Origin of the sequence: Acinetobacter terrae, from assembly GCF_002135195.1 — a bacterium.
Classification (GTDB): Bacteria; Pseudomonadota; Gammaproteobacteria; order Pseudomonadales; family Moraxellaceae; genus Acinetobacter; species Acinetobacter terrae.
Genome location: NZ_NEGF01000010.1, coordinates 1 through 115,343, shown reverse-complemented (window position 1 = coordinate 115,343; position 115,343 = coordinate 1). Strand labels below are relative to the sequence as shown.

The window sequence follows — 115,343 nt, the reverse complement described above, 5'->3', positions numbered from 1 at the left end:
GGTTGAGTTCTAAGCTTTGAGGAAAATCCTTTCTGGTAATTTTTTGAGCTCTAAGGGCAGCTTGAGCTGTTATTGCAGGAATTGCCTGTTGATCATCCTCTAATATTTGTGGCAGTTCATTAATAACGTGCGCATCACCTTGCTGTACCAGTGAATCTAGGGTGGTTGTAGGCTCAGGAGCATGAAGGTTATCAACTTGTGACTTGATCAAACCTAACTCACTGATTTGATTTTGTTCTTGTATAGCCGGTGTAGACAGATTCAAATTTGTCTCGGTCTCGGTCTCGGTCTCGGTCTCGGTCTCGGTCTCGGTCTCGGTCTCGGTCTCGGTCTCGGTCTCGGTTAAAGTAGGGGTAATGGGTTGTTCTAAAAGGACCGGTTTTTGTTTTAATTCATCGTCAGTTTTTAGGCAGCTATAGCGTTGTTGCTGTTCTAGCATCCAGTGATAAATGTCATCTAGATTTCCCCAATTACTGATCAATGCGCTGCGGTTTGGAGCTGGAATTAACCAGATTTGCCAACCTTGTGCAGGGCGATACAAAATGGCCCAACCTGATTCAGCATTTTTGTATAGCGCCCGCTGTAAATCACGATCCTGTCGAAAAAGACCACGATAAGAAAGTTTAAATAGCGTTTGATCCGCGAAATCTGTTGCGGCTTTCTCAGGTTGAGTTTGGGACTTAAATTTCAAAATTTGTTTTTTAAAAATCGGTTCATCACATAAGCGAAAAATTTCGATTAAACGTGATTTTGATTTTGCAATTTCAAAAAAAGATAAAGAGCGATGTTCCAAATCATCTAGCAAATGATGTAATTCTTTAATCAGCAGCGCTTTTTCTAAGGCATTCATAAACTGACCTCTAGAGATGTTTTTGTGCTTTTTCTAGATAACTTGCCAATACTATATTAATAGCAAGTTCAAGTAATTTATATTCTGCAGACGTGGGTTTGGGATGTTGTTCAGCCAGCACAATCAAACGATCTATGTTGATTGTTTGTGGGGGAATTTTACCTTGGATCAGCGCTTGAAGTTCTTGCATAAGAAAACGGTTTCATTGAATGAAATTATTAATTTAATGCTTTGATTATATGGATTTAAAAAGAAAAAGCATGAAAAAATATTGTCATGTTTTGAGCATTTATAGACATAAAGAGCAAAAAATGTAGATTTTAGATAAAAAACATTCAAATTTTTTGATGGTGGGGTTGGAAAATAGATCGTGATTTATCGTTTAATTTTTCATCATATTGAAAATAAATAGATTAATTTATAGTTAAAATCTTGTGTCAATCCTGAATAGTAGGAGAGTAAATAAAATGATTTTTTCAGCATAAAAAAACAGACTGAGTTAGATCAGTCTGTTTTTTTTAATGGAATAAGGTAACTTATTAGGCTACTTTTTCACAGGCAGCTTTATCTTGAGTTACAGGTTCCAAAGCCGATACTTTTTGGTCGGCTTTTACAGTTGTAACTGCTTTTTTAGCAGGAAAATCGGGAACAAAAACAATTTGAGCAGATACATTTGCAGAAAAAGCCACAACAGCGATAGCCAAAAAAGATTTAATAGCGTTCATGATCATTTCCTTTAGGTGAAAGGATGCCCAAGAAAGATGGGCAAGGGAGAGAAATAAAACAAATTTCATGTAAATAATATCAAATAATGATCAGATTAAGTAAGTGCTAAAGGGTGAAAAAAGATGAATGGTGAGTTTAAATTATTATATAAATCATATATTTAGAGCTTTTACTCTAAGACAGATTGTGTTTCAACAATCTGTCTTAAGTTATTTAGAAATATAAAAAATTATCAATTTTTATGACATTTACTTTGGCACTTACTTTTGCATTTTTTCTCGTAAACTTTACCAGAAATACCACCAATAATAGCGCCACTCACGGTACCAAAAACAGGTAATACACTACCCGCAACAGCACCAATTAATGCACCTGTGACCGTAGGAGAAAAAGGTGATTTGATGTTTGAGCGCTGTCTAGGGGTAGAATCAACAGCAGCATCTTGAGTTTCAGTGTTCATATTTACCTCTTTAAGTTTCATGATTCAGAACTTAAATGTTCCGCATATCAGCCTAGCGAATTGTGCATCTGATTGTGTCAAAGCCTTGTATATATAAGTTGTGTTTTGTAAGAGGTAAATAAGAGGCAGCGATATTGTGTCTTACGTGTAAGTTTTTGCGGTGTAATGTTAAAACAAGGATTTTTGTTTAAAAAATACCCTATGATCAGGCCTCACAATAATAAAATTTGAGGTTTAAACAATGGCTATCGCAAAAGTAGTTGAGGTTAATTCAAGCAGTAACAAAAGTTTTGAAGATGCAATTCAGACAGGCATTCACAAAGTAACGGAAACAATAAAAAATGTGCAAGGTGCATGGATCAATGAGCAAAAAGTAGTGATTAAGGACAATAAAATTACTGAGTATCGCGTGAATTTAAAAATTAGTTTCTTGGTCGATTAGATTGATGAATTGTAAAATAAAAGAATCCCCTGATTCGGGGATTTTTTTATGACCAGTTGCAGTAAATCTATGTCATTAATAATGAAATAGAATTATTTCTCTGGAACATCACAGAGATCATCTTTACAGATCGCTGCATCTTCAGCTTTAACATTCGCGGGTTGCGGTGCTTCTAAAGCCTTTTCAAAGACTTGTAAAAATACTTCACGCGGTTGTGCGCCAGCTAATGCAATGCGTTGATCAAAGACAAAGAACGGTACGCCGGTCACTTTTAATTGATCTCGTGCCACATCTTCATCAAATTTGACAAAGTCTGCATATTCTTCTGAATTTAAAACATCCTCCACTTCAACTGGATTTAAGCCAATTCGTGCAGCAACGTCTTCAATTGTTTCACGTTCGCCAATGGGTAAACCTTGGGTCATATAGCTATAGAAAAAGGCTTCTTTGGCGTCTGAACCCAAGCCTTTACTTTGAGCCAAGTGAATAATGCGATGTGCATTAAAGGTGTTACCCGAGTTGGCATTTTCCCAATTGAATTGGATGCCTTCTTCAGCTGCCATAGCGGCAATATTACGTTGCATCTCTTCAACGTCTGCAACGGTGCGTCCATATTTTTGTGCAAGACGTTCAGAGTTTGAAACTTCCTGACGGACTGGCGCTTCTGGATCAAGTTCATAACTATGCCAATGAACTTCAAGTTCTAAACCTGCTTGTTCAGCAGCAGCTTCAAGACGTTTTTTACCAATATAACAAAATGGGCAAACCACATCTGACCAAATATCTACGCGCATGAGAAATCTCGAATCTTTTATTGCCTATATTGATGGGGGTTCGGATAGAAATTTAAAGCATGAAAATTGAATTAAAACTGCATCGTGCTAGAAAAACTTGATATGTTTTAGCTGAATAAATAACCAGTGTGGTTCTAAATCGGGTTATGCTATTGAAAAGTCAGTAGAGGAGAGTTTCGCATGCCAAGGATTTTTCTCATCTTAGGATTGGCAACATGTGCCGTATTTGGCTGGATGTTTTATCAGTATTCGGTACAACAAAATGACCTGAGCCAACTCAAGACCTACCAAACTGTATTATATGAAAAAGCAGAACTGATTTATGAACAGGCCCAGGACTGGTCTGAACCGATTGATATCAATGTGTCAGATCCCCGTTTACAGGGTGATTATAAAGTGATGGCGGACTTTGTCCTGAGTCAGATGATTCAAAATGCTGAAGCCAGAAATGAATATTTACGAGCGCTTAAAGCAATCCATTGGGATGAGTTTTTAAATATCGACCGCTTAGATCAAGACCGTAAACAGAAGTATGTAGAAACGGAACAGATGCTGAAACAGGCACATCTACTTACTTCCCAGTATCAACAACAAACCCAGCAACGTGAAGAAGATACCTTGGCAAGAGCCAAACATTTATCCATCAAAGCCAATCTGCGGCATCAATTAACGGATAGCTTACGTGAAAGTCGCGACAGTGATAAAACCCATGCTTTATTTGCTTTGGAATTGCAAATGTTAACTAAAGCTGATGCTTTGTTTGAAATTCTGAAAAATAATAAATGGCAGAAAAAGAACAAAACTTTTATGTTTTATGAAGATAAGCCCTTAAAGCAATTTAATGCCTTGTATCAGGAGGTGTTGCAGTTAAATGCAGAAATGGAAAAAATTAAAAAGCAAAATCGAAAAGCGGTTGAACAGCGTTTATAGCATTTGAGTTTGTATTCATCCTGAACAGATCAGGATTGAATTTAATATTTCAAAATAGATGCCAATGAACTTCAAGTTATAAACCTGCCTGTTCAGCAGCAATGTATAAACGTTTTGCCGATATAACAAAAAAGGCAAACCTCGTCTTTGATATGTCTAAAAGATAACAAGTAGGTCAATTGATCTCAGTGGTTAGTCGAGGAATTTAAAAAAAGATTATTTATGTGATTTATTTAGCAATATTTAAAGTAAATGTGATTGTTTTTATATAATTTAATGATGAGTGGTTGATGTTGCAGGGTTTAAGGGTGCTATTTTTTAAAAAGCACATAATTGTATGTGTAACTTGGAAGGTAGTGCTATGAAAAGACTAGGTTTTTTCATATTTATAACTTTGGTTATGGGTATGACTACATCGGTCATGGCTCGCTTCTATTCTTCGGCAAGTCTGCAAAGTTTAGATGATGAGGCTTTGGCCTGGATTTTAGGTCAAGACGACTCAATACAGACTGCGACGGATCCGCATCGTTTATATGGATATAAAACAATTGAAGTCTTGAATCAATGGGTTGATCGAGAAATCAGTGGAGATTTAAATCAACTCAGCAATATATTTTATACTAATGAACGGGGGGCTGCAGTTTTTCAGATCAATCGTGATGTTGTGAGTATAGGAATCCTTGAGTTTTCATTAACCATTAATGGTCTCAGAGAGATGGGTAATGCGATCGCTGATCAGATTAAATTTGATTAAAACATGCTCATAAAAAAACGCCCCTCGGGGCGTTTTTTATAATGCATTCAATTAAGCAATTTTAGCTTCTGGTTGAGCTGCAAGCATATGACCAGTTTCTTCAAAGTTAGCGTGCCATGAAAGCGCTTCACGAAGAAGGTGAGGAGTATGGCCGCCTTTTGCACATGAACGGTCAAAGTAATCGTTCAATGCATCACGGTACATTGGGTGAGCACAGTTGTCGATAATGGCACGAGCACGTTCACGTGGCGCTAAACCGCGTAAGTCTGCTAGACCTTGTTCAGTGACAAGGATATCAACATCGTGTTCAGAATGGTCTACGTGTGACGCCATTGGCACGATTGAAGAGATGTCACCACCTTTTGCAATCGACTTGGTCACAAAAATAGCCAAGTGAGCATTACGTGCGAAGTCACCTGAACCGCCGATACCGTTCATCATTTTAGTACCGCAAACGTGAGTTGAGTTTACGTTACCGTAAATATCAAACTCGAGCGCAGTGTTGATGCCGATAATCCCTAAACGACGAACCAATTCAGGGTGGTTTGAAATTTCTTGTGGACGAAGTACAAGTTTGTCTTTGTATGCTTCAAGGTTGTTAAATACTTTTTCGCCATATTTAGCAGAAAGAGTAATTGAAGAACCTGATGCAAACTTCATTTTACCTGCATCGATCAATTCAAAGGTACAGTCTTGCAGTACTTCAGAATACATCACCAAATCTTCGAAGTTAGATTCTTTAAGACCGGTCAATACGGCATTGGCAATAGAACCAATACCTGCTTGTAATGGGCCAAGATCTTTAGGTAAACGACCTTCAGCAACTTCTTGTTCAAAGAAATTGATCAAGTGGTTTGCAATCCCTTGAGTTTCATCATCTGGCTCAGTCACAGTTGATGGAGAATCGTGGTACTCGTTGTTAAATACGATCCCTACAATTTTAGATGGATCGATATTGATCGCATGCGTACCAATACGTTCATCCACTTGAGTCAATGGAATTGCTTGACGTGTTGGACGATAAGTCGGGATATAAATATCGTGTAAGCCTTCAAAAGCAGGGCTTAAATTGGTGTTGATTTCGATAATCACTTTTTCAGCAAAAATGGCAAAGCTTGCAGAGTTACCTACAGATGTGGTTGGGATAATGCCGCCATCTTCAGTAATTGCAACTGCTTCAATGATTGCAATATCCGGTTTTTTAAGCTGAAGATTACGCATTTGTTCAACGGTTTCAGACAAATGCTGATCGATGAACATTACTTCACCTTTGTTGATGGCTTTACGTAAAGTGTTATCTACTTGGAAAGGTAAACGGCGAGCAAGAACACCAGCTTCAGTTAATTTTTTATCTAAGTCGTTACCAAGACTGGCGCCAGTAATTAAAGTAATTTTCAAAGGATTACTGTGAGCTTGTTTTACAAGTGCTAAAGGAACAGCTTTTGCCTCACCTGCACGAGTAAATCCACTCATACCTACAGTCATACCATCTTGGATAAAAGTAGCAGCTTGTTCTGCGCTCATGACTTTGTCATGAAGTGACGCTAAACGAATACGATCTAAAGACATGGTTTACGCTCAATTCTTGTTCAAAACTAGACGGATTGTACCGCCCTAAAAAGGAATTGTGCATGCCTGTTAGGCTAAGGTCTAATTTTTTGAAAAAATGTGGGTATAACGATTTTTTATGGTTTTTAATGTGTTGATTTTAATGATGTAAAAAACAATGGTCTAATAGTTAAGTAAAACTGTTTGTTCATTAATTAATCAGACCTTAAAAATGCCCACTGAATGTTTGTTTAATTTTTCCTAAGGCGCTGGGGGGGGCATCTTCCTCAATTTCATCGTGAAGTATAGGTAAACAAATAAGTACTTCTAAACCACCTTGAGGGCGATTGTGAATCGTAAGTTGCCCTTGATGCATGTCGACAATACGTTTCACAATGGCTAAACCCAAACCACTGCCTTGTACCGTACGCGCTTCATTGCCTCGCACAAAGGGTTGCATCAAGTCTTCAATTTGATCTTCCGGAATGCCTTCACCATTGTCTGCGACAGTAATAAAAATATGGTCATTTTCAACTTTCGCGGATAATTCGATGGGTTCAGCACCATAGCGTTTCGAATTATTGATTAAATTGCCAATCATTCGTTTTAAAGACTGGCTACGTGCCTGAATGACCGGAACATCTTGGACTTTAAAACGGATATCTAATGGTTTGAACTGAATCACTAATTCCTGTAATAGCATATTAATGTCAGTGTCTTGCAGCTCTTCATCTGAACCATCTCGCATGTATGAGATGAACTGATCAAGAATCGCATCCATATCTTCGACATCATAAATCAAGCCTTCTTTAAGAAAGTCTTCATCGGGCATCATTTCTGCGCTTAAACGAATCCGGGTCAATGGGGTACGCAAGTCATGTGAAATTCCTGCCAGCATAATACGGCGGTCACGTTCGGCTTGATCCAGGGTATAAATCATATGATTAAAGGCCTGGTTTACTTCGCGAATTTCTTGAGGGCCATGATTGGTTTCCAGATAAGGTGCAGAACCGGTTTTACTATAGTTATTTGCCGCATTTTGTAGACGACGTAAGGGACGATTTAACTGGCGAACAAGGGTCAAAATGATGGCAGCGGCAATAAGGGGTACACCGAGTAACCAGCCAAAGACCAGTTCAGGGCTATAGTTGGCATAGGTTTTTAAGGGTTCACGTACCCAATGACCATTCATTTCCGGTGTTTGAATCCAAATACGCGGGCTCGGTTTAAATTGGAAATAGACTGTAACATCTTCAACTTTCAGTTCTTTGGCCAGCTTTTTTTCAATTTGATTGGTAAAAAACTCGGCAATGACTTTGTCACGAACACTTGGGTAGTCTTTGGGATCGGTAATGTATTCAATTCCAACACGGTTTTTGAGCCAGGTGTCGACATCCACTTCGGCATCATTATGAAAAATACGTAAATCTGGGTTGTTGATAATTTCTAGTTCAACCCCTAAATAGCGGGCGTGTTGCTGAATTTCTGGAAGATACAGGGTGCGCCAAAAGAACCATAACGACATAAATAAACTGAAGAATACAATGAATAACACGAGCACTGTGGTACGCATTGCAGCAGAACGCGGCTTGATCTTGTCAAAAAAGCGGTCCGAGCGGGTTCGCTTCTTTTCTGAATAAGCTTCGTAATCAGTAAATTTCTGTGGGTCGATGGGTTCGAGTTTCACACCAGCTTCCTGTAGGTATTTTTTTAAATTGAACAGTAATAATATTCGCGGTGAAATCTTACTGCCTGTACCTTCGATGGAAGGAGCTTGTTATGTTACTTTTTTTGAAAAAATGAGTAACACTGTTACGCAAGTAAAAACTTTGCCATTCGCTGAACTCGCGCATTTGCATGCGAGCTTTTAAAGAAGGGCGGGCTCAAACAGCAGCGAATGGCTTTTAGGGACAATTAATATCGCGAAGAATTATCCGCGTTGAGCGTTTTTATTCTGCACCATCTGGAACAAAAACATAACCTACGCCCCAAACAGTTTGGATATAACGCGCGCGGGCAGGGTTCTCTTCAACCAGACGACGTAAACGAGACACCTGAACATCAATAGAGCGTTCCATCGCACCCCATTCACGACCACGCGCAAGGTTCATCAATTTATCACGAGTCAAAGGTTCACGCGGATGTTGTACCAGTGCTTTCAGTACGGCGAACTCACCTGTAGTGAGGGTAACCACTTGACCTTCACGAGTAAGGGTACGTGTTGATAAATCAAGCGACCATGGACCAAAGCTCACAACTTCCATGTGCTGACTCGGTGCACCTGGAACTTCGCGTACTTGACGACGTAGTACTGCACGAATACGCGCTAACAGCTCATTTGGGTTAAACGGTTTTGGCAAGTAGTCATCTGCACCGGCTTCAAGCCCTGCAATACGGTCAGAGTCGCTGCCACGTGCAGTCAACATGATAATCGGTGTGTCGATATTGGACTGGCGTAAACGACGGCAAATACTTAAGCCATCTTCAACCGGAAGCATGAAATCGAGCACGATCAGGGAGAAAAGTTCGCGCTGTAATAAACGATCCATTTGTGTTGCGTCGTGTGCAGTTTTGACCACGAAGCCTTTATCTTCTAGAAAGCGCTGTAATAACGTACGTAAACGCACATCATCATCTACAACGAGAATGCGTTCGACGCGATCAGTTTCGTTTTGTACTGGATCTGTTTTTTCAGCAGGTACAACTAAACTCATGATGTGCTCCTTTATTCTTTATTGTCATCGTAAACAAAAGTTCGGATAGCCTTGAGTATACGATTCATTTGTATCTGTTTACTATGCTCTAAAGCAACAAATATAGCAGGTAAAATCAAGACATAGATACCAAATGTATACATCTAAATTATAGTGAATCTCGCTTAATATGTAGATTAAAAAACGACTTATCACTTAATTTTGTAGGGAATTATGAAAATGACATGAATTGGCAATATTGACCACTTATAAATTTAATAAAAACAATTGTGGATTTTATGGTCTTGGTCTTTATAATCATGCCATTTAGTACTTATCCTTGTGGGATCAAACACGATGACTGACTTAGTTCAGCAGTTAGCAAAAGAAATTGCCGTACGTCCAAATCAAGTAGAAGCTGCCATCAAGCTGATTGATGAAGGTGCAAGCGTTCCATTTATTGCACGTTACCGTAAAGAGGTAACTCAGGGCTTAGACGATACGCAGTTACGCCAACTCGACACGCGTTTATCGTATTTACGCGATTTATTTGAGCGCCGTGAAAAAGTTATTGAATCTCTGAAAGAACAAAATAAATTGTCAGATGATTTACTGAACCGCGTAAACGCTGCTGAAACCAAGAATGCTTTAGAAGAACTTTACGCACCGTATCGTCCAAAACGTACCAGCAAGTCATTTAAAGCCAAAGAAGCAGGCTTGGGTCCAATCGCGGCAAAAATCTTTGCAGAGCAGGTTGATCCAACTGAAGCTTTAGCTGGTTTTAGCCATGAAGATTATCCAGATGTGGAAAGTCAGCTGGATGCGATCCAGCACATTCTGATTGATGATTGGGCGCAAAACATTGCTTTAACCACAGAATTAAAAGCGACCTTTGCTAAAACTGCCGTTTTAAAAAGCGCAGTTGCAAGTGAAGAGAAAAAAGAAGTGGGCAAGAAATTCCGCGATTACTTCGATTTCTCTGAAAACTTCAATAAAGTAGCTTCACATCGCTTGCTTGCAATGTTACGTGGCCGTCAAGAAAACGTATTGGGCTTAAAAGTTGATGGTGAAGATGATGCACTATTGGCGCGTATTGAAACTGAATACAATCTTGATTCGGTTCAACCACAAGCGCGTGCAGATTACTTAAAACAAACCGCTAAACTGTTCTGGCTAGGTAAAGTTCGTCCACAAATCGAACATTCATTACTGACTGAAAAACGTCTTAGCGCTGAAACTGAAGCAATGAACGTATTTGCTGAAAACTTACGCCATTTATTACTTTCTGCACCTGCAGGCGCGCGTACGACTTTGGGTGTTGATCCTGGTATCCGTACTGGTGTGAAATTGGCTGTAGTGAATGCTTCTGGTGATGTGGTTGCCCATAGCATCATTTACCCATTTGCACCAAAAGAAGACAAAGAGGGTTCAATTGCTGAGCTTGCGCGTCTTTGCCGTGAATTCAATGTTGATTTAATCGCGATTGGTAATGGCACAGCTAGCCGTGAAACTGAAGCAGTTGTTGCGGAAATGATGGCTGCAAACGCAGACTTGAACCTTACACGTGTTTCAGTATCTGAAGCGGGTGCATCTGTTTATTCAGCATCTGAATTGGCTTCGCAAGAATTGCCAGAGCTAGACGTCTCAATTCGTGGTGCAGTATCGATTGCACGTCGTTTACAAGATCCATTGGCTGAACTTGTGAAGATTGACCCTAAATCGATTGGTGTAGGTCAATATCAACATGACGTAAACCAAACAGGCTTGGCGAAAACCCTTGAAGCTGTGGTTGAAGACTGTGTGAACTCGGTCGGTGTAGATGTAAATACAGCATCTCCTGCAATCCTGTCGTATATCGCAGGTTTGAATAAATCGATTGCACAACAGATTTTTGAATACCGTAAAGAAAATGGTCGTTTTGACAACCGTCAAGCCTTGAAAAATGTACCGCGTTTAGGTGAGCGTACTTTTGAACAGGCAGCTGGCTTCTTGCGTATTCAAGATGGTTCTGAACCATTGGATGCATCTGCGGTTCACCCTGAAAGCTATGCTTTGGTGAGCAAAATTGTTGAAGCCAAAGCAACCACGGTAAAAGATATCATTGGTAATTCTGAAATCATTCGTCAAGTGAATGCTGAAGAATTTGCCGATGACAAGTTTGGTCTGCCTACCATTCAAGACGTACTTAGCGAACTTGAAAAACCGGGTCGTGACCCACGTCCAGAATTCCGTACTGCAAAATTCCGTGAAGACATTACCGAAGTATCGCAATTAATTGAAGGCATGCAGCTAGAAGGCGTGATCACCAATGTAACGAACTTCGGTGCATTCGTTGATGTCGGCGTACATCAAGACGGTTTGGTGCATATTTCTGAACTTGCCAATGAGTTTGTAGCGGATCCACATAAAGTGGTGAAACCAGGTCAAATCGTTCAAGTACGTGTATTACAAGTGGATGCTGAACGTAACCGTGTTAATTTGTCTATGCGTCCTGAAGGATCTGAAGCACCTGCTAAAGCGCCGCGTCAGCCCCGTCGTGAGCAAAATGGTCAAACTGAACAACGTGGTGAACGTAAGCCGCAAGCGAAGCGTCCGCAAAATGCACGTCCTCAGGGTGATCGCCCACAAGGCAAAAAACCTCAATCTGCTAAACCACAAGAGCAAAAAATTGGTGGTTTAGGCGCATTGTTATTACAAGCAGGAATTAAAGGTTCTAAATAATTTTAGAATTTTTTAAGATTTAAAAAACCTCCCTAATGGGAGGTTTTTTTTTATGCAAGCTTTGGCACAATCCAACTGCAAATAATTAGCATGATGCCTAAATGCCCCAATTTACGACTCACTTTTTCTACTGTTGAAACTTGCATAGGAGACTGTTGAGAAGTTCCTTTTATTTTTATCGATGCAATCGACTTATTGAAATGCAAGAACATAGCCAAATCGATACAAATTAAAATACTACCGACATCACTGACTATATCCATCAATTGATAATCTTGTAGATAGATAGAAGTCGCTATTTGGTAGCAAAGGAAAAGGGCAAAAGCAAAACAGGCATATTGAAAAATAACAGCAGCGATCCGCATAAAAATCTAAAAACAAAAAAATGATGTGTGTTTATAACATAAAAAAGCCAGTCTAATGACTGGCTTAATATTGCACAATTTTACCAATGTTCACCCGGGAACAAACGAGCATATGCTTTTTGAACCCAATTCAGTTTCTGTGGTTGACCTACCGAAGCAGAAGAGCTTGGGAACAGGTTATAACCAATCGACATCAATTTATTATTGATATCTGGTGCGATAGAGTAGGTGATCGATGCCAAACGACCTAAGTGGGTCGCCACTTTCTTCGGACGTTTCACAATTGCATATGCAATTAAATCTGCCGCCTGTTCAGGAGAAAGTGTTGGTACATATTTATAAATTTTGGTTGGCGCAATCATCGGAGTGCGTACCAATGGCATGTAAACTGAAGTAATCGCAATTTTATGCGAATGAACTTCGGCAGACAGACAACGGCTGAATGCATCCAGTGCAGCTTTAGATGCGACGTAAGCTGAAAAACGTGTTGCATTGGCCAATACACCAATCGAGCTGATATTAATGATATGACCATCGCGACGAACCATCATCTGCGGGAGAATATTCATCACCAAACGGATGGCACCGAAGTAATTCAGCTGCATTGTGCGTTCAAAATCATGAAAACGATCTGATGATTCATGTACCGCACGACGAATAGAACGTCCTGCATTATTAATTAAAATATCAATATGATCGACAGATGCTAAAATTTGTTTAGAGACTTCATCAATCGATTCCATGTTATTTAAATCACATGGAAACACTGAAGCCTGTCCACCTTTTGCTTCAATTTCTTGTTTAACTTGATCTAATGTTTCTTTGGTACGTGCAACCAATAAAACATGTGCGCCTGCATCGGCAAGTTTATGTGCAGCAGTTAAGCCAATACCACTGGATGCACCTGTAATTAAAACCACTTTACCGTTGACTCGGTTGCGAAAGAGTTTCTCTAGTCTTGAATTCACGCTGTTTTTTTCCTGATTTAAATAGAACAAAATTCTAGATTATGTTTTTTGTAGTTGATTATTTGGCTCAAAATATTGGGGAATTGAGCTCTTCTCATCTCGGTTATGATAACCAAAGTTTAAAAAAAATCTATAAATAAGTTGTTGAATTTACAAATATAATTAGAGTAATTGCTCTATTTTCATTCTTCTTATAACTTAATTTTTACCACGAATTCAAAACAAAGCCAAGAGAAATAAGCACAAAGTATTTAAGAAATAAAAACCTTCTTCCTGATGAGGAAGAAGGTCAAATTTAAAGTAGCTTACAAAACATTAAACTTGAGCAAGTGCCTGTTCTAAATCTGCAATCAAATCATCAATATGCTCAATCCCAACCGATAAGCGAACCATATCAGTACTGACTCCAGCAGACTTTAGTTCTTCTTCATTGAGCTGACGATGGGTGGTGGTAGCAGGGTGGCAGGCGAGGCTTTTTGCATCGCCAATATTCACCAGACGGGTGAAGAGTTGCAACGCATCAATAAAGCGAGTGCCGCCTGCAAGACCATCTTGTACGCCAAAAGACAGAATCGCAGATGGTTTACCTTTCACATATTTTTGCGCCAAAGCATGCTGTGGATGATCTTTTAGGCCAGCATAATTGACCCATTTCACTTTTGGATGCTGCTGTAAATATTCAGCTACTTTTTGCGCATTTTCAGTATGGCGCTCCATACGTAAATTTAAAGTTTCTAAACCTTGCAGGATGAGGAATACGCTGAGAGGACTAATGGCAGCCCCAGTATTGCGTAATGGCACCACCCGTGCACGCGCGATATAAGCCGCTGCACCTAAAGCTTCAACATAATTGACACCATGATAGCTTGGGTCAGGGCTATTCAACACTTTGAAACGTTCAGGATATTTGCCCCAAGGGAATTTGCCACTATCAACAATAGCGCCGCCAATCGAGTTGCCGTGACCACCAATATATTTGGTCAAAGAGTGAACCACAATGTCTGCCCCATGTTCAAAGGCTTTCAATAGAGCAGGGGTGGCAACCGTATTATCGACAATAACGGGTACACCATATTCATGGGCAATTTTCGAAATCGCTTCTAGGTCGATGATATTGCCAAGTGGATTACCAATCGATTCCACAAAGACCAGTTTGGTTTTGTCATCAATCAAGCCTCGTAGTGCTTCTGGATCTTGGTAATCGAAGAAACGCACTTCAATGCCTTGTTTTGGCAAAGTGTGTGCAAACAAGTTGTAAGTTCCGCCATATAAAGTGGAAACAGAGGCAATATTGTCACCCGCTTCAGCAATGGTCTGAATCGAATAGGTAATAGCCGACATGCCTGAAGCTAAAGCCAATGCGCCAATACCGCCTTCAAGCGCAGCCAGACGTTGCTCTAAGACAGCTGTTGTTGGATTCATAATACGGGTATAGATATTCCCTTGAACCTTTAAATCGAACAAATCGGCCCCATGTTGAGTATTGTCAAAGGCATAAGATGTAGTTTGATAAATAGGTACAGCCACGGCTTTTGTTGTTGGGTCTGGGCTATAACCGGCATGAATGGCCAGGGTTTCATCTTTATAGGTCATGTTTACATCATCTTCGTGAGTTAAATATTGATCGAGTTTAGCATTTTCTTATATAAGTCAAAGCGCTATTTAAATGAAATTGTTATCTTAAATATTCATATGAATGTTAATTTTCAGTGCAAGCTGAACAAAATTAACTGTGGATGAATATGTTTAAAAAATAAACGTGTCCTGAGTTGTAACATTCTATTGAAGATGGAAGCTATGCCTTATTTTTTCGGCACTTTCATCGTATAATGCCGGCAATTATTTGTTCGCATAATATTATTGCTATGCGAATGTTGTTTTTTCTATAGAGGAGTCCTACGTGGCCCAATATATTTACACGATGAACCGTGTGTCGAAGATGGTTCCGCCTAAGCGCGAAATCCTGAAAGACATCTCTTTATCATTTTTCCCAGGCGCAAAAATTGGTGTGCTTGGTTTAAACGGTGCAGGTAAATCTACCTTGCTTCGTATTATGGCGGGCGTAGATAAAGATTTCTCAGGTGAAGCGCGTGCTCAACCGGGTATTAAAATCGGTTATCTTGAGCAGGAACCACCATTAGATCCAAATAAAGATGTTCGTGGTAACGTTGAAGATGGTTTGCGTGAACCATTGGATGCCTTGGCGCGTCTTGATGAAGTATTTGCAGAATATGCAGCAGAAGATGCTGACTTTGATGCACTTGCAAAAGAACAAGAGAAATTGGAAGCGATTATCCAGACTTGGGATGCGCATAACTTAAGCAACCAAATGGATCAGGCAGCAGCTGCATTAAACCTTCCCGCTTGGGATGCAGACGTAAACTTGCTTTCAGGTGGTGAACGCCGCCGTGTAGCACTTTGTCGTTTATTGCTTTCTAAACCTGACATGTTGCTTCTTGATGAACCGACCAACCATTTGGATGCAGAATCTGTAACCTGGTTAGAACGTTTCTTGAAAGACTTCGCGGGTACTATTGTTGCGATTACGCATGACCGTTATTTCTTGGATAACGTTGCCGAGTGGATTCTGGAGCTTGACCGTGGACATGGTATTCCTTACCAAGGTAACTATTCTTCTTGGTTGGAACAGAAAAATGCCCGTTTAGAGCAAGAGAACAAGCAGGAAGAATCTTTTGCTAAAGCATTGAAGAAAGAACTTGAATGGGTTCGTTCTAATGCTAAAGGCCAGCAAAAGAAAAACAAAGCGCGTATGGAGCGTTTTGAAGAGCTTAACTCTAAAGAGTTCCAGCAACGTAATGAAACTTCTGAAATCTACATTCCACCTGGTCCACGCTTAGGCAACAAGGTTGTAGATGTTGAAGGGATCAGTAAATCGTTTGATGGTCGTTTACTGTATGAGAACTTAACCTTCTCTGTGCCACCAACTGCGATTGTGGGTATTGTTGGTCCTAACGGTGCAGGTAAAACGACACTGTTCCGTATGATGACGGGCGAGCAACAACCAGATACCGGTACGGTAACTCTGGGTGAATCCGTTAAAGTGGCTTACGTGGGTCAGTTACGTGATACTTTAGATGACAATAAAACCGTTTGGGAAGAAATTTCTGGCGGTCTTGATATCTTGAAAGTGGGCGATTACGAAATCGCATCACGTGCTTATATCGGTCGTTTCAACTTTAAAGGTCAAGATCAGCAAAAACGTGTTGGCAGCTTGTCTGGTGGTGAGCGTAACCGTCTGCAACTTGCAAAAGTCTTGCAGCAAGGCGCGAACGTAATCTTGCTCGATGAACCATCGAACGACTTGGATATCGAAACTTTACGTGCGCTTGAGGATGCAATTCTTGTATTCCCGGGTACGGTAATGGTGGTATCGCATGACCGTTGGTTCCTGGACCGTATTGCGACACACATCTTATCATTTGAAAATGAACAGCCTGAATTCTACGCGGGTAACTATGCTGAATATGAAGCATATCGCCAGTCACGTTTGGGTGATGCTGCTGTACAAAAGCGTTCTAAATACAAAAAAATCGGCGTTTAATTGCTTGTTTTTGTGTGATTAAAAAACCAGCCTCCGGGCTGGTTTTTTATTGGGAATTTTTAGGAAAAAGCTAATTGGCTATATGCTTTTTCTAAGGTCATTTGTGCTTCATGATGTCCTTGCTTAGCCGCTTTTTTTAGCCATTCTTCTGCATGTGTGTAGTTTTTATCTAGGCCTGATTGTCCATGAAGATAACATATACCTAGTTTATATTGTGCATCACTATGGTCTTGCTTAGCTGCTTTTGTTAGCCATTCTTCTGCATGTGTGTAGTTTTTATCTAGGCCTAATTGCCCATGAAGATAACATACACCTAGTTTATATTGCGCATCACTATGGCCTTTTAAGGCAGCACTTAAAAAGTTCCATATTGCATTTCGATTGTTATAAGAGGATTGATCATTATCACACGTTAAATGATGTTCAATCGCAAGCTGCTCAAAACATTGTGCCTGTTCAAACTCCAAATTTGCCTCATCTGTTCTTATATTTTGCATTCCTTGCAAATGTTGATCTGAAGGACTAAGCAAAGCGTCTACAATCTTTTTTATCTTATTCACGATCATAATCAACCCCTTTCTCCTGCATCAGATTATCATAATCTAATCATTTTAACGAAATGATTTTTTTTATTTTAAAGTACAAACAATTTGTAAGTAAGTGAATTTTTTTGTTATTTAAAAAAAAATTAAAAAGGCTTTGATGTTGATTATTAATGTAAATAAAGGTGAATAGTTTTCATATTTTATACAGAATTTCTTACTAACTCTTGAATTTATGCGATCTTGCTCATTAAGTTGATTTATATTTGAAGAGTGCTAAAAAATTATAGTATTTCTCTATTTTTTATGGATAAATTATTTATATAAAGAGAAATAAAATGGGAGTCTGCAATGAATGGACATCACGGGCATGATCATAGTCATGCTGTTGTGAGCGAAAATAATGCCAAAAAATTAACCTTTGCCTTAGTGCTGACCACCACATTTTTAATTGTAGAAGTGATAGCAGGCTTTATTACGCAAAGTTTGGCTTTACTCTCTGATGCAGCCCACATGTTTACCGATGCTGCTGCGCTTGCCATAGCGCTTGTTGCCATAAAAATAGGTAAACTTCCTGCCGATGATAAGCGCACTTTCGGCTATCAGCGCTTTGAGATTTTAGCAGCTCTGTTTAATGCATCTATGCTGTTTGTAGTGGCGATGTATATTCTGTATGAAGCCTATCAGCGTTTTTCAAATCCGCCTGAAATTCAAAGTTTGGGCATGATGATTGTCGCGATTATTGGTCTGATCATTAATCTGATTTCGATGAAAATTCTATTTTCAAGCAGCCAAGAAAGTTTGAATGTAAAAGGGGCGTACTTAGAGGTTTTGAGTGATGCTTTGGGTTCTGTGGGTGTGTTTATTGGGGCAGTGATTATTTATTTTACTCACTGGGTTTGGATAGATACCTTAATTGCCGTGCTGATCGGGTTTTGGGTGTTACCTAGAACGTGGATTTTACTGAAACAAAGCATCAATATTTTGCTTGAAGGTGTGCCTGAAGAAATTGATATTGAAAAATTACGTAATGATCTTCTTGGGTTGAAAGATGTTGAAAGTATTCATCAACTCAAGGTTTGGGCGATTACTTCGAAGAATATACATCTGACTGTGCATTTATATGCACCACAGGCTGATCGTAATGCGTTGTATCAGCAAGCTTTGGAAATGTTAAGCCATATCCATGGCATTACTGAAATGACGCTACAGATTGAAGAGGATGAGTGTCTTGCGCATTCACATTGTCAACCGGATGATCATCAACAAAAACATCCACATCATCGTGATGAAGATTCACATCAGCACCGAGACTGAACATGGAGCTGATGTGAAATGAATTTTATTTTAAATTTCCCACTCGTGGTGGCACTCACGACATTTCCATTTCTTTTGCGACTGCATAAAGCCTTGCATCGAAATTTTAAAGTCGGGTAGGTCGCGGTAAAACATAAAGCCTGCAATCAGACACAGCACAAATACCACCACAGTTGCAGATTGTAATGTTGTTCCTGCACCATCACCAAAAATCCACATGGCAATACTAATTAAAACCAACAGCAATAAGATGAAAACAGCAGGAATTAACAAGACTAAGCTTTTAGGTACCACTGGTCGTGCCGCAGGTCCGCCAGATTGTGCAACAGGCATAATTTTAGGGCTTTGGCATTTTGGGCAACGGTATTGCATTACAACTCCAGAATTCTAATCTATGGGTTATTCTAATCTGAATGTCACGGAAAGCAAAAATACCGCTCATAAAATACCGTGAATAAAAAATTTAGACCATAAAAAAGCCACTGAATAGGTCAGTGGCTTTTTTGAATTTGGCGTCCCTACGGGGATTCGAACCCCGGTTACCGCCGTGAAAGGGCGATGTCCTAGGCCTCTAGACGATAGGGACTTATCGAGGCAACACAGGTAAAACAAATAACTTGGTGGAGTCAAGGAGGATCGAACTCCTGACCTCTACAATGCCATTGTAGCGCTCTACCAACTGAGCTATAACCCCCAGTCTGTGTGAGCGCAATATTAGGGGCATTGCGCTCATACGTCAACTATAAAATCAATTATGCCTCATCAACTGCGTCATTTTTCGGCAATTTTAAGCTTTCATTGAGTTTTTCCCAAACTTTTGCTTCTTTTTTACTCGGACCACCGACAATTTCAAGCGCATGACGTAAACGAGCAAAGGTTAAGTCGGGACCAATCGTTACCATAGACTGCATTACAGGAGTTGAACTGGTCGAACCGGCAATGGCAATAAAGAAGGTTGGCATGAAGTCGCGTAACTTCACTTCCATTTGTGTCGCTAAATCCATCAGGGTTTGACTAACCGTGTCGTTATTCCAGGTGAATAAGCTTTCTAAACGCCAAATTGCAAATTGTAAGCTTTGACGAACTTGTTCTTCAGACAATTTCTTGCTTTCAAACTGTTCTTTAGACAGTTGTGGGAACTGGTTGAAGTAGAAACCTGCCCAATTCACCGCTTCAGACAACAAGTTGATACGCGGTTGAATCGCAGCAGCAATATCTTCCAAAGTCTTACGGTTTGATTTCCAATTCAAAAGGGTATTGAGCAATTCAGCGGGAGAGAGCGCTTTAATCCATTGACCATTGAGCCAGTTGAGCTTTTCTACATCAAAGATTGGACCACCAAGGGATACGCGCTTAATGTCGAAATGTTCAATCATTTCTGCCAAAGTGAATTTTTCACTTTCATCCGGCATAGACCAGCCCATACGACCTAAATAGTTCAATAACGCTTCTGGAAGTACACCGATGTCTTTGTAATAGTTGATTGAGGTTGGGTTTTTACGTTTCGATAATTTTGATTTATCCGGATTACGTAATAATGGCATGTGGCAAAGCACAGGCATATCCCAGCCAAAGTATTGGTATAATAATTGGTGTTTAGGCGCAGATGGAATCCATTCTTCACCACGAATCACGTGGGTAATTTCCATTAAATGGTCATCGACCACATTGGCCAAATGGTAAGTTGGCAAGCCATCCGTTTTAAGCAAAATTTGCATATCGACTTGTGCCCATGGAATTTCCACTTCGCCACGCAGCATATCGTCAAATTTGCAACTGCCTTCAGCTGGCACTTTCATGCGAATCACGTGTGCTTCGCCTGCAGCTAAACGATTTTGAACTTCTTCTTGAGATAAAAGTAAACCACGACCGTCATAACGAGGACTTTCACCGCGGGCTTGCTGTTCAGCACGCATTTGATCCAATTCTTCACTCGTTGCGAAGCAGTAGAATGCATGACCTTTTTCAACAAGTTCTAACGCATATTGTTTATAGATGCCCATACGTTCGGATTGACGATACGGTGCATGTGGACCACCAATATCGGGACCTTCTGACCAATTCAAACCTAACCAACGCAATGAATCTAAAATCATTTTTTCAGATTCAGGAGTTGAACGAAGTTGATCGGTATCTTCAATACGAAGAATAAATTCACCACCATGCTGTTTAGCAAAACATAAGTTGAACAAGGCAATATATGCAGTGCCTACATGTGGGAAGCCTGTAGGAGAAGGGGCAATACGAGTACGAACAGTCATAATCAATATTTTTCAGAATGTGAATGGAAAGTATTATAACGAAAAAGCCTAATCACTTAATGTTAAATTCAACATTGAGATGATTAGGCTTGGTCTAAACTTCTTAAAGGGGCAAGAAGTTCGGTATTAGATTAAGAATTATTTTGTGGGAAAAACACTTGTACAAAACGAGTAAATTTTTGATTTTGAGAGGCAAAAAAGCTTTGTGTCGGTGCAACTTTAATTTCAGTAAGGACTTTTAAATCATTGTCATTATGAAAAGTATTTGAACCTTGCTTGTGTTGTTGCAATGCTTTTTCAATCAGTGATGATTTTTCAGGTAAAAGACTGATTTTAGTATCTATGGCTTTAATGGCAGCTGCGTGTCCAATTTGAGCCATAAACCCTAAAGTTAGACTTAAACTCAATGCTGTTATAACCGGTGTAAATTTCATTTCCACATCCCCCTTACTGGTGCTGGAATTCTCTAGATATTGTTTTTCTATTCTAGTGATAACCATTTAAACACATAAAAAAATACAAAAGTAGAACTAGGTCACACTTTTTTACAAAATGATAAAGAACTAATTCAATGTAGTCACTTTGTATCAAACAACTATGGAGATAGCATGGAGATTGAGCGAAAGATGAAGATTTACATCAGTTTATGCGTCTTTTAGTGGTAAAAATGCATAGAAAAGCATTTTAGTGAATATCTCTAAAACTGATTTTTAATCAATAAAACAATATAACCATATGATTGTTAAAAATATTTTAGCTTTATATAGTGCTTTAATCAATTAAGTATGAGCTTAAAGCACATGAAAAAAATAATAGCATCTACAATTCTTGCAGTATTAGGAGGAATTACTTCACATAGCTTCGCCGCAAAAGATTTTCTCAATGTGTCGTATGATCCAACGCGCGAATTTTACCAAGAATATAATCAGGCCTTTGGTGAATTCTGGAAACAGCGTACTGGACAAGAAGTGAACTTTAAACAATCACATGGCGGCTCGGGTAAGCAAGCGCGCTCAGTGATTGACGGTTTACAAGCCGATGTGGTGACCTTGGCCTTAGCCAATGATATTGAAGAAATTGTAAATGCAGGTCTAATCAATAAAAACTGGCAAAAACAGTTCCCGAATAATTCAGCTCCTTATACCTCAACCGTGGTGTTCCTGGTACGCAAAGGCAATCCTAAAAGTATTAAAGACTGGAATGATTTAACCAAGCCAGGTGTAGAAATTATCACGCCAAATCCTAAAACCGGTGGCGCGCCACGCTGGATTTATCTTTCAGCTTGGGGTTATGCGCTGAAACAACCGGGCGGTAACGATGCCAAAGCCAAAGAGTTGGTGAAAAAACTTTATCAGAACGTAAAAGTACTCGATTCAGGTGCACGCGGTTCTTTAACCACTTTTGCTGAACGCGGTATTGGTGATGTGTTGTTGTCTTGGGAAAATGAAGCCTTACTGGCAACTCAAGGTTTGGGTAAAGATAAATACCAGATTGTTTATCCTTCAATTTCAATTCTGGCAGAGCCGTCTGTAGCGATTGTCGATAAAAACGTGGATAAAGATGGCAACCGCAATTTAGCTAAAGGTTATCTCAACTATTTATATTCACCAAAAGGGCAGGATTTGGCAGCACAGTATTTCTTCCGTCCACGTAATCCGCAAATTGCAGCAAAGTATGCGGCACAATTTCCAAAAATTAAATTGTTTACCATCGGAGATGTTTTTGGTGGTTGGACAAAAGCACAGAAAACCCACTTTGTGAATGGTGCAATTTTCGACCAAATTTATGCTGAAAAAAATAATTGAGTAAGGAGTTATTTAGGTGAATGAAAAGAAACGAATATTAGAAAATATTCGTTTCTTGCATAAGCAAAGCATAAAAAGGTATATCATTTTGATAAAGGATTTAATTTATTATTTGTAAATAAAACAATTGTTTAAAATAAATAGCAGTGTATGGGTTAGGTTTAAAATTGTATGCATCAATTGCGATTTATGATTTTATTTCATATATTTAGCAGTAATGAAGATAACTTGTCTGTACTGTAATGAAAACTCAATTTAAAGCGTTATTCAGTGCGGCATTGCTGGCAACCGGCATTGCTTTTACTGCAACAACTGCTCAGGCAGCTGATCGTGAATTTTTAAATGTATCTTATGATGCAACCCGTGAATTTTACGATGAATTTAATAAATCCTTTGGTGCTTACTGGAAACAACGTACCGGTCATACTGTAAATTTCAAACAGTCCCACGGTGGTTCAGGTAAACAAGCGCGTTCAGTCGTGGATGGCTTAAAAGCTGATGTGGTGACTTTGGCTTTAGCCAACGATATTGAAGAAATTGTAAAATCAGGTCAAATCCAGCCGGGTTGGCAAAAAGAGTTCCCGCATAACTCTGCACCTTATACCTCTACCATCGTATTTATGGTGCGTAAAGGCAATCCAAAGCATATTAAAGACTGGTCTGACTTAACCAAACCGGGTGTACAAATTATTACCCCAAATCCAAAAACCGGCGGTTTACCACGTTGGGTATATTTATCCGCTTGGGGTTATGCACTTAAACAACCCGGTGGTACGGACGCTACGGCTAAAGACTTTGTCGGTAAAATGTACCACAACGTAAAAGTGATGGATTCTGCTGCGCGTGCATCGATGACGACTTTTGCTGAACGTGGCATTGGTGATGTGTTATTGACTTGGGAAAATGAAGCCTTGGTGACTCAAAAGACCATGGGTAAAAACAAGTTCGACATTATCTATCCATCGATGTCAATTTTAACTGAACCTTCAGTGGCAATCGTGGATAAAAATGTCGAAAAAGATGGTAACAAGTGGTTAGCCAAAGGCTATATCAATTACTTGTATTCACCATTGGGTCAAGACATGGCAGCAAAATATTTCTACCGTCCACGTAACCCGGAAGTGTTAGCTAAATATTCTGCTCAATTCCCTAAACTTAAAACTTTCACCCTTGATGAAGTGTTTGGTGGCTGGGCTCAGGCACAAAAAACTCATTTTGTGAATGGTGCAACTTTCGATCAGATTTACAATACTCGTAAATAACGGATTGATTTGTGATTTAAAAAGCCTCCTGATTTGGTGGCTTTTTTATTTCTGATAAAATGTGTTAAAACAAAAATTTGAATCAAAACATAAATTTTCTTTTCTTAATTTTGTAGAGAACTCTATTTTAATAAAGAATCAGAATAAGTATTGAGCTTTAAAATGATATAAAAGTACATGAAATATGAGCTAAATCTGAATTGCATAAATCCAGAAACGGTTTTCTCTATGGAAAGTAATATTTCCCTACAAAAAGTCGTTTGGAGCTTTATCAAAACAAGGTAATAATGTGCAGTTAAATTTTTCATAGTTCTGATTGAATCCTTATGTCGCATATTTCTGTATTACTTCACGAAACTGTTGATGCCTTATTGGCAGATCGAAATACAGGAATTTATGTAGATGGTACCTTTGGCCGAGGTGGTCATACCCGTTTATTGCTTTCTAAATTAGATGAAAATGCACGTGTATATGGGTTTGATAAAGATCCACAAGCGTTGGAAACTGCGGCCATATTGGAACAAGAAGATTCACGTTTTAAAATTATTCATGCCAGTTTCGCCGACTTAAAACAAGAACTTGAAGCACGTGGTATTGGTTTGGTCGATGGTGTGATGGCAGATTTAGGGGTGTCATCTCCACAACTCGATCAGGCTGAACGTGGTTTTAGCTTTATGAAAAATGGTCCACTGGATATGCGTATGGATAATTCAAAAGGTCCAACTGCGGCTGAATGGCTGGTGAATATAGAAGAAGAAGCCCTAGCCAATGTTATTTTCAAATATGGTGAAGAACGTTATAGCCGTCGTATTGCCAAAGCCATTAAAGCTGCGGGTTATATCGAAACGACAGCGCAACTGGCTGAAATTGTGAAAGTTGCCCATCCGAAATGGGAAAAAAATAAACATGCCGCAACTCGAACTTTTCAGGGCATCCGTATTGCCATTAATAAAGAATTAGAAGATATTGAAGCATTCTTGCCGCAAGCAGTGGATGTGCTAAAAACTGGGGGGCGTTTAGCGGTCATTAGTTTCCACTCGCTAGAAGACCGTTTAATTAAACAATTTATTCAAAAAGAATCGACTTTAGCGGAAGATACCAGTTGGGGCATGCCACAAGAACGGGAAGATACCCGTCGATTAAAGAAAATTTCCCGAGTGCGTGCCAGTGAAGAAGAGATTAAAGCCAATTTTCGTTCACGTAGTGCATGGCTTAGAGTTGCAGAACGCTTAGCTTCGAAAGGCGAATAATGAAAACTGAAGTTGTTGAAAAGAAAACAGATAACTTGCCGATGAAAAAATTCATCAGTTATGTCGTTTTACTGGTCTTGGTCTTTTTTAGCGCAATCATGGTGGTATTTCAAGTCTTTGAATATCGTCATGATTACCGTGAATTAAGTGCCTTTAACCGGGAAAGGGATGACCTGAATGCAGAGTGGGGGCGTTTGCTCATCGAGCAGCAAACCTTCGGTGCAACAGCGCAAATTGGCACACGCGCTGTGACCCAGTTGCGAATGTACTCGCCCCCTGCAGCGCAGACGGTTGTAATTTCTTTACCAATGACTTCAGAAGATAAAAAATAAGGCTAGCTGTAATATGGTGGACAAGAGAAATAAGCAAGTGCGTAAAAAACAGCAGTCTGTGACCGATAAAAACACCCTTAGCGTGGATATGTGGCGTTTTTATCTGATGTGGAGTGTGGTTTTACTCTGCTTTTTAGCTTTAGTGGGTCGTGCATTTTATGTGCAGGTGATTAACAAAGACTTTTTACAAAACAAAGCCAATGCCAATATTTTAAGAACCGAAAAAGTCAAGGCGATGCGCGGCGTGATTTATGATCGTCATGGGGTGCCCTTGGCGATCAGTACACCAGTCATGAAGGTGGTGATTGATCCGCGTGATTATTTCGAAACTAAAAAACAGTTTGATGAGATTACTGCTGAACTGGCTAAAGATCCAAATAACCGTAAGCTAAAACGTCAATTACCGGATAAAAACTTAAACCTGGACGAACTTGCCGATGCGGTTGGCATTGATCGTGCCGAGTTGAAAAAGAAAATGAACGAGAAACCTCGTTCACGTTATCTGGTTCTGCAAAAAGAAATTCCACCGCAGCAAGCTGAACTGATTGCCAAACGCGAGTTTCAAGCGGTTTATACCGAGAAAAACTATAAACGTTACTATCCTCAACCGCAGCCAAATGCGCAGATTATTGGCTTAACCAATAGTGAAGGGATCGGGATCGAAGGTCTGGAAATGCAGATGAATACTGCTTTATCAGGTCATGATGGCGCACAACAAGTGGTACGGGATAAAAAAGGTAATCGTTTCAAAGATCCGGAAGTGATTAAAGAAGTTGAAGCCGGAGAAAATATCACCTTAAGTATTGATTCACGTCTTCAATATATTATGTACCGTGAATTGACTGCTGCCGGAGTGGCCAATAATGCCCGTTCAGCCACTGCCATAGCAGTAGATATCAAAACAGGTGAAATTCTGGCAATGACCAGTTGGCCATCTTACAACCCGAATGATAAAAAAAGTTTAGGCAATAAAGATGCCATGCGTAACCGTGGTGCAGTGGATTCATTTGAACCGGGTTCGACCATGAAACCCTTGACTGTGGCGATGGCTCTGGAAAGTGGTAAATACACTACAAATTCAGTGGTAAATACTTCACCGGGCAGTATGCGCATTGGTAACCATACCATTCGTGATACCCATAACTATGGTGTACTGACTTTGGGTGGCATCATCCAGAAATCATCTAACGTGGGTGTTGCTAAACTTGCATTGTCCTTGCCTTATGCCACCTTACCTACTTTTTATAAGCGTGTAGGAATGGGCCAGCGTTCAGCAGTAAAATTCCCTGGTGAAAGTGGAGGTTTAATCTTGCCACCAAGCAAATGGAATGTCTCTGAAGTGGGAACCATGGCTTATGGTTATGGCCTGAATGCTACAGTGCTGCAAATTGCTGATGCCTATGCCATGCTTGCTAATAAAGGCGTCAAGGTTCCTTTAAGTTTATATAAATTAGAGCAACCTCCGAAGGGTGAGCAAATCGTTGATACAAAAATTGCCGATCAAGTGCTGTTGATGATGGAAACAGCGACATTGCCAGGCGGAACTGCTACACGTGCCACTATTCCGGGCTATCGTGTGGCCGGTAAAACTGGTACCGCACATAAGCTACGTGCTGACCGTAAAGGTTATTCAACCAGCGAATATCGTGCTTTATTTGCCGGTGTCGCACCAGTGAGTGATCCGCGTTTGGCCATGATTGTCGTGGTGGAAAATCCTCAAGGCTCTTACTATGGGGGTACGGTATCTGCCCCTGTATTCGCACGCGTAATGCAAGAATCGCTACGTTTAATGAACGTGCCTTTAGATAAACCTTTAGATACTCCCAAAATCCAGTAATAGGTGATGAATGTCCATTACATTTCAAGATCTCTACACCGCTAAAAAAATCACTGGATGGATGACCAAGCCATTCAGTGGCTTTGGTTTAGATAGTCGTAAAGTTGAGCCAGGGCAAATTTTTATTGCCCTGAATAGTTTTTCTCAGCCTGAAAAAACCTTGCAGTTTGCACAGTCTGCTTTGGCAAACGGTGCCTTGGCTGTGGTCAGTGAAGCCGATTTGGGTTTGGAAAATAGTGTCGTGGTGCCAAATGTCCGTCATCTGATGGGGCAGTGGCAAAAGCAATATTTACAAGCGACTCAACCCGTACAAGCGGCACGAACTCTTGCGGTGACGGGCACCAACGGTAAAACCACCATTTCACGACTTGTTGCTGAATTATTAATGTTGCAAGGAAAAAAATGTGCGGTGATGGGAACCACGGGTAACGGAATTTTACCGAACCTTGAAGCATCTTCGCATACCACTTTGGATGCCTTGCATCTGCAAAATGCCTTGCATGATTATGCTCAACAAGGTGCTGAATTCGCAGCGATTGAAGCCAGTTCTCATGGTTTGGAACAAGGTCGTTTGAATGGCTGCGATATTGAAATTGCTGCCTATAGTAATTTAAGCCGTGATCATCTGGATTATCACGGTACGCTTGAAGCCTATGCTGAAGCCAAGTCACGATTATTTAAATTTCCGACTTTAAAAGTGGCGATTATCAATATTGATGATGAGCATGCCAAAGTCATGATCGATGCTGCAAAAGCCAATCCTGCGCAACCGAAAATTTTAAGCTATTCAACGACGCAAACTGCGGATTATCAGGTTAAAGATATTCAATATAGTTTGAATGGCGCAAACTTTAAATTGATCACCAAACAAGGTGAGTTTGAAGTTCAGAGTCCATTGCTCGGTCATTTTAATGTAGAAAACCTGGTGGCAAGTTTGGTGACTGCAGAACAAGCCGGTTTTGATCTTGCAACACTGATTTCAACAGTGTCGCAATTGCAAGGTGCACCGGGTCGTATGCAGGTGATCCGTGACGCAGATCGGTTATTTGTGGTGGATTATGCCCATACTCCTGATGCCTTAATTCAGGTGCTGAAAACCTTAAAACGTCATGTATCTAATCAGTTATGGGCTGTGTTTGGTTGTGGCGGTGATCGTGATCGTGGCAAACGTCCACTGATGACTCAAGCGGCACTCAATGGTGCTGATATTGCATTGATTACCTCAGATAATCCACGTACTGAAGATCCAGAACAAATCTTTGCTGACATGAAAGCGGGTATCGATTTTTCAGCACATGCTGTGCATGAAATTCATGACCGCCGTGAAGCGATTAAATTTGCCGTGCAAAAAGCCCAGGCAGGCGATATTGTCGTCATTGCAGGTAAAGGTCATGAAAATTATCAAGAAATTGACGGTGTACGTCATTGGTTTGACGATGTGATTGAAGTGCAATCGGCAATCGATACACAGCATCACACACCAGATTCAGCTTATCCGGCTCAATAGGAAACAAAAATGCATACATCGACTACCAGTACAGTGCCTTTAGAGCCGTGGACGGCTGCACAGCTTGCTGATGCCACTCAAGGTTACTGGTTGAATGAGAAAGTGCCTCAAGGCAACATTAAACGGATTTTGACTGACTCACGCGATGCTGAAAAAAGCGATGCTTTTTTAGCGCTGCAAGGTGAACGCTTTGATGCGCATGATTTTGTTGCTCAAGTTGCGGCAAATGGTTGCGAAATTGCCATTGTCAGTCATCCGGTGGATGCCGATATTTGTCAACTCGTGGTTGAAGACACGCGTTTGGCCCTCGGTCATTTAGGGGCTTATCGCCGCGCACAAAATTCACAAGTGAAAGTGATTGCGCTGACCGGCAGTAGCGGTAAAACCACGACTAAAGAAATGCTCGGTAGTATTTTATCGCGCTTGGCGCCCACGTTGATTACTCGTGGAAACTTAAATAATGATTTGGGTGTGCCGGTGATGTTGTTAGAGCTTCGAGTTGAACATCAATATGCAGTGATGGAACTCGGTGCGAGTCATCAGGGTGAAATTGATTACACCTCGAATCTGGTTCAACCGTATGTGGCAGGCATTATCAATATTGGTACTGCGCATTTGGGTGAGTTTGGCGGACGCGATGGCATCTGCCGGGCTAAATCTGAAATTTATGCACATATCGCCAAAACCGGTACATCGATTGTTCCTGCTGCAGATGATTTCGCAGAACCAATTCGTCAAGCTGTACAAACCGAACAGGTATTAAGCTTTGGTGATAAGGGTGATGTTTTTGCAACAGAAATTGAATTGCATCCGCAATCATCTACATTCACATTAAATACACCGCAAGGTGTTCGTCAGGTTAATTTACCCTTTGCTGGCGAACATAATGTGCAAAATGCCACGGCTGCGACTGCTTTTGCACTCGCGGTTGGTGTTGCTCTGGATGATATCGTGATGGGTTTAGAACAGGCGACAGGTGCCAAAGGTCGCTTGAATTTTATTCCCGCTAAAAACCATTTATTTATTGATGATACTTACAATGCCAACCCAACCTCGATGCGTGCAGCAGCTGAAGTGCTTGCTCAGCAAGACGGGGTGAAAGTGATGGTCATCGGTGATATTGGTGAATTAGGCGCAAGTGCGGCACAACAACACTATATGTTGGGCCGAGATCTGGTTGCGACAGGTGTCAATTTTGTTGTGGCTGTGGGTGAGTTTTCACCTGCCACTCAAGAAGGCGCGCGCAGTACCCAATATGGTAAAAAAATGCAGGCTTTCCTGACTCAGGAACAAGCCCTTCCTTTCTTACTGAGTCTAATTGAAACACATCAACCTCAATCCATGAGTTTCCTGTTCAAAGGTTCTCGTTATACCCATATGGAAACATTGATGGCTGATTTGATGGAGAAACTTTAATGCTGTTATGGCTATTTGAACAACTGGCGGGCTACAACAGCTCGTTCCAGGTGGTTCGTTATTTAACATTACGTGCTTTGCTCAGTGTCTTAACCGCATTGACCATTGGACTGGTCTTGGGTCCGGTAATGATCCGTAAGCTACAAGCACTCAAATATGGCCAAGCAGTCAGTTCATTTGCTCCTGAAGGTCATGCCAAGAAAATGGGTACTCCAACCATGGGTGGGGTATTGATCCTGCTTTCGATTGGTATTTCAACCTTGCTTTGGGCCGATTTATCCAATCCCTATGTCTGGATTGTACTTGCGGTGATGGTGATCTTCGGTGCTGTAGGCTGGGCAGATGACTGGATTAAGGTCCGTTATAAAGACAATGCCGGCTTGCCTGCAAAGAAAAAATTCTTTTGGACTTCTGTCGGATCGTTAGGTGCAGGTATTGCACTGTATGTGATTGCGACTCAACAGGCCAATCCTGTGCATACTGCGAATATGCTTGATCTGTTGATTCCATTCTTTAAAAACATCAGTATTCCTTTTTCAGCTATTCCGCTGGGTATCGGTTTTATTATCTTTACTTATCTGGTGATTAATGGTGCATCGAATGCCGTTAACCTGACTGATGGTCTGGATGGTTTGGCAATTATGCCAATCGTGCTTGTTGCAGCAGGTTTGGGAGTGTTTGCTTATCTTGCAGGTGATGTTCGTTTTGCTAATTACCTACATATGCCTTATGTAAAATATTCATCTGAATTGGTGGTGATCTGTGCTGCAATGATTGGTGCGGGCTTGGCCTTCCTTTGGTATAACGCACATCCAGCTCAGGTATTTATGGGTGATGTCGGTGCATTATCTTTGGGTGCAATGCTAGGTACAATTGCTGTGATGGTTCGCCAGGAAATCGTCTTTGCGATTATGGGCGGTGTGTTTGTGGTAGAAGCCATTTCTGTGTTCCTGCAAATTGGTTCACTGCGTATGCGTAACAAACGTGTATTCCTGATGGCACCTTTACATCACCATTACGAGAAAAAAGGCTGGCGTGAAACCCAGGTGGTGATTCGTTTCTGGATTATCACGATTATGCTGGTAGTTTTAGGCTTAATGACCTTAAAATTGCGTTAAGCAAATATTCGAAAAAGCCGGCATTTGCTCCCACATCTGCCGGCTTTTTTAACGCCTGATTTCAGGCACTGGAGAAAAATATGAATCTGCTGATGTGTCCTGTATGTCATGAAGCACTGAAACTGACCGAGAAAACATGGCACTGTGCCAATAACCACAGTTATGACGTGGCAAAACAGGGTTATGTTAATTTGCATGTGGTACAGCATAAACACAGTAAAAACCCGGGTGATACCGTGGAGTCCGTGCAGGCGCGCCGTGCATTTTTAAGTGCTGGGTTCTATGCACCTTTGCAAAAAGCAGTGGTCGAAAAAATCCGTGAATTAAGTATTGAAAACCTGCTGGATATTGGCTGTGGCGAAGGCTATTACACCAATGCCATGCAAGCTGAAGTGCTGCAATGTGTGGGTGTGGATATTGCTAAAAATGCAGTACAGGTTGCTGCCAAGTTGAATAAAAAAGTGACCTGGGTGGTGGGGACGGGTGCAACACTTCCTGTGTTAGATGCCTCGATTGACTTGTGTACCAGTTTATTTAGTCCTATTCCAAAGCAGGAAATATTGCGAGTATTGAAGCCCAATGCATATTTGATGGTCGTGACACCCGCGACTGAACACTTATATGCGATGCGTGAGGCATTGTTTGAAGAAGTAAACCCGCATGAACCGAATAAGTTTGTTGATCAATTGGCAGATGCTTTTGAATTGGTAGGTGAAAGTGTTGTTGAAGCGCCTTTTACTGTGCAACAAGCGGACTTGAAAAACCTGATTGCGATGACGCCATATGCTTATAAAGCAAAACCGGAACGTCGTCAGGCTTTAGAGCAGAATGAGCAATTCGAGTTAAAAGGGCAGTTCCAAATTTATTTGTTTAAAAAGAAATAAGCCAAATAAAAAAGCCCTCATTTGAGGGCTTTTTTATTACTTTATTCAAATACATCCAAGAGCTGTTCAATAGCATCCGGTCTATTGTTGGCTGGTTTTTGTGGTGTGTTGTCTGGAGTCTGTATTTCTTCTCCAGGCAAATCGTCAAAGTCACGTTCAGGTGCTCGCACTGGGGCAACAGGTGCTGGACGATACAATGGGCGGGCCAATGGTGGAGAAGAGCGATCCTCTCTGACAGGTTCACCAATAGTTACAGTCTGGGTGTGGTTGGTCGGTGCTTTGGCATTTTTATCGAAATGAACCCATGCCGCTGGTGTACCTTTTAAGGCATTACCCATAAAGTTGGTCCAGATCGGTAAGGCTGCAACACCACCATATTCACGACGACCGAGTGTGGTGGGTTGGTCGAAACCGACCCATGCCACAGTCACCAGTTTGCCATTGAATCCGGCAAACCAGGCATCTTTAGCATCATTGGTGGTACCTGTTTTACCGCCAATATCGCCACGACCAATTTTAAGTGCTGCACGACCTGTACCCTGTTGAATTACATCACGCAGAATGTTGGCCATGTCATAAGCAGAGCTGGATTTTAAAATGCGCTGTGCTTGACGATATTGACTTTTTGATTCATCTAATTGCAATTGCGCAAGTTCTTTTTCTGCTTGCAAAGTTTGATTGGTGACTTCAATCACTTCATCATCTGGGGTAACCGGTGCAGCTGATTCCAGTTCTGCATCATTTTGATTGATACAAGAAATACACGCATATTCTGGATTACTTTGATAAATTACTTTGCCATAAGCATCTTCAATACGATCAATAAAATGCGGCTGAATACGGTAACCACCATTGGCAAAAGTGGCATAACCGGTTGCCATTTGAATTGGGAGGACTTGTGGTGTACCTAGAGCAATGGTGTAGTTACGCGGGATTTGATCTTCATGTAGACCAAAATCCATGAATAATTGTCGTGTACGTTCAATCCCGACAGTTTGTAATAATCGTACAGAAACGGTATTTCGGGATAAGTACAAGGCACGACGTAAAGGAATCATCCCTAAATAACGACCATCCGAGTTCTTCGGTGACCATTTGCCAATCGTAATCGGGCTGTCATTGACCATGCTATAAGGCGTCATGCCACGTTCGAGGGCCAAAGCATAAACAAACGGTTTAATGGTGGAACCCGGTTGGCGCCAGCCTTGTAGTGCACGATTAAATTTAGATTGATAAAAATTATATCCCCCAACAACGGCTTCAATGGCACCGTTGTTTGGGTTGATTGCAATCAGTTGCCCTTGAGCTTTAGGGATTTGAACAAGCGCCCATGATGTTTTATTGTCATTAGGACGTAAGCGAATAATATCTTTAACTTTAACAATTTGAGAAGCTTGACGTGGCGCAGGACCGACACTGTTGGCATTTCTATAAGGATAAGCCCACGACATTCCTGACCAAGGGACGGTCACGGTAGAGCCATCTTGCATCAGGGCATCAAAAGAATTGCTATTTACTTTAATAACTTTAGCAGGGTAGGTGTTTGCATAAGCAGTGAATTCAGTAAGTGGTTTGTCGTTTGCTTCAGCACCGCGCCAACCATGGCGACGGTCGTAAGCCTCTAAACCTTCTTGCACTGCCTGTTCTGCGTAGGCTTGGCGTTTGCTATCCACGGTTGTATAAACTTTATAACCAGAATCAATGGCTTGTTCGCCAAATTTTTCAACGAGTTCTGAGCGTACCATTTCCCCAACATATGGGAATTTATTGTTAATACCCCGGTCTGGCATATCGAGGTTAACGGGTTCGGCAATGGCTTTTTGATACTGTGACTGGTTGATATAACCCAATTGCAGCATACGTCCAAGAATCCAGTTTCGACGTTCCAACGCGCGTGTTGGGTTGACTACAGGATTATATTTAGATGGTGCTTTCGGCAGACCAGAAATCATCGCCATTTGAGCAATACTCAGCTGATCCAGATTTTTGTTGTAATAAATTTTCGCTGCTGCAGCAATACCGTAGGCATTTTTTCCCAAGAAAATCTTATTCACATAGAGAGTTAGAATTTCTTCTTTGGTTAGATTCTGTTCTATTTTTCGCGCAAGGAAAATTTCAGTCAGCTTGCGTTTGAGGGTACGTTCAGGGCTTAAATAATAATTTTTTGCCACTTGCATGGTGATGGTTGAACCACCGGTTTGCACATTTGATCCCGTGATTGTTTCACTGACTGCTCGTCCTAAGCCTTTGAAGCTAATACCGCTATGCTCAAAGAAGGATGAGTCCTCTGCTGCAAGGAAGGCAGAGATGAATGGTTTGGGAATTTGTTTGTATTCTACAGGGACAGATAACTTGCCGCCATACTCTGCAATAAGCTCATTATCGGCACTGTACACCTGTAAAGGTTTTAATAACGGCGCCTTTTTTAAAGTGGTCATTTTAGGTAAAGATGGGGCAATATAGAGATACATGCCATAGAATCCCATCGGAATTGCGACCAAGGCTATAATTATGATCAAAAAAAATGGATGAACATGGCCCGAACGAGATAGCTTTTTCATAACAAGTAAGTTTTAATAAGAGCTAATGGCAAACTAATTGGCGGTCAGTATAGCCTTTACACATACAGATTGTTAGATGCGTTATTGTATCTGTATAAAATTATAGACCAACACTGATTAGTAGGTTACTTTTATTGGGGATAAAAAAATAATAGGAATTATATAGTGCTCAGGTTATATCGTAAGCCGAATAAGGGGTTAATTGGAGTAGATATTAGTTCTACTTCTGTTAAGTTGTTAGAACTTTCTGTTAAAAGCGGTAACAGGTATTGGGTTGAAAGCTATGCGCTGGTGCCTTTACCTGAAGGTAGTGTTGTCGAAAAAAATATATTGAATCCAGAGGCAGTAGGGGATGCATTAGAGCGAGCACTCAATCTAGCAAATACCCAATCCACAGCCGTAGCACTTGCAATTCCGACTTCAATGGTGATTACCAAAACGATTGAGATGGATGCGGACATGACGGATGATGAACGAGAAGTTCAAATTCGTATGGATGCCGAGCAATATATTCCTTTTCCATTAGATGAAGCGAGTCTTGATTTTGAGGTGTTGCCGGAGCGTTTGGCAAACCCGAATCGGGTGAATGTGCTTTTGGTTGCGACCCGTATTGAAAATGTAGAAGCGCGTTCTGAAGTCTTAGAGCTTGCTGGCTTAATACCAAAAACTGCTGATGTTGAAAGTTTTGCTATCGAAAATGCATATCAAGTATTTTCCGATACTTTACCTATGGGTGTGAATACTGTAGGTATTTTAGATATTGGTCATACCATGACAACTTTATCTGTGATGCAAAACAATAAGGTGATTTATACGCGTGAGCAGGTGTTTGGTGGGAAGCAGCTCACTCAAGAAATTCAAAATCGCTATGGTCTGTCTTTTGAAGAAGCTGGCCGTGCAAAGAAAAGTCGTTCATTACCTGATGATTATGATGTTGAAGTTTTAGAACCTTTCTTGGAAGCAGTGGTTCAACAAGCAGCAAGATCATTACAGTTCTTTTTCTCATCTTCACAATTTAATGAGATCGATCATATTTTATTGGCAGGAGGTAATGCCAATATTCCGGGGCTCGCGAAGCTACTCCAACAAAAACTTGGTTATCGTGTGACTATTGCCAACCCATTTTTACAAATGGGCTTTTCTCCACAAATTGATATTAAAAAGATAGAGAATGATGCTTCCTCACTCATGGTGGCATGTGGTTTGGCATTGAGGAGTTTTGATTAATGGCGAGAATTAACCTGCTCCCTTGGCGTGATGAGCTAAGAGAGAAACGAAAAAAAGAATTTATTACAATTTGTATTGGGGTGGCATTAATCGGGGCTTTAGCGGTCGCATTGGCATGGTTTTACTATGACCATAAACTTGAAGATCAAGAGCAAGCGAATCAACTGATTACCAGTACCAATCAAAACCTTGATGTGCAATTGAAATCCTTAGAAGGTTTAGAAGCTCAACGAAATGCCATTGTTGAGCGCATGAAGCTGATTCAGGGTTTACAAGGGCAACGCCCGATTGCAGTTCGCCTGATTGATGAAATGGTACGCGTTACGCCAAGTAATTTGTACATTACCAAATTTGTCCGTACAGGGGATAAATTTACCATTGAAGGTAAAGCGGAAAGCCCGAACACGGTTGCAGAGTTCTTGCGTAGTTTGGAAGCATCAGCCTGGTATAGAAACGCATTTATGAATTCTTTTTTAGCTGTTGAAGAGAAGAAAGATAAGGCACCTAGTTCTGTAGTTCCACGTGTTGAAGAAGGTTATGGTTCATTCGTCATTACTGCTGACTTGGATGAAATTGCACAACCTACTACACCCGAAGCAGCACAAAATACAGCTAATTCAACAGTGGGGGCAGCACAATGAGTCTCGATGAATTTGATGAATTAAATCCAAATGAAGGTGTTGCTACACACAAAAAGAAGATGACCTTAGATAAGTTTCTTCAGCAGTTCAATACCTTGGATATGAATAACTACGGGAGCTGGCCATTATCGGTTAAAATCACTTGCTGGATTTTAATCATGATGATGATTGGTATTCTGGGTTATTTTGCGCTGATTAAAAGTCAAATAGACGCAATTTCCAATGCTAATGCTCAAGAGCAAAATTTGCTGAATGAATTCCGTGAAAAAGATTCAAAGCTTCGCAATTTGCAACAGTTGCAAGCGCAGTTACAAGAAATGGAAGCGAATTTTAATCAGCAACTCGAACAATTGCCTAAAGAAACTGAAATTCCAGGATTGGTTGAAGATATCAACGTCAGTGGGGTGAATTCTGGTCTGAAATTTAAAAATATCCGTTTAGAAAATGAAATTAAGCAAGAGTTCTTTATTGAGCAGCCAATTTCTATGGAAGCAACAGGTGATTATCATGCCTTTGGTTCTTTTGTCAGTGGTATTGCAGCACTTCCGCGTATTGTCACTTTGCATGATTTTGATATCACGGGTACGGAAAATAAAGAGAAAAAAACCGATATTCCTCAAATTACCTATAACGTTAAAGCCAAAACCTATCGTTATATCGGTGCTACGGATACTCAAGCAGCAGATGCGAATTCAACTGCTACAGCTGGGGGGGCACAGTAATGAAAATAGAAAAAATGACTTTAAGCCTGGTATTAGGCTTGTTATTGGTGGGGTGTGATTCTCGTATTGATGCGGTCAACGAGCAAATGGCAAGTATTCGTAATCAAGCGCCATTGCCGATTGAACCGGCACCGGTTTTTCCACCTGTGCCAACATTTGACTATGCAGCCCATCAACTGAAAAGCCCTTTTTTACCGAGTTCGTTGGCTGCAGAATTGAGAATTATGGCAGGAAAGCGCGTCTATCCTAACTTATCACGTCAATTGCAACCTTTAGAAAGTTATGCCATCGAATCCTTGAATATGAAGGGAAGTATGCGTAGTCAGTCTGGGCAAATCCTGGCATTAATTCAAACCCCAGATGGCGAAATAGAGCGCGTACAACGTGGTAGCTACATGGGTGTGAATCATGGCCGTGTGGTGAATATCACGCCAACACAAATCGATCTTGTGGAAATTATTCCAGATGGACGTGAAGGATATGTAGAGCGTCCAAGAAGTCTGATATTAATTGGACCAGCGCCTTAAGTTTAAAGGAATAAAAATGAATAACAGTTTGAAAGATTTTATATTTGGGGATGGCAATACAATGAACCATTTGTTCCGTCAATTTTCTATGGGTGCTGTTGCGATTGCAGTGATGCAAGTTGCTAATGCACAAGTCAGTATTACCAATATTGTGCCTATGCAAGTTGCAGGTCAGGGTACAGAAATTCGTGTCATGTTTAACGGCTTGCCTCCACAACCGCAAGCCTATCAATTAGAACAGCCATCACGTCTGATTCTGGATTTTGATAAAGCACAGCAAAATTTAAAGCAAAATAGCATTGCAGTTGCCACCAAAGAAGCCAGTTCTGTTGATGTAAGTTCTGATGCGCAACGTTCACGTTTAACGGTGAATTTAGCGGATGCCGGTGCCTTTACCACACGCGTGGAAGGCAATACCTTTATTTTAAAAATTAATTCTGCTGCGGGTAATGCATTTGCACCTCAGCAGGTAGCGGCTCAAAGTCAAAGATCTACCCAAGGAATTTCCAATATTGGCTTCCAGCGCGGTGGTCAAGGTGAAGGGCAGGTTGTTATTGATTTGCTCGGCACAAACACGCAGGTTGATGTGCAGCAGCAAGGCAGTAAAGTTGTTGTACGCACTTTAGGCAGTAAAGTTCCTGCACACTTGGCTCGTCGTTTAAATGTAAATGATTTTGCAACGCCAGTTTCTACGATTGATGCAAATAATAATGGTGGAAATGGTGTAATTACCATTCAGACTGCTGGCAGCTATGAATATATGGCATATCAGGCAGACAATAAACTTACAATCAGTTTGAAACGACCTGAAGATAAAAATCCGCTTAAACCGAAAGCAGCCAATAGCTATACCGGTAAAAAGATTTCTCTAGATTTTCAGGATATTGAAGTACGTCGTGTGCTCCAGTTATTGGCAGACTTCACTGAAATCAATATGGTGACAGCTGATACGGTACAAGGAAATATCACTTTACGTTTAAAAGATGTGCCTTGGGATCAGGCATTAGATATTATTCTAAAAACCAAGAATTTAGATAAGCGCCGTAATGGTAATGTGATTTGGATTGCACCTGTTTCGGAATTAATTAAAGCAGAAGAAGAACAGGCTAAGGCTATAGAGCAAAGTGTAAAATTGGCGCCAATACAGACAGAGTATATGCAATTAAGCTATGCAAAGGTTGCTGATATTGAAAAACTGATTACCCAAACAAAATCTTCAAATAATTCTAATTCTGGGAATAGTGGTAATAATAATTCTAGTGAAAGTTTATTAAGCTCACGTGGAACGATATCCGCTGATGCACGTACCAATACACTCATTATTAATGATACGGCACAGAATATTGATAAAGTCCGAAAAATGGTCGACTTGCTAGACATTCCAGTTAAACAAGTGATGGTTGAAGCCCGTATTGTTCGTGCTTCAACAGAGTTTAGTAAAGAGATGGGCGTGAAGTGGGGTATCTTGTCGCAAGGTATTAATCAAAATAATGATTTGTTGGTCGGTGGTAGTGATACAACCTTATGGGATTTAAAAACCCCTAGTGATGATGGTAAATATACGATTCAACGTCCACAGAACTTAAATGTGGATTTAGGTGTAACTAGTCAAGGTGCAAGCCGCATTGCCTTTGGTTTAATCAGCTTATCTGACTTTATGCTGGATTTGGAACTTTCTGCATTACAAGCAGATGGTTATGGTGAGGTGATTTCAACACCTAAAGTCCTCACTGCAGACAAACAAATGGCTAAAGTTTCATCCGGTACGCAAATTCCATATCAATCTTCAGAAGGTGGTGGCGCAAATGCAGTTTCAACCACTGAATTCATTGATGCTGTACTTAGCTTGGATGTCACACCAAGTATTACACCTGATGGCAAAGTTCAGATGTTACTGAATATCACCAGTGATACTCCAGGAAATCCGACACCGACCGGTCAATTGACAATTAATAAAAATCAAATCAATACCAATGTCCTGGTTGATAATGGAGAGACTGTGGTACTCGGAGGTATTTTTGAACAAGAAACCCGTAATGCTCAAACTAAGGTACCATTCTTAGGGGATCTTCCTTACGTAGGTCGTTTATTCCGTAAAGATATCAAGTCTGATAATAAGCGCGAGCTATTGATTTTTGTTACACCACGAATTGTTAATGACAGTGTTTCAAGAAATCATTAATATATTTTGAATTTAACAAAACACATAGGTGACTCCTTGCCAAGCAATGAGTTTGAAACCCTGCCAAATATTTATTTGGTAGGGCCAATGGGGGCTGGGAAAACAACGGTTGGTCGACATTTGGCGGAACTGTTAGGTCGAGAGTTTCTTGATAGTGATCATGAAATTGAACGAAAAACAGGGGCGACAATTCCTTGGATTTTTGAAAAAGAAGGTGAAAAGGGATTTCGTAACCGTGAAACAATGGTGATCGATGAACTCACTGCTCGTTCACAACTGGTTCTTGCGACTGGTGGTGGCGCAGTGACCCAAGCACCCAATCGTGAATTTTTAAAACAACGCGGAATCGTTGTTTATCTCTATACTCCCGTCGAAATTCAATTACAGCGCACCTACCGGGATAAAAACCGTCCTTTATTGCAAGTTGAAAATCCTGAAAAAAAGTTACGTGATTTATTGGCGCTTCGCGATCCTTTGTATCGAGAAGTTGCGCATTATATTATTGAAACCAATCAGGGAGCTGCTCGTGATTTAGCTCAAAAAATCTTACATATGATTGTTTCTCAAGAAGCAGATTTAGTCTAATTAACGGTTTTAATTTCATGCAAACTTTACATGTTGAACTCGGCGATCGTCGATATCCTATTTTTATTGGCAGTGATTTAAACCCACAATCTTTACTTGAGCCTTATATCAAAGCTAAGCAAGTGATGATTGTGACCAATACAACGGTTGCACCTCTGTATTTAGATCATTACGTGACTGCAATTGAAAGTTTAGGGAAAACAGTTGCAACATGTATTTTGCCTGATGGTGAAAAATATAAAAATATTGAACATTTAAATTTGATTTTTGATGCCTTATTAGAAGCCGGATTTAATCGTGATGCTACCGTTCTAGCTTTAGGTGGTGGCGTGATTGGGGATATGGCTGGCTTTGCCTCTGCATGTTTTCAACGCGGAGTGTATTTTATTCAAGTACCCACTACGCTGCTGTCACAAGTAGATTCAAGTGTGGGCGGGAAAACTGGCATTAATCATCCCTTGGGTAAAAATATGATTGGTGCTTTTCAGCAGCCACAAGTGGTGTTGGCGGATATGGCGCAATTAAGCACTTTACCTGATCGTGAATTGTCAGCAGGTTTGGCGGAAGTAATTAAATATGCCTTATTGGGCGATCTGGATTTCTTGGTCTGGCTCGAAGAAAATATGGATGGCCTGGTGGGACGTGATTCAGAGTTACTGGCTGAAGCTGTTTACCGCTCATGTGCACATAAAGCACGTATCGTTGCCAATGATGAAAAAGAACAAGGTGAGCGCGCTTTACTTAATTTAGGGCATACTTTTGGTCATGCGATCGAATCCTACTTAGGATATGGCGTTTGGTTACATGGCGAAGCGGTTGCAACCGGTATGGTGATGGCTGCGGATTTGTCGCAGCGTATGGGCTGGATTTCAGCGGAAGATTTGGAACGTACAAAAAAAATCATTCAACGTGCTCATTTACCCGTAAAATGCCCAGCTATTCCACTTGATGAATTCCTCGCATATATGGCACATGATAAAAAAGTGCTGAATGGACAGTTACGCCTTGTATTGATGAAATCTTTAGGACAGGCTGTAATTACCAGAGAATTTGATGTGGAATTGATGAAACAAGCGATTTTGGCGAATCAAGAGAAGGCATAAGTCATGGCAACCATCCGTACACAATGGCAACGTATTCAAAACTATATCTGGCTGGTGTGTGGGTTGGTGTGTCTATTTGCAGCACTTATTTTTTGGGCAATCACGGACAGTGATGCTTTGGTAGAAGTAGAAAAATCTGCTGAAACTGAAGCTGAATTGCAAATTCAACCGGAAAAAGTGGCTGCAACGAACCTTCTTGGTGCACTTCAAAAAGAAGTACGTCCTTTGGAAATGACTACGCGTGTGGTCAATACTGCAAGCTATGAACCCGAGTTTCGCGGCACTAAGTTTATTAATGATAATAAAAATGTGGCCACGATTGAACTGTTTCGAGCGACCAAAGACGATGTGATTCGAAGTTTTCTAAAAAAACAGTCCGATCGTAAGAACTTTTTTTATATTCGCCTGAGCGGTGAAAATCAAATTGAACAATATGTTCTGCTTTATGGTATCTATGGAAATAGTGATCAAGCAAAACAGGCCCTTCAACAATTGCCATTCCAGTTTCCCAAGTCTATTCAACCTCAAGTTCAGGATATTGAGAATTATGCTGCTTTGGTCAACGACATGGGTGCAGAGGAAATGGGTTCCAATAGCAAACTATATGCAGTCAATTTGAAATCTGCACCATTGCCTCGCATTGATGAGAGTCTTGTGGCTCAACCTAAACCCAAACCGACTGTACCCGTGGTTGATCCTAAAGCAGCAACGACAACCACAACGGTCACACGTCGTGATGAAGAGGGTAATGTCGTGGATGTGCAGCAGTCTCATTCTGGTATTGAATCTGCGCCGAAAAAAAATGGCAATAAAGTAGCAGAAACTGAAATTAGCGATCCATTTAATTAAAAATATAGTACTAAAATAGAGCAAATTAAGTTATAAAAATATCTATATGCACAAATATAGTGCGAAAAATGGTTTCAAGAAAATAAGATGAAGCAGATGGAACTTTAATATTTCTATATTTAAAACATTTAGCATTGTCTTTCTTTAATTGGCATCATTTTTGCTTTATTGGTGCATGAATTGAGTTATTGTCCCTATTTTGGCGCGAAAAGATTCAATGATTGTGCGAAGTTACTGAATTTACCCGCTTTAAAAGAGTGCGTAAATCAGTAAATTTTTTTTTGTAATTGATCCATGCACGCAAGATAAAATGCGATTATCTTAAGTATGTGAAGAAAAATGATTCTGCCCAATCTTGATCTGAGTGTAAGTAAATTGGACTAAATCGCAAAGAAAATATTTGATTGTTAGATGCCCGCTTTATGGGCCATGTTGAAGAAGGGTACGCTATGCACATGCCATCGCCTAATACTGTAGCTCCCGCTCAAGGTTTATACCAACCGGATGAGTTTAAAGATAACTGTGGTTTCGGTTTAATCGCCCATATGCAGGGTGATGCAAGCCATGATCTGGTCAAGACCGCGATTCATAGCTTAAGTTGTATGACCCACCGTGGTGGTATTGCCGCAGATGGCAAGACAGGGGATGGTTGTGGTTTATTGCTGGCTATGCCGAAAGCATTTTTCCGTGAAGAAGCAAAAAAACTCAGTGACATCACTTTAAGTGAAGTGTTTGCAGTCGGTACTGTATTTTTAAATCTTGATCCTGCAATTGCAGCCCATTCAAAACAGGTTTTAGCCAAAGAAATCGAATCTGAAGGCTTAAAAGTTCTTGCTTGGCGTGTGATCCCAACCAATGTCGATGCTTTGGGTGAAATTGCACTTCAATCGATGCCGGCATTTGAACAGATTATTGTCAATTGCCCAATGGGTGTTACGGAAGTTGAATTTAACCGTAAGTTATTCCTTGCGCGTCGTCGTGCGGAACAATTACTGAGCAATGATTCTTCATTCTATGTCACAACATTGTGTTCAACAGTCATCACCTATAAAGGTTTGATGATGCCTGAAGCAATCGCAGACTTTTATACAGATTTAGCAGATCCACGTTTGGAATCACACATTGTGGTCTTCCATCAGCGTTTCTCGACCAATACATTACCGCGTTGGCCTTTAGCGCAGCCGTTCCGTTATCTTGCACACAATGGTGAAATCAACACCATTACCGCAAACCGTAACTGGGCAATGGCGCGTGTTCCAAAATTTGAAAACCCATTACTTCCAGGTTTAACTGAGCTTAATCCAATCGTGAACCGTACAGGTTCGGATTCTTCAAGCCTGGATAATATGCTTGAAATCTTGGTCGGTGGTGGTATGGACCTGTTCCGTGCGCTACGTATGCTGGTTCCACCTGCTTGGCAAAATGTTGAAACTTTAGATGCCGATCTTCGTGCATTCTACGAGTTTAACTCTAAACATATGGAAGCATGGGATGGTCCTGCAGGTCTGGTAATTCAAGATGGTCGTCATGCCATCTGTATGCTGGATCGTAATGGTTTGCGTCCTGCACGTTGGGTCATTACCAAAAATGGTTACATCACACTTGCATCAGAAATTGGTGTTTGGGGTTATAAACCTGAAGACGTAATTTCTAAAGGTCGTGTGGGTCCAGGTCAAATTCTGGTAATTGATACCCTCACTGGTAAATTGCTCGATACTCAAGATGTCAGCAACCATTTGAAAAAAATGCGTCCTTACCGTGAATGGTTACGTGAAAACTCAATTCGCCTACAAGGTAGCCCAGAACTTGAAGAATATTTATGTGATCAAGGCTTAAAAGGCGATGCCTTAAAAGCATCACAGAAAATGTTCATGGTGACTTTTGAAGAACGTGATCAATTGCTACGTCCAATCGCAGAAAGCGGTCAGGAAGCAGTTGGCTCAATGGGTGATGATACGCCAATGGCCGTATTGTCTCGTCAGGTACGTCATGTATCGGATTACTTCCGTCAACAGTTCGCGCAAGTCACCAATCCACCGATCGATCCATTACGCGAATCGATCGTGATGTCTTTAGAGACTTGCTTGGGTCGTGAGCAAAACGTATTTGAACAAAGCCCTGAACATGCAGATCGCTTGATTATTTCAAGTCCGGTACTTTCAAACTCAAAAATGCATCAAATGCGTACTTTGGGTCGTAAAGGCTACGAAATTGCTGACATTGACTTAAACTATGTGGCAAGCGAAGGTTTGCAGGCGGCAATTGCACGGATCTGTGAGGAAGCCGCTCAAGCGGTTCGTGATGGCAAAACCTTGCTGGTGCTTTCTGATAAGAAAATCCGTGAAGGTTATTTACCTGCCAATGCATTAATGGCAACAGGTGCGGTTCACCATCACTTGATTCAAGCCGGTTTGCGTACTGATGCCAACATCATTGTAGAAACAGCTTTGGCACGTGATGCGCACCAATTTGCAGTGATCTTAGGGTTTGGTGCAACTGCGATTTACCCATATTTAGCGTACGACGTGATTAATGACTTGATTGCCAAAGGTGAATTGTTGGGTGACCCAATTCATGCACAAGCGAATTTCCGTAAAGGTATTGAGAAAGGCCTGTTAAAAGTTCTTTCTAAAATGGGTATCTCAACGGTTGCGTCTTATCGTGGTGGTCAGTTATTCGAAGCCGTTGGTTTGTCGAATGAAGTGGTTGATAAATGTTTCACTGGCGTGCCAAGCCGTATTCAGGGGGCAACATTTGCAGACCTTGAAAATGATCTTAAAAAATTGGCTGAAAATGCGTGGAAAGCACGTAAGCCAATTGATCAAGGTGGTTTACTGAAATTTGTATTCGATAAGGAATATCACGCATTTAACCCGGACGTGATCAATTCACTTCATAAAGCAGTACGATCAGGGGATTATGCTGACTTTAAAGAATATGCAGAATTGGTGAATAATCGTCCGATTACTACGATTCGTGATTTATTCAAACTGAAAACAGACAATTCAATTGTATTAGAAGAAGTGGAATCGGTTGAAGAAATCTTGCCGCGTTTCGACTCTGCCGGGATGTCTTTAGGTGCATTGTCTCCTGAAGCGCATGAAGCGATTGCAATTGCCATGAATACCATTGGTGGTCGTTCAAACTCTGGTGAGGGCGGTGAAGATCCTGCACGTTATGGCACAATCCGTAACTCGAAAATTAAACAGATTGCATCAGGTCGTTTTGGTGTTACACCAGCGTACCTAACTTCTGCGGAAGTATTGCAGATTAAAGTGGCACAAGGTGCTAAACCGGGTGAAGGTGGTCAGTTACCGGGTGGTAAAGTGAATGGCTTAATTGCACGTTTGCGTTATTCCGTTCCGGGTGTGACTCTTATTTCACCTCCACCGCATCATGACATCTACTCAATTGAAGATTTGTCACAATTGATCTTTGACTTAAAACAAGTCAATCCGCAAGCGATGGTGTCGGTAAAATTGGTCTCTGAACCGGGTGTAGGAACTATTGCGGCAGGTGTGGCGAAAGCATATGCCGATTTCATTACCATTTCTGGTTATGACGGTGGTACTGCGGCATCTCCATTATCTTCAATTCACCATGCAGGTTCGCCATGGGAGTTAGGTTTGTCTGAAGCGCATCAAGCCCTTCGTGTAAATGACCTTCGTGGCAAAGTACGTGTACAAACCGATGGTGGTTTGAAAACAGGTTTAGACGTGGTTAAAGCGGCTATTTTGGGTGCTGAAAGCTTCGGCTTTGGTTCTACTCCAATGATCGCGTTGGGTTGTAAATATCTGCGTATTTGCCACTTAAACAATTGTGCAACCGGTGTAGCAACTCAGCAAGACCATTTACGTCAAGAGCATTATATTGGCGAGCCAGAAATGCTGATCAATTTCTTCCACTTTATTGCAGAAGAAACGCGTGAATGGTTAGCAGCTTTAGGTGTTTCAAGTCTGAAAGACTTGATTGGCCGTACAGATTTACTTGAAGTATTGCCAGGTGAAACGGATAAACATGCTCACTTGGATTTAAGTGCATTGTTAACTTCTCATCCTTCTGCTGAAGGTAAAGCGCAATATTGCCAGGTTCAAGGTAATGCACCATTTGATAAAGGCTTGCTGGCTGAGAAAATGGTACTCGAGATGCTTCCGACCATTGAAGCGGGTAAGAGTGGTGAGTTTAACTACAATGTTGTCAATTGTGACCGTTCAATTGGTGCACGTATTTCAGGTGAAATTGCGCGCCGTTATGGCAACTTGGGTATGGAAACGCATCCTGTGGTCATGAATTTGAAAGGTACTGCAGGTCAGTCACTCGGTGTTTGGAATGCCGGTGGTTTGCATATCAAACTTGAAGGTGATGCCAACGATTACGTGGGTAAAGGTATGGCTGGTGGCCGTATCTCCATCTTCCCGCCAAAAGGTTCGCCGTTCCAGACTCAAAATACTGCAATCATTGGTAACACATGCTTGTACGGTGCAACTGGCGGTAAAATCTTTGCTGCAGGTACTGCAGGCGAACGTTTTGCGGTTCGTAACTCGGGTGCATTTGCCGTGATTGAAGGCGCAGGCGACCACTGTTGTGAATATATGACGGGTGGTATTGTGACTGTACTGGGTAAAGTAGGTCATAACTTCGGTGCTGGTATGACCGGTGGTTTTGCTTATGTACTTGACCTTGATAATGACTTCGTTGACCACTATAACCATGAGTTGATCGAGTTAAATCGTATCTCTACAGAAGCGATGGAAGAACATCAAGAATTCTTGCTTCGTATCTTGGATGAACATATTAAAGAGACAGGTAGTGCTTGGGCGTACAAGATCCGCAACGAGTTTGATTTTTACAGCCGTAAATTCTGGCTTGTAAAACCAAAAGCTGCTAATTTGCAAACGCTTTTGAAAACGACTAAAGCCGATCCACAATAATTCCACGACGAACAGATTGATAGGCAGGTGTAGCTGATAAATAAACAGACTACACCTACCCACGGAGAGAGACATGGCAGAGCGCCTAAACAATGACTTTCAATTCCTGGATGTAGCACGCCAAGATCCAGAAAAAAAAGATCTAACTGTCCGCAAAGCAGAGTTTGTGGAAATTTATAAACCTTTTACAGCGGAAATTGCGACCAATCAATCGCACCGTTGTTTAGGTTGTGGTAACCCGTATTGTGAATGGAAATGTCCAGTACATAACTACATTCCAAACTGGTTAAAACTGATTGCTGAAGGTCGTATTTTCCAGGCAGCTGAACTTTGCCATCAAACCAATACATTGCCAGAAGTGTGTGGCCGTGTATGTCCGCAAGACCGTTTATGTGAAGGGGCTTGTACCTTAAATGATGGTTTTGGTGCAGTCACCATTGGTAATGCAGAAAAATATATCAATGACACCGCTTTTGCTTTGGGCTGGCGTCCAGATATGTCCAATGTAAAATGGACAGATAAAAAAGTTGCGATTATTGGTGCAGGTCCAGCTGGTCTAGGCTGTGCAGATATTTTGGTACGTGCAGGGGTAAAACCAGTCGTCTTCGATAAGCGTCCTGAAATTGGTGGGTTACTGACTTTCGGTATTCCAGAATTCAAGATGGAAAAAGACGTCATGAAACGTCGCCGTGAAATTTTCGCGGGTATGGGCGTTGAATTCCGTTTAAATACTGAAATTGGTACAGATATCACTATCGATCAGCTTCTTGCAGATTACGATGCCGTGTTCATGGGTATGGGAACCTACACCTACATGAAAGGCGGTTTCGCCGGTGAAGATCTGGATGGCGTTCATGATGCGCTTGATTTCCTGATTGCCAATGTGAACCGTACTCAAGGTTGGGAAAAAGACGCATCTGAATACATCAGCGTTGAAGGTAAAAAAGTGATTGTACTGGGCGGTGGTGACACTGCGATGGACTGTAACCGTACTTCAATTCGTCAAGGCGCTGAATCAGTTGTCTGTGCTTACCGCCGTGATGAAGAAAATATGCCGGGTTCACGTCGTGAAGTGAAAAATGCGCGTGAAGAAGGTGTGGACTTCATGTTCAACCGTCAGCCAATTGAAATTGTGGGTGAAAACGGCAAAGTTACTGGCGTTAAAGTGGTCACTACGCAATTAGGCGCGCCTGATAGTCGTGGCCGTCGTAGCCCAGAACCAGTTCCGGGTTCAGAAGAGGTTTTACCTGCTGATGCAGTGCTTTTAGCTTTCGGTTTCCGTGCAAGCCCAGCAGACTGGTTTGCGGGTGCAAACATTGGTCTGGATGGTTCAGGTCGTGTGGTTGCAGCTGAAAAGCAACAATACAAATTCCAAACTTCTAATCCGAAAATCTTTGCCGGTGGCGATATGGTTCGTGGTTCTGACCTGGTGGTTACTGCAATCTGGGAAGGGCGTGAAGCAGCTGAAGGTATTCTTGAATATTTAGATGTTTAATCGATAACTTCTAAGTTCTATATTTAAAAACCCACTTCGGTGGGTTTTTTATTTGGATGATTTGCAGTACTGAAATTAAACAAAACTAAGCCCAAATATGTTTACAATAAAAATATTCAAACAAATACAAAGAAATATAGAGGATATAGGCATATGAATGTAATGAAAAAAAGTTTAGTCACTATGGCTCTTGTAAGCACTTTAACCTTATCCGGTTGTGGCTATAATACGCTACAGGTGAAAGATGAAGCGGTGACAGCCTCTTGGTCTGAAGTACAAAACCAATATCAACGCCGTGCAGACCTTGTACCCAACTTGGTCAATGTGGTGAAAGGCTATGCCAAACATGAAGAAAAAGTTTTAACGGAAGTTACGCAAGCACGTGCTAATGTCGCAGGCTTAAAAGTAGATAAAGAAGTCTTGGAAGATCCGGCCTTATTCCAAAAATATCAAGAAGCACAGGCGCAGATGACCAGTGCACTCTCACGTTTAATTGCAGTTTCTGAAAATTATCCTGATTTAAAAGCCAATGAACAATTCCGTGATTTACAAGTACAACTTGAAGGTACTGAAAACCGTATTGCAGTAGCGCGTAACCGATATATTGCGACAGTCCAAGACTTTAACTCTTATTCTCGCCAGTTCCCTCAGGTGATGACCGCCAAAGTTATTGGGATGAATCCCAAGCCGAACTTTAGTGCAGAGCAAGGTGCACAAAATGCACCTAAAGTATCTTTCGACTAATTCATTGATTGTTGAATAAGGATTGCTGATGTCTGATTCTTATAAAGAATACATCTCACCCATAATAAAAATACTTACGGTATTTTTATTGGGCTGTAGTTTGCTGATGAGTTCACTTGCCTGGAGTGAGGTTGCAACAGCGACAGATGAGAATACTGATGCTGTAGTGGTCGGCAAAATTATTAAGGATCAACAGCAGACATCTCAAAATCAAACAGCAACCAAAGACAATACTGAAACCACGGTTCAATCCCCGCAAATTGCTAATGATATGGCAGAAGGAGAATCCATACGTGGCTTGCCCACTTTAAATGAACCTGTGATTGATCAGGCAAACGTATTAACTGAAAGTCAGAAGCAGGCAATTAGTCAACGGATTTTAGCGCTACATGAACAGGGTAAAGCACAAATTGGCGTGGTGATAGTTTCAACCACAGGTCAGGAAGATATTTTTGATTTTGCCATGCGTGTTGCTGAAAAATGGCAACTTGGATCGGCAAAACAGGATAATGGTCTATTGATGGCGATTGCTGTTAATGACAGTCGTATCCAAATTCTGACAGGTTATGGATTGGAAGGTGTAATCCCTGATATTGTGGCAAGTCGGATTATTCGAAATCAAATCACACCTTATTTTAAACAAGCCCAATATGCACAAGGTATTGAAGCGGGACTGGTTGAAATAGAACGTATTTTAAATATGGATCCCGAGGTGGCGCAAAAAGCCGCGCAAGAACTTAAAGAACGCCATGAACAAGCTTTGCATAAACAGCAAGCCAAAGAGAAAACTTTTAGTACAGCATTATTTATACTGATTGCAGGCATTATTGGTTCCTTTATTTTTGGCAAGGGTTTAAGTGCGTCCACTGCTGCGGTGGCTGGAACGGTAGCCGGATTGGTGAATGGTGCAGGATTAGTTACTAGTTTATTAATTGGTGGTGGGATTTTCTTTTTACTGATTACCGCTATTGCACAAACCATTTTCCAGCTGTTTTTGGCTTCTGCCGGTCGTGGCGGTGGTGGAGGACGAGGTGGCGGCTTTGGAGGTGGTGGCGGATTTAGTGGCGGAGGCGGTGGTTTTGGCGGTGGAGGGGCATCAGGCTCATGGTAATAAAAACAGAAACGACAGATATTGTCACACAGCCTAAAATAGAAGAAGTAAGCCAACCCAGTTTTAAACGTTGGTTAAAGCATTTTTTATATATGCCTGCGGCTAAGCGTTATTTCTCTAAGCAGGATCAGCAAGCAATTGCCCAAGCTGTAACTGACGCAGAACACGGGCATGTGGGTGAAATTCAGGTGGTGATTGAAGGTTTTATCCCTTCAAATCAGGTTTATAATCAAAATACACGTATGCGTGCACGACAACTTTTTGCTGAACTTGGTGTGTGGGATACTGAATATAATAGTGGTGTACTTTTATATTTAAATTTATGTGAACGAAAAGTTGAAATTGTAATTGATCGGGGAATTCAAAAAGCGACCGAACAAGTAGTTTGGGATGAAATTTGTCAAAAAATGATTGAACGCCTTTCACGACATCAATATCGAGATGCTGTTATGACAGGTGTATTTAGCATAGGGGAAGTATTAAGTGAGTTTTATGCACACTCAACAACAGATCAGCATAATGAATTGGGTAATAAGCCAATCATATTGGGCTAGAAAATAGGATATAAGTGACAAAAAATGTCATTTTTTTACTAAAATAAACATTAAAACTACGTTGTAACAATTTTATTTTTTTAAAATGCTGTTTTTTCTGTTAATTTTATTATAATCAGTTTTGGCACAGTTAGTGCTAACTATAAATTAAGCTAAATTAGCTTTACAAAGCTTATAAATAAACAAAAACATTTGTGGAGAATGTTATGAAATCTATACAAAAGGGTTTTACTCTTATTGAATTAATGATCGTTGTGGCGATTATCGGTATTTTGGCAGCTGTAGCGATCCCAGCTTATCAAGACTATACCAAACGCGCAAAAATGTCAGAAGTAGTTGGTTTTGCTGCATCAGCTAAAACTGCCGTTTCTGAAGCATTCCAGTCAACTGGTGCTTTACCAGTAGGCAATCAAGCAGCAGGATTAGATACTACCGCTACTAATATAAGCTCTAAATATGTAGAAAGTGTAACAGTAACTAATGGTGTAATTGCCGTTGCAGTAAAAGGTAGTGGGGATACTGATTTAGATGCGGCATCATTAACATTTACACCACTAACTAAAGATGGTGCTGCTCTTACAGCTAACTATGTCGGTCCATTAACTTGGAAATGTTCAGTTAGTTCTGTAGGTGTTGCTAAATTCTTCCCTGCGGACTGTCGTGGGACCTAATGTTTAATTTAATTAAACATTTTAAAAATAAAGAGCTATTTATAGCTCTTTATTTTTCACTTTTTATTTTAGGATTTTCTGTCCAAATTAGTCCTAATTTTTACAATGAAGCTCGCGTTTTAGAAGTTTTACTTTTATTGGGCTTAAGCTTATATAGTTTTATAAATAAAGAAAATATTTTTTTTAAAAAAGAATTATTCTTTTTATTTTTTATTTCTATTGGATTTTTCTTTTGGTCTAACTATCAAACGATTTTTTTTGAACTCTTATTATTTTATTTTCTATATAAATTATTTTTTAATTTAAATTACAATAAAACAATATCTAAATTAATTATATTTTCTAGTTTTTTAGTTTTTATAATGTTTCCTATTTCTTTATGGAAGTATGTAAATACAGGATTGTATACAAATTGGTATCCTTTGCCGTGGAATATTCGTATTTATAATAGTTATTTTTTAATTTTTTCTATTTTTGCAATATGGTTTTATTTGAACGAAATTCAGTATAAAAATGTTTATTTGACTTTTATTTTTTTTGCTTTTTTATCTATTCTTTTAGACGGGGGACGTTCGGTAACATTAGCTTATACTTTTTTTATATTTTTTGTTTGTATATTTAATAACTTAGCACGACCTAAACTATTATTTACTTATGGTTTAACATGGCTAGCTTATTTTTCCATTATACATTTCTCAAGCTATTCTGCTTCGGGTTTAATAACTCTAGATAGAGAATCTACAAGTGGGCGCTACGAACTATGGATAAATGCATTTCAATGTTGGATTCAAAGTCCCATTTTTGGATGTGGATTTTATCAATTAGATAAGTATTCAGGTTTGCCAGCACACCCACATAACTTATTTATTCAAATTTTAACTGAAACAGGGCTTATTGGTTTTATCTTTTTAAGTTTTATTCTCTTTGGTATTGCTAAGAATATAAGTTGGGACTTTAAAAAAAATTACTTTGTGCTAGCAGCATTAGGTGCAATAATTATAGACTTATCATTTTCTGGTATTCATATTTATCCTGTTACACAAATCGCACTTTTATGGTTCTTTGTTTTTCTACTTAAAAACCCTGAATTTTCTCATTCAACTTATTTCAATCAATTAGTTATTCAAAATTCAAAATATATAAAAACAATTAATCTTATTATCTATGTATTTATAGCGGTTATGTTTTTTTACCTTTTTGTTAATACATCTGTATTAACAGAAAGTTTACCATTAACACCACCGCGCTTTTGGGAATATGGTTATCAATTATATTGAGAAAAATACTGTCCTAGGAATAATATGTCTAAACGCTTTAAATTTTTTAGTATTCATTGGGCTTTTTCGCTTTTTATAACCTTAATTATGGTTTGTATAGTCTTTCTGTTCTGGTATTCATCTCCTCTAGCTCAAGCTGTCGGTATCACCCACATTTTTTTAATGATGTTGGCTATAGATGTCATTATTGGCCCAGTTTTAATAGTATTGGTTTATAAGGAAGGTAAAAACACTTAAATTCGACTTAACGGTTATTATTTTAATTCAAGTATCAGCATTATTCTATGGCATATATAGCCTTGCTCAAGGTCGTCCTGCATAGTTAGTTTATAACGTAGATCGTTTTGAGTTGGTACGAAATAATGAGATTATTCAGAATAATATTAATCAAGCTGAATCACAATTTCAGTAACCATCTTGGTTAAAACCAAAATTTGTGGCTACGGAATTTTCTAATAATGCTCAAAAACGTAGAGAGGATATGTTTTCCGAAGTACTAGGGGGCATTTCATTAGCACAAAAACCTGAACGATATGTCGATTTTGTCGAAGCAAAAAAACAAATACAGCAGCGTGCCCAAAAATTAGAATTATTACAGCAGTATAATAACAAAACCGATGTAGATAAAATTTTAGCAAAATATCCACAGGCAGTCGCATTTTTACCACTTAAAGCTACAGCAATGGATATGACCGTACTTGTAGATAGTAAAGGTGATGTAATTAAAATCGTCAATTTAAGACCATGGCACTAAATCACTAGAACATTCTGAAAAAAGCAGATTATCATTTAATCTGCTTTTTTATTATCATGTGTCTATTCTATTTTCACTGATTTAATCATGAAATTTTTCTTACTTCTTGTTGCCAGTGTATTTATAGCATTGGCCTGGCTTCTCCCTATTCATTACCGCCCTTGGGTCACCTATACAGGGGAACTTTTTGCCTTTTTATCCCTTTTTGCTCTTGCTGCAATTTATTTAAAAGATCAAATCAAACTACCTATCATAAGTTTACCTTTAGTATTTTTGGCTTGCATGCCAATATTTCAATATTTCGGTGGTGAATCATTCTTCTTTGATAAAGCTTTGATCTGTTCACTCTTTGTTCTTGCCTTTTGGTTTTGCAGTGTGGTGGGATATAATCTGACGCAAAAAAAAATCGACAGAGAAAATGTTTTTACCGGGTTTAGCACGATTTTACTGTTATCAGGTACATTGACTGGCATCATTGCAATCTGCCAGTGGTTAACACTGGATGCTTATATTCCCGGGATGGTGGATATGCAACGTGCTGTGCGTCCATATGCCAATTTTGCCCAGCCAAACAACATGGCTACTTTTTTACTCATGTCTCTTTTAGCATGTTTATATTTATATGAAAAAAAGAAAGTTCATATAAAATGGTTGATACCAGCAGTATTCATTATGTTGATGAGTTTGGCATTAAGCCAATCTCGTACATCATGGGTGGCTTGTGCCTGCATTATTGTGTATTTGGCTTATCAGCAGTTTAAAGGCTATATCTCAATTAAGTGGTATTATCTCACTGCTTGGACAGCTCTGTTTGTTGGTTTTATATTTCTACTTCCTACCATTGGTGGCTTTCTCACCCAGCTTGCTGATACTCAAATTAAATCTATAGATATCGCACGTCGTGCAACAGGAGATATGTCGCGTTTAGCCATTTGGAATCAAATGCTGCATGCCATTATGGATCGTCCATGGTTTGGTTATGGGTGGAACCAGACAAGTGTCGCTTATACCTTGGTCAGTGATCATTTTCAGGGACCAGTATGGGTTCGTAGTGCACATAATTTTATTCTGGATTTTATTCTGTGGAATGGTTTAATTATTGGTATACCATTTCTTGCATACTTTGGCTATTGGGGATATCAGCTGAATAAGCATGTCAATTCGGTTGAATCTGTGATTGGTATTTTAATGATTGGGGCAGTATTGATTCACTCAATGCTGGAATTCCCGCAATATTATGCGTATTTCTTATTGCCGGTTGGTTTTATTATGGGGCTGGTTCAGTCTCAGCAATCTGATATTAAGACGATTACACTTTCACCCAATTATATGCGTGTGGGTTATGCGGTATCTTTGCTATTGCTGATTTTAATTGTCAGAGATTATTCGGTTATGGTGCCGAAACTGAATCAGTCGATGCGTTATGAGCAAACGCCTGAGAAAATCACCAATCAAGATCAAATTTATTTGCTAGAAGAGTTTGATCGACGTATTGATTGGATTCGGATGAATCCGTATAGCAAAGTAAATGCAGAACAATTAGACGATATTAAGGAGATGGTGCTTAACTATCCAACTAAATACGATCTGATTAAATATGCCAAAGTTCTGGCTTTTAATGGCTATGAGCAAGAAGCAAAGCATCAACTGTGGTTGTTAAAAACATTGCGTAAAGTCGATCTGGACTATGCCTCATTAGCCCAACCGGTTTCTGAAAAGTAATACATAAAACTAAAAAAGCCAGTCAATCGACTGGCTTTTTTATAGAGCATTAGATTTGGCTTTGAATATAATTTTCGATCCCCACTTTCTCAACTAAATCAAGTTGAGTCGTGGTCCAGTCCAAATAGTCTTCTTCTTTTTCCAAAATTTCCTGTACAAGATCACGGGTCACATAATCCATTTCCTGCTCAGCTAAGCTGACCGCTTTTTGTATCACTTCAATATTTTCGTTTACTTTGCGCACATCACAATTCAGTACTTCAACAGTATGCTGACCAATGTACAACTTGCCTAAATTTTGTAGGTTAGGCAGACCTTCGAGAAATAAAATACGTTCAATAATTTTATCTGCATCTTTCATTTGGCGAATGGATTCTTTGTATTCTGCAGAACCGAGTTTCTCAATTCCCCAGTGATTAAACATGCGCGAATGAAGAAAATATTGGTTAATGGCAGTCAACTGGTGATACAGCACCTGATTTAACTGATTAATCACATCACGATTGCCTTTCATTGTAAGTTCTCCATCAACAATTTCTGCCTTAACCATGTGTCAGGCAATCAAAAAATTATTATTACAATGATCTTAAACAAGAACCGAAATAATGGCGAGTAATTTATTGAACGGCAAATGAAAATCGGAATCAAAAACGATTAAAGGTTGAATTGTAATAATGTGATAAGAAAAACCCGCTTAGAGTCATAAGCGGGGGGGAGGATGATCTTTCGATCATTAAACTTTGATTATTATGGTTAGAGTATTTAAGCGGCTATCGATATACGGGCAGCAATTTCTGAAAGTTCATCGCTAATGATGGCGCGGGCTTCTGGTGCACAGCGACCACAGCATGTACCCAAATCAAGTAAGTCACGAATTTCGCGATAGCTTTCAGCGCCATTGGCTACGGCATCTTTAATATCTTGATCGGTAATACCACGACATAAACAAACGTACATTTTCAACTAGCCACAATAGTGAAATGGGATAAGTAATATTATTGATAATTGTTATCGTTTGTCAATGAAATTCATTTGAAATATCTTTTATCTTAATTGAGTTTTTGAATAAAAAAATACCGCCTGATCGGTGGTATTTTAGACAATTTTTTAACTATCTGATTTTATTTATTAATAATAACCACACCATCCATTTCCACTAAAGCATCTTTAGGGAGACTTGCGACGCCTAATGCTGCGCGTGCAGGGTAGGGTTGTGCAAAATATTCCCCCATAATCTGGTTCACCAGTTGGAAATGCGAAAGATCAGTCAGGAAAATGTTCAGTTTGGCGATATCCGCCAAAGAGCCACCCGCTGCTTCACAGACTGCTTTTAAATTATCAAATACACGACGAATCTGAGCCTCAATACCTTCAACCAATTCCATACTGTAAGGGTCTAAGCCAATTTGACCTGAAAGATACAGTGTATTTTCAACTAAAATCGCTTGAGAATATGTACCAATTGCTGCTGGTGCATTTTCCGTATGGATTACTTGACGGGACATTGATTTCTCCTTATATCATCTTCATACATCATAGCGTATATCAGTCAAAAAAGTTGCATATGATTGAATTAACTTGCTTTAGATGCTTCTGTAATATTAATCGGTTGGGCTAAACGAGTAATGCGCGGAAAACCAAAATGCATACGTAAATCACGAATGATTTGAGCAATTTGTTTGCGGTTATGCACCACAATATTCACGTAAGTTTTTCCTTCATGGTTATGCACCATTTCTACGCCAGTTTTTTCTTTACGGCATTGGTAGATGAGGTCGGAAATTTGTTCATCATTCATCACCATATCAATGCTTAAATAGGCGGTAAAGCTAATATCGTCAGTATCTTCAGAAGACCACTGCAAAGGCATAATATTTTCTGGATGTTGGTGTTGTTCGTGTAGAAGGTTGTGACAACGGGCACGATGGACAATTAATCCACGACGCGATAAATGTCCTTGAATTGGATCACCGAGAACAGGATTGCAGCAATGTGCATATTTGACATCCACACCTTCAGTGCCTTGAATCAGGCGGGTTGAAGATTGAGTCTCGATACTTTTACCTTGTGCAAACAGATGATTGGCAACCAATTGCGGAAGCAAATCACCCACAGCGACTTGTTCAAATAACTGCTCTTTAGATTCGATGTGTCGCCATTGCAAGATATCGATCCAGTCTGCCTCGGTTAAATCCTTTATCGAACGATTAAACAGTTTCAGTGCACGATTCAGCGCTTGTTGACCGACCAGTTGCTGCTCTTCAATATCTTGATCACGTAAAATATTTTGTAATGCGCGACGTGCTTTCTGGGTGTTAATAAAACTAAGCCAATCTGGGTTTGGTGTCGCGAGAACATCGGTAATAATTTCAACTACTTGTCCACTGATCAGTGGGGTTGAAAGTGGCTTGGTTTCACCATTCACTTTTGCACCTACAGCATGATTGCCTAAAAATAGACTGGCTGAATAAGCAAAATCGACTGCTGTTGCCCCTTGAGGGAGTTCATGCAAATTGCCATGTGGAGTATAAACCCAAATTTTTTCTTGATGTAAATAATCTAACAGGTCGCTAAATGTGGTTTTCGCACATGCACCATCAATCAGGACATTGAGGTTCTGCATAGAGGCTTGAATGGCGGAGCGACAAGCTTGTGGTGCATTTTCACCCAGTACCACACCAAAACGGGCAGCCTTGCGCATAAGTTCAGTTTGAATGGTCAGTGATAGCGTGGTTTTCTCGCCTTTTAAACGCATCATCAGTGATTGATTGCCGCCTGGAAGTGGGCGGCGAATATGATCTTCATAATGCAGAATTTGGAAATTTTCCCGCAGAATTTCTGCCAGACGGTCGCAGTCAGCAATGCTTTGTAAAACAATTTCAAAAGCATGGCTATGCGTGAGCTCTTGTAGATTGATATCATTTTTAACAAAGTGGCGCAGCAATTCGATATTGTTATTTTTCTTTTTAATACGACCTGAAATTTGATGCTGTTGCAGCAGTTCGGTGAGATTTTTTTCCCAAATACTTTGATATTCACAGCGTTTGGGTTTGGTTTGAAAGAGTGCTTCTTGCACATTATTAAACATATCGAGATCGAGATTCTGATAGCACAGATGTTCTAAGTTGTCGGCCATCTCATTCATGCCAACAATACGCGCCATTGGAACAAAAATATCAAAGGTTTCTTGGGCAATACGTCGACGTTTATCTGGGCGTAATGAACCCAACGTGGTCATATTGTGATAACGGTCTGCGAGTTTAATAATAATGACACGTGGGTCTTGTAGGGTCGCTTGCAGAATTTTACGGAAGGATGCGGCTTTATTATATTCTTTATCACTGGAATGACTGAGCTTGGTGACGCCATCGACCAGTTCTGCAACGGTACGTCCAAATTTTTCAGCGATATCTTCTTTATTGAAGTCAGTATCTTCAATTACATCATGTAAAAGGGCAGCCATGAGGGTTTCTGCATCCAGACGCATATGCGAAAGAATGCTACTCACCGCGATAGGATGCAGGATGTAAGGTTCACCACTTTTTCGGGTGATCCCATCATGTGCAATATCGGCATAATCGCAAGCCACAAGCACGCGCTCGACATCGCTTGCACTTAAGTAAGCGTCGATAATAATTTTGAGCTGTTGTCTGGCTTGGCTGACCTGTGGGCCTGGCATATAACACCTTTATTACTTCAGTTTTACAGTTTAAATTGCTAGACCTTTAATGAAAAACATATTGCATGACTTGTCAAATTTTTCATTTAAAAAAAAGCAAAAAGATACCTATTGAATAATGTATCTTTATACTTATGTTATAACGGTTATTGAGCAAATATAAAAGTTTTCCAATAAAAAAGCCTAGTTAAAAACTAGGCTTTTTTAAGATTTTTTTTCTTATTGGAAAGAAAAGCCATCTAAATTCAAGTTGTTTGCAGAAAGTGCAAGGTCAAGACTAGAAGTTTGATAATCTTGATCACGTTGTTTCAAAATATCTTTAGATACATGACCCGCTGCAATTTCACGTAAAGCAACCACAGTCGGTTTGTCGTTATCCCACTCTACAGTTGGTTCGATACCTTGACGTGCCAATTGACGCGCGCGCTTGCTTGCCACTAGTACAAGCTCAAAGCGGTTGTCTACATGGTCTAAACAATCTTCAACGGTTACGCGTGCCATAAGAATTCTCGTTTGAATATTAAATTTGAACAGACTGAGCAGTATAAAAGGCTTTGCCTGTAGACTCAAGTTTTAATCACAATTCAACAGGAGTAATTAATTTTTCAATCAATTCCTGATGACGATCCGCTTGTTGAGATATCACCAAACGATTGGCGATAATCACGCATTCTAAGTCATGTAATGCTTTATTAAAGTCATCATTAATAATGACATAGTCAAAATTGGTATATTGCTGCATATCTTCTACAGCACAACTTAAACGATGTTCAATCACTTCAACAGAGTCTGTACCACGATTTGAAAGACGTTGACGCAAATCAAACTGACTTGGCGGCAAAATGAAAATTTGTTTAGATTCTGGAAAAAGTTTACGAACTTGTTCTGCACCTTGCCAGTCGATTTCAAGTAAAACGTCATGACCTTTCGCCAATTGTTGTTTTACTGTGGCTTGAGCGGTACCGTAATAGTTACCAAAAACTTCGGCATACTCAATAAAACCACCTTGCCCAACTAAAGCAAGAAAATCTTCTTTTTTCGAAAAATGATAATGCACACCTTCGAGTTCACCAGGGCGTTGACCACGAGTTGTGTGAGAGACAGAAACGTGTAAATTATTTACGCGCTCAAGTAGGGCTTTAACGAGAGATGTTTTGCCTGTTCCAGATGCAGCAGAAACGACAAACAAGAGACCCGACATGATATTTTTCCTGATATGATAAAATATCTTCTCTATTTTAGAGCAGACAGCCGGCAAACTAAATAGCTGATCGCAGGTTGTTTGCATTTATTTCAAATTATTCAGTCTAAATTCAAGTGAACATTGAGGGTCTTATGGAAATTGTATTGGCCAATCCACGTGGTTTTTGTGCAGGTGTCGACCGAGCAATTGCGATCGTTAATCGGGCACTTGAATGCTTTAATCCTCCGATTTATGTACGTCATGAAGTAGTACACAATAAATTTGTGGTCGATGATTTACGTCAGCGTGGGGCAATTTTTATTGATGAACTGGACGAAGTGCCCGACGACAATATTGTTATTTTTAGTGCGCATGGTGTCTCTAAAGCGGTGCAAATCGAGGCGGAACGTCGTGGTTTAAAAGTCTTTGATGCAACTTGTCCATTGGTGACTAAGGTGCATATTGAAGTCACTAAATATGCCCGTGAAGGGACTGAAGCCATTTTAATTGGTCATGAAGGTCATCCTGAAGTTGAAGGCACCATGGGGCAATATGACAAGAAAAATGGCGGTGAAATTTACTTGGTTGAAGATGAACAAGATGTTGCAGCTTTAATAGTCCATAATCCTGAAAAAGTGGCTTTTGTTACGCAAACGACTTTATCCATTGATGATACAGCCAAAGTGATTGATGCACTGCGTACAAAATTTCCTGAAATTCAAGGTCCGCGTAAAGATGATATTTGTTATGCGACCCAAAACCGTCAAGATGCAGTGCGTGATTTAGCTCTGCAATGCGATGTGGTTTTAGTCGTTGGCTCTCCAAATTCATCTAACTCAAATCGTTTACGTGAATTGGCTGAGCGTATGGGGAAACAGGCTTATTTGGTTGATAATGCAGATCAGCTTGATCAAAATTGGTTTAATGAAAATACCAAAATTGGGGTAACGGCAGGCGCATCTGCACCCGAGATTTTAATCAAACAAGTGATTCAGCGTTTACAGGACTGGGGCGCGAAAGCACCAGAAGAACTTGCAGGACGTGAAGAAAATATTACCTTTAGTTTGCCCAAAGAGTTACGTATTCCTGTAACTCAAGCATAAAGCGTGAATGATTTAACATTCTGAAATTTTTAAAAATTTGACAGATAATTGTATTTTGACAGTTATCTGTTTTTTTATACCTTTTATCTCTATTTGTGTCAGTTTTGTAAGTTAATTAGATATTATTTTTAATGGGGTAAGGTTTTGTTGCCGGGGGAGTATGAAAAAAAATAAAGGATTCACCTTAATTGAGTTGATGGTCACGATAGCTATATTGGCAATTATTGCAACGATGGCTGCTCCTTCTTTTGGCAATTTATTAATCAAAGAGAATCTTAAAACAACCGCTTACAATATGAGAGATACATTAAAAGAAGCGAGAAGCCGTGCAATGTTGAATAGAAATGAAACAGTAGTTTGTACCTCAATAAATAAGTCAGCTATTGCAGTAACAAACGCAGAATGTGGTGCGGTATTAACAAATTATTTAACAAGCATGACTACTTCTCTAAAAAAAGATAGCGTTCTTATTGTAAATGTTGAGAAAAAAATAAATTTAAAAACCACCTCAGATGATAATTTTGTTTTCTCAGCACGAGGAAATTTAGATTCTAGTAAAACAATTACTTTTTGTTCATCAGTTGGATCTTATATTTTATCTGTAGGCATTCCTGGTTCTGTGGATATTACACAAGGGAGTGCATGTTAATGATTAATGCTTCAAGCCAAAAAGGTGTGGGTCTTATGGAAGTGTTGGTTGCCATGTTGATTCTGGTAATTGCAATTCTGGGCTATGCCGCTTTACAAGTTAAAGCAACTGCTGCGACTGAAGAATCAATGAAAAGATCGGATGCGCTCATTTTATTGAATGGGCTTGCAGAGAAAATAAGATTGAATCCTACAGGGAATTATAAAGTTGCAGCGCCCTCAGCTTTACCTAATTGTAACAGTGGGTGTAACGCGAATAATCAAGCTTTATATGATTTAAAACAATATGGCGATGTAGCATCGACTAAAAAAATTACCTTGGGTGTGATTGATTGTTTAAATACATCAGAAAGCCAAAAAAGATTGTGCTTAATTGCTGCATGGAATGACACTGAAGCAATTACGAATGCCAAAGCAAGCTCTGAAGCTGAAGAACCCGAAAATGCATGTATTAAAACGGATGGAAAATATGTAGGCGACTCAAATTGTTTAGTGTTGGAGGCCTATTAATGAAAAATATGAATCAATCAGGTTTTACACTTATTGAGTTAATGATTGCTTTAACTTTAGGTTTAATTTTAGTTGCCGTAGCAATTCAGTTGCTTATCAGTGGTCAGGTTAATTATCGAATTCAAGCTTCTGCATCATCATTACAAGATAGTGGTGTGTTTGGAGTTAACTATGTCACTAAAAATATTAGATTGGCAAATCATGGTAATGCCGGTGCAATGAATGATGAGTCACTTTATGGCGGAATTGTTTTGAGTAATCAAACCAGTGGCTCTGCAACTCCTTTAGCTGATGGTAATCTAAAAGGCCTAAAAGTCGGTACAGCAGTACTTACTGGTACCAATTTAATTTCAGCGAATCTAAATAATGATAGTGCATTGAGTACTTATCAAAAAAGTGATCAGTTGGTGATTATGTACCAAGCACCTATGAATACATTTACATGTGATGGAAAAAAGGTAAAGGGGCCTGAAAAAACCAATACTAGCTATGCTAAAGGTTGGTATATAATTGAAAGATATTATATTAATAAAGATACTACTAAAAATGAAGCAAATTTAAACTGTTCTTCAGCCATGTTTGTTGCTACGGGTGAAACTGTTCCTCAAACGTATGAGTCAACGACGATTTCAGCTGTAAATACTCTTACTTCAAACTATGCATCAAATGCGGGCGAAATGATTGCCAAAAATGTGGAATATATGCGGGTACAGTTAATTATTCGTAATAGTGATGGTTCAACTCGTACTTTAGGAATTAATCAATACAATGCTATACCAATTTCAGCAACGGTCACGCATCGCCCAGCCGTTATCGGGGTGAATTTGGGGTGGTTGGTACGATCTACTGAAAAAGTGGCTATGGCTGAGAAAACGAATTTTGCCGTTTTGGATCAAACAATAACAGCTCCAAGTGATGGTTATATGCGACATGTATATACCACAACAATTGCGCTACGTAACGGCGGATTAGGAGATATTATTCAATGATAAATCGTTCTAGTCATCAAACTGGTGCAACACTTATTACTGTATTGATATTGTTGGTCTTAATGACAATTGTTGGGCTATATGCAATACGCAACAGTATTTTTAATTTAAAACTTGCCACTAATGCTCAAGTACAAACATTGTTAATGCAAACTTCTGATGTAGCCCTAGATCATTTAGAAAAAAACTTTAATACCAATGAAGCAACCAATTTGGCAGGCACGCCTGTTGGGCAAGTTTTGTTAGATGGTAATCAAGGCAAGGAATTACAATTCTGTTTTAAACCTACAGAAATAGAAAGTAGTGCTGCAAAAAATAATATTTTCTTTAATTTGGGAGACTTTCGAATTATTGAACGTTCATCTATCTCAGATGCAACGGGCGTGAGTGCTGCTCTTTCAGGTGATATCAGTGCGGTATGTAATCCTGCAACCATGTTTTCTATCAGTCGCAAAGCTATTGTGACTCAAATTGCAGTTGTAAATCCTGATGATCCAGCTGTAGAAATGCGTAAATTTGAATTAACTAACAAAAATACAGATTTAAAGGCAGATGTAGATACTAAGCGAGTTCGTGTTGTTGCTACTTCTTTTGCACCTGCTATGGCCCCCTCTGTCACTCTTGCAGATATGAATACATGCTTGGGTGAACGGGTAATGGATGAATTATTATTAAAAAATAGAGCAGAGAGTACAAGTGGGCAAGTAAAAGTTGAAACTTTGCATGAATGTCTAAATAAACTTGGCGTGCCACTTAATACTCAGGTTGCGGAATACGTTGTTCGTTTAACAGAAACTAAAAGTTAAGCACTGGAAGATGGGGAAAAAAAGATGAGATTAAAACCTCTTGTAAGCATGATGGCATTACTTCCAGTGATGGTGTTGCCAACGAGTACAGCGATTTTTGCAAGTGATTTGGGGATATATAAAGGTAATACTGCAGGTAAAACAAATATTTTCTTGATGTTGGATACTTCAGGAAGTATGGGAATCAGTTCCTTGGTACTCCCCAAAAATAATCAATATGGTAGTCCTGGAGATGTGGATAATCCATTATGTGATCGTGTTGATGTTAAAGAATATAAAAATGACTATAAAGACTCAACAGCTATAAATTTTAAAGAATGGGCATATAACTTAAAAGATACGCGCACAACAAGCCCTACGTATAATAAAACATCCATTTATAAAAGTGTGACAATTGGTAATACGACTATTCCTTATTATGTGCGTGGTTGTACTGCTGGTGGAGTTACTCAATATGACCGCCTATCACGGCTTAAGGATGCGATTTTACCTTTGCTAGCAGGCACTCAACTGAGCGATAGTGTAGTGATGGGATTGGGGCAATTTTCAGCTAGAACAGGGCTTACAATTGGTAATGTGCCGACAAAACTGGTAGATGGTCATTCAGGTCGAATTATTGTGCCGAATGGAGCATTAACTTCACAACAACGTATAAAAATTGCGCAAGCACTAGCAGCAATCAAATCCGTTGATACTACAACTGATGAAGATGGCACAAGCAATGTTAATTTGAAAATTTCCAGTCAAACCTATCCAGATATTATTAAGGCGGCCAGTGGTACACCGACTGCTCATGCGTATGCAGAAGCTGCTGCTTATATGATGGGGACTGGAACAGGAGGTATAGCGACTTCAGCTACAAAGGTGGGTTATATTTATGATGGTTATATGCTTAAACAGAAAGGCTCAGAACAAGTTTATTTACTCTGTGCTACCTCAGGTGGTGGAACAACTTCAGCTTTAGGTGCAACGGTTAAGCAATGTCCTAGTGACTGGCCAGAATGGGATAATAACAATAAGACAGTAACAGGGACATCCGTATATAAACCCTATGATGGGTCATGTACTCGAGCTGCTTCTCCTAACAAAGATTGGTGTTCTGTTTCCTATTCTGATTTCAAAACTGCAGTAGGTGGAGGGATGTCTAGTTTATGGGATGCCTACAAAAAACTTCCCATTGGTTGGAGGTTTGACGGTTGGGTTAAAGTTCCTAGTGAGCCACTAGATATTGAACCTGTAGTTGGAACAGTATGGGGCTATCCTGATAGTATCAACGGACTTGTATCATATCGTACTAGTCCTTTTTCGCTAGATGGAACCAATGATAATACAGTTGGAGGCTTTGCATATTCCGCTTCCGATAGTAAAAAAACTGATAACACTAATACTTATATAAAAGCAGGTTCAAGCAGTGAATGTGATGGTAATGGAATTTACTTCCTAACTGATGGTGCACCAAACTCGACAAAAGATGTAATGGCACGCACTATAATGAATAAATCTTTGAGTGACAATGCTACTTATACATTTACAGCACAACCATCAGGTACAGGTGTTTTGGTTTCACCTACTTTAAAATCTGATTTGTTTGCTGGTGAAACGGGTGGGTGGGAATATATAGGTGAATATGCTAAAAAACTTCGTGATAAAACTAAAAATCCAGGTGGTGTATCAATTAAAACTGCGGTTGTTGGCTTTGGTGCATCCTTTGAGGGGTTAACGCGAAAAGCAGATGGTACTTATGATTGCGATACTGTTACTGCGACACAAGATGCTAAAAATGCCTGTAAATGGGGATCAAAAGGAGCAGGTTTTGGTGAAGGAGGGTTTTACCAAGCTACTAATTCAGATGATATTGCCAATAGTATTATTAAATTCGTTGAAGATATCAAAGTATCATTTACTCCCTCTAGTTTAGGATCCATTTCAGTTCCACGTGATCCTTTAGATCAAACAAAATATATGACCCAAGGCTTTTTTCCAATGGTCATGCCAATGGAGGATACAAGTTTACGTACTTGGGCGGGCAATTTAAAGAAATATAATATTGTGGGTGGAACATTAAAGGATAGTAGTGGCAATGCTATTTACAAACTTGAAAATAATCAACAAGTGATCAATTCAAGTGCAAAAGACATATGGTCTAATGCTACAACTGGTACTGACCATTCATTAATTAATAGTGGTGGCGCATGGAATAAAATTCCAGTACCTTCAACCGCTACAGAGGCATTAGATGCGATCAGTAATTTAAATAGTGTTCGTAAAGTTTATACTATGGATGGTTCAAATCTAAGAAAAGTGACAAAAGATAATCTTGCGACTAATTATTCTGGAATAGATGCATTTACCTCTACATTAAGTATAAATCAGCGTTTGGCATTCTTAAATTACTTAGGTTTTAAAACAACTTTTCCTGCTACTGCGACTCAAACAACATTAACTGCAAATGAAATAGCACCACTTGCTGTAAATCCAATCAGCCCATATCGATTCTTAGGCGGGGTTGTACATTCAACACCTTTGATGGTGACTAAAGAATCTACTGTTTCATCAAATAATGCAGTTGGCACTCGTGAAGAATATACGGTTTATGGGTCGATGGAAGGTGGCTTGCATATTGTAAATTCGGCAACAGGCAAAGAACAATCTGTCTTTGTGCCTCAAGAAATTTTGAGTAATCAATATGATACTTTAGCGAATGGAAATTCAAAAGGTGTAGGTGCTTTGACTGGGGTTACTTATGGAGTAGATGCACCATGGGTAGCGGATAATACTTTTAAAGTACAGACAACAACATCTAATGGAACCGCAACCACAAAGTACATCGCCAATAAAATCAATATTTATGGTGGTTTACGTATGGGGGGGAGTGCTCTTTATGGTTTAGATATTTTAAATCCAACATCTCCAAATCTTCTATTTCAGATTAAACCTACAACGACTAATGAATTTCGTCGTATGGCACAAATTTGGTCTAAACCTACAGTATCAGAAATACGCGTCAAGGGTGTTCGTAAAAAAGTACTCATTTTTGGCGGTGGTTATGATGCAGCTGTTTATGAAAGACCAGCTACTAGTTTTACAGAGCCATCTTCAACTTATGGGAATGCATTGTATGTAGTAGATGCTACAACTGGTGCTTTAATTTGGATGAGTAGCTCAGATACCTCAGGTATAATTGATTCTTATAAGAAAACAACTCAAGCGGATTTAAAATATAGCGTTGTGGGTCAACCTGTAGTGCGTGATTATGACGCAGATGGTCTTGCTGATATGATTTATTTTGCAGACTTGGGTGGTCAGATTTTCCGTGTTGATTTGAATAATAACAACCAAACGTCTAAGACGGCAGATACCAATATTGCAGTTCGTGTGCAGACGCTTGCTAAATTAAGAACTACGGATGCAACTCCATTTATTCCGCGTTTTTATGATCGTTTATCAACAGCAGTATTTGATGATGGGCAAAACCGTTTTGTACTAGTAACTGCTGGGTCTGGTAACCGTAGTTTTCCACTTGAAGAGGAAATAGGCGGGAAAAATAAAATTTACGGATTGATCGATCGAGATGCAGCTGCAAATGACTTAGAAAAATCTACTTTTACACCTGCTACAGTGATTACTCCAACTCTACTATCAAGTGATGGTATTTTGGGTAAAACTGTAACCAAGCAAATTTCTAATACAAACATTGCAAAAATGAAATTAACTACCGGAAGTGACATGCTGCGAGGGTGGAGCTTTGAGCTACGTTCAGTAGATTCAGGTAATTTTGCGCGTTCATTTGAGGAATCCCAGTTAATTACTGGTGATTTATATGTCAGCCTTTATGATCCTAAAGCAACCTTAACAGGTACAGTGAATACTTGTGGAGGAGGTGTGACAGGTATTTCTACAACCCATCGTATTTGTATGCCTTATGGTGACTGTGCTGCATATGTGAAAACTAGTTATCAGGGTATTAATGGTCCTGCTTTCGGTGTGGTATCTAGTTCTGATCCTCGTACGACCTCTTTAGTTGCCCCTATAGCAGAAACTAAAGAGTACTGTGTTGGTAAGTGCCCTGCTGAAAAAACAACATTAACTGAGCAGAATCTTCCTACTTATAGTCAAGTACGTAAAATTAAACCTGTACGCTGGTTTGAATGGTGAGGAAGGTGGATATGACAGGTTATCAAATTAAGAGTGCAGGTTTTACTTTAATTGAATTGATGGTTGTCGTGGTGATTGTTGCAATTTTTGCAGCAATCGCTATTCCGAGTTATGGAGTTTATGTTGCTCGAGCACATAAATCGAAAGCACAATCTGAAATGCTTAAGGTTGCGGAACGATTGGAAAATTATAAAGGCAAGCAATTAAGTTATGCTGGTTATATTCCAGAGCATCAAACCTCAACGAAAGGGGAGATCAATATTCCATATGATTCCGCGAATAACTATGATTATCAAATCAAAATTGTCGATATCAATGATTCCACTAAAGCCTTGGAGGATTCTACTATTGGACAAGGTTGGAAAATGATTGCCACTCCAAATCAAACCAGAGGTAATGCGCTTAGAAATTCTGAATATCTATTATTAGATTCTAGAGGAAGCAAATGTATGACTAAAGATTCCTTGGATCTTACGAGTACAAGTTGCGGTGTTAATACAAAAGAGTGGAAATAATAATGAAAAATATTAAAGGCTTTACACTCATTGAACTTATGATCGTAGTTGCTGTGTTAGGCGTTCTTGCTGCAATTGCATATCCATCTTATCAAAGCTATGTAAAACGAACAAATCGTGCTGAAACACAAAGTACTATGATGGAAATAGCACAAAAGTTGCAATCGTATAAATTAGCGAATGGTGATTATGGAAAAAATAATACAACCCCAAGTTATGCAACTAATCCACTAATCAATCCTAATATTTATGGAAAAACCGTATCTCCACAAAATGGATCTGCTCGTTATGATTTAACAATAACAAATGCTCCCGATTCATCATGGATATTAACAGCCACACCGATTTCAACGAGTGGTCAGAAAGATGATGGGGCACTAACGATTACACATGATAGCATCCAATGTTGGTATAAAGGTAAAGATGATGCAACAGGAACTTGTTTGAGTTGGACATATAAATAAATTCAAACTGTGGGCAACTTAAAATTTGATCTTTCTTTCAAAGTAAATATGACGTAAAATATTGCCCTCTATGAAAGGGGTTTGAAATGCTGCCGATGGTCGGTACAGGGATAATCCGTAAAAACTATAAGGTTGTATCATGGTCGTAATTCGTCTAGCACGCGGTGGTGCTAAAAAACGTCCGTTCTATCAAGTTATTGTAACTGATAGCCGCAATGCGCGTGACGGTCGTTTCATCGAACGTATTGGTTTCTTTAACCCTACAGCTCAAGGTCAAGCAGAAAAACTTCGTTTAGATGCTGATCGTTTTGCTCATTGGGTTGCTCAAGGCGCTCAACCGTCTGAACGTGTTGCTTCTTTAGCTGCTCAAGCTAAGAAAGCTGCAGCTACTGCATAATTTATTGCGAATTAAGTAGTAGGTATAACCCATGACACCAACACAGAATGTTCCCGAAGATCGTATTCAGATTGGACAGTTACGTTCAGCATATGGATTAAATGGGTGGCTCTGGGTCTATTCCAATACGGACCCCATGAGCAACATCTTTGACTATCTTCCTTGGTACATTGAGACCAAAGAAGGTTGGCAAACAATAGATGTAAAACGCTGGAAACCGCATGGTAAAGGCTTGGTTGTTTCGTTGAAAGGTGTGAGCGATCGCACAGCAGCGGATGGCCTGGTTGGCACAAATGTCTGGATTTCAAAATCGCAACTTCCGAAAGCAGGAATGGATGAGTTTTACTGGACAGATTTGAAGGGCTTAACAGTGTTAGGTTTGGATGATGCTGAACAAGAAGTAAATCTCGGTAAAATCCATGAATTGTTTGAGACCGGTGCCAACGATGTGATGGTGGTTCACGCAACACCCGACAGCGTTGACGCTGAAGAGCGTATGATTCCATGGCATAAAGATGTGGTACAGCGAGTTGATCTTGAAGCTGGTCGTATCTACGTCAATTGGGGCGTAGATTATTAATCCTTTAAGGATGAACGCAGCAGGAAAATAGAGGAGTCTGCGATGTTTTTTGCAGTCATTACGCTTTTTCCTGAAATGTTTGAAGCGATTACAGCCTACGGTATTAGCGGGCGTGCAGCAAAACGTGAAATAGTACAAGTGACTTGTATTAATCCACGCGATTTTGCAACGGGCAACTACAAACGAGTGGATGAACGTCCATTTGGCGGTGGTCCGGGTATGGTGATGATGGCTGAGCCTTTGTCTCAAGCAATCCAACATGCCAAAAATCTTGCAGAGCAAGCGGGATGTGTTCAAGCGCCTGTGGTGTATATGTCTCCACAAGGCAAAACCTTAAACGAAGCTGCGGTACAGCAATTTGTCAAATATGACGGGCTGATTGTATTGTGTGGACGTTATGAAGGGGTCGATGAACGTTTGATCCAGCACTATGTTGATCAGGAATGGTCCATTGGTGATTACGTTTTATCTGGCGGCGAACTGCCTGCGATGGTTTTATTAGACAGTATTATTCGGAGACTTCCGGGTGCCATGTCTGATGAGCAATCACACGTTCAAGATTCTTTTGTGGATGGTCTTTTAGACTGCCCGCAATATACCAAGCCAGACCAGTTTGAAGGTTTGGATGTGCCTGAGGTGTTAAAGTCTGGGCATCATGCCAATATCGAAAAATGGCGGTTTTTGCAGCGTTATCAACGGACACTCGATCGCAGGCCTGAGCTTGTAGAAAAAGTTGAGTTGACCAAGCAGCAAAAGAAATGGCTAAAAGATTTAGATGCTTAATTTTCAATTTGAAATTTAAGACATCATTAATAGGCTCTTGATCGACTGCAGTGAAGACTGGGGTGGTCAGGGGAAAGATAAACGGGTTGATATGCGCTTTAGCCTCTGTCCCCAGCGGTAACCAGACCTCTTCTGTCCCGCATATTGGAGATACCCACATGAGTGGTAAGCATCCTTTAGTACAAATTATTGAAAACGCTCAATTAAGAACTGATCTACCTGCATTTGCACCTGGTGATACAGTTGTTGTTTCTGTAAAAGTTAAAGAGGGCGATCGTGAACGTCTTCAGGCTTTTGAAGGTGTTGTAATTGCGATTAAAAACCGTGGTTTAAACTCTGCGTTTACAGTACGTAAAATCTCTAGCGGTGTTGGCGTTGAGCGTGTATTCCAAACTCACTCTCCAATCGTAGCTAAAGTTGAAGTGAAACGTCGTGGTGACGTTCGTCGTGCTAAACTTTACTACCTACGCGAATTATCTGGTAAAGCTGCACGTATTCGTGAAAAATTACCAGCTCGTAAAGTTAAAGCTTAATTTTAAGTTTTCTCTCGAGTTAAAAAATGCGCCTTTTGGCGCATTTTTTTATGTCTGATTTTTTTTTTAGCTTTATAAACCTTGCATTTTTAAACGGTTGGCATGTTGTCGGTAAATGGCCACAGGGTCTTGGGCGAATATGCCTTGAATGCCAAAGAAATGGTTAATTTCATCAAAGTGATTGTGCTTATAATCTTGACGAATCACTTGGCCATAACGACCACTACACAGTGAGACAAGACCATCATGATCTTTGCTTTTTAATAAAGTTGTACCTAGCGCGACAATTGAGGTATCAATCACATCTAAAGGATTGGTGATTTGTTGATTGCCCATCCATGAATAATGATAAATACCATCAGCAGTCTGTTTTTGCCCCTGACTATTACAATCTTTGGGAATGGCAGCTGAACCATATTTCGCATTAAATGCAATAATACCCGTGGTGCTTAGAGATTGCATCGAGCCTTCATAATCCACGCTAAGTTTTGGATTCGACTGGATCAGTGCGATACTTTTACCGAGCAAACCAAAAACCACTTCTGCAATGGGATCGAGAAATTTACTTTCTACCATCACATCGGCCAGTTTGGTGCCTTTCATGGCTCCTGCGACCGCCGTCATGGAGGCAACTTTCTCGGGTGCAACACCTTCAATATATTGAATGGTCGGGCCGCCGTGGCTATGACCAATCAAATTCACTTTTTCCTTGCCAGTGAGGGCCATGACTTCATCAACTTGTTGTAACAGCTGTTCACCCCGAACTTCCGTCGATTCCACCGCAGACATTTCCGCTGCAAAAACCGTCGCACCATTACGTGCTAAGTCTGGCAAAATTTGATACCAATAATCTAAGCCCAACATTTGTGTACCAATACGCGAGAAGCCTAAGCCGAAACCATGTGCCATCACTAACGGGTATTGGGTAGTTGCATAATTCGATACAGCTTTTGCCTGATATTGGGTTAAGCCGGCAGCTTGCGCAGGTAAATGCGCGAATGCAACACTGCTCAGTGCAGCGAGGACGATGTGTTTAAGTTGCATTGAATATCCTTGATTATTTTTTTAACACTTTTATTTTTTTAGACAATTCATATTGTCAATATGAGGTAAATTAACAATTTTTAGTTTATAAATAAAGCAATACAGGATGAGTGGTGAGTTTTGAAATCATCAGGATTCAAGATCAACAGATAGAGATTTTAGGTAGTTATTGATATGAAAAAAGAGCGATTTTTCGCTCTTTTTAGTAAGGCGAAACTTATAAGCCTTGCAGTTTTAAACGGTTGGCATGCTGACGATAGACATCGACTGGATCTGGTGAAAACAATGATTTCAAACCCAGTACCTGATTCACTTCATCTAAATGGTTCCAGTTATAGTCATCACGGATGGTTTTGCCAAACTTGGCGTTGCAACGGGATACTAGGCCATCATTTTCTTTACCGCCATTAATCAACAAACTGGTGACCTTTAAAGCACCGTCAGGATCCAGTAAATTGGTCACTGTACCTACACCGGTAAAGGAATAGTTAAAAATTCCTTTTTCTTTCAGCATACCTTCTCCACAAGTCGTAGTTGGCATGCCAAGTGGATATTGGCTGTTAAATTTCGCAGAGCCGGCAAGGGTTAAGCTTTTTCCACCTGCAAATGAATCATGTGGAAAGCTTTTGGGATCCAAGCCTTGTGCCCAAGTAATGGCTTTAGAAACAAAATTGATTGTGCCCACGAGAGGGTCTTCAATCGCTGTACCTTCAGCAGATAAAATTAAATCTGCCACAGGAGAGCCTTTATTTGGCGCACCGACAGCAGTCAATGAGGCGACTTTGTCTGGTATTACATTGCCAACGTAGCGAATCGTTGGCCCACCATGTGAATGCCCAATAAGATTTACTTTGTCAGCACCGGTAATGGCACGAATTTCCTGTACTTGTTCTAATAATTGTTCACCACGAATCTCTGATGAGTTGAACGGTGACACACGCGTTGCCCAAACGTTGGCGCCGTTACGGGCCAAGTCCGGCAGAATTTGATACCAGTAATCGAGACCAAACTGGTCGGTTCCTACAGTGATAAAACCTGCCATGCCATGACTAAAAACAATCGGGTATTTGGTTTTTGCATAGCTTGATGTTGCTTTTCCCGTGACTTGGGTAGCATTACCTGCTTGTACTTGGCTAAAAGCACTGAGCGACATTAAGCCTGCAATTAATAATCCATATTTCATAGAAATTCCTCATTTTTTATTTATTGATGCTTTTGTTTTTAGACAATTTCCATTGTCATCATGATTATTCAACAGGGAAGAATGAAATAACGAGAAGTTCTCGATCAATGTGGATTATTGATGTAACAAATGATTGGAATGTTAATATTCATAAGAGAATGTATCTCTTATGAATATAATTGTTATAAACCTTGTAATTTTAAACGGTTGGCATGTTGACGGTAAACTGAAACAGGATCAGGCGCCAAGAATGCAGTTAAGCCAAAGAACTGGTTAATTGCATCCAGATGATTCCAGTTATAGTTGTCACGAATGGTTTTGCCATATTTTGCACTACAACGAGAAACCAATCCGTCATTATCCCCTTTAGGATCGGTCAGCTTTGCGGTAACACCCAACAACATATCTGGATCGAGTGGGTTGGTAACAGTGCCTGTACCGGAGAATGAATAAAAAGAAATACCTTTTTCAGTTGTAGGACCTTCGCCACAGGCTGTCTTTGGCATACCCAGTGGATAGCGTTTTTGGAAGTCGGTTGAACCGGCCACACTTAAACTTTTACCAGCACCCAATGAGTCATGCGGGAAGGAATTTGGATCGAGCCCTTGTGCCCATACCAGCATTTTAGAAGCAAAGTTCACGACACTAACTAAAGGACCTTCTAAGGTCGTACCTTCAGCGGCAATAATATAATCCGCAACTTTGGAGCCTTTGAGCGGGCTAGAAATGGCAGTAGATGAAGCGACTTGATACGGTGCAACGTTAGAAACATAGGCAATACTGTGACCGCCGTGACTATGACCCAATAAATTGACTTTTTTCGCGCCAGTAAGCGCTAAAATCTCATCCACTTGTTGCAATAGCTGCTCACCACGAACTTCAGAGCTATTAAAGGGTGTGACACGTGTTGCCCAAACATTTGCGCCGTTGCGTGCCAAATCGGGCAATATTTGATACCAATAATCGACGCCAAGTTCATCGGTTCCTGCACGAATCCATCCGCCCATACCATGTGCAAATACCAGTGGGTATTTGGTTTTTGCATAGCTTGATGTCGCTTTATCTGTGATTTGGGAAGCTTGACCTGCTGAAGCCGTTTGAGGCAATGCAATTGCTGCGCTCGATAATATTGCGCACACGAGTGCCTTAGAGTTCCATTTCATTGTATTTATCTCACTTTTTTTGTTTTTTTAACCGCTATGAAGCATTTTTTAGCTCTTTATTCATAACGGTTGCATAAATCAGATGATCAATCTAGTCACCTGATGGGGCTACATTGCGATTACTCGCCATATGGTAATTTTCCTCCCTGATCATGCACTGATTCAAAAGTTCCTACCCGAAGTTGTTCTTCTGGTTTATTGAAGTGCTGCGTCCGTAATTGTTGAACGGCTTTTTGTTTGGCATCATCACTCATGCCACTTTTTATAATATTGTCGCGTTCTTTCAGATAGCCATCGACCTTGTTTTTCCAGTCACGGCGTTGTCCATCTAGGCTTTCTAAACGTTGTGTGGCTTCAGGACCAACCAAATTCATCCGCATCTGATGAATTTCTTCCGCTGAACCACCACGTGCTTTAATGTCTGCAGTAAGTTTGCGTAAGTCTTCGAGTTTGTTGAGCTGCTCTAAATTTTCTTTCCAGTCTTGGGGTAATTGATTGAACAAATCTTTTAGTTTTTGTGCTTTTTGCGCTTCAGTTAAGCTCTTGTCATCCATCACCATCATGCGACTTAAGGTGTATTCATGGTAAGTATCTTCAGTGCCGAATAAGCCTTCAATTTCATAATCCGAGAAAAGCTGTTTGCGCAGATTCTTCATATTGGCAAAGATGCTTTGATAATATTTGGGATTTTCTTTATTGATATTCGGCGCTTGTAGATCACCGAGTTTTTCACGGTAATCGATATAGCGATTCCATAAATCTATAATTTGTGTGAGGGCAGGCTCTTTATAGGCTTGCTGGATATAAGCCTTAAAATCATTTTTAATCTGCTTGAGATCTTTTTCCCCATACTGGGTAATGAAATATTCAAAACAGTTGCGAGTTTGCTCATTCACAATTAAACGATTGGCACCATCGAGATGCAACTGACAGTTCACCTCAGTGTCCTGTTGGCTTTTACTCATAAAAGCCCCGCCTTGAACTAGGTTTGCTGGCGTGTTTTCAGTTAAGCTATTCCCTTGAGGATTAACAGTTTGTGCTGTACGTGTTTTTTCTGCACTCGATTGCGAGGGCGCTAACCAAAATAATAGTGCGCCGATACCCACAATAATAAGAGCCAAAATAATCCATAACTTATATTTCTGCATTTCCTATGCAACCTTGTTGTTTTGTTTTTATAAGTCTAAAAATAGAACTTAAATTTGCCATTAAAAACCTAAATGCAACGTAGAAAAGTTGTAAAGAATGGTGAGCGGTTGTTACCATGTCATCCGTTTCAACTTGCCTGATCTTTCGCTATGAAAAAGACTTCACCTAAAATTCAACGCCGGCATATTAGCGGTGTGTTTTTACTTAATAAGCCTTTGGGTATTAGTTCTAATGGCGCTTTACAGCGAGTGCGTGGCTTATATCGAGCACAAAAAGGTGGTCATACGGGTGCTTTAGACCCTTTGGCTTCCGGATTGTTGCCGATTTGTTTAGGTGAAGCGACTAAATTTTCTCACTATTTGTTAGATTCGATCAAGCGTTACCAGACCACCATCCATTTAGGTCATAGCACCACCACGGGTGATGTCGAAGGTGAGCCGTTGTTAGAACAAGCAGTTCCTGTACTGACTGAAGAAAAGATCCAGCAGGTTTTGGCAAGCTTTACAGGGGATATTCAACAAGTTCCGCCGATGTATTCCGCTTTGAAGAAAGAAGGGCGTCCGTTATATGAGCTGGCGCGTCAAGGCATTGAAATTGAACGTGAAGCACGCCCCATCACTATTGAGGCGATTGAGTTATTGTCCTTTACTGAAAATAGCCTGACTTTAGATATTACCTGTTCTAAAGGCACGTATATTCGGGTATTGGGTGAAGATATTGCCAAAGCCCTCGGCACTTTTGGACATCTGACGTATCTGCACCGGATTAAAACGGGTCAGTTTGACCTGATTCCCGAATACACCATTGAGTATCTGGAAAGTTTGACTGAACAAGAGCGTGAAGCTTTGTTGCTGCCGGCTTATGCGCCGGTCGATCATTTTCCAAAAGTGCAGGCGCCGGAAGGGCGTGCGGAATACTTTAGCCGCGGCATGGAAAGTAATATTGAACATGAGGCGGAAGCACAGGTTCTGGTTTTTGATGGTGAAAAATGTCTGGGCTTGGCAGAGATTACTGACCGTAAGCGTCTGGTACCGAAACGTGTACTGAATCTCGAATAGGCTTTGAAGACCATTTATGGAAATTGAAATTTTAATCAGCCTGTTGGTCTTTGCTTTTTGTGCGGGGGCGATTGATGCGGCTGTGGGTGGCGGTGGTCTGATCCAGATTCCTGCCATTATGAATGCGATGCCACAACTCAGTCCTGCGACTGTGTTTGGTACCAATAAGTTGTCTTCAATTTGTGGTACGGCATCGGCAGCGTGGAGCTTTGTCCGCAAAGTCAAACTGCGCTGGAAATTGCTGGCGGTCATTGCCAGCTGTGCTTTTATCAGCTCGTTTGCAGGTGCTGCCTGTGTCGCGATGATTCCAAAGGAAGTCCTCAGACCCTTTGTCCTGATCATGCTGATTGTGATTGCGATTTATACCTTCACCAAAAAACAGTTTGGTCAGGTGCATATTCGTCAGGAACTGACACCAAAAATCCTGATGCTGGCTGCAGTCGGCAGTTTGCTGATTGGTTTTTATGACGGTATTTTTGGTCCAGGAACTGGCAGCTTCTTTATTTTCTTCTTTATTCGCTATTTAAAAGCGGATTTTATTCATGCCTCGGCCTTGTCTAAAGTCGCGAATTTAACCACCAATCTGGCGGCTTTAAGCTTCTTTGCACCCACCGGACATGTGCTGTTCCAGATCGGTTTGATGATGGCTGTGGCAAATGTACTCGGTTCATTGGTCGGTGTACGTGCCGCCTTAAAATATGGCAGCGGTTTTATCCGGATTCTGTTTCTGATTTTGGTGAGCCTATTGATCTGCCGTTTGGCTTATCAAACTTTTTTCCCGTAAATTCTGCTCAATATTAAACTTTATTATACAAATTGCTTCATCTCGTCACCCACATACCGGGCATTCGCTTTTAAGATCATAAAACAGAATATCTTCACAATAATGATAAACAGTCCTTTTCAACATATCAGGTCTGTAAAAAATAGCAGGGTGATGTAGATGAATATTTTCGAAGCTTTACGTGCAAGTCATGAAATACAACGAGAACTGTCTGAAAAATTAATTAAAACATCAGGGAATACCGAAGAGCGTCGCGAGCTGTTTGAATTGCTAAAAAATGAATTATTTGCCCATGCTGTGGGCGAAGACCGTTATTTTTATATTCCTTTGATGATGACCGATTCAGGCTTAAATATTACCCGCCATGCATTGTCTGAACATCATGAAATCGATGAGTTACTTGAGCAATTAACCGAAACGGATATGAGTAATCATGGTTGGCTGGCGATTGCAAAAAAACTCTCTGAAAAGGTACATCACCATTTAAAAGAAGAAGAACATGGCTTTTTTCAGCAAGCGGGTAAAATTCTGGAAGATGAACAAAAGGAAAGTTTAGCTAAGCAATATTTAACTGAATACAACAAGTATAAAAAGTTAAATAAAGACAGTTTGACTTAAATCTCCCTAAAAAATCCTAAACAAAAAAGACGGTTTGAAGCCATCTTTTTTATATTGATCTATGGGTTATTCAGGTTGAGGATTTTTATTTCTACTCGCTCTAAACGTTACCCCCACCGAAGCAATCATGATGCAAAGTAAGGCAATACTTTGTAGAAGGGTGATTTGCTCTTTCAATAATAACCAACCTGCCAAGGCACCCAGTGCAGGGGATAAACTGGAAAGTGTGCCGTAACTGAGTTTGCTTAATCGCTTTAGTGCCATCAGGTCTAAAGCATAGGGAATCGCGGTTGCAAGCAGGGCGATGACCAAGGCTTGTCCCCAATATTGAGTTTGAATCAGTGCCGTAGGATTATGCACTGCACTGATCGGCAACATCACCATGGCAGACAGCACAATCGCAATACTGAGCGCATGCATGCCAATATTCTGACGAACTACGCGTTGCCCAAAATAAATATAAACCGCCCAGCAGATACCGGCACCTAAAGCGAATGCTGCACCTATATAAGAGAACTTATCCGCTGATGTATCTTGCCACGGCACCATCAGGGCAACCCCTAAAATAGCCAGAGACACCCAGAGATAATCAGTTTTTTGTTTGATCGAAAGCAGCGCCAGTGTCAGTGGTCCCAAGAATTCTAAACCGACCGCAATCCCTTGGGGTAATTTGCCCAATGATGCATAAAACAACACATTCATTAAGCAGACTGAGCCACTATAAAACAGCAAGTCTTTCCATTTTAGATAGGGTAAACGTTTGATGATTTTCCAGGAACGGAACATCAATACAATTAAAATGGACGCAAAGCTCAGTCTTAATGTGACCACAGTGAGTGGATCAAGTACTTCAAACAGTTGTTTGGCAAAAGAGGCACTGATCTGATACGCCACCATGGATAAAACCATGAACAGGACAGCAGTAAGTTGTGAGTTGGGCATGCTACACGCAGGATCACCGGGTTAGGTAAATCCACTGGGAAAGATGGCGCCAGTATAGCAATTCTGTTTGATTTTTGAGGGATTAGGGAATCTTAAATTTTTTAAATTTAAAGATTTGAATTTAAAAAATCAGCGCGTAAATTTAGCCTGATTAATTTGAATTTAAAGGATGTATTTTCTATTTTTCTTCAGTCTTTTTCTTGGCTTGTTGCGTGGTATAAGTACAACCAATGGAGGCTGCAATAATGGTCGCAAGTGCTAACCATTGATTCCATAATAACTGCTCGCCTAAAAATATAAATCCTGATAATGCTGCAATTGCCGGTTCCACGCTCATCAGTGTGCCGAAACTCAGCACCGTTAAATTACGCAGTGCAATCATTTCCAAAGTAAAAGGCAGGGCACTGGCAAGCACAGCCAAGATAATAAAATAAACCAAGTTTGAAGGTTCAAAAACGTTGGGTGACATTCCTGAAAATAGGGCGATTGGCATCAAACACAGCATGCCGATAAACATGCCCAAGCACACGGTATGATTGCCTGAAATACCCGAAGGTTTCTGTCCGGCAACAATATACAGTGCCCAGCAAGCGCCTGCACCCAATGCAAAAGCAATCCCGATTAAATCCAGATTTTGTGAAACCTGATCAAATGGAAACAATAAAATCAGACCAAGTATGGCCAGTCCAACCCAGACAAAATCGAATTTTTGGCGTGCGTAATACAATGCTACGCTGAGCGGACCAATGAATTCAAAAGAAACGGCAATACCGAGGGGAAGGCGATTAATCGACAGGTAAAACATGGCATTCATACCGGCTAAAGCGATCCCATAGCTGATAATGGCTTTCCATTTCACCTGTCTAAAATTAATCTGCCAAATTTTAAAAATAAGCGCCAGAATAACAGCGCCAAGCAACAGGCGCATGGCTGCAACGGTCAGGATGGGAAACTGACCGAACAGGCTTTTGGCAAGCGAGCCACTGCTCTGAACGCTGATCATTGCAATCAGCAATAACAGCAGTGCCTGAACATGTGGCGTATTTTTAAAATTCAACATTCACTAAATTTGTTTTCGATTTCTCGAATAGCGGGAGATCAGCAATAAAAGCTTTAAAAAATAAAAAACCACAGCACATTTGTGCTGTGGTTTTTTTTAAATCTTAAATTAGAACAATACGCGAACTCGGATGGTACCTTCAACGTCTTGAAGTGTATCCAGCGCTTCTTTAGAAGCAGTTGCGTCAACGTCCATGACCAAGTAACCAACGTCACCTTTAGTCATCAATGATTGACCAGAGATGTTGATGCCGTGTTCAGCAAACAGGTTGTTGATTTTAGAAAGAACGCCAGGAATGTTTTTGTGAATGTGAAGTAAACGGTGTTTACCTTCAGTCAACGGCAATGCGATTTCCGGGAAGTTCACAGCAGATAAAGTCATACCTTTATCTGAGTAAGCAACAAATTTCTCTGCAACTTCTAAACCGATGTTTGCTTGTGCTTCCATAGTAGAACCACCAACGTGAGGTGTAAGAATCACGTTGTCCAAGCCACGAAGTGGAGAAACAAATTCTTCACCGTTTGCTTTAGGTTCTTTAGGGAATACGTCAATTGCAGCGCCGGCAATGTGACCCGATTTAATCGCATCAGCAAGATCTTCAATCAGCACACATGTACCACGTGCAGCATTAATGAAGATCGAACCTTCTTTCATTTGTGCAAATTGGTCTTTGCCAAAGAAGTTACGTGTTGATGGAACGTCTGGAACGTGTAGAGAAACAACGTCAGCGTTTGCAAGTAACTCAGCAAGAGAACCCACTTGACGTGCGTTACCCATAGGAAGTTTGGTTACTGCATCGTAATAAATAACGTGCATACCCATGCTTTCAGCAAGAACTGAAAGTTGAGAACCGATTGAGCCGTAACCCACGATACCTAAAGTTTTACCGCGAGTTTCGAATGAACCAACTGCAGATTTGTTCCAGCCACCGCGGTGAGTAGAAGCAGATTTCGCAGGAACACCACGAAGTAAAAGAATTGCTTCAGCAAGTACAAGTTCAGCAACTGAACGGGTATTTGAATACGGTGCGTTAAATACTGGAATACCACGAACCATCGCAGCATCAAGATTTACCTGATTGGTACCGATACAAAAACAGCCAACAGCGATAAGCTTGTTGGCTGCTTCAAATACTTCTTCAGTCAGTTGAGTACGTGAACGAATACCGATGAAGTGAGCATCTTTTACCGCTTCTTTCAACGCTTCACCCTCAAGCGCAGTTTTACGGTAATCGATGTTGGTGTATCCAGCAGCATTTAATGTGTCGACTGCGTTTTGGTGAACGCCTTCTAACAACAAGAAACGAATTTTATCTTTAGGTAGAGAAAGATGTTGGCTCATTACGGCTCCGCTACAAAGGCCAAATTTAGTCGCGATATGATAACATACGAGAAGGGTCTATATACATTTCCTTTATGACGGAGAGCATAGGTATTTTTGCAATACATACGCCATTCCCTACAGATTTTGGTCTAACTAAAGCTGTAATATTTAAGGCGAGATTGTCAAAATGCTTATTTCCGCAGGGTTTCAGTGGAAAATGCCTTATAATGCTGCGCAGTGAAAACCGCCACAGCCATGCTGTTGCTTTTATGGTCACGCCAGTCTAAGACACCATTACATTGTTAATCTTTTTACAAATGAATGATCTATAGACCATCCACCACTTGTATATTTCTTGCTAGGTCTGCAAACGATGAATGCTCCAGTCGCTTTAACACCTGAGTTATTAAACCAATTGACAGCCATTGTCGGTGAAAACCGCATTAAAACAGATGCTGCTAGTCTCGATGCCTGGGGCAGAGACTACACCAAGCATTTTGATCCAAATCCATCAGTCATCGTTTTTCCATCTAGCACGGAACAGGTGCAGGCGATTGTTAAATTTGCGAATGAACACAATATTGCCATCACGCCATCGGGCGGCCGTACCGGTTTATCTGCCGGTGCTGTGGCATCGAACGGTGAAATTGTCGTTAGCATGGACAAGATGAACCAGATTCTTGAGTTCTTCCCTGCAGACCGTATGGTACGTGTGCAAGCGGGTGTAGTGACTGAACAATTGCAAAACTATGCTGAAGAACAGGGCATGTATTACCCAGTCGATTTTGCATCTTCAGGTTCTTCACAAATTGGCGGCAACATTGGTACCAACGCTGGTGGTATTAAAGTTATTAAATACGGCATGACCCGTAACTGGGTACTGGGTTTGACGGTTGTGACGGGTAAGGGTGACATCCTGCGCTTGAACAAAGGCATGATTAAAAATGCGACCGGTTATGCATTACAGCATTTGTTCATTGGCGGTGAAGGTACTTTAGGTTTGGTGACTGAAGCTGAAATCAAGCTTGAGCGTCAACCGCATGACCTACAAGTGATGGTATTGGGTGTGCCTGACTTTGATGCAATCATGCCGGTACTTCACGCATTCCAGAAAAAAATTGATTTAACTGCGTTCGAATTCTTTGGTGAATTGGCCATGCAGAAAGTGCTGGATCATGGTCATGTGCAACGTCCATTTGAAACGGCTTGTCCTTTCTATGTATTGCTTGAATTTGAAGCACCGTATGAACCAATCATGGATGCTGCGATGGAAATCTTCGAGCATTGCATGGAAGAAGGTTGGGTGCTTGATGGCGTAATGAGCCAAAACCTTGACCAAGTACATAGCTTATGGCGTTTACGTGAAGATATCTCTGAATCGATCGCGCCGTTCACACCATACAAAAATGACATTTCAGTGTTAATTACTCACGTTCCTGCATTTATTAAAGAAATTGATGCAATTGTGGAAGCGAATTACCCTGACTTTGAAATTTGCTGGTTCGGTCATATTGGTGATGGTAACTTGCACTTGAATATCTTGAAACCTGCTGACCTAAGTAAAGATGAATTCTTTGCCAAATGTCAGGTGGTGAATAAATATGTGTTCGAAACCGTGAAAAAATATGACGGTTCGATTTCTGCGGAACATGGTGTCGGTATGACTAAAAAGCCTTACCTAAATTACACCCGTTCTGAAGAAGAAATTGGCTACATGAAAGCGTTGAAACAGGTGTTCGATCCAAACGGTATTATGAACCCAGGTAAATTATTCGATCTTTAATATTTGACCTGTAAGTTGTTTTACCGATGACTACATAACTGTTATCGAGTCAGAAAAAAAGGCATGGCATCATAGATGCAGTGCCTTTTTTTTATGGGGGAGATTTCCCAATGTTACGTCTACTCTCTGCCTCAGTCATTTGTTTAGGGTTAATGTCGGGCTGTGCAACGACCCAAAAATTAGCGTCTAAAGTGAATCTTGGTTCATCCGGTACGCCTTTGCAACAAGTCTTGAAAGAAAGACCTGATTTGCGTAAGAACTCGGCAACGGTTGAGATTCGTCAATATTTTAACAGTGCCGAGTCACCCACTGCTGCACAGGTAAAAGTGACTGAAACTGGTTTAAAAGATGATTCGGTTCGTTCGATTCGTACCACGTACAGTTTTAAAAATGTAGATGGTGACTGGAAGAAAACAGGGACGCAAACAGAGTATCAATGTATGCGCAGCAAAAACACCAAGTCTTTTCAAAAAGCTAAGTGTTCATAATAAATATTTGATTTATAGTTGAAAATCAGGCTGTGATGCCTCATAAAAAAGCGTATCGATTGATGCGCTTTTTTGCATTTGGGGTAATAAGAACAATGAATATTTTGATTGTCGGTAACGGTTTTGATTTGTCGCACTATTTGCCGACGAAGTATGATCACTTTATGTTGGTTATGAAGGCTATTGAGAAAAAAGATTTAGAAAAGCCAATCAATGATGTTTTGTATTCTCCATTCGAGCACCCAATACATCTTGTCACTAAGTATTTTGAAATTGCACGAGCGATGGATAAAAAAACATATCAAATGAATTTTGATGATTTATTTTCTGAACTTAAAAAACCACAAGATATTAATTTTATAAAAAATACTATGCAAAATTATAAGATATCAAATATTAATTTAGCAGAGGAACAAATTAAACAGATACAGAATCAATTGAAGAAAAATAATTGGTATCAATATTTTAAGTATCATGTTCAAGAAATAAAAACTTGGATAGACTTTGAGCAAAAAATTGAAGAAGTCTTAGTTATATTGGCAAAAAGTATTGTTCAAATTGAAAAAACAGAAATAGATATAAATATAGATGAACAATTTGATCTATCTGATATTTTAAGTAAAAAGGATATTAAAACATTAAATTTTTTTGATTTCTCTAAAGATATAGGTGGAAGAGTAAGAGTAGGTACAAAAATTCATGCTCTACCAGTACAAACTTATGTAAATAACCAATTTTGTCACGGAAAGAATATTAATAATGGATTTAGTGCTACAGTATTTCTTGATTTTTTACATCAAAAATTAGAAGAGTTTATACAAATATTTAATTTATATCTTGAATTAATTATTGATAAATTATTACCAATAAGTGGGTTATGCATAGAAAGTTTAGAATGGATTAATCCAGACAAAATATATTCTTTCAATTATACAAATACTTATCGAAAATTTTATAATCAATTGGCTAAAGCCGATTATTTACATGGAAGCTTTGGTGAAAAGCAAAATATTGTTTTAGGCGTCTCAGATTTAAACGATGAATCTTTGAAAAAATTAAAAGCATATGGTTTTACCAAATATCATCAAAAATTATTTAATGATACTGATTATTTATTTTTAGATGAATATAAGTCAGATGTTATTAAGCATAGAAAGAAAATTGAATATTTTGAAAAAGATACTGGTCATGAAATAGATAAGAAATTTGCTCGACAACAGTTAATAGAAGTTGATAGTAAACTTAATTTAAATATAAGTATTTGGGGGCATTCTTTAGATTATTCAGATAAAGACTACATGACTGACTTATTTAGTCTAAATGATGATATGGATCGTAATGTTCGAGTAATAATTTATTATTTTGATAAGCCTGCTAAGTTTTTGCTACTTAATAATCTATTAGCGATTTTAGGTAAAGATAAAGTTGAACATTGGATGAAGAATGAATGGCTTGTATTCAAGCCGAATCCTGAAATTAAATTTGGTGCAATTATTTCAGAAAAAACAGCTTAAAGACAATAAAAACGGACTCTGTTAAACTACACCTACTCAACCAAGTAGGTGTATTTGTTTGAGTATCCATCTTTGAAATCTAATTGTTTTATGAATGAAACATGATCTAAAAATCATTGTCTTGACCTTTTATTGCTTTATATATTTTTCAAAATTTATTTTTAAATCTCAATGCTTGTCATTGGGCTGACGCTGATCTCCCTAAAAATAGTGTTTAGCTCCGCAAGCCTATAACCATATGTAGAAAAACAATGCAAAAAGTTCAAACCGCCACCTTAAACCGTGCCACGCTTATGTTTCCATTGGCATTGGTCCTGTTTGAATTTTCCGTCTATATCGGCAACGACTTGGTTCAGCCTGCCATGCTCGCCATTACCAAAGACTTTGGCGTAAGCAGTTCATGGGCACCATCTTCCATGTCGTTTTACTTGTTGGGTGGGGCATGTGTCGCATGGTTGCTCGGACCATTGTCCGACCGACTTGGACGAAAAAAAGTATTACTCGCTGGCGTCATATTTTTTGTGCTGTGCTGCTTACTGATTTTACTCACTCAAAATATTGAAAGCTTCTTGGCACTACGCTTTTTACAAGGGATTGGCTTAACTGTCATTTCCGCAGTCGGTTATGCCGCGATTCAGGAAACCTTTGAAGAACGTGACGCGATTAAAGTCATGGCGCTGATGGCAAATATTTCATTGCTGGCACCATTACTCGGTCCTGTGGTCGGTGCATTTCTGATTGATCATATCTCTTGGCATTGGGGTTTTGTGGGTATCGCATTTTTGGCCTTTTTAAGCTGGTTTGGTCTAAAAGCCAAAATGCCGGACACTAAATTAAGTATTCCAAGACAGCCGATCAGCTATATTTTGGATGACTTTAAACAGGTCTATAAAAACAAACGCTTTTTAGGTATGACCTTGGCATTGCCGATGGTCAGTATGCCGCTAATGCTGTGGATTGCACTTTCACCAGTCATATTGGTGGAAGAGTTGGGCTTTAGCAGCATGCAATATGGCTTGGCGCAATTTCCGGTATTGGGTGGATTAATTCTCGGTAATATCGTGCTGATTAAAATTATCGACAAACTGGCTTTGGGTAAATCAGTGCTGATTGGTTTGCCGATTATGTTGCTTGGAACAGTCGTTTTAATTGCAGGTGTAATTTGGCAGGATTATCTGATCTGGTGCCTAATTGCAGGGATGACTCTACTTAGCTTTGGTGAAGGAATTAGTTTTTCGGTGCTTTACCGTTTTGCGCTCATGTCATCGGAAATATCTAAGGGAACAGTCGCAGCAGCCGTTTCGATGCTGTTGATGTTTAGTTTCTTTTTTATTATTGAACTGGTTCGAATCATGTATGAGCAATATCACTTGTGGGCATATAGCCTAGCGTGTTTTATTTTAATCGCGCTGTGGTTTAGCTTCCCTCGAACGATGCTCAAAGAAATTTTAAAAGAACGTGTAGAGCAGGGAAGGTTTTAGCTGCCTTATTTGTTCCCTCTCCTTGTAGGAGATGAGGAATATATTCCGCAAGGCGAGAGGTTAATCATCCTTTTACCCCTCCTTAAAGGAGGGGAATATACTGGTTTGAAATAAGTATTTTCTCCCTCTGGAGATGGGGAATATATTTCGCAAGGGATGAGGGCGTATCCTTGTTATTTGCTAAACAAACAATTCTTGAAAAAGCAGGGATTGCAGGTTATTTCCTGAAAAAGAAAATAGCCTTTTAATCAGAAACTATACCTTGGACTCAGCGATCGGCTGTTCAAAAGCCTTTAATTTGCGATCGAAAACAAAAGTGCCGAACGGTAAAATGGATGCGATTAAACCCATAATAAACATATAAATCGACCATTTCTGTTTTTCACATACCGTAAATAACACGATTAAAAATAGCATAAATAGTACGCCGTGCCCCATTCCGACATATTTCACCAAAATTGGATTGTCCAACATATATTTCATCGGCATCGCGATGAACAAAAGCAGCAGAAAGGAAATACCTTCCAAAAGACCGACAACACGTAAAGTTTGAATATTCATGGTCATGCTTAAATCAATGAGAATGAAGCATGAGTTTACTCAATATTGCAGCAGCGGTGAATGAAAAGATAAAATATATTTTAAAATATATCAAATACTTATAACCAACCATTTAACTCGGGTTATTTAATTTCCTGCTTCAGCAGTTGGCTGTGTAAATTAAGCAATTCAGGCAGCGTTTCCAGTAATAAGCTGATCTGTTTCAGTACCAGCAATAAATCTTGAGACAGCTTTTCTTGCGTACTCATCTGTTTGATTTCCTGAAGCTTGGCCTGGATTTTATCTTCAGCTAAAGGCTGTTGCTGTAATAGTACGGCGAATAAAGTGTCTTTACACCACAGCATTAAATCCAGCACTTGCGCATCCGTTACCTGTTCACGGTGACTGCCCAAAGCCGAAACATAACTCAATTGACTGTGGCTATAAACCAGATAGCGAAAGGCAGAATGAATCAGCGCTTGGTCAGGATTTGGTTCAGTACTTAAACTGGAAATCATGCTCGACAGTTCAATTTGTGCATTGTGTGCGGTGCGACGTGCCTGTCGGTAATCCAGACTGTTGTTTTTACCGAATTGGTATTGCTTCACCACCGCATCGAAATAGTCCAAAGTCGCTTGGTTACTTTTTTTGATGGTGCTGGAAATATTACGGAAGTTCCAGTCTGGCCAGATAAAACTGACCGCAAACCATGCAATCAGACAGCCTAAAAGGGTATCGACAATGCGCGGTAAAATAATGGCATAGCCTGCACCTTTTAAATTGAAAATCAGCAGAACCATTAAGGTTGCCATCAGCGTTGCCATGGCATATTTTTTGGAGCGGAGATAGAAAAAATACACGCCAGAAATAATGGTCAGAACCAGTTGTCCTTCAATACTCGGAACAAAATATAAAACTGGAATCCCGAGAAGAACCCCTAAAATTGTGCCTAAAGTACGCAGTTTTAAACGGCTTTTAGTAGCGAAATAACTGATCTGACAGACAAATAAACTGGTGAGTAAAATCCAGTAGCCATTTTTGGCGAATGGCATTAATGAGATGGCATAACCCACGGCAAATACAAAGGCAATCCGCACCGCATGACGAAACAGCGCTGAATTAGGCGTGAGGTGCTGTTTCAGTTTTAGCCATAAATCGGGCATATCATGAATATCATCATCCAGCAGATTTATATTTTCCTGATGCTGAAGATAGTTTTGACGATAATTATTTTGCTCAAGACTTAGGTTTAAAAATTGTTCCTGAATTTTTTTCAAATTACGCAAAATCAGCAGCAGGTTTTTCACTTCCAGATTCTGCGGATTTTCTTCAATCCATAAATTAATTGAGTTTTCTAAATTGGCAATCGCAATATCTGTATCCGGATTGGATTGATAACTTTGATGAGTCAGAATATCGTGCGCCAGTTTCTGACACGATAAAGCATGCAGTTTTACATTCTTTTGAATCCGAAAAATCAGGTCGGTACGGCTAAAGTTTTTATGAATATTTTCATAATGCAGATAATTGGAAGTCGCCTGCTCGTGAATGTCTTGCGCTAAAAAATAAAGGTTTAACCAGTAAATGGTATTTTTATTGGCACGAGAGGCTTTTAAACGGGTGAGTAAAGATGCCTTGGTGGTATTCAGGCTTTGTACCACTTCACTATTTTTTAATGAAAGTTCATACAGTAACGGTTCAATATTGTCAGTATTATCCGGATCAAACAGACGAGCTTTAGCCAAGAGTAATGCGGCAATGGCATTGAAGTTGGTAGCTAAATTGTCTTGGACTGCCTGAGTCGGTTTGAGTGAATAAAAGATGATCGAAGTCAGTCCATACCACACCGTACCCAGTACAAAATAACTCGGCTGTTGATACCATTCGCTATATTCACCCAGTCCAAACATGGTGTAAATGGACAATAAAATGGTGCCGAAAGAAATGGTGGCATAACGCTGTCCCAGCGCACCCATTAAAATAAAGCCAGCACTAGATAAGGATAAATACAGAATAAAAAGCAGTTTATAAGGATAGAGAAATTCAAGAATGCTGCTGACGCCAAAAAACAGAATGCAGACATAGGCCAGATTGCGTAAGCGAATACTCAGGCGATCATCAAAATCGGTCAGGGCAGTGGCAATAGCACCCAAGGTTACTGGAACAATTAACGCTTCATAACCTAAAAACAGCAAGCCTAAGGTTGTTCCAGTCAGGACAATAAAAATTTGGAAGCAATAGATCAGAATGGAATTGGATTTAAAGCGTTGAAGCAAATCTTTCAGGCTATTCACGATTCTTCTAAAGAGAAATTATTGTGGATACAGCGTGAACTTTTTTATTGGTCGTGTCAATTTATGATCGTTTTTAATTGCGGAACTTGTTTGATTTATTTCACAATTTATGCAGCTAAAAAGCAGACCTTGTGTCTGCTTTTTATTTATATTTTTGAAGGAATAATTATCGAATTAAGCCACAGGCAATACGATCTCCGCCACCACCTAAAGGTTTCGGTTGGTCGGAATAGTTATCACCACCGGCATGTACCATTACTGCCAAACCTTGAATATTTGCCAGTTTTAAACGCGGTGCTACTAAAGTAACTTTCGCTTGACCTTGAGCATCAACATTTAATACAGGTAAATCCCCTAAATGGCCGGTAAGGGGAGTGCCGTGATGGGGTGCGTGATTTGGGTTGAAATGACCACCCGCTGCAATTGCCGCACCGATTTTTCCATCTTTTTCGGCAGAGTCACAGGAACCTTTTTCATGGATATGGAAACCGTGAGGTCCAGGTGGCAGTTCAGATAAATGAGTAACAATCACTAAACCGGCTGGGCTGTCTTTGAACTGGATGGTACCAATTGCTTTACCTACCCCTTGAGCGGATACAGCATGAACAGTGACTTGATTTTCATTGCTTGAAGATGAACTGGGCGAGTGAGTACATCCGACCAGGGCAAAGCCAGCAATGGCACAGAGCGTCGTTAATTTGAACAGTGAAGACAACATTGAGTTACATCCTTTTGTTTTATTATGACCTTGACCATTCAAACAAGGCATCGGATGTAATTCAATGTTGATTAAGTATTTGAATGTATGAGTTTCTTAAACTTGAAGCTTAGGTTTTATCTGGATTTGAATCGTCTTTATCATCGTCAAGATCATAAGCCATGGTCGATTTCGGCATCATGAAGGGACCAAATTCATTGGTTTCATGTAGCCATTCACGCCAAATCGCCAGCAACACTGCAAGAATCACCGGACCAATAAACAGACCGACCAGACCAAAACTCGCAATACCACCTAGAACCCCGAACATAATCAGCAAGAAGGGAATTTGTGTGGCACCCGAAATCACCAGAGGACGAATCACATTATCCGAAGTACTGACAATACAGACACCCCAGACCATCACTCCAATGGCTTCCATGGTTTGCCCTTGTGAGAACAGCCATAATGCAACTGAACCGTAAGCAATCGGTGTTCCAAACGGAATCAGTGCCAATAAGAAGGTTACAATGGTCAGTACCATCGGGTTGGGTACACCGGCAACAAAATAACTTAAACCGGCTAATATTGCTTGCGCCACCGCGGTTAAACCGACCCCATACACTACAGCACGTGTCGTTTCAGAAATGGTATCTAAATAATGATGAATCCGTGGGCCAATAATCATTTCCAAGGCTTTGCTGACTTGGTTCAGAATGATTTGACCGTCACGGTAAAAAAAGAACAGTGACAATACGGCAAAACATAGCTTGACGATATTTTTACCAATTTCATTTAAAACGAAACGCCCGTAATTGAGATGACCCTGAATCCAACTGGAAACGGTTTGCACAATACTGTTCGGGTCAGTATTGATGTCATGTAAAGTACGGTTAATTTCCTTGCCTATAAACGGTAAGTCGCGAATAAATTGCGGAACATTTAAATGACCCGAGAACACCTGTTTTTGCAATTCATAATATAAATTTCGACCTTCATGTTGCAGCATGAAAATGCCAAAGGTCAGCGGAATACCAATCAGCAAAATGATTAGGCTGATCATGATGGTCGCACTCAGCGTGGCACGTGAGCCAGACTTGCGATAAATCCATTGATACCAGGGCCAGGTCATATAAGCAATGATGGCTGCCCAAAGTACAGGCACAATAAAATATTTGAGAACGTTCCAGCTCAAAAAAAGGAGGATGAAAAATAATCCAAATAATAATACTTTTTGTAATGTTGGCGCGTACTGTTGCACTGCATTCACTGAATTGTTTCTAAGGTCCATGCCATCTTAACTGAAAAAAAAGCTCGCGAAAATGAAAGCCGAGTAAGTTCTAGTGAATAATGAATAAACCAATCCAGTTTCTAGGCTTGAAGGCATAGCCTAGATGAGGCTAAAACCATTTAGTCGGATCATCAATAATGGCATTTAAAACTGGCTGCCACTGATTCTGCATGCTTAAATAATTTTTTTGCGTTTTATCAAACACGGTTAGACCTTGCATCGCCAACTGACTATAAGCCGTGCGTTCAGAAATCCAGGCGACAGGTTGCTGTTCAATTTTGTTGAAAAAATCCTGAATTTCTTTAGCGCTGGCACTATTGGCTTTAACGCGATTGGCTAAAAGCAAAATCTGCACTTTACCTTTACGAATACGCTTGATGTCTTGTAAATGTTTTAAGAAACGGCGAGTGCTGTCGATATCAAAAAATGAGGGTTGTAATGGGGTGATAATCGCGTGAGCTTCACCAATCAGCTGTTCTGCATGTTCACCAGAAAGTGCCCCGGGCGCATCAATAATCAGATATTCTAAATTTTTAGGCACATTATCAATCGATTTTCCAGGGCGCCAGTCCAGGCTTTGAATCGGGGCAGCATCTTCAGGGCGGTGTTTAAGCCATTGCAAAGTTGATTTTTGGTTGTCGGCATCGGCAAGTGCAACCCGATAACCTTTTTGTGCTAAAGCGGCAGCGAGGCTGATTGCGGTAATGGTTTTGCCACATCCACCTTTTTGATTTGCAATTAAGATTGTTTTCATGACCCTGACGATTTTATTCTGCTCCGCCCTAGCATATCATTGTTTGATGCGACGAATATGACACATGACAAAAGTCTTAAAGATACATGTGGCGGTACTTTTTTGGATTAGGAAAAAATAATGTCCATCTGGATGGCAATGTTGATTGGTGCGTGTATAGGGGTGGTGTTAACCACCCTAATTTTAAGCAATACCCGTAATGGACGGGTCAAAGCGGAATATGAACAATATATTGCCGAGCTAGAGTTAGAGCATCAACAGGCTTTAATCAGTGCGCAAAAGCGTAGTGTCAATACCAGTCGTGCGGTGTTAAAAGGCAAAATGGCAGAGCAGATGGCGCCAATTATGCCCGAGTTTCAATACTTGCCCAGTGATGCTAAATTCTTGGGTGATCCAGTCGATTATGTGGTGTTTGATGGTTATACCGACTTACGCGATGGGGAAGGGCGAGCTGAAGATATTGAAGTGGTGCTGATTGATATTAAAAGTGGTGGGGCACGACTCACTAAAGGACAACAAGCCATTGCCCAAGCCATTCGTGATGGACGGGTGCGTTTTGAAACCGTTCGTATCGACTTTAATGATTAATATGGTGTAGCTACAATTTGCCCATATTTAATCTGGGCAACAGACTTATTAAGCAAAGGATTGAGGCTGGGTGAATTTAACTTCTATGCTTTTTGAGCACGGGCAAAGAACATGCGACTGCCAATTTTGGGAATACCGGCTGCATCAAAATAATGCTGTTCTTTAAAGCGGAAATTCGCATCTAACAGTGCTTGTTCAATATTACGGTTGAGATGACAACCATCAGCCAAACGCTTTTGAATTGGAGTGAGTAAATTCTGTAAATGCTTAAGCGTATTGTTGTCCTGATACTGAACATGCTCAACCAAATGCAAAGTACCGGTCGGTTTCAGCACACGGTGCAACTCATTTAAAGCCTGTGGTAAATGTTCAATACTGCATAAAGTCCAGGTACTGACAATGTGCTCGATGCTGTTATCCGCAAAAGGCAGCTTTTCTGCACTCGCCTGAACATGCTGGACATGTATCGCACTTTCATGCACACGCTTGCTTGCCAGTTGATAAATATCTGGATTCGGTTCGAGTGCATATAGCGTATCGACATTTTGATAAAAAGGCAGATTCACTCCGGTACCAAAGCCAATTTCTAAGACTTCGCCTGAAATCGGTAACAGTAATTCTCGACGTTGCTCCATCAGGCTAGGCGTTTGCATCACTTGATTGAGTAAATGCGGGAAAATATGCTGTTGATAAAATTTATAAATCATCGATCGCTTAATTTTTCTTGATATGTATTTAGCTTAATGGATATTTCAGTCAATTAATAAGACAAAAAAGTGACTGAATATATCTATATTGTTACCAAGTCCATATGGTGATTTAAGTTTCATGACTTAAGATAAAAGTTGAAAATAAAGAAATTCGTTTTGAGGTATGCAGATGACTAGACAATTATTATTCAGTGCTTTACTTGCAACTTGCATGTTACAAGTGAGCGCCAGCGCATCTGTCGATCATAATATTTCCAAAGGTTTAGCGCCTGTTTCTAAAGACCAGTCGATTAAAAAGCTGCAAACTTTTAAAGGTGATTTTCGTATTTTAGGATCGAAAATTTATACCAGTGATGAGCAGGCCAAATTTTCGCCGATTGATTATGCTGTGAGCTGGGGCTTATTTGCTGAACCTCAAATTGCACGACATATATCCGTCAATCAATATGACCGTTATCTAAATTGGAAGATCGATCGTTTGCCTGTGCCGAAAGAACAAGCCATGCAGATGGTGTCGAATATGCACATCATTCCTGCAAATCCGCACATTGCCAAGAAAATTAAAAATGTAAAACGTGGTGATCTGGTGCGTTTAAAAGGTGAATTGGTTGAAATTAAAGATAAAGATTTAGTCTGGACTTCATCATTAACTCCAACCGATACCGGCGATGGCGCATGCGAATTATTCCGCGTCAGTTCAATTGAATGGATTGAAAAAGTAAAAGGTTAATTCTTTTTTAAATCCCTCCCGGCCTCCCTTTTAAAAAGGGAGGAGTAAAAAGCCTACTTTATTAAAGTGGGCTTTTTATATTCTAAGACTTATATAGAAACTTATTTTACAGTTAAAGCCTGACCTTTAAACTGAATGCCATCCCAACCATTTTGCATAAACTGGCGAATATTTTGGTGATCCGTTGACTCTGGTGTCGCTAACACCGCAGCATAATGTTCCGCGAATAAACTTAAAGTTTGCGCCAGATCTAAACTATTCAGTTGAGCAAAAGAAAACACTTTTGCACTGCCTTGATTTTCAGTGGCAGCATTGGCTTGTTGGCCATTTTTAAATGCGGTTGGTACGTGATTATAACGTGCTTCAATATACGCAATCACATCTGCAAATTTCGCTTCGCCTGCTTGAAGTTGTGCCAATAAATCTTGAGCCATAATTTTCATCAATCCATAAAAATAGTGAATTTAACCGCAAGACTATAACAATTTTTACATGTTTTATTCAGCATTATTTCTTTGTAAAAAATACAGATTCATGCAAAAGTATGGGCTTAATCATGACAAGGTTGTGGATAAAAGACATGTTGTACACGACCTGTATTGGACGAAATAAATGAGCTGGTTATTGGTGGCGATGGGTGGGGCGATTGGCGCAAGTTTGCGTTATGGCGTAGGGGTATTTTTGCTTAAACCGACAAGCGTGTTCCCATGGACAACATGGTGGGTGAATATCTCTGGCTGTTTGCTCGCCGGTATTTTCTTTGCCTATAGCCAAAAATTTCCGAGCTTGCAAAATGAAGCGCGCCTGTTTTTGATGGTCGGTATTTTAGGGGGCTTTACTACATTTTCCAGTTTTGGTTTAGAAACCTTTCAGCTATTAAAACATGGTCAGACCACACTCGCTTTGGGTTATGTGATTTCAAGTGTGATTATGGGTGTAATATTTTTGGCATTGGGTTTTTATCTATTTCAATGGTTATTACACAGCAAATAAAACCTGAATACTGTTTGAGCTAAAAAATACAATAGATAAAAAAGAAGCCCAAGCCGGAGGAGAGTGCTTGGGCTTTTCAAGTTTTAAGACTAACATTGAAATCTTAAAATAATATGAAGTTAATGTGAGCGTTTGAAACGCGCAAAACGTTTATTGAAACTTGCCACGCGACCTTCATTACTCGCTTGACGTTGCTCACCTGTATAAAACGGATGGGATGCACTTGAGACATCTAAAGTCACATAAGGATAGTCCTGACCTTGATAGTTTTTAGTTTGCTGGGTTTGCAAGGTACTGCCAATAATGAAATAGGCATCCGCATTGGTGTCATGGAACAGCACTTCACGATATTCTGGATGGGTATTAGCGCGCATGATGGACTCCAAAATTATTGTTAATGAAGATATGTTATAACATAACAATTGATTTAGCAAATAAAACCCAAATCAGAAACTGCATTTGGGTTTTATTAATTAATAGTTTATTGACGCGGTGGCACTAGTTCATCAAACAAGTCATTGAGATTGTCATGCATTTTTAAATGAATCATGTTCCAGTAATGACCTGAAACGGTACGATTTACCATCAATGTCTCGGGCGAAGGCTTAAATACATCCCAATATTTGAGTGAAGGTTTGAGCAGTTCCATGCCATCATGATGTGCTGAATTTTCTTCAAAATCATACATGGTGGTGAGGGGACGCATCAGGACTTCTAACCATTGATTATAGAGTTCAGCCGGGAATTTCCCTTGTTCTGAAATGGCATGCAAAGCATCCAGCTGTTGTTCCATCTCGACAATATTGCCTTCACGGGCAGACTGCACCAAATGTTTAAAGTGCTGCACAGTTGCACTGGATAATGTTTTTACACCGCCGTAATCGTAAATAATCACCGTGCCATCTTCACGGAAAGCAAAATTGCCCGGATGCGGGTCGCAATGGAAGCGTTTTAAATAGAAAATCTCTTGCCCAATGGCACGGAATAAACGGCGCCCTAATTCATTACGGGTTTCTTGTGACCAGGTGCTGGCAGTTTCAATACTTTCACCCTGTTCTAGGCTCAGGGTTAAAATGTGTCGTGAAGAATAGTCTTTATAAACTTGCGGAATAATAATTTTATTGTCTAGGGTTTTATGGAATGTACGCGCGACTTCTAAATTTTGCGCTTCAATCTCATAATTCAATTCATTGTCTAAACTTTCCTGAATTTCCTTGAACAGTCGATCTTGTAATTTACGATCGACTTTCAGCACACCCATTAAACGTAAAGCCAAACGCACTTGTTTCAGATCACTTTCGCAAGCTTCATCGACCCCCGGATATTGCACTTTAACCACAACTTGCTGCCCATTCGGCAGAAAAGCTTTATGCACTTGTCCAATAGAAGCTGCGGCAAAAGGCTGTTGATCGAAGTGCTTAAAGATTTGATTGAGCGGTTTACCCAGTTCTTTTTCGACTTGAGCTTTAATTTCAGCAAAAGGCATCGCAGGGGCTTGGCGCTGTAACTTGCTAATGGCACGAGCCACTTCAGGTGGAAAGATGTCTTTATATTGTGAAGCAATTTGCCCCACTTTCATGACCGCACCCTTCATTTCCCCAAGGGTATCCGCAATTTGTAGACCTATATCTTGAAAAAGTTTACTGCGCGAGGCATTTTTTTGTTCTTCATCGGCATTAAAATTTTTGATCTTATTTGAGACGGTTTTAGTTGCAATGCTCGCCGTCATACTGGCAAGTTTCATAAAGCGACGACCGGGTGTGCTAGCCGTTTTTGCCATGCGATATTCCTCAAGATCATCAAAGATGTGTTTCAATGATCATAGGCTTTAAACTCGATATTGCCTACTTTAAATTGTTAAAAGCTGCATTTTTACTGTTCGATTTTAAAAATTAAAAGTATTTTTTGCAGCTTAAATGAATGAAGTGATTGTGATTGTTTTTTATTCAGCTTATTGTTCATCTCATTCCTTTTTCATGAGAAAAGGAATGAGATCGAGATATTTAAGCAGTTTTGATCCGGTGATTAATTCGATATAAACGGGTCAATAACAGCACACAGGCAACAGTTAAACCCACAATCAAACCGACCCATACACCAGCCGCTTTCATTTCTGTAAAGCGTGCCAAGTAGACTCCAACAGGGAAGGCAATCACCCAATAGGCGATCATGGTAATCCACATTGGACCTTTGGTATCTTGCATACCACGTAGACAGCCTGCTGCACTGACTTGCCATGCATCCATCAACTGATAGGCAATCGCGAATAACAACAGATACATCGCCACTTGTGCCACCTCATAATCTGAAGTGTAAATCGAAACAATTTCAGGACGGAAGAACCAGATCAATGCCATGGTGGCGATTGCTAAAACCGTGCCGGTCAGTAATCCCAGATACTGAACTTTGCGCATCGCCAGCCAGTTTTTTTCACCATAATAAGTCCCGATACGAATGGTGAGTGCAATCGCGAGCGACATCGGAATCATAAATAACTGTGAAGTTACAGAAATGGCAATCTGGTGTGCTGCAACCAGGGTTTCGCCCAAAGGACTTAAAACAATCGCTGCGGTACTGAAAATACTGACTTCAAAAAAGATCGCTAAACCAATCGGGAAGCCGAGCTGTAAAATACGTTTTACCCAATACGGATCAATTTTTTCCCATGCGGCAAAGACTTGGGTTTTACGGTAAGCCTTGCCTTTAAACACATACATCGCCAAAGCAATAAACATCAGCCATTGTAAAATAGCTGTGGCAAAACCACAGCCGGCACTGCCTAGTTCAGGAATAGGACCTAAGCCATACATAAAAATAAAGTTCAGTGGAACCAGTGCAACCAATGCGCCCAGACTAATTGCTGTGACGGGGCGTGGATAGCCCAGTGCTTCAGAGTAGCCGCGTAGCGCTGCATACATGGTGACTGCCGGCATGCCCAAACCAATGGCATGCAAGAACAAGCTTGCTTTAGGCAATAACGCTTCAGGTACGCCCAAAACAGGCAATAAGAACGGCATGACTTGTAAAATCAGTGCGGCAATAATCCCTAAAATAAAGGCAACCCAGAGCGACTGTCGTGCAATGGTGGTAATTTTTTCAGGGGTGCGTGCACCATTGGCTTCGGCAACCAGAGGTGTGGTGGCAATCATGATTCCACTGAATAACAGCATCACTGGAATCCACAAACCCACCCCGACTGCAATGGCAGCAAGGTCAGTTGGGGAAAGATGCCCCGCCATAATGGTATCAATCAGACCCAAACCTGCTTGGGAAAATTGAGTCACCAAAATTGGAATCATCAAATGGAAGAGTTGTTTTAATTCATAACGGGTCGTTGTAAGCGACGAGACATTAGACACAAAAATTACTCATCATGTGCTTAGAATAATGAGGTGTTAGCGTTGTAAAGTGAGAAGCACACCAATAAAAATCACTACGCCACCGAATAGACGTTGCCAATTGATCGCTGTTTTTTCAGTACCCAATAAACCAAAATGATCTAAAAACATTGAGGTGACGACTTGACCAAAAACAATTAATCCTGAAAGTGTCAAAAAACCAAGTTTGGGCGCGGTATAAATGCTGAAGCTAATCGCATAGACCCCTAAAAAACCACCCAGCCACATAAACCACGGCAGTTGAGCCAAAGTTGTAAGATTAGGTTTATCAACGTTTTGAAAAAACACCAACACAGCGAGCACTATTGTACCAACCAAAAAGGAGAAAAGGGCAGCTTGCAGAGGCGAATGTAGAGATTCTCTTAACTGGCTATTAATTGCAGTTTGAAAAGTCATGGCAATACCAATACCCATGGCTAAGGGCATCAGCAAGAGTAACTGGGCTGATATTTTCATCATATTAAGCATTTATTCTTGTTGAGTTTTTCTTAGTCTAAAACAATAACACGGAGAATTTCTCAGAGTCTTGATGCAGTCATGTTAAAATATTCATCTTCCTATTTTGTTGTTTTGAGCTTATTCCTTGGCTGATTTAAATCCTGCACTTGTTCCATTGTCTTTATATATTCACATGCCGTGGTGTGTGCGGAAGTGTCCGTATTGCGACTTTAATTCGCATGCAGTACCGGATGGAAAATTGTCTTTAGATTTAGAGCAGCAATATTTACAGGCTTTGGTTGAAGACTTCAAAACCCAGCTCGATTTTGCTCAAGGTCGCCAGATTCATAGTGTCTTTATTGGTGGCGGGACACCCTCGTTAATTTCTGCCAAAGGTTATGTTTGGCTGTTCGAGCAACTGAAAAGTATTATTCCGTTTGAAGATGGTTGTGAAATTACTTTGGAAGCCAATCCGGGAACAGTGGAACATGATCCCTTTGCAGGTTATTTAGATGCAGGGATTAACCGTCTTTCCATTGGTGTGCAAAGTTTTAATACGGATCACCTAAAAAAATTAGGTCGTATTCACAGCAATGATGATGCGATCAATGCCATTCATTTAGCCCGCGATGCAGGTTTTGAACGAATCAATGTGGATTTAATGCATGGCTTACCTGAACAGACTTTAGAGCAGGCTTTACTGGATTTAAAACTGGCGGTAGAAAATGGCGCAACGCATGTGTCATGGTATCAATTGACCATTGAACCTAATACGGTATTTTTCCGTACCCAACCTATTTTACCCGTTGAAGATGTGTTGGAAGATATTCAGGAACAGGGCGAGGCTTATTTAAAGGCTCAAGGTTTTGTGAATTATGAAGTATCGGCGTGGCGTAAGGAAAAGCCTTCTGCCCATAATTTAAATTACTGGCAGTTTGGCGATTATCTGGCGATTGGCGCAGGTGCACACGGTAAAGTTACCCAACCTGATGGAGTTTATCGTTTCCAGAAAACCCGTTTACCAAAAGACTATTTAGCTAAAGTGCCGGCAGAGCATCTTCAATTTAAAAAGATTGAAGATGAAGACATGCCGTTTGAATTTATGATGAATGCACTACGTTTAAATAATGGCGTAGAAGCAAAACTTTATCACGAGCGTACAAGTTTAAACTTAGCTGATTTAGATGAACTTTTAAACTCATTACGTACACGTAAGTTGATGGTTGAAGATCAAACCCGTCTGTCTTGTACAGAGCAAGGGCATGTGTTTTTAAATTCGGTATTGGAAGAGTTTCTTTAAGAATGAAGGTGAAACTTTAAAACTTTGGATACAGGGTGAAGTCATCCGCAACTGTTTGAGGTATGAGGTGCATTGCACCGCAAGATTAAAAGTTTAATGTTTCTGAGAAGAACAGAATAATTAGACGGTATTTGACGAGTTTTGCGATGAGAACATTTGAAACATGTTTCAAGTGTTCGTAAGGTGGTTTTGTTCTTGTGCAGCAGCTTTGCTGCTCATGACGAAACTAAAGTAATGAATGAGCTTCAACTATAAAATGACGTGAAGTAGCGGTTCACAGCGGAGTCCTACTATTTGTACATCGTATAAAATGAGTTCGTTTTGTTCTTTTTAAAAAGAACCCAAAACTTTCGCCATTCACAAAACCTGTTCTGCTTCTTTAATTGACCTATTCCCTCGCAAAAACATTATTTTAAAATTTAGAGCAGGTTGTGAATGGCACTTACGCGTATCTATTTAATGAAATAAAAGATATTGGATAAAAATCGAATTCTTGATCACTCATGGATTGTGAATTTGAAATTCTAAGTTTAATAAAAATAGTGACTTAGCGCTCTTTTTATTAACGGTGTTTTGGTGGAATCGGTGGCAATTTGGGGTGCGGACCATTGTCATGGTGCTTATTTTTTAAAGCAACCTTTGTGATATTTAATTTATGTCTAAATGCTGAAGTACTTAAAATATTTCTGAAGGATGAGCCGATTGAAAATATTCAGCTTTTATCAAATTTATTTTTTATGTATTAATTTTCATTCGATAAATACGGCCTAAGAATTGTCCAGTATTTCCTATGGTATATAAAATATAGAGCTGATGGTTTTGACTATCTACCGTTAGACCTTCTGGCTCCCAATACTGGATGGCATGATTGGATAAGGAATCAAAATGACCCAGTGTCACATGATCCATTTTTTGAATCATTTTGCCGGTTAAGTCATAAACATAAATTCTTTTAGGGCCTTTGTTTTTATTTCCACTTAACAGATACACATAGGTTCCATCGGTGCTCAGGCCTTGAAATGCAGATTTGTCATGAGTGAAGCCTGAATCAATAGGCCATTCATCTTCATACAAGAAACGAATATCCGTTAAGTTTTTTTTGGTGATGAGATCTAATTTAAAAACACGGATGACATTCATTTTATGGTTATTGCCTCGCACCAGCAGATATTTTCCATCTGGTGTGATTGAAGGCATGCTGTTGGTAATCTTGCTATATCGTTTATCAAATACCTGAATGATCTGGGTATTAGTAGGCGCAGCATTGGGCATATATTGAAATTTGAGAATATACCAACCTCTATTGGGAATGCCGGCTCCTGCAGAAGCAAAAATAAAGTCACTGTGTGGATCGACTGAAATACCTTGATGACCAATAAGGGAGGAGGGTTTTTGCGCATCTTGCGCAGACCATAAATTGGAGTGGTGCAACTTAAATCTATTAATCACGCCTTGTTCAGGTTGACCCTCGACATGCGTGGTGTACAAAAGCTCGTGCCTGTGATCAAGCGCTAATCCTTGAAGAATATGATAATTGCCCAGTCCTGTTCTGATCAGTGTAATCGGCTGGGCAGCATCACCCAAGTTGGCAGGATCAGAAGAATCAAAATTTTGCTCAAGATGATGGGTATTTAGAGGGGCAGTTGCACTATAAGTCTGATAAAAGCGACTCAGAAACGAAAATAATTTTTTCATCTAAAAGGCCACCGGGTTGATTTTTTATTATTCTATGCTTTTGGAAATTGAGCTTGCATTGAGATTATTGTAGCGTATAAAAAAGAGCGCCAAAGCGCTCTTTTATTTTGACTCAAACTTTACAGCTTAGTAGTCAAAACTAAAGTGTTCAGGTGCTAAAGAAATCATGGTTTTCGATGGATTCACCATAGCTTCGGCATGACCTTGAGTACGAGGCAATATACGCTCAAAGTAGAAATCGGCAACTTTGATTTTTGCTTTATAGAATTCAGGCGTTTCTGCGCCGTTACCCGATTCTAATTTTTCAGAAGCGACAGCAGCTTGTTGCGCCCAATAGTAAGCCATCATCGCATAACCAGAGAACATCAAGAAATCTACAGAAGCTGAAGAAACGATGTCACGGTCTTTACGTGCTGCAAGCATGATGCGTACGGTTAAAGCGTTCCATTGTGCACAAATCTTGGTTAAGTCCCATGCAAAACGGCGCATGTATTTGTTGCGTGCATGACGACCGCAGAAACGTAAGATTTCAGCAGTATAGTCACGAACTACTTTACCTTTAGAAGAAAGCAGAACTTTACGACCAATCAGGTCGAGTGCCTGAACACCCGTTGTACCTTCGTACAGGGTCGCAATACGTGCATCACGTACAATTTGTTCCATGCCATGTTCTTTAATATAACCATGACCACCGAACACTTGCATACCGTGATTAGCCGCTTCAAGACCCAATTCAGTCAAGAAGCCTTTCAAGATTGGAGTGTAGAAACCAAGTTTGTCATCATATTCTTCAAACTTCGCTTGGTCGCCTTGAGTCAGCGCATCGGTCATTTTGTCCGCAAGCTGCGCAGCATGATAAATCATGGCACGACCACCTTCCGCAATGGCTTTTTGCGTCAGCAGCATACGGCGCACATCTGCATGGTGAATGATCGCATCTGCCACTTGTTCAGGGTCTTTCTTGCCTGATAGCGCACGCATAGACATACGCTCTTTGGCATAAGGTAATGCCCCTTGGAAAGACAATTCTGCATGTGCAATACCTTGAACCGCTGTACCAATACGTGCAGTGTTCATAAAGGTAAACATGGCATGTAAACCTTTGTGCGGTTCACCAATCAGGTAACCTGTCGCAGCATCAAAGTTTAATACGGCTGTTGCTGAAGCACGGATCCCCATTTTGTGTTCGATTGAACCACAAGTCACAGGATTGCGTTCACCCACGCCACCCTCTGCCGTTGGGATAAATTTCGGTACGATAAACAGCGAAATACCACGGGTACCTGCAGGTGCATCTGGAAGGCGAGCCAGCACAATATGGACAATATTTTCAGTCAGGTCATGTTCACCTGCAGAGATGAAGATTTTGGTCCCGGTGATTTTATAGGTACCATCAGCTTGCGGTTCAGCTTTAGATTTTACCTGACCCAAGTCAGTACCACATTGTGGTTCAGTCAAGCACATAGTGCCCGACCAGGTTCCCGCAGTTAAATGCGGCATGTAGGTATTTTTTTGTTCTTCAGTCCCGAACTGCATGATGGTATTCATACAGCCCATGCTCAAACCTGGATACATGGTGAATGACCAGTTTGCAGTACCCATCATTTCAGATTTGATCAGGTTAAGCGACATCGGCAAGCCTTGACCACCAAATTCTTCAGGATAAGACAGACCTTGCCAGCCACCTTGCACGAATTGGGCATAGGCTTCTTTAAAGCCTTTTGGTGTTTTAACTTCGCCATTTTCAAAATGACAGCCTTCTTCATCACCAGACTGGTTTAAAGGAGAGAGTACGTTTTCACAAAAATCTGCTGCCCCTTCAAGAATCATGTCTACAGTGTCAGGATCGGCAGCTTCGCCATTTGATAAAGTTTTGTAATGTTCTGGGTAATCAAAAACTTCATTCATTAAAAAGCGAATGTCGTGTAAAGGAGCTTTATAAGTTGGCATAATGTTAATCCTAATTTAGAAATAGTTTTGGATTATCCGAATCGATAGTTTGATTATTCACATTGTTCATCAAAATACATTGATGGTGTAGCCTGGGAAAAATGTCAGAAAGGCGAATTATAAGTGGATGAATTTAGCTATTAATGTAACTGATTATATTGTTGGGTTTACATTTTTAATGTATTTCATGCAAAAAAATATTGTAAATAATAATTAAATTAGAGAGTTAGTGTCTGTCTTAAGTTTTCGATAGCTGAATATTTTAATCATTTTAATGAGCTTTAATGAATGAATCATGATGTCATAAAAGCCAGTTTAAAGACATTTTTTTTTGTGGGTAATATTGAAAAGAAGCAAGGGTTTACTTCTTTTCAATCGCTTTATTTCAAACTGTTAAAGAAAATCTTTCAGGGCTGGCTTTATACCGTTCCAGATTGAGAATGACTCAATCGCTTGGCCCACCAGCATGCCATAACCTTCTGAGGTCGGAATGCCACGAGCTTTGGCTTGATCCAAAAAGCTCGATGGTTTGCCATAGGCCATTTCATAGGCATATTTAAATTGTAAAGATTCAGGTAAAACCAGAGCATCGCCACTTAGGCTGGCAGATGTCGCATTAATCACAAGATCAAATTCACCCGCCAAATCATCTAAAGAGATTGCAGCAAGTGTTGCTTGGGGAACGGCATCTTTTAAATCGTCAACCAGTTGTTCGGCACGGGCAAGAGTACGGTTGGCAATTACGATTTTTTTCACGCCAGCCTGAATCAGAGGATAGATCACACCACGTGTTGCACCACCTGCACCAATAATCAAAATATCGGTATTGTCCAGGTTCCAATCCAGGGCTTTAATCGCATCCACTAAGCCTTGACCATCGGTGTTATCACCATGCAGCTTGCCATCTTGCATCCACAACGTATTTACCGCTTTGGCAATTTTGGCACGTTCCGTCAGGACTTGACACTGTGCAAACGCTTGTTCTTTAAAAGGCACGGTCACGTTCATGCCGATGCCACCCTCGGCAAAGAACGCCTTGATATTGGCTTCAAAACCATCAAGAGGCGCAAGACGCTTGCTGTAATTCAGGTCAATCCCTGTTTTTTTGGCAAAAGCATGATGAAGTTCTGGCGAACGTGACTGTTCGATTGGATGACCAACCACCGCGAATTGTTTGCTCATTTCACAAAGTCCATGTGCGGAAATGGCATTCAATATACGTGATTTTTAAACAAGGCTAAAGGCAGAAGAAGGGAAAAAATGAAAAGTTAAGCAGGCATAAAAAGTAATTTAGTGAGGTTCAGAGAATTAAAGCGGATTGAAATAATATTAAGGATTACAGATTTCGTGAACCATATCTTCTAGCCACATTGCTGCGGTAAAAAACAAGGCAAACCCTGCAAAGACACTAAATGTAATCGATAAACTATCAGAAAGGCTATTGTCTGATGAGAATGTGATGGCGATGGAACATAGGATTAGGGTGAAAATGAACCAAAATAGAATCACCTTGTGATTTAAAATTTTATCTAACATTGTAGGTTTCCTAAAGCACGATTTTTTTAATTGATATGTGCTTTTTAAATATGTGTGAATAGTAAATTGAATTTCTTAGTATAAACGATTTTGTAAAATCTACAGAGTCTAGTGCTGTAAGGAAATATGTCAGTAGAATTATTATAAGTAAAATATGATGAATTTTTTATGACATGAAAATATTGATTTAAATTTTTTTATTGTTCTAAGCATCTAATTTTATGTACAAATAAAATTATGAATATAAAAAATCCCTTCATCCAAAATGGAAAAAGGGATTAAAGATTTTAAATATATTTTTAATTATTGAAGTTCAGCTAACCAATCCTGTGGTTTTAAATAATAGTCAGTTAAGCGTTTTTCAGCAGAATTTTCTTCCCATTCCGGACGATATGACCAAGCTGCAAGTGGCGGCATACTGACTAAAATCGATTCAATACGACCGCCGGTTTGTAGACCAAACAAGGTGCCACGGTCATAAACCAAATTATATTCCACATAACGACCACGACGGTAGAGCTGGAAATCACGTTGCGCTTTGGTATAAGGCTGATTTTGATGGCGCTGGAAAATTGGCAAGATCGCTTCCAAATAACCATTACCGACTGCTTGAATGTATTTAAAACAGGTTTCAAAGTCCCACTGATTTAAATCGTCAAAGAACAATCCACCCACGCCACGTTGTTCATCACGATGTTTTAAATAGAAGTAGTCATCACACCATTTTTTGTGTTCCGCATAAATCGCGTCACCAAATGGCGCACAAAGATCATGGGCTTTTTGGTGCCAGGCCAATACATCTTGATCATCCGGATAGAAGGGGGTTAAGTCAAAACCGCCTCCAAACCACCATACTGGATCTTGTCCTTCAGGCTCTGCCACAAACAAACGCACGTTGGCATGTGAAGTTGGAACATTGGGGTTCTTTGGATGAATCACCAAAGATACACCCATGGCCTGCGCTTTCGCACCGGCAATTTGTGGATGACGTTCAGTTGCAGACGCCGGTAATTTTGAAATATTGATGTGAGAAAACATCACACCACCTTTTTCAATCACGGTGCCATTTTGCAAAACACGTGAACGGCCGCCACCACCTTCCGGGCGTTCCCAATCATCAATCTCAAAATGAGCAGTGCCACCGCTCTCTAATTCTCGTTGTTCTAAACCTGCACAAATACGTGCCTGTAAATCGAGGAGAAATTCGCGAACGCGTTGAATATCAGCGGAATTAGGATGCTGCATCAGAACCCTCATGGGGAAAGATAGAGAATGCATACATCAAAACATAAAATCATAAAAAAATTAAGGGATTTTTACCAATTGATCTCATTGGGAAAAGCAGTGATGCTTTTTTAAAACGGAAAATGAATTCAAGATATTCCGACTAAAAGGCTGGGTTGAATTCATGGATCAAGCTCAGCACAATAAGGAAAAGCCGACCGTTCATCTTAGGTCAGCGTGGTTAATTCAAATGGGGCAATCTTGATGTCAAAGCCGGCAAGTTCGTTAATTCAAAAATATAATGTTCCGGGGCCGCGCTATACCAGTTATCCGACGGTGCCATATTGGCAAGAGGAGTTGTTTTCTTTACAGCTTTGGAAAGAAACATTAAAACGATCTTTTGATGAATCCAATCAAAGCGAGGGGATCAGTTTATATATTCATCTGCCATTTTGTGAAAATTTATGCACCTTCTGCGGCTGTCATAAACGGGTCACCAAACGCCATGAGGTGGAACAGCCTTATATACAGGCAGTGCTGAAAGAGTGGGATTTATATTGCCAGTTGTTGCAAGACAAACCGGTCATCAAGGAAATTCACTTGGGCGGGGGAACGCCGACGTTTTTTTCAGTACAACATTTACAACAACTGATTCAAGGCATTCTGTCTAAAGCCGAAATTGCACCCCAGCACGAATTTAGCTTTGAAGGACATCCTAACAATACGACCAAAGAGCATTTACAAGCCCTGCATGATTTGGGCTTTCGTCGTGTTAGTTATGGGGTGCAAGACTATAACGAAAAAGTGCAAAAAGCTATTCACCGTATTCAACCTTATGAAAATGTGCAACGTGTGACTGAGTGGGCACGTGAAATAGGCTATGAGTCGATTTCACATGATCTGGTGTTTGGTTTGCCGTTCCAGAATCTGGAAGATGTGCTGAATACCATCGACCAGACCAACCGTTTAATGCCTGACCGTTTGGCCTTTTATAGCTATGCACATGTGCCCTGGATTAAGGGCAATGGTCAGCGTGGTTTTAAAGATGGCGATGTACCCAAAGATGAGTTGAAGCGCCAATGCTATGAGGAGGGTAAAAAGAAATTACTTGCACATGGCTATCATGAAATTGGCATGGATCATTTTGCCTTGGAAAAAGATGGTATGTATCAGTCTTTTCAGCAAGGGACTTTGCATCGTAATTTTATGGGCTATACCGCGTCAAAAACGCAAGTGATGATTGGCTTGGGCATTTCATCGATTAGCGACAGCTGGTACAGTTTTGCCCAGAATGAAAAGAAACTGGAAGACTATTACGCACGTTTAGAAAATAATGAAATTCCGGTGTATCGAGGGCATGTGCTCAACACAGAAGATTTAATGATTCGTAAACATATCCTGAACTTGATGTGTACGTTTACAACTTCATGGTTGGATGCTGAGATGCAATTTCATGAAATTGATGAAGTATTGATGCAACTTGAAGAAATGCAGCAGGATGAACTGATTAAAATCGAAAACCGGTCGGTCACGATTTTAGAAAAAGGCAAACCCTTTGTACGCAATATCTGTATGGCGTTTGATTTGCACTTAAAGCGTAAAAAGCCTGAAAACCGGATTTTCTCGATGACGATTTAATGTTATTTAATCCCTCCAACCTCCCTTTAAAAAAGGGAGGCTTTTTCCCCTCTTTTTCAAAGAGGGGTGAGGGGAGATTTTATAAAAAAGATTTTTTAAAAATCGCCTTTTTTATACATATGCGCCATACGTTCATGTTTGGTTTTTAGATATTCTGCATTGAACGGATTTAAGCCCACGGTGAGGGGAACACGATCTACCACATCAATCCCCAGTTCTTCTAATGCTGCAATTTTTGAAGGATTGTTGGTTACCAGTTTGACCTGTTTGATCTTTAAATGATCAAGCATGATCGTGCACATGTCATAACGTCGTGCATCTGCAGGTAAATTCAACATCAGATTGGCATCCACGGTATCATGTCCCTGATCTTGCAGGGCATAGGCGCGAATTTTATTGGTCAGTCCAATGCCACGACCTTCCTGGCGCAAGTATAAAATCACGCCTTGACCGACTTCATTAATGAGTTTCATGGTGGCCTGGAGTTGTGGTCCACAATCACATTTCAGTGAGGCAAAGGCATCACCAGTTAAACATTCGGAGTGAATACGCACCAGTACCGGATCGGTCGGTGGGGTATCGAGTCCTTTAGAAAGTGCGACATGTTCTTCACCGGTTTGAGGGTCTTGAAATACAGTGATTTTAAATTCACCAAAAGCGGTTGGTAATCTTGAAGTTGCGACAAATTCTATAGGCACTGCTTAACCCGTCAAATAGTTCATTAATTGGCTAAAGTATAGCGTAATGCTTGGACATTGGTAGAATTGCTATGATGAAATTATGCAGAAGATTTTCTTTTTTGTATAAAGCGAACGATAATGGTTGATAAATAGTAAGATTATTCAGGATAATCTCGCTCATGAACAAACACCCAGTATAGAGATCTACCTCTAAACTGCATCGCTAGAAATGTGGCTGATTTAAAGGTGATACAATTCGACACTTGCTTGTGCTCGAATAACCCATTTACCTAGCTTAGGATTTGCCAGGCTTTAGAAGGCTTTGCCATTTATGTTGTATACAGAAATACCGACTCATCGCCCTGTAACACCGTTGCTGGATGTGATTGATCATCCGCAACAATTAAGATTGCTCGAGCGCAGCCAATTAGAAAAAGTGGCGGATGAGTTACGTCAGTACATTTTGTATGCAGCAGGACAAAGTGGCGGGCATTTTGGTGCCAATCTGGGTGTGATCGAACTGACGGTGGCTTTGCACTATTGTTTTAATACCCCGCATGACCGCCTTATTTGGGATGTCGGTCATCAGGCTTACCCGCATAAAGCTTTAACGGGTCGCCGTGAGCAATTGATCACCATTCGCGCCAAAGATGGCTTGGCAGCTTTCCCATCCCGTGAAGAATCAGTTTTTGATACTTTTGGGGTAGGCCATTCATCAACAGCAATTTCAGCTGGACTGGGTATGGCACTGGCACGTCGTTATCAAAAAGACCCCTGCGAAGTGGTTTCGATTATCGGTGATGGCGCAATGACCGCAGGTATGGCTTTTGAAGCCATGAATGATGCGGTGGCACACAATGCTGATTTAATCGTGGTGCTGAATGATAATGACATGTCTATTTCATGCAGTACCGGCGGTTTTGCCAAACACCTGGCTGCCATTTGGGAACGTGGTCATTCGGTGAATGTGTCCGATGAGGGTGATGCTTATATTCAGCCGCATCCTGCATGGACTTATAATTCTCGTTTGCATAGTGCAGCAACAGATGCTGCAGACAACTTATTTAAAGCCATTGGTTTTGACTACTTTGGTCCTTTCGATGGTCATGATGTCAATCAACTGGTACAAGTCTTTGATGCACTCAAAAAACGTAAAGGTCCACGTTTAATTCATGTCTATACCAAAAAAGGTAAAGGCTTTGCACCTGCGGAAGCCGATCAAATTAAATATCATGCAATCAGCAAAATAAATTCAACGCCTGCCGTAAATACAGCCCCTAAATATTCGGATGTGTTTGGACAGTGGCTATGTGACGAAGCAGCACAGGATGATCGCTTACTCGCAATTACACCGGCAATGTGTGAAGGCTCGGGTATGGTAAAGTTCGCCAAGCAGTTCCCTGAGCGCTTTTTTGATGTCGCAATTGCTGAACAACATGCTGTGACTTTGGCTGCCGGTATGGCATGTGAAGGTTTAAAACCAGTTGTTGCCATTTATTCGACCTTCTTGCAACGTGGTTATGATCAACTGATTCATGATGTTGCCTTGCAAAATCTGGATGTGACCTTTGGCATCGACCGTGCCGGTTTGGTGGGTGAAGATGGCCCAACTCATGCCGGTGCTTATGACTATGCTTTTATGCGTACTGTACCAAATATGGTAATTATGGCGCCTAAAGACGAAAATGAATGTCGCCAGATGTTACATACAGCTTATCAATACAATGGTCCTGCGGCTGTGCGTTATTCGCGTGGTAATGGTGTCGGTGTTGAAATACAACAACAATTGACTGCTTTAGAGATTGGTAAAGCGGAAATTGTGGCCAGTTTTAATGAACAGCAAGATGAACAAATTAGTATTCTGGCATTTGGCAGTCGTGTAACGGTTGCGATTGAAGCAGCACAAGCATTGGCACAAGTACATGATGTGGGCGTTCGTGTCGTCAACATGCGCTTTGTGAAACCTTTAGATGAACAGATGATTGCAGCACTTGCGAGCACCACCAGTTTATTTGTGACGGTTGAAGAACATGCGGTTATGGCAGGTGCGGGTAGTGCAGTAAATGAATATCTGGCTCAAGCACAAATTGTTAAACCGACTTTAAATTTAGGCTTGCCTGATATTTTCATGCATCAAGCTTCACATGCACAAATGTTGCAACAGGCTGGACTTGATGCCAAAGGCATTGAAAAATCGATTGAATTAGCCTGGCTAAAGCTTGTGCAAACCGTTTCATCATGATGAATTAAATTTTAGAAACATTTTTTCCCCTAAAAGCCCTCATATTTGCTAAAATGTGCGGGCTTTTATGCATTATTCTTTATCAGTTTCTTTAAATTTGTAGTGGGTGTTCAATGGAACCTATGGTGGTTATGGCTGCGCGTGCGGCTCAATTAGTTGGTCAAGAGCTTTTAAAAGCGCATCAAAATCGTCATAAACTCGATCTACAAGTCGAAGAAAAAGGGATTGATGGTCCAGTAACGCGTGTAGATCGTTATTTGGAACAGTTGACTATCGATACTCTACGTAAAAGCTATAAAAACCACAGCTTCCTTGGTGAAGAGTTTGGTATGCAAGAAGGTCAAGGTCACGACGCTGATTGGTGTTGGGTGATCGATCCTTTGGACGGTACTTTAAACTTCATTAACGGTTTTCCACATTTCTGTATCTCAATTGCAGTTCAACATAAAGGCGTAACTCAACACGGTGTTATTTATGACCCTGTGAAAGACGAGCTTTTCTCTGCAAGTCGTGGCCGCGGTGCCATGATGAATCAACGTCGTATTCGCGTAAATATTAAAGACAGCCTAGACAAGACGTTCTTGGCTGTAGGTCATGCTTACCGTAATAAACGTAACGGTGAAGTGGTTTCTTATGCGAAAAACCATTTTGATTCATTATTAAACGTGACTGAAGCGGGTGCACAATTCCGTCGTTCAGGTTCTGCTGCGTTAGATTTGGCTTATGTTGCTGCCGGTCGTTTTGATGGTTACTTCGAACTTGGTTTGAAACCTTGGGACATCGCTGCAGGCGAGTTACTCGTAAAAGAAGCAGGTGGTACTGTAGTGGATGCACGTGGTGGTGCCGATTCTATGGACAATGGTCAAGTAATTGCTTGCTCTATGAAAATGCTAAAACCTTTAATGCAAGCTGTCGTTCCAGCTTGGGGTGAAGCCGCAAAGTAATACCGATTTAATCGAGTGATATGACAAAGAAAAGCTCTCCATGTGAGGGCTTTTTTATTGTCAGGCAAAGTTGATATTCATCTTTAACGCTGGTTTTGATCGCGTTTAAAGAGACTTTATTAAAAAAGGTATGATTACTGAGAAATTTACGATTAAAAAATAAACAAAATTGAGTTGTAAAATAGACTGTTACTGAAAAAAACAGTACCAATGCATAATTCAATCGAAAAAAATGATTACTTTTTAAAATTATTCTGTTATTATGCCGCCACGCACTTAAATTTCCGTTCTTTACCTGAACATTATCTTCTAATCATTGTATGCGCGTCCTGTCCATAGAGAGGACATATCCTTCGCGCCCCAATCGCTTAAGCGATTCCTTCAGGTTTGCGGCCGTAATCATATACGTGCGTTATATCCACATCGACGTTATTCGGATCGCTGCTGAATCCTTATTTTTTCAGCTCTATTTGCTGTGCCGCTTTTTGCCGATGTCCATATTGTAATTTATTAAATGGAGCACCCACTTCAGGGTGAACACTCTCTATGAGCAAAACTTTTGCTGATTTTTCCCTCGATGAGTCTTTAACACTAGCGATCGAAGGTTTAGGCTTTACTACGCCAACTCCTGTACAAGAACAAGCAATTCCAGCTGCACTTGAAGGTAAAGACCTTCTTGTATCAAGCCAAACAGGTTCTGGTAAAACTGCTGCATTCTTGTTACCTACTTTAAATGGTTTAGCAAATCAAGATTCGCTTATCTCATTTAAAGACCGCATGAAAGCGGTTACTCAACCGAATATCCTTGTGATTTCTCCTACTCGTGAATTAGCACAACAAGTATGCCAAGATGCGATTGCATTGGTTCGTCATATGAAAGGTGTTCGTGTTGCTGCGATCATGGGTGGTATGCCTTTCGGTAAACAAATTCAACAATTAAAAGGTGCACAAGTTGTAGTTGCGACTCCAGGTCGTTTACTTGATCTTGTAAACCGTCGTCAACTTAAACTTGACATGGTTGACGCGTTAATCGTCGACGAAGCTGACCGTATGCTTGACTTGGGTTTCTCTGAAGACCTAGAAGCAATTGGTGAATTAGCCGCTAACCGTAAACAAACGTTAATGTTCTCTGCAACTTTTGCACCGCGTATCATTACGCTTGCAGAACGCATGATGAATGATCCTATGCGTATTGCGATCGAAACTGGTCACTCTACAAATACAGACATCACTCAAACATTGCATTGGACTGATGGCTTTGAACACAAGAAAAAATTGCTTACTCACTGGTTATCTGATGAATCAGTAGATCAAGCAGTTGTGTTTGCAAGCACTCAAGAAGATACAGACATGCTGGCTGAAGAACTTGCTGAAGCAGGTCTATCAGTTGTAGCACTTCATGGTGCTATGCCACAGACTGTTCGTAACCGTCGTTTACGCAGCATCCGTGAAGGTCGTGCAAAAATCCTTGTTGCTACAGACGTAGCGGCGCGTGGTCTTGACGTACCAACAATTTCACACGTAATCAACTTCGGTTTACCGATGAAAAACGAAGACTATGTACACCGTATCGGTCGTACAGGTCGTGCCGGTCGTACAGGTAATGCAATTACTTTGGCGACTTACCGTGAACGCGGTAAAATCCGTGCGCTTGAAGACTTCCTAGATGCACGTTTGAACGTGTCTGAAATTGAAGGTCTTGAGCCATCTCCACCTCCTGCACGCGGTGCTCGTGATGGCGGCGGTCGTGATGGCGGTGGTCGTGG

Annotated in this window: 104 protein-coding genes, 2 tRNA genes and 1 pseudogene (1 of these 107 running past the window's edge); 59 read left to right on the top strand and 48 right to left on the bottom strand. The window is 40.3% G+C overall.

Going from position 1 to position 115,343, the window contains the following annotated elements; genetic code table 11:
* The 4 genes from B9T23_RS16625 to B9T23_RS11745 form a co-directional block, all read right to left on the bottom strand.
* Nucleotides 1–850, bottom strand: partial view of a hypothetical protein gene (locus tag B9T23_RS16625; protein WP_143222523.1) — the 5' portion only. The gene continues 686 nt to the left of window position 1, outside the view; 850 of the gene's 1,536 nt are visible here — the first part of the coding sequence; the start codon lies at nt 848–850; the stop codon falls past the left edge of the window.
* Between the two features lie 10 nt (nt 851–860).
* The gene (locus B9T23_RS11755; protein ID WP_067726889.1) at nt 861–1,040 is read right to left on the bottom strand and encodes a hypothetical protein; all 180 of its coding nucleotides are present in this window, start codon (nt 1,038–1,040) and stop codon (nt 861–863) included.
* A 349-nt stretch (nt 1,041–1,389) separates the two neighbouring features.
* Nucleotides 1,390–1,575, bottom strand: a complete 186-nt coding sequence (locus B9T23_RS11750) for a hypothetical protein (protein WP_086194216.1) — start codon at nt 1,573–1,575, stop codon at nt 1,390–1,392.
* A 233-nt stretch (nt 1,576–1,808) separates the two neighbouring features.
* Nucleotides 1,809–2,036 carry a glycine zipper domain-containing protein gene (locus tag B9T23_RS11745; protein ID WP_067726885.1) on the bottom strand — a complete coding sequence of 76 codons (228 nt, stop codon included), beginning with the start codon at nt 2,034–2,036 and terminating at the stop codon, nt 1,809–1,811.
* Between the two features lie 241 nt (nt 2,037–2,277).
* Here B9T23_RS11745 and B9T23_RS11740 point away from each other — a divergent pair, with 241 nt between their 5' ends.
* The gene (locus B9T23_RS11740; RefSeq protein ID WP_067726883.1) at nt 2,278–2,478 is read left to right on the top strand and encodes a dodecin family protein; all 201 of its coding nucleotides are present in this window, start codon (nt 2,278–2,280) and stop codon (nt 2,476–2,478) included.
* A gap of 92 nt (nt 2,479–2,570) precedes the next feature.
* Here B9T23_RS11740 and B9T23_RS11735 read toward each other — a convergent pair whose 3' ends face one another.
* The gene (locus B9T23_RS11735) at nt 2,571–3,272 is read right to left on the bottom strand and encodes a DsbA family oxidoreductase (protein WP_086194215.1); all 702 of its coding nucleotides are present in this window, start codon (nt 3,270–3,272) and stop codon (nt 2,571–2,573) included.
* A gap of 180 nt (nt 3,273–3,452) precedes the next feature.
* Here B9T23_RS11735 and B9T23_RS11730 point away from each other — a divergent pair, with 180 nt between their 5' ends.
* Nucleotides 3,453–4,202, top strand: coding sequence for a hypothetical protein (locus B9T23_RS11730; RefSeq protein WP_086194214.1), 750 nt, complete (start codon nt 3,453–3,455; stop codon nt 4,200–4,202).
* A 406-nt stretch (nt 4,203–4,608) separates the two neighbouring features.
* Nucleotides 4,609–4,956 carry a hypothetical protein gene (locus B9T23_RS11725; protein ID WP_143222522.1) on the top strand — a complete coding sequence of 116 codons (348 nt, stop codon included), beginning with the start codon at nt 4,609–4,611 and terminating at the stop codon, nt 4,954–4,956.
* Between the two features lie 51 nt (nt 4,957–5,007).
* Here the strand turns inward: B9T23_RS11725 and B9T23_RS11720 are convergent, their stop codons facing one another.
* The 3 genes from B9T23_RS11720 to ompR all read right to left on the bottom strand — a co-directional run bounded on the left by B9T23_RS11720 (nt 5,008) and on the right by ompR (nt 9,218).
* A complete protein-coding gene (locus B9T23_RS11720; RefSeq protein WP_086194212.1) occupies nt 5,008–6,525 on the bottom strand; it encodes an acetyl-CoA hydrolase/transferase family protein in 1,518 nt (505 codons plus the stop codon).
* 205 nt (nt 6,526–6,730) lie between these two features.
* Nucleotides 6,731–8,191 (bottom strand): ATP-binding protein, encoded by a 1,461-nt coding sequence (locus B9T23_RS11715; RefSeq protein ID WP_086194211.1) that lies wholly within the window; start codon nt 8,189–8,191, stop codon nt 6,731–6,733.
* Nucleotides 8,192–8,453: 262 nt separating this feature from the next.
* The gene (ompR, locus tag B9T23_RS11710) at nt 8,454–9,218 is read right to left on the bottom strand and encodes an osmolarity response regulator transcription factor OmpR (protein WP_067726874.1); all 765 of its coding nucleotides are present in this window, start codon (nt 9,216–9,218) and stop codon (nt 8,454–8,456) included.
* 336 nt (nt 9,219–9,554) lie between these two features.
* On the opposite strand from ompR, the gene B9T23_RS11705 reads away from it, so the two are divergent.
* A complete protein-coding gene (locus tag B9T23_RS11705; RefSeq protein ID WP_086194210.1) occupies nt 9,555–11,918 on the top strand; it encodes a Tex family protein in 2,364 nt (787 codons plus the stop codon).
* A 50-nt stretch (nt 11,919–11,968) separates the two neighbouring features.
* Here B9T23_RS11705 and B9T23_RS11700 read toward each other — a convergent pair whose 3' ends face one another.
* The 3 genes from B9T23_RS11700 to B9T23_RS11690 form a co-directional block, all read right to left on the bottom strand.
* On the bottom strand, nt 11,969–12,283 hold the full coding sequence (locus tag B9T23_RS11700; RefSeq protein WP_086194209.1) for a hypothetical protein: 315 nt from the start codon (nt 12,281–12,283) through the stop codon (nt 11,969–11,971).
* 80 nt (nt 12,284–12,363) lie between these two features.
* Nucleotides 12,364–13,251 carry an SDR family NAD(P)-dependent oxidoreductase gene (locus tag B9T23_RS11695; RefSeq protein ID WP_067726868.1) on the bottom strand — a complete coding sequence of 296 codons (888 nt, stop codon included), beginning with the start codon at nt 13,249–13,251 and terminating at the stop codon, nt 12,364–12,366.
* Between the two features lie 315 nt (nt 13,252–13,566).
* Nucleotides 13,567–14,844 carry an O-acetylhomoserine aminocarboxypropyltransferase/cysteine synthase family protein gene (locus B9T23_RS11690; protein ID WP_086194208.1) on the bottom strand — a complete coding sequence of 426 codons (1,278 nt, stop codon included), beginning with the start codon at nt 14,842–14,844 and terminating at the stop codon, nt 13,567–13,569.
* 307 nt (nt 14,845–15,151) lie between these two features.
* Here B9T23_RS11690 and ettA point away from each other — a divergent pair, with 307 nt between their 5' ends.
* Nucleotides 15,152–16,813, top strand: a complete 1,662-nt coding sequence (gene ettA, locus B9T23_RS11685; RefSeq protein WP_086194207.1) for an energy-dependent translational throttle protein EttA — start codon at nt 15,152–15,154, stop codon at nt 16,811–16,813.
* A gap of 59 nt (nt 16,814–16,872) precedes the next feature.
* On the opposite strand, the gene B9T23_RS11680 is transcribed toward ettA, so the two are convergent.
* Nucleotides 16,873–17,379, bottom strand: coding sequence for a tetratricopeptide repeat protein (locus B9T23_RS11680; protein ID WP_086194206.1), 507 nt, complete (start codon nt 17,377–17,379; stop codon nt 16,873–16,875).
* Between the two features lie 327 nt (nt 17,380–17,706).
* Here B9T23_RS11680 and B9T23_RS11675 point away from each other — a divergent pair, with 327 nt between their 5' ends.
* Entirely contained in the window at nt 17,707–18,672 is a 966-nt protein-coding gene (locus tag B9T23_RS11675) for a cation diffusion facilitator family transporter (protein ID WP_067726860.1), read from the top strand.
* A 30-nt stretch (nt 18,673–18,702) separates the two neighbouring features.
* Here the strand turns inward: B9T23_RS11675 and B9T23_RS11670 are convergent, their stop codons facing one another.
* The 5 genes from B9T23_RS11670 to B9T23_RS11650 all read right to left on the bottom strand — a co-directional run bounded on the left by B9T23_RS11670 (nt 18,703) and on the right by B9T23_RS11650 (nt 21,367).
* On the bottom strand, nt 18,703–19,044 hold the full coding sequence (locus tag B9T23_RS11670) for a hypothetical protein (protein ID WP_086194205.1): 342 nt from the start codon (nt 19,042–19,044) through the stop codon (nt 18,703–18,705).
* Between the two features lie 138 nt (nt 19,045–19,182).
* Nucleotides 19,183–19,258: transfer RNA gene (locus B9T23_RS11665), tRNA-Glu, on the bottom strand.
* A gap of 32 nt (nt 19,259–19,290) precedes the next feature.
* Nucleotides 19,291–19,366, bottom strand: a tRNA-Ala gene (locus B9T23_RS11660).
* A 58-nt stretch (nt 19,367–19,424) separates the two neighbouring features.
* A complete protein-coding gene (gltX, locus tag B9T23_RS11655) occupies nt 19,425–20,933 on the bottom strand; it encodes a glutamate--tRNA ligase (RefSeq protein ID WP_086194204.1) in 1,509 nt (502 codons plus the stop codon).
* Nucleotides 20,934–21,064: 131 nt separating this feature from the next.
* Entirely contained in the window at nt 21,065–21,367 is a 303-nt protein-coding gene (locus tag B9T23_RS11650) for a hypothetical protein (protein ID WP_067726854.1), read from the bottom strand.
* Between the two features lie 351 nt (nt 21,368–21,718).
* Between B9T23_RS11650 and B9T23_RS11645 the strand changes: the two genes are divergently transcribed.
* From B9T23_RS11645 to B9T23_RS11605, 9 genes are all read left to right on the top strand, one after another.
* The gene (locus B9T23_RS11645) at nt 21,719–22,738 is read left to right on the top strand and encodes a sulfate ABC transporter substrate-binding protein (protein WP_265733076.1); all 1,020 of its coding nucleotides are present in this window, start codon (nt 21,719–21,721) and stop codon (nt 22,736–22,738) included.
* Nucleotides 22,739–22,980: 242 nt separating this feature from the next.
* Entirely contained in the window at nt 22,981–24,000 is a 1,020-nt protein-coding gene (locus tag B9T23_RS11640; RefSeq protein WP_086194203.1) for a sulfate ABC transporter substrate-binding protein, read from the top strand.
* A 326-nt stretch (nt 24,001–24,326) separates the two neighbouring features.
* A complete protein-coding gene (gene rsmH / locus B9T23_RS11635; RefSeq protein ID WP_086194202.1) occupies nt 24,327–25,250 on the top strand; it encodes a 16S rRNA (cytosine(1402)-N(4))-methyltransferase RsmH in 924 nt (307 codons plus the stop codon).
* Complete coding sequence (ftsL, locus tag B9T23_RS11630) at nt 25,250–25,582, top strand: cell division protein FtsL (RefSeq protein WP_067726846.1); 333 nt, start codon at nt 25,250–25,252, stop codon at nt 25,580–25,582. Before rsmH ends, ftsL begins: the two co-directional genes overlap by 1 nt.
* Before the next feature lie 13 nt (nt 25,583–25,595).
* Nucleotides 25,596–27,419 (top strand): penicillin-binding protein PBP3, encoded by a 1,824-nt coding sequence (ftsI, locus tag B9T23_RS11625; RefSeq protein WP_086194201.1) that lies wholly within the window; start codon nt 25,596–25,598, stop codon nt 27,417–27,419.
* A gap of 10 nt (nt 27,420–27,429) precedes the next feature.
* Entirely contained in the window at nt 27,430–28,926 is a 1,497-nt protein-coding gene (locus tag B9T23_RS11620; RefSeq protein ID WP_086194200.1) for a UDP-N-acetylmuramoyl-L-alanyl-D-glutamate--2,6-diaminopimelate ligase, read from the top strand.
* Nucleotides 28,927–28,935: 9 nt separating this feature from the next.
* Nucleotides 28,936–30,342 carry a UDP-N-acetylmuramoyl-tripeptide--D-alanyl-D-alanine ligase gene (locus tag B9T23_RS11615; protein ID WP_086194199.1) on the top strand — a complete coding sequence of 469 codons (1,407 nt, stop codon included), beginning with the start codon at nt 28,936–28,938 and terminating at the stop codon, nt 30,340–30,342.
* Entirely contained in the window at nt 30,342–31,460 is a 1,119-nt protein-coding gene (gene mraY, locus B9T23_RS11610) for a phospho-N-acetylmuramoyl-pentapeptide-transferase (RefSeq protein WP_067726838.1), read from the top strand. Before B9T23_RS11615 ends, mraY begins: the two co-directional genes overlap by 1 nt.
* A gap of 80 nt (nt 31,461–31,540) precedes the next feature.
* Nucleotides 31,541–32,344: a putative RNA methyltransferase gene (locus B9T23_RS11605; protein WP_086194198.1), complete on the top strand. Its 804-nt coding sequence runs from the start codon at nt 31,541–31,543 to the stop codon at nt 32,342–32,344.
* 41 nt (nt 32,345–32,385) lie between these two features.
* Here the strand turns inward: B9T23_RS11605 and ponA are convergent, their stop codons facing one another.
* Entirely contained in the window at nt 32,386–34,905 is a 2,520-nt protein-coding gene (ponA, locus tag B9T23_RS11600) for a penicillin-binding protein PBP1a (protein WP_086194197.1), read from the bottom strand.
* Between the two features lie 165 nt (nt 34,906–35,070).
* On the opposite strand from ponA, the gene B9T23_RS11595 reads away from it, so the two are divergent.
* The 17 genes and pseudogenes from B9T23_RS11595 to B9T23_RS11515 all read left to right on the top strand — a co-directional run bounded on the left by B9T23_RS11595 (nt 35,071) and on the right by B9T23_RS11515 (nt 56,000).
* Nucleotides 35,071–36,132, top strand: a complete 1,062-nt coding sequence (locus B9T23_RS11595; protein ID WP_086194196.1) for a pilus assembly protein PilM — start codon at nt 35,071–35,073, stop codon at nt 36,130–36,132.
* Nucleotides 36,132–36,773, top strand: coding sequence for a PilN domain-containing protein (locus B9T23_RS11590; RefSeq protein ID WP_086194195.1), 642 nt, complete (start codon nt 36,132–36,134; stop codon nt 36,771–36,773). The genes B9T23_RS11595 and B9T23_RS11590 overlap by 1 nt, the downstream gene beginning before the upstream one ends.
* The gene (locus tag B9T23_RS11585; protein ID WP_086194194.1) at nt 36,770–37,495 is read left to right on the top strand and encodes a type IV pilus inner membrane component PilO; all 726 of its coding nucleotides are present in this window, start codon (nt 36,770–36,772) and stop codon (nt 37,493–37,495) included. Before B9T23_RS11590 ends, B9T23_RS11585 begins: the two co-directional genes overlap by 4 nt.
* The gene (locus tag B9T23_RS11580; RefSeq protein ID WP_067726826.1) at nt 37,495–38,022 is read left to right on the top strand and encodes a pilus assembly protein PilP; all 528 of its coding nucleotides are present in this window, start codon (nt 37,495–37,497) and stop codon (nt 38,020–38,022) included. Before B9T23_RS11585 ends, B9T23_RS11580 begins: the two co-directional genes overlap by 1 nt.
* 61 nt (nt 38,023–38,083) lie before the next feature.
* Nucleotides 38,084–40,204, top strand: a complete 2,121-nt coding sequence (gene pilQ / locus B9T23_RS11575) for a type IV pilus secretin PilQ family protein (RefSeq protein WP_171263093.1) — start codon at nt 38,084–38,086, stop codon at nt 40,202–40,204.
* 36 nt (nt 40,205–40,240) lie between these two features.
* Nucleotides 40,241–40,789: a shikimate kinase AroK gene (aroK, locus tag B9T23_RS11570; protein ID WP_086194192.1), complete on the top strand. Its 549-nt coding sequence runs from the start codon at nt 40,241–40,243 to the stop codon at nt 40,787–40,789.
* 17 nt (nt 40,790–40,806) lie between these two features.
* Nucleotides 40,807–41,892, top strand: a complete 1,086-nt coding sequence (aroB, locus tag B9T23_RS11565) for a 3-dehydroquinate synthase (RefSeq protein ID WP_086194191.1) — start codon at nt 40,807–40,809, stop codon at nt 41,890–41,892.
* Nucleotides 41,893–41,895: 3 nt separating this feature from the next.
* Nucleotides 41,896–42,741 carry a hypothetical protein gene (locus B9T23_RS11560; RefSeq protein ID WP_086194190.1) on the top strand — a complete coding sequence of 282 codons (846 nt, stop codon included), beginning with the start codon at nt 41,896–41,898 and terminating at the stop codon, nt 42,739–42,741.
* A gap of 455 nt (nt 42,742–43,196) precedes the next feature.
* The gene (gene gltB, locus B9T23_RS11555) at nt 43,197–47,672 is read left to right on the top strand and encodes a glutamate synthase large subunit (protein ID WP_171263090.1); all 4,476 of its coding nucleotides are present in this window, start codon (nt 43,197–43,199) and stop codon (nt 47,670–47,672) included.
* 73 nt (nt 47,673–47,745) lie between these two features.
* Nucleotides 47,746–49,167, top strand: coding sequence for a glutamate synthase subunit beta (locus B9T23_RS11550; protein ID WP_086194189.1), 1,422 nt, complete (start codon nt 47,746–47,748; stop codon nt 49,165–49,167).
* Nucleotides 49,168–49,320: 153 nt separating this feature from the next.
* Nucleotides 49,321–49,911 (top strand): LemA family protein, encoded by a 591-nt coding sequence (locus tag B9T23_RS11545; RefSeq protein ID WP_067726812.1) that lies wholly within the window; start codon nt 49,321–49,323, stop codon nt 49,909–49,911.
* 106 nt (nt 49,912–50,017) lie between these two features.
* Nucleotides 50,018–51,022 (top strand): TPM domain-containing protein, encoded by a 1,005-nt coding sequence (locus B9T23_RS11540; protein WP_407640428.1) that lies wholly within the window; start codon nt 50,018–50,020, stop codon nt 51,020–51,022.
* Entirely contained in the window at nt 51,016–51,576 is a 561-nt protein-coding gene (locus B9T23_RS11535; RefSeq protein ID WP_086194187.1) for a TPM domain-containing protein, read from the top strand. Before B9T23_RS11540 ends, B9T23_RS11535 begins: the two co-directional genes overlap by 7 nt.
* A gap of 206 nt (nt 51,577–51,782) precedes the next feature.
* The gene (locus B9T23_RS17170) at nt 51,783–52,247 is read left to right on the top strand and encodes a pilin (protein ID WP_086194186.1); all 465 of its coding nucleotides are present in this window, start codon (nt 51,783–51,785) and stop codon (nt 52,245–52,247) included.
* A complete protein-coding gene (locus B9T23_RS11525) occupies nt 52,247–53,524 on the top strand; it encodes an O-antigen ligase family protein (protein WP_086194185.1) in 1,278 nt (425 codons plus the stop codon). The genes B9T23_RS17170 and B9T23_RS11525 overlap by 1 nt, the downstream gene beginning before the upstream one ends.
* 24 nt (nt 53,525–53,548) lie before the next feature.
* A pseudogene (tfpZ, locus tag B9T23_RS11520) lies at nt 53,549–54,278 on the top strand (TfpX/TfpZ family type IV pilin accessory protein).
* A gap of 87 nt (nt 54,279–54,365) precedes the next feature.
* Entirely contained in the window at nt 54,366–56,000 is a 1,635-nt protein-coding gene (locus B9T23_RS11515; protein WP_086194184.1) for an O-antigen ligase family protein, read from the top strand.
* A 49-nt stretch (nt 56,001–56,049) separates the two neighbouring features.
* On the opposite strand, the gene bfr is transcribed toward B9T23_RS11515, so the two are convergent.
* The 6 genes from bfr to gmk all read right to left on the bottom strand — a co-directional run bounded on the left by bfr (nt 56,050) and on the right by gmk (nt 60,880).
* Complete coding sequence (gene bfr, locus B9T23_RS11510) at nt 56,050–56,514, bottom strand: heteropolymeric bacterioferritin subunit Bfr (protein ID WP_067726798.1); 465 nt, start codon at nt 56,512–56,514, stop codon at nt 56,050–56,052.
* A gap of 248 nt (nt 56,515–56,762) precedes the next feature.
* Nucleotides 56,763–56,957 carry a bacterioferritin-associated ferredoxin gene (locus B9T23_RS11505; protein WP_005259971.1) on the bottom strand — a complete coding sequence of 65 codons (195 nt, stop codon included), beginning with the start codon at nt 56,955–56,957 and terminating at the stop codon, nt 56,763–56,765.
* Nucleotides 56,958–57,121: 164 nt separating this feature from the next.
* Nucleotides 57,122–57,505, bottom strand: coding sequence for a RidA family protein (locus B9T23_RS11500; RefSeq protein WP_067726797.1), 384 nt, complete (start codon nt 57,503–57,505; stop codon nt 57,122–57,124).
* 68 nt (nt 57,506–57,573) lie between these two features.
* On the bottom strand, nt 57,574–59,679 hold the full coding sequence (locus tag B9T23_RS11495) for a RelA/SpoT family protein (RefSeq protein ID WP_086194183.1): 2,106 nt from the start codon (nt 59,677–59,679) through the stop codon (nt 57,574–57,576).
* Between the two features lie 219 nt (nt 59,680–59,898).
* Nucleotides 59,899–60,180, bottom strand: coding sequence for a DNA-directed RNA polymerase subunit omega (rpoZ, locus tag B9T23_RS11490; RefSeq protein WP_004650579.1), 282 nt, complete (start codon nt 60,178–60,180; stop codon nt 59,899–59,901).
* 76 nt (nt 60,181–60,256) lie between these two features.
* The gene (gene gmk / locus B9T23_RS11485; protein WP_067726793.1) at nt 60,257–60,880 is read right to left on the bottom strand and encodes a guanylate kinase; all 624 of its coding nucleotides are present in this window, start codon (nt 60,878–60,880) and stop codon (nt 60,257–60,259) included.
* Nucleotides 60,881–61,014: 134 nt separating this feature from the next.
* Between gmk and ispH the strand changes: the two genes are divergently transcribed.
* The 12 genes from ispH (at nt 61,015) to rplS (ending at nt 72,345) form a co-directional block, all read left to right on the top strand.
* Nucleotides 61,015–61,965: a 4-hydroxy-3-methylbut-2-enyl diphosphate reductase gene (ispH, locus tag B9T23_RS11480; RefSeq protein ID WP_086194182.1), complete on the top strand. Its 951-nt coding sequence runs from the start codon at nt 61,015–61,017 to the stop codon at nt 61,963–61,965.
* A 160-nt stretch (nt 61,966–62,125) separates the two neighbouring features.
* Entirely contained in the window at nt 62,126–62,614 is a 489-nt protein-coding gene (locus tag B9T23_RS11475) for a pilus assembly FimT family protein (RefSeq protein ID WP_086194181.1), read from the top strand.
* Entirely contained in the window at nt 62,608–63,123 is a 516-nt protein-coding gene (locus tag B9T23_RS11470; RefSeq protein ID WP_086194180.1) for a type IV pilus modification PilV family protein, read from the top strand. The genes B9T23_RS11475 and B9T23_RS11470 overlap by 7 nt, the downstream gene beginning before the upstream one ends.
* Nucleotides 63,123–64,112 (top strand): PilW family protein, encoded by a 990-nt coding sequence (locus tag B9T23_RS11465; protein WP_086194179.1) that lies wholly within the window; start codon nt 63,123–63,125, stop codon nt 64,110–64,112. Before B9T23_RS11470 ends, B9T23_RS11465 begins: the two co-directional genes overlap by 1 nt.
* Nucleotides 64,109–64,918 (top strand): hypothetical protein, encoded by an 810-nt coding sequence (locus tag B9T23_RS11460; protein ID WP_086194178.1) that lies wholly within the window; start codon nt 64,109–64,111, stop codon nt 64,916–64,918. Before B9T23_RS11465 ends, B9T23_RS11460 begins: the two co-directional genes overlap by 4 nt.
* Nucleotides 64,919–64,942: 24 nt before the next feature.
* Nucleotides 64,943–69,073, top strand: a complete 4,131-nt coding sequence (locus B9T23_RS11455; protein ID WP_086194177.1) for a pilus assembly protein — start codon at nt 64,943–64,945, stop codon at nt 69,071–69,073.
* 11 nt (nt 69,074–69,084) lie between these two features.
* On the top strand, nt 69,085–69,588 hold the full coding sequence (locus B9T23_RS11450; RefSeq protein ID WP_086194176.1) for a type IV pilin protein: 504 nt from the start codon (nt 69,085–69,087) through the stop codon (nt 69,586–69,588).
* Between the two features lie 2 nt (nt 69,589–69,590).
* Nucleotides 69,591–70,052: a type IV pilin protein gene (locus tag B9T23_RS11445; protein WP_086194175.1), complete on the top strand. Its 462-nt coding sequence runs from the start codon at nt 69,591–69,593 to the stop codon at nt 70,050–70,052.
* A 139-nt stretch (nt 70,053–70,191) separates the two neighbouring features.
* The gene (rpsP, locus tag B9T23_RS11440) at nt 70,192–70,449 is read left to right on the top strand and encodes a 30S ribosomal protein S16 (RefSeq protein WP_067726777.1); all 258 of its coding nucleotides are present in this window, start codon (nt 70,192–70,194) and stop codon (nt 70,447–70,449) included.
* Between the two features lie 31 nt (nt 70,450–70,480).
* A complete protein-coding gene (gene rimM, locus B9T23_RS11435; protein ID WP_086194174.1) occupies nt 70,481–71,029 on the top strand; it encodes a ribosome maturation factor RimM in 549 nt (182 codons plus the stop codon).
* Nucleotides 71,030–71,071: 42 nt separating this feature from the next.
* A complete protein-coding gene (trmD, locus tag B9T23_RS11430; RefSeq protein ID WP_086194173.1) occupies nt 71,072–71,812 on the top strand; it encodes a tRNA (guanosine(37)-N1)-methyltransferase TrmD in 741 nt (246 codons plus the stop codon).
* Between the two features lie 158 nt (nt 71,813–71,970).
* Complete coding sequence (gene rplS / locus B9T23_RS11425; RefSeq protein ID WP_086194172.1) at nt 71,971–72,345, top strand: 50S ribosomal protein L19; 375 nt, start codon at nt 71,971–71,973, stop codon at nt 72,343–72,345.
* A gap of 72 nt (nt 72,346–72,417) precedes the next feature.
* On the opposite strand, the gene B9T23_RS11420 is transcribed toward rplS, so the two are convergent.
* The 4 genes from B9T23_RS11420 to B9T23_RS11405 form a co-directional block, all read right to left on the bottom strand.
* Nucleotides 72,418–73,389: an esterase/lipase family protein gene (locus tag B9T23_RS11420; RefSeq protein ID WP_086194171.1), complete on the bottom strand. Its 972-nt coding sequence runs from the start codon at nt 73,387–73,389 to the stop codon at nt 72,418–72,420.
* A 217-nt stretch (nt 73,390–73,606) separates the two neighbouring features.
* Nucleotides 73,607–74,572, bottom strand: a complete 966-nt coding sequence (locus B9T23_RS11415; protein ID WP_086194170.1) for a lipase family alpha/beta hydrolase — start codon at nt 74,570–74,572, stop codon at nt 73,607–73,609.
* 182 nt (nt 74,573–74,754) lie between these two features.
* Nucleotides 74,755–75,735, bottom strand: a complete 981-nt coding sequence (locus B9T23_RS11410; RefSeq protein ID WP_086194169.1) for a lipase family alpha/beta hydrolase — start codon at nt 75,733–75,735, stop codon at nt 74,755–74,757.
* 119 nt (nt 75,736–75,854) lie between these two features.
* Nucleotides 75,855–76,883, bottom strand: coding sequence for a lipase secretion chaperone (locus B9T23_RS11405; RefSeq protein WP_086194168.1), 1,029 nt, complete (start codon nt 76,881–76,883; stop codon nt 75,855–75,857).
* 150 nt (nt 76,884–77,033) lie between these two features.
* Here B9T23_RS11405 and truB point away from each other — a divergent pair, with 150 nt between their 5' ends.
* From truB to B9T23_RS11390, 3 genes are all read left to right on the top strand, one after another.
* Complete coding sequence (gene truB, locus B9T23_RS11400) at nt 77,034–77,942, top strand: tRNA pseudouridine(55) synthase TruB (protein WP_086194167.1); 909 nt, start codon at nt 77,034–77,036, stop codon at nt 77,940–77,942.
* A 16-nt stretch (nt 77,943–77,958) separates the two neighbouring features.
* Nucleotides 77,959–78,726, top strand: a complete 768-nt coding sequence (locus B9T23_RS11395; RefSeq protein WP_086194166.1) for a sulfite exporter TauE/SafE family protein — start codon at nt 77,959–77,961, stop codon at nt 78,724–78,726.
* Between the two features lie 159 nt (nt 78,727–78,885).
* Nucleotides 78,886–79,344 (top strand): hemerythrin domain-containing protein, encoded by a 459-nt coding sequence (locus tag B9T23_RS11390; RefSeq protein WP_086194165.1) that lies wholly within the window; start codon nt 78,886–78,888, stop codon nt 79,342–79,344.
* Between the two features lie 66 nt (nt 79,345–79,410).
* Here B9T23_RS11390 and B9T23_RS11385 read toward each other — a convergent pair whose 3' ends face one another.
* The 3 genes from B9T23_RS11385 to serA form a co-directional block, all read right to left on the bottom strand.
* Nucleotides 79,411–80,286, bottom strand: a complete 876-nt coding sequence (locus B9T23_RS11385; RefSeq protein WP_086194164.1) for an EamA family transporter — start codon at nt 80,284–80,286, stop codon at nt 79,411–79,413.
* A 178-nt stretch (nt 80,287–80,464) separates the two neighbouring features.
* Complete coding sequence (locus B9T23_RS11380) at nt 80,465–81,346, bottom strand: EamA family transporter (protein ID WP_086194163.1); 882 nt, start codon at nt 81,344–81,346, stop codon at nt 80,465–80,467.
* 108 nt (nt 81,347–81,454) lie between these two features.
* Nucleotides 81,455–82,687, bottom strand: coding sequence for a phosphoglycerate dehydrogenase (gene serA / locus B9T23_RS11375; protein WP_067726753.1), 1,233 nt, complete (start codon nt 82,685–82,687; stop codon nt 81,455–81,457).
* Nucleotides 82,688–83,042: 355 nt separating this feature from the next.
* Here serA and B9T23_RS11370 point away from each other — a divergent pair, with 355 nt between their 5' ends.
* The 4 genes from B9T23_RS11370 to craA all read left to right on the top strand — a co-directional run bounded on the left by B9T23_RS11370 (nt 83,043) and on the right by craA (nt 87,935).
* A complete protein-coding gene (locus B9T23_RS11370; RefSeq protein WP_067726751.1) occupies nt 83,043–84,452 on the top strand; it encodes an FAD-binding oxidoreductase in 1,410 nt (469 codons plus the stop codon).
* A gap of 110 nt (nt 84,453–84,562) precedes the next feature.
* The gene (locus tag B9T23_RS11365) at nt 84,563–84,940 is read left to right on the top strand and encodes a hypothetical protein (protein WP_067726749.1); all 378 of its coding nucleotides are present in this window, start codon (nt 84,563–84,565) and stop codon (nt 84,938–84,940) included.
* A 35-nt stretch (nt 84,941–84,975) separates the two neighbouring features.
* Nucleotides 84,976–86,454, top strand: coding sequence for an AbiH family protein (locus B9T23_RS11360; protein WP_228145921.1), 1,479 nt, complete (start codon nt 84,976–84,978; stop codon nt 86,452–86,454).
* Nucleotides 86,455–86,705: 251 nt separating this feature from the next.
* Nucleotides 86,706–87,935 (top strand): chloramphenicol efflux MFS transporter CraA, encoded by a 1,230-nt coding sequence (craA, locus tag B9T23_RS11355; protein WP_086194162.1) that lies wholly within the window; start codon nt 86,706–86,708, stop codon nt 87,933–87,935.
* Between the two features lie 255 nt (nt 87,936–88,190).
* Here the strand turns inward: craA and B9T23_RS11350 are convergent, their stop codons facing one another.
* The 5 genes from B9T23_RS11350 to B9T23_RS11330 all read right to left on the bottom strand — a co-directional run bounded on the left by B9T23_RS11350 (nt 88,191) and on the right by B9T23_RS11330 (nt 93,511).
* The gene (locus B9T23_RS11350; RefSeq protein ID WP_086194228.1) at nt 88,191–88,496 is read right to left on the bottom strand and encodes a DUF3817 domain-containing protein; all 306 of its coding nucleotides are present in this window, start codon (nt 88,494–88,496) and stop codon (nt 88,191–88,193) included.
* 122 nt (nt 88,497–88,618) lie between these two features.
* Nucleotides 88,619–90,769: a YccS family putative transporter gene (yccS, locus tag B9T23_RS11345; RefSeq protein WP_086194161.1), complete on the bottom strand. Its 2,151-nt coding sequence runs from the start codon at nt 90,767–90,769 to the stop codon at nt 88,619–88,621.
* A gap of 166 nt (nt 90,770–90,935) precedes the next feature.
* Nucleotides 90,936–91,487, bottom strand: a complete 552-nt coding sequence (gene sodC / locus B9T23_RS11340) for a superoxide dismutase family protein (protein ID WP_086194160.1) — start codon at nt 91,485–91,487, stop codon at nt 90,936–90,938.
* Between the two features lie 109 nt (nt 91,488–91,596).
* Complete coding sequence (locus B9T23_RS11335) at nt 91,597–92,727, bottom strand: AI-2E family transporter (protein ID WP_171255238.1); 1,131 nt, start codon at nt 92,725–92,727, stop codon at nt 91,597–91,599.
* 139 nt (nt 92,728–92,866) lie between these two features.
* Nucleotides 92,867–93,511, bottom strand: coding sequence for a ParA family protein (locus B9T23_RS11330; RefSeq protein WP_067726737.1), 645 nt, complete (start codon nt 93,509–93,511; stop codon nt 92,867–92,869).
* 120 nt (nt 93,512–93,631) lie between these two features.
* On the opposite strand from B9T23_RS11330, the gene B9T23_RS11325 reads away from it, so the two are divergent.
* Entirely contained in the window at nt 93,632–94,099 is a 468-nt protein-coding gene (locus B9T23_RS11325) for a Holliday junction resolvase-like protein (RefSeq protein WP_067726735.1), read from the top strand.
* An 83-nt stretch (nt 94,100–94,182) separates the two neighbouring features.
* Here the strand turns inward: B9T23_RS11325 and B9T23_RS11320 are convergent, their stop codons facing one another.
* Nucleotides 94,183–94,806 carry a class I SAM-dependent methyltransferase gene (locus B9T23_RS11320; RefSeq protein ID WP_086194159.1) on the bottom strand — a complete coding sequence of 208 codons (624 nt, stop codon included), beginning with the start codon at nt 94,804–94,806 and terminating at the stop codon, nt 94,183–94,185.
* A 172-nt stretch (nt 94,807–94,978) separates the two neighbouring features.
* Between B9T23_RS11320 and B9T23_RS11315 the strand changes: the two genes are divergently transcribed.
* A complete protein-coding gene (locus B9T23_RS11315; RefSeq protein WP_086194158.1) occupies nt 94,979–95,539 on the top strand; it encodes a hypothetical protein in 561 nt (186 codons plus the stop codon).
* A 101-nt stretch (nt 95,540–95,640) separates the two neighbouring features.
* On the opposite strand, the gene B9T23_RS11310 is transcribed toward B9T23_RS11315, so the two are convergent.
* Entirely contained in the window at nt 95,641–95,973 is a 333-nt protein-coding gene (locus B9T23_RS11310; protein ID WP_086194227.1) for a HopJ type III effector protein, read from the bottom strand.
* Nucleotides 95,974–96,151: 178 nt separating this feature from the next.
* Here B9T23_RS11310 and crcB point away from each other — a divergent pair, with 178 nt between their 5' ends.
* Nucleotides 96,152–96,532: a fluoride efflux transporter CrcB gene (crcB, locus tag B9T23_RS11305; protein ID WP_086194157.1), complete on the top strand. Its 381-nt coding sequence runs from the start codon at nt 96,152–96,154 to the stop codon at nt 96,530–96,532.
* Nucleotides 96,533–96,651: 119 nt separating this feature from the next.
* On the opposite strand, the gene B9T23_RS11300 is transcribed toward crcB, so the two are convergent.
* From B9T23_RS11300 to B9T23_RS11285, 4 genes are all read right to left on the bottom strand, one after another.
* Nucleotides 96,652–96,906, bottom strand: a complete 255-nt coding sequence (locus tag B9T23_RS11300) for a type B 50S ribosomal protein L31 (protein ID WP_086194156.1) — start codon at nt 96,904–96,906, stop codon at nt 96,652–96,654.
* Between the two features lie 107 nt (nt 96,907–97,013).
* A complete protein-coding gene (locus B9T23_RS11295) occupies nt 97,014–98,312 on the bottom strand; it encodes an ABC1 kinase family protein (protein ID WP_086194155.1) in 1,299 nt (432 codons plus the stop codon).
* A 223-nt stretch (nt 98,313–98,535) separates the two neighbouring features.
* Nucleotides 98,536–99,891, bottom strand: a complete 1,356-nt coding sequence (locus tag B9T23_RS11290; protein ID WP_086194154.1) for an MATE family efflux transporter — start codon at nt 99,889–99,891, stop codon at nt 98,536–98,538.
* Nucleotides 99,892–99,927: 36 nt separating this feature from the next.
* A complete protein-coding gene (locus B9T23_RS11285; protein ID WP_086194153.1) occupies nt 99,928–100,389 on the bottom strand; it encodes a DMT family transporter in 462 nt (153 codons plus the stop codon).
* A 124-nt stretch (nt 100,390–100,513) separates the two neighbouring features.
* On the opposite strand from B9T23_RS11285, the gene hemW reads away from it, so the two are divergent.
* Nucleotides 100,514–101,668 carry a radical SAM family heme chaperone HemW gene (hemW, locus tag B9T23_RS11280; RefSeq protein ID WP_086194152.1) on the top strand — a complete coding sequence of 385 codons (1,155 nt, stop codon included), beginning with the start codon at nt 100,514–100,516 and terminating at the stop codon, nt 101,666–101,668.
* A gap of 735 nt (nt 101,669–102,403) precedes the next feature.
* Here hemW and B9T23_RS11275 read toward each other — a convergent pair.
* From B9T23_RS11275 to hemF, 5 genes are all read right to left on the bottom strand, one after another.
* Nucleotides 102,404–103,363 (bottom strand): phage baseplate protein, encoded by a 960-nt coding sequence (locus tag B9T23_RS11275; RefSeq protein WP_086194151.1) that lies wholly within the window; start codon nt 103,361–103,363, stop codon nt 102,404–102,406.
* A gap of 126 nt (nt 103,364–103,489) precedes the next feature.
* Entirely contained in the window at nt 103,490–105,313 is a 1,824-nt protein-coding gene (locus tag B9T23_RS11270) for an acyl-CoA dehydrogenase C-terminal domain-containing protein (protein ID WP_086194150.1), read from the bottom strand.
* A gap of 393 nt (nt 105,314–105,706) precedes the next feature.
* Nucleotides 105,707–106,495, bottom strand: coding sequence for a shikimate dehydrogenase (aroE, locus tag B9T23_RS11265; RefSeq protein WP_086194149.1), 789 nt, complete (start codon nt 106,493–106,495; stop codon nt 105,707–105,709).
* A gap of 147 nt (nt 106,496–106,642) precedes the next feature.
* Complete coding sequence (locus B9T23_RS11260) at nt 106,643–106,849, bottom strand: hypothetical protein (protein WP_086194148.1); 207 nt, start codon at nt 106,847–106,849, stop codon at nt 106,643–106,645.
* A 303-nt stretch (nt 106,850–107,152) separates the two neighbouring features.
* Entirely contained in the window at nt 107,153–108,094 is a 942-nt protein-coding gene (gene hemF, locus B9T23_RS11255) for an oxygen-dependent coproporphyrinogen oxidase (RefSeq protein ID WP_086194147.1), read from the bottom strand.
* Nucleotides 108,095–108,337: 243 nt separating this feature from the next.
* Here hemF and hemN point away from each other — a divergent pair, with 243 nt between their 5' ends.
* The gene (gene hemN / locus B9T23_RS11250) at nt 108,338–109,711 is read left to right on the top strand and encodes an oxygen-independent coproporphyrinogen III oxidase (protein ID WP_086194146.1); all 1,374 of its coding nucleotides are present in this window, start codon (nt 108,338–108,340) and stop codon (nt 109,709–109,711) included.
* Between the two features lie 95 nt (nt 109,712–109,806).
* Here hemN and ribA read toward each other — a convergent pair whose 3' ends face one another.
* A complete protein-coding gene (ribA, locus tag B9T23_RS11245; protein WP_086194145.1) occupies nt 109,807–110,409 on the bottom strand; it encodes a GTP cyclohydrolase II in 603 nt (200 codons plus the stop codon).
* 313 nt (nt 110,410–110,722) lie between these two features.
* On the opposite strand from ribA, the gene dxs reads away from it, so the two are divergent.
* From dxs to B9T23_RS11230, 3 genes are all read left to right on the top strand, one after another.
* Nucleotides 110,723–112,633, top strand: coding sequence for a 1-deoxy-D-xylulose-5-phosphate synthase (dxs, locus tag B9T23_RS11240; protein ID WP_086194144.1), 1,911 nt, complete (start codon nt 110,723–110,725; stop codon nt 112,631–112,633).
* Nucleotides 112,634–112,746: 113 nt separating this feature from the next.
* A complete protein-coding gene (locus tag B9T23_RS11235; protein WP_067726701.1) occupies nt 112,747–113,577 on the top strand; it encodes an inositol monophosphatase family protein in 831 nt (276 codons plus the stop codon).
* A gap of 546 nt (nt 113,578–114,123) precedes the next feature.
* Nucleotides 114,124–115,343 (top strand): DEAD/DEAH box helicase (locus B9T23_RS11230; protein WP_143222521.1); only part of this gene is annotated, 1,220 nt, incomplete at its 3' end.

Coding starts and splice junctions, on each gene's coding strand:
- B9T23_RS11285 (WP_086194153.1), bottom strand. CDS start 100,389: ATGATGAAAATATCAGCCCAGTTACTCTTGCTGATGCCCTTAGCCATG.
- B9T23_RS17170 (WP_086194186.1), top strand. CDS start 51,783: ATGAAATCTATACAAAAGGGTTTTACTCTTATTGAATTAATGATCGTT.
- B9T23_RS11315 (WP_086194158.1), top strand. CDS start 94,979: ATGACTAGACAATTATTATTCAGTGCTTTACTTGCAACTTGCATGTTA.
- rplS (WP_086194172.1), top strand. CDS start 71,971: ATGAGTGGTAAGCATCCTTTAGTACAAATTATTGAAAACGCTCAATTA.
- B9T23_RS11495 (WP_086194183.1), bottom strand. CDS start 59,679: ATGCCAGGCCCACAGGTCAGCCAAGCCAGACAACAGCTCAAAATTATT.
- B9T23_RS11465 (WP_086194179.1), top strand. CDS start 63,123: ATGAAAAATATGAATCAATCAGGTTTTACACTTATTGAGTTAATGATT.
- B9T23_RS11545 (WP_067726812.1), top strand. CDS start 49,321: ATGAATGTAATGAAAAAAAGTTTAGTCACTATGGCTCTTGTAAGCACT.
- dxs (WP_086194144.1), top strand. CDS start 110,723: ATGTTGTATACAGAAATACCGACTCATCGCCCTGTAACACCGTTGCTG.
- craA (WP_086194162.1), top strand. CDS start 86,706: ATGCAAAAAGTTCAAACCGCCACCTTAAACCGTGCCACGCTTATGTTT.
- ftsL (WP_067726846.1), top strand. CDS start 25,250: ATGAAAACTGAAGTTGTTGAAAAGAAAACAGATAACTTGCCGATGAAA.
- trmD (WP_086194173.1), top strand. CDS start 71,072: ATGTTTTTTGCAGTCATTACGCTTTTTCCTGAAATGTTTGAAGCGATT.
- B9T23_RS11620 (WP_086194200.1), top strand. CDS start 27,430: ATGTCCATTACATTTCAAGATCTCTACACCGCTAAAAAAATCACTGGA.
- rimM (WP_086194174.1), top strand. CDS start 70,481: ATGACACCAACACAGAATGTTCCCGAAGATCGTATTCAGATTGGACAG.
- B9T23_RS11295 (WP_086194155.1), bottom strand. CDS start 98,312: ATGGCAAAAACGGCTAGCACACCCGGTCGTCGCTTTATGAAACTTGCC.
- hemF (WP_086194147.1), bottom strand. CDS start 108,094: ATGCAGCATCCTAATTCCGCTGATATTCAACGCGTTCGCGAATTTCTC.
- mraY (WP_067726838.1), top strand. CDS start 30,342: ATGCTGTTATGGCTATTTGAACAACTGGCGGGCTACAACAGCTCGTTC.
- B9T23_RS11675 (WP_067726860.1), top strand. CDS start 17,707: ATGAATGGACATCACGGGCATGATCATAGTCATGCTGTTGTGAGCGAA.
- sodC (WP_086194160.1), bottom strand. CDS start 91,487: ATGTTGTCTTCACTGTTCAAATTAACGACGCTCTGTGCCATTGCTGGC.
- B9T23_RS11745 (WP_067726885.1), bottom strand. CDS start 2,036: ATGAACACTGAAACTCAAGATGCTGCTGTTGATTCTACCCCTAGACAG.
- truB (WP_086194167.1), top strand. CDS start 77,034: ATGAAAAAGACTTCACCTAAAATTCAACGCCGGCATATTAGCGGTGTG.
- B9T23_RS11755 (WP_067726889.1), bottom strand. CDS start 1,040: ATGCAAGAACTTCAAGCGCTGATCCAAGGTAAAATTCCCCCACAAACA.
- hemN (WP_086194146.1), top strand. CDS start 108,338: ATGTCAAAGCCGGCAAGTTCGTTAATTCAAAAATATAATGTTCCGGGG.
- B9T23_RS11235 (WP_067726701.1), top strand. CDS start 112,747: ATGGAACCTATGGTGGTTATGGCTGCGCGTGCGGCTCAATTAGTTGGT.
- B9T23_RS11535 (WP_086194187.1), top strand. CDS start 51,016: ATGGTAATAAAAACAGAAACGACAGATATTGTCACACAGCCTAAAATA.
- serA (WP_067726753.1), bottom strand. CDS start 82,687: ATGAGCCAACATCTTTCTCTACCTAAAGATAAAATTCGTTTCTTGTTG.
- ispH (WP_086194182.1), top strand. CDS start 61,015: ATGGAAATTGTATTGGCCAATCCACGTGGTTTTTGTGCAGGTGTCGAC.
- B9T23_RS11505 (WP_005259971.1), bottom strand. CDS start 56,957: ATGTACGTTTGTTTATGTCGTGGTATTACCGATCAAGATATTAAAGAT.
- B9T23_RS11420 (WP_086194171.1), bottom strand. CDS start 73,389: ATGCAACTTAAACACATCGTCCTCGCTGCACTGAGCAGTGTTGCATTC.
- B9T23_RS11475 (WP_086194181.1), top strand. CDS start 62,126: ATGAAAAAAAATAAAGGATTCACCTTAATTGAGTTGATGGTCACGATA.
- B9T23_RS11645 (WP_265733076.1), top strand. CDS start 21,719: ATGAGCTTAAAGCACATGAAAAAAATAATAGCATCTACAATTCTTGCA.
- pilQ (WP_171263093.1), top strand. CDS start 38,084: ATGAACCATTTGTTCCGTCAATTTTCTATGGGTGCTGTTGCGATTGCA.
- B9T23_RS11720 (WP_086194212.1), bottom strand. CDS start 6,525: ATGTCTTTAGATCGTATTCGTTTAGCGTCACTTCATGACAAAGTCATG.
- B9T23_RS11415 (WP_086194170.1), bottom strand. CDS start 74,572: ATGAAATATGGATTATTAATTGCAGGCTTAATGTCGCTCAGTGCTTTT.
- B9T23_RS11550 (WP_086194189.1), top strand. CDS start 47,746: ATGGCAGAGCGCCTAAACAATGACTTTCAATTCCTGGATGTAGCACGC.
- B9T23_RS11360 (WP_228145921.1), top strand. CDS start 84,976: ATGCCTCATAAAAAAGCGTATCGATTGATGCGCTTTTTTGCATTTGGG.
- gltX (WP_086194204.1), bottom strand. CDS start 20,933: ATGACTGTTCGTACTCGTATTGCCCCTTCTCCTACAGGCTTCCCACAT.
- B9T23_RS11560 (WP_086194190.1), top strand. CDS start 41,896: ATGGCAACCATCCGTACACAATGGCAACGTATTCAAAACTATATCTGG.
- ftsI (WP_086194201.1), top strand. CDS start 25,596: ATGGTGGACAAGAGAAATAAGCAAGTGCGTAAAAAACAGCAGTCTGTG.
- B9T23_RS11320 (WP_086194159.1), bottom strand. CDS start 94,806: ATGATTTATAAATTTTATCAACAGCATATTTTCCCGCATTTACTCAAT.
- B9T23_RS11515 (WP_086194184.1), top strand. CDS start 54,366: ATGAAATTTTTCTTACTTCTTGTTGCCAGTGTATTTATAGCATTGGCC.
- B9T23_RS11585 (WP_086194194.1), top strand. CDS start 36,770: ATGAGTCTCGATGAATTTGATGAATTAAATCCAAATGAAGGTGTTGCT.
- B9T23_RS11690 (WP_086194208.1), bottom strand. CDS start 14,844: ATGACCTATAAAGATGAAACCCTGGCCATTCATGCCGGTTATAGCCCA.
- B9T23_RS11460 (WP_086194178.1), top strand. CDS start 64,109: ATGATAAATCGTTCTAGTCATCAAACTGGTGCAACACTTATTACTGTA.
- B9T23_RS11365 (WP_067726749.1), top strand. CDS start 84,563: ATGTTACGTCTACTCTCTGCCTCAGTCATTTGTTTAGGGTTAATGTCG.
- B9T23_RS11260 (WP_086194148.1), bottom strand. CDS start 106,849: ATGTTAGATAAAATTTTAAATCACAAGGTGATTCTATTTTGGTTCATT.
- B9T23_RS11390 (WP_086194165.1), top strand. CDS start 78,886: ATGAATATTTTCGAAGCTTTACGTGCAAGTCATGAAATACAACGAGAA.
- B9T23_RS11705 (WP_086194210.1), top strand. CDS start 9,555: ATGACTGACTTAGTTCAGCAGTTAGCAAAAGAAATTGCCGTACGTCCA.
- B9T23_RS11500 (WP_067726797.1), bottom strand. CDS start 57,505: ATGTCCCGTCAAGTAATCCATACGGAAAATGCACCAGCAGCAATTGGT.
- B9T23_RS11310 (WP_086194227.1), bottom strand. CDS start 95,973: ATGGCTCAAGATTTATTGGCACAACTTCAAGCAGGCGAAGCGAAATTT.
- gmk (WP_067726793.1), bottom strand. CDS start 60,880: ATGTCGGGTCTCTTGTTTGTCGTTTCTGCTGCATCTGGAACAGGCAAA.
- B9T23_RS11385 (WP_086194164.1), bottom strand. CDS start 80,286: ATGCCCAACTCACAACTTACTGCTGTCCTGTTCATGGTTTTATCCATG.
- crcB (WP_086194157.1), top strand. CDS start 96,152: ATGAGCTGGTTATTGGTGGCGATGGGTGGGGCGATTGGCGCAAGTTTG.
- B9T23_RS11590 (WP_086194195.1), top strand. CDS start 36,132: ATGGCGAGAATTAACCTGCTCCCTTGGCGTGATGAGCTAAGAGAGAAA.
- ponA (WP_086194197.1), bottom strand. CDS start 34,905: ATGAAAAAGCTATCTCGTTCGGGCCATGTTCATCCATTTTTTTTGATC.
- B9T23_RS11270 (WP_086194150.1), bottom strand. CDS start 105,313: ATGCCAACTTATAAAGCTCCTTTACACGACATTCGCTTTTTAATGAAT.
- B9T23_RS11615 (WP_086194199.1), top strand. CDS start 28,936: ATGCATACATCGACTACCAGTACAGTGCCTTTAGAGCCGTGGACGGCT.
- B9T23_RS11580 (WP_067726826.1), top strand. CDS start 37,495: ATGAAAATAGAAAAAATGACTTTAAGCCTGGTATTAGGCTTGTTATTG.
- aroB (WP_086194191.1), top strand. CDS start 40,807: ATGCAAACTTTACATGTTGAACTCGGCGATCGTCGATATCCTATTTTT.
- B9T23_RS11445 (WP_086194175.1), top strand. CDS start 69,591: ATGAAAAATATTAAAGGCTTTACACTCATTGAACTTATGATCGTAGTT.
- B9T23_RS11640 (WP_086194203.1), top strand. CDS start 22,981: ATGAAAACTCAATTTAAAGCGTTATTCAGTGCGGCATTGCTGGCAACC.
- B9T23_RS11650 (WP_067726854.1), bottom strand. CDS start 21,367: ATGAAATTTACACCGGTTATAACAGCATTGAGTTTAAGTCTAACTTTA.
- B9T23_RS11605 (WP_086194198.1), top strand. CDS start 31,541: ATGAATCTGCTGATGTGTCCTGTATGTCATGAAGCACTGAAACTGACC.
- B9T23_RS11450 (WP_086194176.1), top strand. CDS start 69,085: ATGACAGGTTATCAAATTAAGAGTGCAGGTTTTACTTTAATTGAATTG.
- B9T23_RS11405 (WP_086194168.1), bottom strand. CDS start 76,883: ATGCAGAAATATAAGTTATGGATTATTTTGGCTCTTATTATTGTGGGT.
- B9T23_RS11350 (WP_086194228.1), bottom strand. CDS start 88,496: ATGAATATTCAAACTTTACGTGTTGTCGGTCTTTTGGAAGGTATTTCC.
- B9T23_RS11410 (WP_086194169.1), bottom strand. CDS start 75,735: ATGAAATGGAACTCTAAGGCACTCGTGTGCGCAATATTATCGAGCGCA.
- B9T23_RS11730 (WP_086194214.1), top strand. CDS start 3,453: ATGCCAAGGATTTTTCTCATCTTAGGATTGGCAACATGTGCCGTATTT.
- B9T23_RS11330 (WP_067726737.1), bottom strand. CDS start 93,511: ATGAAAACAATCTTAATTGCAAATCAAAAAGGTGGATGTGGCAAAACC.
- ompR (WP_067726874.1), bottom strand. CDS start 9,218: ATGAGTTTAGTTGTACCTGCTGAAAAAACAGATCCAGTACAAAACGAA.
- B9T23_RS11735 (WP_086194215.1), bottom strand. CDS start 3,272: ATGCGCGTAGATATTTGGTCAGATGTGGTTTGCCCATTTTGTTATATT.
- B9T23_RS11540 (WP_407640428.1), top strand. CDS start 50,018: ATGAGTTCACTTGCCTGGAGTGAGGTTGCAACAGCGACAGATGAGAAT.
- B9T23_RS11700 (WP_086194209.1), bottom strand. CDS start 12,283: ATGCGGATCGCTGCTGTTATTTTTCAATATGCCTGTTTTGCTTTTGCC.
- B9T23_RS11525 (WP_086194185.1), top strand. CDS start 52,247: ATGTTTAATTTAATTAAACATTTTAAAAATAAAGAGCTATTTATAGCT.
- B9T23_RS11395 (WP_086194166.1), top strand. CDS start 77,959: ATGGAAATTGAAATTTTAATCAGCCTGTTGGTCTTTGCTTTTTGTGCG.
- B9T23_RS11740 (WP_067726883.1), top strand. CDS start 2,278: ATGGCTATCGCAAAAGTAGTTGAGGTTAATTCAAGCAGTAACAAAAGT.
- B9T23_RS11370 (WP_067726751.1), top strand. CDS start 83,043: ATGAATGCTCCAGTCGCTTTAACACCTGAGTTATTAAACCAATTGACA.
- rpsP (WP_067726777.1), top strand. CDS start 70,192: ATGGTCGTAATTCGTCTAGCACGCGGTGGTGCTAAAAAACGTCCGTTC.
- B9T23_RS11300 (WP_086194156.1), bottom strand. CDS start 96,906: ATGCGCGCTAATACCCATCCAGAATATCGTGAAGTGCTGTTCCATGAC.
- B9T23_RS11455 (WP_086194177.1), top strand. CDS start 64,943: ATGAGATTAAAACCTCTTGTAAGCATGATGGCATTACTTCCAGTGATG.
- rpoZ (WP_004650579.1), bottom strand. CDS start 60,180: ATGGCACGCGTAACCGTTGAAGATTGTTTAGACCATGTAGACAACCGC.
- B9T23_RS11380 (WP_086194163.1), bottom strand. CDS start 81,346: ATGTTGAATTTTAAAAATACGCCACATGTTCAGGCACTGCTGTTATTG.
- B9T23_RS11325 (WP_067726735.1), top strand. CDS start 93,632: ATGTCCATCTGGATGGCAATGTTGATTGGTGCGTGTATAGGGGTGGTG.
- bfr (WP_067726798.1), bottom strand. CDS start 56,514: ATGAAAGGCAATCGTGATGTGATTAATCAGTTAAATCAGGTGCTGTAT.
- aroE (WP_086194149.1), bottom strand. CDS start 106,495: ATGAGCAAACAATTCGCGGTGGTTGGTCATCCAATCGAACAGTCACGT.
- rsmH (WP_086194202.1), top strand. CDS start 24,327: ATGTCGCATATTTCTGTATTACTTCACGAAACTGTTGATGCCTTATTG.
- gltB (WP_171263090.1), top strand. CDS start 43,197: ATGCCATCGCCTAATACTGTAGCTCCCGCTCAAGGTTTATACCAACCG.
- B9T23_RS11725 (WP_143222522.1), top strand. CDS start 4,609: ATGACTACATCGGTCATGGCTCGCTTCTATTCTTCGGCAAGTCTGCAA.
- B9T23_RS11670 (WP_086194205.1), bottom strand. CDS start 19,044: ATGCAATACCGTTGCCCAAAATGCCAAAGCCCTAAAATTATGCCTGTT.
- B9T23_RS11680 (WP_086194206.1), bottom strand. CDS start 17,379: ATGATCGTGAATAAGATAAAAAAGATTGTAGACGCTTTGCTTAGTCCT.
- B9T23_RS11750 (WP_086194216.1), bottom strand. CDS start 1,575: ATGAACGCTATTAAATCTTTTTTGGCTATCGCTGTTGTGGCTTTTTCT.
- B9T23_RS11470 (WP_086194180.1), top strand. CDS start 62,608: ATGTTAATGATTAATGCTTCAAGCCAAAAAGGTGTGGGTCTTATGGAA.
- B9T23_RS11275 (WP_086194151.1), bottom strand. CDS start 103,363: ATGAAAAAATTATTTTCGTTTCTGAGTCGCTTTTATCAGACTTATAGT.